At 49.5% G+C, this 81,243-nt stretch carries 75 protein-coding genes, 5 tRNA genes and 1 pseudogene; 17 read left to right on the top strand and 64 right to left on the bottom strand.

Annotation, left to right across the window (positions count from 1 at the left end; all coding sequences use genetic code 11):
• Positions 1–119: 119 nt before the first annotated feature.
• From Q4E64_RS05935 to Q4E64_RS05905, 7 genes are all read right to left on the bottom strand, one after another.
• Positions 120–1,562, bottom strand: coding sequence for a M23 family metallopeptidase (locus tag Q4E64_RS05935; RefSeq protein ID WP_303166829.1), 1,443 nt, complete (start codon positions 1,560–1,562; stop codon positions 120–122).
• A 19-nt stretch (positions 1,563–1,581) separates the two neighbouring features.
• The gene (locus Q4E64_RS05930; RefSeq protein ID WP_303166828.1) at positions 1,582–2,253 is read right to left on the bottom strand and encodes a CsgG/HfaB family protein; all 672 of its coding nucleotides are present in this window, start codon (positions 2,251–2,253) and stop codon (positions 1,582–1,584) included.
• Positions 2,254–2,263: 10 nt separating this feature from the next.
• Entirely contained in the window at positions 2,264–2,998 is a 735-nt protein-coding gene (locus Q4E64_RS05925) for a hypothetical protein (RefSeq protein WP_303166827.1), read from the bottom strand.
• A 111-nt stretch (positions 2,999–3,109) separates the two neighbouring features.
• Entirely contained in the window at positions 3,110–3,907 is a 798-nt protein-coding gene (locus Q4E64_RS05920) for a hypothetical protein (protein WP_303166826.1), read from the bottom strand.
• 15 nt (positions 3,908–3,922) lie between these two features.
• Positions 3,923–4,750 carry a hypothetical protein gene (locus tag Q4E64_RS05915; RefSeq protein WP_303166825.1) on the bottom strand — a complete coding sequence of 276 codons (828 nt, stop codon included), beginning with the start codon at positions 4,748–4,750 and terminating at the stop codon, positions 3,923–3,925.
• 14 nt (positions 4,751–4,764) lie between these two features.
• A complete protein-coding gene (locus Q4E64_RS05910; RefSeq protein ID WP_303166824.1) occupies positions 4,765–6,093 on the bottom strand; it encodes a CsgG/HfaB family protein in 1,329 nt (442 codons plus the stop codon).
• A gap of 20 nt (positions 6,094–6,113) precedes the next feature.
• Positions 6,114–7,208 (bottom strand): hypothetical protein, encoded by a 1,095-nt coding sequence (locus Q4E64_RS05905; protein ID WP_303166823.1) that lies wholly within the window; start codon positions 7,206–7,208, stop codon positions 6,114–6,116.
• A gap of 262 nt (positions 7,209–7,470) precedes the next feature.
• Between Q4E64_RS05905 and Q4E64_RS05900 the strand changes: the two genes are divergently transcribed.
• On the top strand, positions 7,471–7,794 hold the full coding sequence (locus Q4E64_RS05900) for a helix-turn-helix domain-containing protein (RefSeq protein ID WP_303166822.1): 324 nt from the start codon (positions 7,471–7,473) through the stop codon (positions 7,792–7,794).
• A gap of 168 nt (positions 7,795–7,962) precedes the next feature.
• On the opposite strand, the gene Q4E64_RS05895 is transcribed toward Q4E64_RS05900, so the two are convergent.
• The gene (locus Q4E64_RS05895) at positions 7,963–9,291 is read right to left on the bottom strand and encodes an ATP-binding protein (RefSeq protein WP_303166821.1); all 1,329 of its coding nucleotides are present in this window, start codon (positions 9,289–9,291) and stop codon (positions 7,963–7,965) included.
• Between the two features lie 153 nt (positions 9,292–9,444).
• Positions 9,445–9,615, bottom strand: a pseudogene (locus Q4E64_RS05890) (endonuclease IV); the annotation flags it as partial.
• 166 nt (positions 9,616–9,781) lie between these two features.
• Here Q4E64_RS05890 and Q4E64_RS05885 point away from each other — a divergent pair.
• Positions 9,782–10,741, top strand: a complete 960-nt coding sequence (locus tag Q4E64_RS05885; RefSeq protein ID WP_303166819.1) for an L-lactate dehydrogenase — start codon at positions 9,782–9,784, stop codon at positions 10,739–10,741.
• A 104-nt stretch (positions 10,742–10,845) separates the two neighbouring features.
• On the opposite strand, the gene pheT is transcribed toward Q4E64_RS05885, so the two are convergent.
• The 6 genes from pheT to Q4E64_RS05855 all read right to left on the bottom strand — a co-directional run bounded on the left by pheT (position 10,846) and on the right by Q4E64_RS05855 (position 20,211).
• Positions 10,846–13,299, bottom strand: coding sequence for a phenylalanine--tRNA ligase subunit beta (gene pheT, locus Q4E64_RS05880; RefSeq protein ID WP_303166818.1), 2,454 nt, complete (start codon positions 13,297–13,299; stop codon positions 10,846–10,848).
• Positions 13,300–13,310: 11 nt separating this feature from the next.
• Positions 13,311–14,339: a phenylalanine--tRNA ligase subunit alpha gene (pheS, locus tag Q4E64_RS05875; protein ID WP_303166831.1), complete on the bottom strand. Its 1,029-nt coding sequence runs from the start codon at positions 14,337–14,339 to the stop codon at positions 13,311–13,313.
• Between the two features lie 414 nt (positions 14,340–14,753).
• A complete protein-coding gene (locus tag Q4E64_RS05870; protein ID WP_303166817.1) occupies positions 14,754–16,157 on the bottom strand; it encodes a YfcC family protein in 1,404 nt (467 codons plus the stop codon).
• 17 nt (positions 16,158–16,174) lie between these two features.
• Entirely contained in the window at positions 16,175–17,359 is a 1,185-nt protein-coding gene (locus Q4E64_RS05865; protein WP_303166816.1) for a M20 family metallopeptidase, read from the bottom strand.
• 312 nt (positions 17,360–17,671) lie between these two features.
• Positions 17,672–18,934, bottom strand: a complete 1,263-nt coding sequence (locus Q4E64_RS05860; RefSeq protein WP_303166815.1) for an aminotransferase class V-fold PLP-dependent enzyme — start codon at positions 18,932–18,934, stop codon at positions 17,672–17,674.
• A gap of 35 nt (positions 18,935–18,969) precedes the next feature.
• Positions 18,970–20,211, bottom strand: coding sequence for a dicarboxylate/amino acid:cation symporter (locus Q4E64_RS05855; protein WP_303166814.1), 1,242 nt, complete (start codon positions 20,209–20,211; stop codon positions 18,970–18,972).
• A gap of 224 nt (positions 20,212–20,435) precedes the next feature.
• Between Q4E64_RS05855 and Q4E64_RS05850 the strand changes: the two genes are divergently transcribed.
• Positions 20,436–21,281, top strand: coding sequence for a MurR/RpiR family transcriptional regulator (locus Q4E64_RS05850; RefSeq protein ID WP_303166813.1), 846 nt, complete (start codon positions 20,436–20,438; stop codon positions 21,279–21,281).
• Here Q4E64_RS05850 and Q4E64_RS05845 read toward each other — a convergent pair.
• The 19 genes from Q4E64_RS05845 to trpE form a co-directional block, all read right to left on the bottom strand.
• Positions 21,268–21,474: a hypothetical protein gene (locus Q4E64_RS05845; protein ID WP_303166812.1), complete on the bottom strand. Its 207-nt coding sequence runs from the start codon at positions 21,472–21,474 to the stop codon at positions 21,268–21,270. The two genes, Q4E64_RS05850 and Q4E64_RS05845, sit on opposite strands and share 14 nt — an antisense overlap.
• A 255-nt stretch (positions 21,475–21,729) precedes the next feature.
• Positions 21,730–21,818, bottom strand: a tRNA-Leu gene (locus Q4E64_RS05840).
• Between the two features lie 21 nt (positions 21,819–21,839).
• Positions 21,840–21,913 (bottom strand) — tRNA-Cys (locus Q4E64_RS05835).
• A 6-nt stretch (positions 21,914–21,919) separates the two neighbouring features.
• Positions 21,920–21,994, bottom strand: a tRNA-Gly gene (locus Q4E64_RS05830).
• Positions 21,995–21,998: 4 nt separating this feature from the next.
• Positions 21,999–22,074: transfer RNA gene (locus Q4E64_RS05825), tRNA-Phe, on the bottom strand.
• Positions 22,075–22,078: 4 nt separating this feature from the next.
• Positions 22,079–22,155 (bottom strand) — tRNA-Asp (locus Q4E64_RS05820).
• Between the two features lie 49 nt (positions 22,156–22,204).
• Positions 22,205–22,897, bottom strand: coding sequence for a hypothetical protein (locus Q4E64_RS05815; protein WP_303166811.1), 693 nt, complete (start codon positions 22,895–22,897; stop codon positions 22,205–22,207).
• Between the two features lie 14 nt (positions 22,898–22,911).
• Entirely contained in the window at positions 22,912–23,787 is an 876-nt protein-coding gene (locus Q4E64_RS05810; RefSeq protein WP_303166810.1) for an amidohydrolase family protein, read from the bottom strand.
• A 27-nt stretch (positions 23,788–23,814) separates the two neighbouring features.
• A complete protein-coding gene (locus Q4E64_RS05805; RefSeq protein ID WP_303166809.1) occupies positions 23,815–25,137 on the bottom strand; it encodes a uracil-xanthine permease family protein in 1,323 nt (440 codons plus the stop codon).
• Positions 25,137–25,724: a xanthine phosphoribosyltransferase gene (locus Q4E64_RS05800; RefSeq protein ID WP_303166808.1), complete on the bottom strand. Its 588-nt coding sequence runs from the start codon at positions 25,722–25,724 to the stop codon at positions 25,137–25,139. Before Q4E64_RS05800 ends, Q4E64_RS05805 begins: the two co-directional genes overlap by 1 nt.
• A gap of 103 nt (positions 25,725–25,827) precedes the next feature.
• Positions 25,828–28,704: an SMC family ATPase gene (locus Q4E64_RS05795; RefSeq protein ID WP_303166807.1), complete on the bottom strand. Its 2,877-nt coding sequence runs from the start codon at positions 28,702–28,704 to the stop codon at positions 25,828–25,830.
• Entirely contained in the window at positions 28,701–29,861 is a 1,161-nt protein-coding gene (locus Q4E64_RS05790; protein WP_303166806.1) for an exonuclease SbcCD subunit D, read from the bottom strand. Before Q4E64_RS05790 ends, Q4E64_RS05795 begins: the two co-directional genes overlap by 4 nt.
• Before the next feature lie 171 nt (positions 29,862–30,032).
• The gene (gene trpA / locus Q4E64_RS05785; protein WP_303166805.1) at positions 30,033–30,821 is read right to left on the bottom strand and encodes a tryptophan synthase subunit alpha; all 789 of its coding nucleotides are present in this window, start codon (positions 30,819–30,821) and stop codon (positions 30,033–30,035) included.
• Entirely contained in the window at positions 30,814–31,998 is a 1,185-nt protein-coding gene (gene trpB / locus Q4E64_RS05780; RefSeq protein WP_303166804.1) for a tryptophan synthase subunit beta, read from the bottom strand. Before trpB ends, trpA begins: the two co-directional genes overlap by 8 nt.
• Positions 31,995–32,624, bottom strand: coding sequence for a phosphoribosylanthranilate isomerase (locus tag Q4E64_RS05775; RefSeq protein WP_303166803.1), 630 nt, complete (start codon positions 32,622–32,624; stop codon positions 31,995–31,997). Before Q4E64_RS05775 ends, trpB begins: the two co-directional genes overlap by 4 nt.
• Positions 32,617–33,399 (bottom strand): indole-3-glycerol phosphate synthase TrpC, encoded by a 783-nt coding sequence (gene trpC, locus Q4E64_RS05770; RefSeq protein WP_303166802.1) that lies wholly within the window; start codon positions 33,397–33,399, stop codon positions 32,617–32,619. Before trpC ends, Q4E64_RS05775 begins: the two co-directional genes overlap by 8 nt.
• Before the next feature lie 11 nt (positions 33,400–33,410).
• The gene (gene trpD / locus Q4E64_RS05765; protein WP_303166801.1) at positions 33,411–34,427 is read right to left on the bottom strand and encodes an anthranilate phosphoribosyltransferase; all 1,017 of its coding nucleotides are present in this window, start codon (positions 34,425–34,427) and stop codon (positions 33,411–33,413) included.
• Between the two features lie 36 nt (positions 34,428–34,463).
• The gene (locus Q4E64_RS05760) at positions 34,464–35,030 is read right to left on the bottom strand and encodes an aminodeoxychorismate/anthranilate synthase component II (protein ID WP_303166800.1); all 567 of its coding nucleotides are present in this window, start codon (positions 35,028–35,030) and stop codon (positions 34,464–34,466) included.
• Positions 35,031–35,032: 2 nt separating this feature from the next.
• Positions 35,033–36,496 carry an anthranilate synthase component I gene (gene trpE, locus Q4E64_RS05755; RefSeq protein WP_303166799.1) on the bottom strand — a complete coding sequence of 488 codons (1,464 nt, stop codon included), beginning with the start codon at positions 36,494–36,496 and terminating at the stop codon, positions 35,033–35,035.
• 694 nt (positions 36,497–37,190) lie between these two features.
• On the opposite strand from trpE, the gene Q4E64_RS05750 reads away from it, so the two are divergent.
• The 5 genes from Q4E64_RS05750 to Q4E64_RS05730 all read left to right on the top strand — a co-directional run bounded on the left by Q4E64_RS05750 (position 37,191) and on the right by Q4E64_RS05730 (position 43,742).
• On the top strand, positions 37,191–37,499 hold the full coding sequence (locus tag Q4E64_RS05750; protein ID WP_303166798.1) for a type II toxin-antitoxin system Phd/YefM family antitoxin: 309 nt from the start codon (positions 37,191–37,193) through the stop codon (positions 37,497–37,499).
• A complete protein-coding gene (locus Q4E64_RS05745) occupies positions 37,496–37,837 on the top strand; it encodes a type II toxin-antitoxin system RelE/ParE family toxin (RefSeq protein WP_303166797.1) in 342 nt (113 codons plus the stop codon). Before Q4E64_RS05750 ends, Q4E64_RS05745 begins: the two co-directional genes overlap by 4 nt.
• Before the next feature lie 644 nt (positions 37,838–38,481).
• Positions 38,482–39,771, top strand: coding sequence for a DNA methyltransferase (locus Q4E64_RS05740; RefSeq protein ID WP_303166796.1), 1,290 nt, complete (start codon positions 38,482–38,484; stop codon positions 39,769–39,771).
• Between the two features lie 207 nt (positions 39,772–39,978).
• Positions 39,979–40,899, top strand: a complete 921-nt coding sequence (locus Q4E64_RS05735) for a hypothetical protein (RefSeq protein ID WP_303166795.1) — start codon at positions 39,979–39,981, stop codon at positions 40,897–40,899.
• Between the two features lie 2 nt (positions 40,900–40,901).
• Positions 40,902–43,742 carry a DEAD/DEAH box helicase gene (locus Q4E64_RS05730; protein WP_303166794.1) on the top strand — a complete coding sequence of 947 codons (2,841 nt, stop codon included), beginning with the start codon at positions 40,902–40,904 and terminating at the stop codon, positions 43,740–43,742.
• 97 nt (positions 43,743–43,839) lie between these two features.
• On the opposite strand, the gene Q4E64_RS11455 is transcribed toward Q4E64_RS05730, so the two are convergent.
• The 14 genes from Q4E64_RS11455 to Q4E64_RS05665 all read right to left on the bottom strand — a co-directional run bounded on the left by Q4E64_RS11455 (position 43,840) and on the right by Q4E64_RS05665 (position 52,519).
• Positions 43,840–44,022, bottom strand: a complete 183-nt coding sequence (locus Q4E64_RS11455; protein ID WP_368501527.1) for an arginase family protein — start codon at positions 44,020–44,022, stop codon at positions 43,840–43,842.
• 15 nt (positions 44,023–44,037) lie between these two features.
• Positions 44,038–44,445, bottom strand: coding sequence for a PIN domain-containing protein (locus Q4E64_RS05725; RefSeq protein ID WP_303166793.1), 408 nt, complete (start codon positions 44,443–44,445; stop codon positions 44,038–44,040).
• Positions 44,429–44,662: a type II toxin-antitoxin system Phd/YefM family antitoxin gene (locus tag Q4E64_RS05720; protein ID WP_303166792.1), complete on the bottom strand. Its 234-nt coding sequence runs from the start codon at positions 44,660–44,662 to the stop codon at positions 44,429–44,431. Before Q4E64_RS05720 ends, Q4E64_RS05725 begins: the two co-directional genes overlap by 17 nt.
• A 118-nt stretch (positions 44,663–44,780) precedes the next feature.
• Positions 44,781–45,356 (bottom strand): hypothetical protein, encoded by a 576-nt coding sequence (locus Q4E64_RS05715; RefSeq protein ID WP_303166791.1) that lies wholly within the window; start codon positions 45,354–45,356, stop codon positions 44,781–44,783.
• A gap of 26 nt (positions 45,357–45,382) precedes the next feature.
• Positions 45,383–46,177 carry a uridine phosphorylase gene (gene udp, locus Q4E64_RS05710; RefSeq protein ID WP_303166790.1) on the bottom strand — a complete coding sequence of 265 codons (795 nt, stop codon included), beginning with the start codon at positions 46,175–46,177 and terminating at the stop codon, positions 45,383–45,385.
• 12 nt (positions 46,178–46,189) lie between these two features.
• The gene (locus tag Q4E64_RS05705) at positions 46,190–47,416 is read right to left on the bottom strand and encodes a phosphopentomutase (RefSeq protein ID WP_303166789.1); all 1,227 of its coding nucleotides are present in this window, start codon (positions 47,414–47,416) and stop codon (positions 46,190–46,192) included.
• Between the two features lie 48 nt (positions 47,417–47,464).
• Complete coding sequence (locus Q4E64_RS05700) at positions 47,465–48,103, bottom strand: lactate utilization protein (protein WP_303166788.1); 639 nt, start codon at positions 48,101–48,103, stop codon at positions 47,465–47,467.
• Positions 48,104–48,128: 25 nt separating this feature from the next.
• Positions 48,129–48,680, bottom strand: coding sequence for a bifunctional pyr operon transcriptional regulator/uracil phosphoribosyltransferase PyrR (pyrR, locus tag Q4E64_RS05695; protein WP_303166787.1), 552 nt, complete (start codon positions 48,678–48,680; stop codon positions 48,129–48,131).
• A 64-nt stretch (positions 48,681–48,744) separates the two neighbouring features.
• Positions 48,745–49,692 (bottom strand): RluA family pseudouridine synthase, encoded by a 948-nt coding sequence (locus tag Q4E64_RS05690; protein WP_303166786.1) that lies wholly within the window; start codon positions 49,690–49,692, stop codon positions 48,745–48,747.
• Positions 49,647–50,099 (bottom strand): signal peptidase II, encoded by a 453-nt coding sequence (gene lspA / locus Q4E64_RS05685; protein WP_303166785.1) that lies wholly within the window; start codon positions 50,097–50,099, stop codon positions 49,647–49,649. Before lspA ends, Q4E64_RS05690 begins: the two co-directional genes overlap by 46 nt.
• A gap of 10 nt (positions 50,100–50,109) precedes the next feature.
• Complete coding sequence (locus Q4E64_RS05680) at positions 50,110–50,466, bottom strand: DUF86 domain-containing protein (RefSeq protein WP_303166784.1); 357 nt, start codon at positions 50,464–50,466, stop codon at positions 50,110–50,112.
• Complete coding sequence (locus Q4E64_RS05675) at positions 50,456–50,737, bottom strand: nucleotidyltransferase family protein (RefSeq protein WP_303166783.1); 282 nt, start codon at positions 50,735–50,737, stop codon at positions 50,456–50,458. The genes Q4E64_RS05680 and Q4E64_RS05675 overlap by 11 nt, the downstream gene beginning before the upstream one ends.
• Positions 50,738–50,870: 133 nt before the next feature.
• On the bottom strand, positions 50,871–52,010 hold the full coding sequence (locus Q4E64_RS05670) for an acyl-CoA dehydrogenase family protein (protein ID WP_303166830.1): 1,140 nt from the start codon (positions 52,008–52,010) through the stop codon (positions 50,871–50,873).
• 68 nt (positions 52,011–52,078) lie between these two features.
• Positions 52,079–52,519, bottom strand: coding sequence for a PaaI family thioesterase (locus tag Q4E64_RS05665; RefSeq protein ID WP_303166782.1), 441 nt, complete (start codon positions 52,517–52,519; stop codon positions 52,079–52,081).
• A 412-nt stretch (positions 52,520–52,931) separates the two neighbouring features.
• Here Q4E64_RS05665 and Q4E64_RS05660 point away from each other — a divergent pair, with 412 nt between their 5' ends.
• Both Q4E64_RS05660 and Q4E64_RS05655 read left to right on the top strand, forming a co-directional pair.
• The gene (locus tag Q4E64_RS05660) at positions 52,932–54,053 is read left to right on the top strand and encodes an efflux RND transporter periplasmic adaptor subunit (RefSeq protein ID WP_303166781.1); all 1,122 of its coding nucleotides are present in this window, start codon (positions 52,932–52,934) and stop codon (positions 54,051–54,053) included.
• Positions 54,053–57,103 carry an efflux RND transporter permease subunit gene (locus Q4E64_RS05655; protein WP_303166780.1) on the top strand — a complete coding sequence of 1,017 codons (3,051 nt, stop codon included), beginning with the start codon at positions 54,053–54,055 and terminating at the stop codon, positions 57,101–57,103. The genes Q4E64_RS05660 and Q4E64_RS05655 overlap by 1 nt, the downstream gene beginning before the upstream one ends.
• 80 nt (positions 57,104–57,183) lie before the next feature.
• Here Q4E64_RS05655 and Q4E64_RS05650 read toward each other — a convergent pair whose 3' ends face one another.
• The 9 genes from Q4E64_RS05650 to Q4E64_RS05610 all read right to left on the bottom strand — a co-directional run bounded on the left by Q4E64_RS05650 (position 57,184) and on the right by Q4E64_RS05610 (position 66,978).
• Positions 57,184–57,957 carry a hypothetical protein gene (locus Q4E64_RS05650; protein WP_303166779.1) on the bottom strand — a complete coding sequence of 258 codons (774 nt, stop codon included), beginning with the start codon at positions 57,955–57,957 and terminating at the stop codon, positions 57,184–57,186.
• A 72-nt stretch (positions 57,958–58,029) separates the two neighbouring features.
• The gene (locus Q4E64_RS05645) at positions 58,030–61,035 is read right to left on the bottom strand and encodes an ESPR-type extended signal peptide-containing protein (RefSeq protein ID WP_303166778.1); all 3,006 of its coding nucleotides are present in this window, start codon (positions 61,033–61,035) and stop codon (positions 58,030–58,032) included.
• 379 nt (positions 61,036–61,414) lie between these two features.
• Entirely contained in the window at positions 61,415–62,635 is a 1,221-nt protein-coding gene (gene pepT, locus Q4E64_RS05640; RefSeq protein WP_303166777.1) for a peptidase T, read from the bottom strand.
• 35 nt (positions 62,636–62,670) lie between these two features.
• Positions 62,671–63,183: a 2-amino-4-hydroxy-6-hydroxymethyldihydropteridine diphosphokinase gene (gene folK / locus Q4E64_RS05635; RefSeq protein ID WP_303166776.1), complete on the bottom strand. Its 513-nt coding sequence runs from the start codon at positions 63,181–63,183 to the stop codon at positions 62,671–62,673.
• Positions 63,167–64,357, bottom strand: coding sequence for a dihydropteroate synthase (folP, locus tag Q4E64_RS05630; RefSeq protein ID WP_303166775.1), 1,191 nt, complete (start codon positions 64,355–64,357; stop codon positions 63,167–63,169). The genes folK and folP overlap by 17 nt, the downstream gene beginning before the upstream one ends.
• Position 64,358: 1 nt before the next feature.
• Positions 64,359–65,123, bottom strand: a complete 765-nt coding sequence (gene folE2, locus Q4E64_RS05625) for a GTP cyclohydrolase FolE2 (RefSeq protein WP_303166774.1) — start codon at positions 65,121–65,123, stop codon at positions 64,359–64,361.
• Entirely contained in the window at positions 65,120–65,482 is a 363-nt protein-coding gene (queD, locus tag Q4E64_RS05620; RefSeq protein WP_303166773.1) for a 6-carboxytetrahydropterin synthase QueD, read from the bottom strand. Before queD ends, folE2 begins: the two co-directional genes overlap by 4 nt.
• Positions 65,479–65,961: a tRNA (uridine(34)/cytosine(34)/5-carboxymethylaminomethyluridine(34)-2'-O)-methyltransferase TrmL gene (trmL, locus tag Q4E64_RS05615; RefSeq protein ID WP_303166772.1), complete on the bottom strand. Its 483-nt coding sequence runs from the start codon at positions 65,959–65,961 to the stop codon at positions 65,479–65,481. Before trmL ends, queD begins: the two co-directional genes overlap by 4 nt.
• A 33-nt stretch (positions 65,962–65,994) precedes the next feature.
• Positions 65,995–66,978 (bottom strand): glucosaminidase domain-containing protein, encoded by a 984-nt coding sequence (locus Q4E64_RS05610; protein WP_303166771.1) that lies wholly within the window; start codon positions 66,976–66,978, stop codon positions 65,995–65,997.
• 172 nt (positions 66,979–67,150) lie between these two features.
• Here Q4E64_RS05610 and Q4E64_RS05605 point away from each other — a divergent pair, with 172 nt between their 5' ends.
• From Q4E64_RS05605 to Q4E64_RS05585, 5 genes are all read left to right on the top strand, one after another.
• Entirely contained in the window at positions 67,151–67,825 is a 675-nt protein-coding gene (locus Q4E64_RS05605; RefSeq protein WP_303166770.1) for a metal-dependent hydrolase, read from the top strand.
• A gap of 40 nt (positions 67,826–67,865) precedes the next feature.
• Positions 67,866–68,909: a YhcG family protein gene (locus Q4E64_RS05600; RefSeq protein ID WP_303166769.1), complete on the top strand. Its 1,044-nt coding sequence runs from the start codon at positions 67,866–67,868 to the stop codon at positions 68,907–68,909.
• A 192-nt stretch (positions 68,910–69,101) separates the two neighbouring features.
• On the top strand, positions 69,102–69,776 hold the full coding sequence (locus tag Q4E64_RS05595; protein WP_303166768.1) for a metal-dependent hydrolase: 675 nt from the start codon (positions 69,102–69,104) through the stop codon (positions 69,774–69,776).
• Positions 69,777–69,803: 27 nt separating this feature from the next.
• Entirely contained in the window at positions 69,804–70,352 is a 549-nt protein-coding gene (locus Q4E64_RS05590) for a TetR/AcrR family transcriptional regulator (protein ID WP_303166767.1), read from the top strand.
• A gap of 37 nt (positions 70,353–70,389) precedes the next feature.
• Positions 70,390–71,667, top strand: coding sequence for an MFS transporter (locus tag Q4E64_RS05585; RefSeq protein ID WP_303166766.1), 1,278 nt, complete (start codon positions 70,390–70,392; stop codon positions 71,665–71,667).
• Between the two features lie 86 nt (positions 71,668–71,753).
• On the opposite strand, the gene Q4E64_RS05580 is transcribed toward Q4E64_RS05585, so the two are convergent.
• From Q4E64_RS05580 to Q4E64_RS05565, 4 genes are all read right to left on the bottom strand, one after another.
• Entirely contained in the window at positions 71,754–73,004 is a 1,251-nt protein-coding gene (locus tag Q4E64_RS05580) for an ATP-dependent DNA helicase RecQ (protein ID WP_303166765.1), read from the bottom strand.
• A gap of 2 nt (positions 73,005–73,006) precedes the next feature.
• Complete coding sequence (locus Q4E64_RS05575; RefSeq protein WP_303166764.1) at positions 73,007–73,759, bottom strand: hypothetical protein; 753 nt, start codon at positions 73,757–73,759, stop codon at positions 73,007–73,009.
• Between the two features lie 65 nt (positions 73,760–73,824).
• Entirely contained in the window at positions 73,825–74,781 is a 957-nt protein-coding gene (locus tag Q4E64_RS05570; RefSeq protein WP_303166763.1) for a TIM barrel protein, read from the bottom strand.
• A gap of 293 nt (positions 74,782–75,074) precedes the next feature.
• Complete coding sequence (locus Q4E64_RS05565) at positions 75,075–76,223, bottom strand: DUF4143 domain-containing protein (RefSeq protein ID WP_303166762.1); 1,149 nt, start codon at positions 76,221–76,223, stop codon at positions 75,075–75,077.
• A 240-nt stretch (positions 76,224–76,463) separates the two neighbouring features.
• Between Q4E64_RS05565 and Q4E64_RS05560 the strand changes: the two genes are divergently transcribed.
• On the top strand, positions 76,464–77,264 hold the full coding sequence (locus Q4E64_RS05560) for an Rpn family recombination-promoting nuclease/putative transposase (protein WP_303166761.1): 801 nt from the start codon (positions 76,464–76,466) through the stop codon (positions 77,262–77,264).
• 323 nt (positions 77,265–77,587) lie between these two features.
• On the top strand, positions 77,588–78,733 hold the full coding sequence (locus Q4E64_RS05555; RefSeq protein ID WP_303166760.1) for a Fic family protein: 1,146 nt from the start codon (positions 77,588–77,590) through the stop codon (positions 78,731–78,733).
• A gap of 376 nt (positions 78,734–79,109) precedes the next feature.
• Here Q4E64_RS05555 and Q4E64_RS05550 read toward each other — a convergent pair whose 3' ends face one another.
• From Q4E64_RS05550 to Q4E64_RS05540, 3 genes are read right to left on the bottom strand one after another with little or no spacing between them, the layout of a single operon-like run.
• On the bottom strand, positions 79,110–80,048 hold the full coding sequence (locus tag Q4E64_RS05550; protein WP_303166759.1) for a hypothetical protein: 939 nt from the start codon (positions 80,046–80,048) through the stop codon (positions 79,110–79,112).
• Between the two features lie 5 nt (positions 80,049–80,053).
• The gene (locus Q4E64_RS05545; protein WP_303166758.1) at positions 80,054–80,512 is read right to left on the bottom strand and encodes a hypothetical protein; all 459 of its coding nucleotides are present in this window, start codon (positions 80,510–80,512) and stop codon (positions 80,054–80,056) included.
• A 19-nt stretch (positions 80,513–80,531) separates the two neighbouring features.
• Positions 80,532–81,107, bottom strand: a complete 576-nt coding sequence (locus Q4E64_RS05540; protein ID WP_303166757.1) for a hypothetical protein — start codon at positions 81,105–81,107, stop codon at positions 80,532–80,534.
• Positions 81,108–81,243 lie beyond the last annotated feature (136 nt).

Below are 81,243 nucleotides of genomic sequence, written 5' to 3'. Positions count from 1 at the left end.
AAAATCTTTCATCTTTTTACTAATTTTTAGCTTGACATATTACCGCTGGACTACTCATTACCAATAACATAATTATTACAATCATTCATTTTTACTAATCGATATCAGTACAAATCATTTTAATAATAAAAGTAATCATTAGGTTCTAATCTAGTGGCCTTTGTCGTTATTTTAGCATTCTTTTGAGCATTTATAGATAAATTTTTCCATAGTTCAAAATGTAAATGTGCTCCAGACGAATTTCCAATATTTCCTATTTTGCCAATCATTTCTCCAGCAGAAACACGCCTATTGCCTATAGCATAATTTTGTCTGTTTCTACATTTCGTATAAGTAGATCCTTTATTGTTTTCGCTCTTATATTTCATCGAAAAGCCATTGAATTCAGATAAATGAGCATATACAGCACTCATTCCATCATCACCAATCAAATATGCTACATTACCATAACTTACTGTGGTTTGTGTTTTATCATCAAAATCTCCAATAATTTGTACATAATATACTGTGCCACTAGTTATTGCATAGACTGGAACACCTTCTTTGCCATTATCACAACATTTGGTAGTATGGTCATGATTTTTGTTCTTATTACTAGAATCTGCATTAAAAAATTTATGCTTAGAACCCATAGGATAATTGTACCCGGACGAAGCAATATTTGCATTAAGTGAAGCATTGTTATTACTAATAGTATTGCTAGCAGTTTCAGCAAAAGAAGCTCTCGTTATTATATTTTTCCTTACCCATCTATGTTTCGTACCGCCTTTAGAAAGCGGATATTCTACAAAATAAGCGTTGCCTTCCTCGCCGTAAACTGTTACCGCATCGCCTTTGCCTACCCATTCTATTCTTTGTGTGCGCGATAATCCAGAATTTAAATAAGCTGTTGCACGTACAGTTGCAATACCTTTCCAAGACGCATAATTACTATTTTGCGGAGGAGTTACGTTATTATCATTGCTGTTCAAATAATTATTGATAACAGGATTGGAATTTATAGTCGATGACGGAACTACCCTACCGCTAGTATTATTGTTGCTAGACGAAGAATTATTTTGCTTATTGATGCTGCTATCCGGAACCCAACCCATCTTGTATCCTTGTCCATTGCTTAAACGGTAAATAATCTGCGTTCTTCCGTTTGCTTCGCCTACGACTACCACTTTTTCATTATTAAATACTGTGCCAATGGTATTAGATGAATTGGGGTTTCGATATACTGTTTGTCTACCTTTCATGCTAGTCTCATAATTAGCAAAACCAATATTAGGCAGCACGTCGCTCATTCTAAACCAGCGCGTTACCGGTTTGCCTTTACTATTAGGGTATGTGCCATATGCCCAATCCCCCTGATACCGCTGAATCGTAACTAAATCCCTTTCTGCATCAATCCAATAACTATTCGATGTACTGCCAGGGCTATTACCGCAGTATACGCGTTTAGCTACGTATGTTTTTAACGGTAATTTTCCTGTGTCAATCGCCGCTTCCGCTGTAAAACTTGCAGCCAATGCCATTACTAGAGTTAATACGCTAAATAGCGCTTTCCACTTTTTCATTGCTTCACCCTCCATAAATTCATATTTTTATTTTCGGTTCATTAAAAAGCTTCAACATAAGATCGTCCACCGCTGCATAAGCCGCCTTTTGAATAGCGTTATGCACGCTATCCTGAGTCACATTAACTGTCCCTATTTTGATAACATTAACATTCATCAAGGAAGACCCGGCGACTACTTTTACAAAACTGCTTTTAGATTTACCATCCCCCTTCGCTATCATAATAATATTGCCCGTATTCACGTCCATCATCCTAGCCATGATATGCGCCTTAACGGTACAAATATTGACTCCGCCGCCGATATGACCTAATATGCTGGTACCGGTATCGCTAACGCTTACATTAGTAACATTGCCATAAATCAAATATTTGGCGTTAAGTAGTTCTCCTATTCTTTTAGCCGTATCGGGATCTATCAAGCCTACTATATTCAAGCCTTCGTTCTTAGCGCTGTTCAGGGCAAATTCTTTTTCCATAACATTAAAACAATTGCGGTTGACCAATCTGGTAATTATATAATCGCAAGACGTATGTTCCGCATTGTTAATATTGATTTCAGCAGTAGTCGCTCCTGGACGAGTGCCAAAATCCATAACGGCAACAGTTGCGTTTCTGTCTACCGAAGCTGCCGAAGCAACAACATGCACCCCCAACAATAAAGCGCTTAGTATATAAGGAATTATTTTCATATTCTCTTCCTTATTTTAAGAACAGCTTGCCAGCGTCTAAATCGCTAATCAAAGCGTCGGCAATTAGTTGAGAGGTTGCTTCCATAGCTTTATAATACATATCGTTATTTAATTTATCGCTGCCAATTTTAATGAAGCCAACATTAACCTGCTTTTGCGTATCGGAGCCAGTTACGCATTTATGCCATACAACTTCCCCCGTTGCGGCCTTTATAAGCCTTAAATCAGCTTGAACGCCTACGCCGGTCTTTTTTACGGACACATTACTTGCCAGCATCCCCACCGGTCCCAGCAAATTAGCCGCGCCGGAAGCGCCCATTACGGACATAGCGGTATTAGCGCCTTGAGCGATATTAGCAATTTTATTATCCAGCCAGTTCCCCGTTCCTAAATTGATAATTGTTCCCTGAATTAAATAGTCTGCCTTATTAGCCAATCCTATACTGGCAATAATACCAGGCGATACAAATTGTCCTACCGTCGCAGCCGCTATGGTTTGAGCTTTATTCTCGTTAAAGCCAGCTCCTTCAAACAGTACGCTGTAATTGCCATAATTCATAGCCCAACGAGCGTTGGCAAATTCCTGTGCGCGTTCGTCATATAATCTTTTTTCTAAATTTTCATCGATGACCTTAGTTTCTTTAAAATTAAATTTACCGCTCGTCAACAACTTTTCCATAACCAAGTCGGACAACGTACCGGTAGATTCAATTCTGTCGAAACGTGTATCGTCGGTAAATTTCATAAATACGCAAGAAGGAGTATCATTCGCCAACACTGTACTTGCTTGCATACCTCCGCATATCAGCAAAGCAGACAATAGAGCCGTTATCTTGTTCATTTTCATCCCCCGCTTTTATTTTTTCTTAGCTTTAACCTTTACTCCCGCCGGTAATTCTAAATATGCTTTATCAGGAGTCGGCGAAAATTCATTAATCTTAATAATGGTCTTATTGCCTTCCATAACGCCTGCGCTATTTGTCCAATATTGCACCGCCGCTATTTTCACCAAATTATATCCATTAAAATAATATCTTACCGCTTCGAACATATCTTTCTCGTCCGATTTATAGTCTTCATAATTCAAGCCGTTATCCAGCCAGCCTGCACCAATATATCTGAAGCTCGGCATATCGGCACTTTTCCCATCGTCAGGCAATAAAGCGTTTAAATATCTCGACATACGGCTGCTGCCATATGTCGCTCCCTGCATAGCGTTAGCAATATAGTTTCTATCAACAGCTGCGACGCTTCCCTTTTTATTGCCATAAACCTCTTGCTTTTTTCCGTCGTTATATTTTACAAAGAGAAATACGTCCGAGCCTTTTTGTAACCTGCATTGAGTAAATGCGCCAGATGCAATTTCCTCATAGCTGTCAACGCCGTCTGCCACAGCTACGCTTTCGGTTTGCTTATTCGTCAAAAATACCGATTGACTTCTATCCATATCGTTTTTACCATAAAACTGGATTTTATCTTTATTAGTAATTCGCGGCTCCGGCGTAATGTCGACATATTTTATAGTGTATGTTTTTTTCATCAGCAAGTTACGATATGTATCCGAGTTTCTTGCCTCCGCGTTTTCAGCCGCCAGCATAAAGCCAACCCCCATTGCTACGGAGAACAGCAATGTTGAAAATTTATTGAAATTCATATATAATCTCCCCCATCAATATTCTTCCACCAATACCGGTTTATCTAGTAAATCGTTCATATCGCCAATACCAGCGGCATACACTTTACAGCCTTCAGGAATTTTAAGAATATTTTCCGGCAGCTCCTGCGTAATCTTTTTTATCTCTATGCTTTGTACTGCTTGCTCTCCAGCAGTATCGTCGTACATAAAAGTCTTAATATATTTCAGTTCCCCATTGGCATAATAGAAATAATAGTTTTTTCCAAACAGCACCTTACCCGTGCGGCTCGTTACGCTAGAGGAATATTTATCGTATACAAATTCTTTTTTCTCAATAGAAGCGTTGCCGCTTTCCACAAAATGCGGTGCAGCAGAACCCGCAAGACTCTCGCTAAACATATCGTTAGGCGCAAAAATAGCTAATTCTTCTGGCAGCGCTAATTTTTGTTTAACCGTGCCCCAACTTTCCATGGGGTCTAAATTAGGGTCGTTAAGCTGATTCCAGATAGCCATTGTAGCTTTCTTCTTAGTTTCGAACTGATAAAATTTTCCTGCTTCATAATATGCCGTAGGTATTTTATTTTCATTTTTTATAAACAAAGCGCCTAAAGCCAAAAATGGATTTATCATAGCCAAGCCCATACTGGCGAACATATTGCCGTTAGATTTGTAGACCGTATAATCCATTCTTTTATTATCCTGGACAGCTAAAATTTTCTTAGCGTAATCCATTTCATACTCAACATAAAAGGTACCGGACTGCAAAATATTTTTATATTTTTCAGCTTCCGGTTGCTCGGCAAAAGCGTTGGCAGCAATGCTGCTTAACGCCAAAGTCAACGCAATAATTTTATTTTTCACATTAACCCCTCCAATTAAAATCCTGTTTTTATTTTTAATTTTTTACCGCCATTAAGCACTGTCATAATGCCGGTATTGCCATAAATTGCATCTCGAACAGCTTTACTTATAGCGTTCCTTACCTGAATATCAGATACTTCTACCGTACCGATAGTAACCACATAATCCTCAGTTTCGCGTTCATAATAAATGCTTTTATTAGTAGACTGTACGCGGTTTTGATTATTAGCTTGATTTATGGTCTCGTCGATATCCTCCGAGCTATTTCGAGAACTTTCCATAGAATCAACAAATTCACTTTCGTCTACATTATTGACACTCTCGCTAGTTACACTAGAATAATCTTTTGATTTTACATTGGTCGAAGACGTGTTTTTCGAATCGGTTTTAGTAGTTTCATTTACAGAAGTTATGTCGTTCTGCAACGTATCATTTTTACTATTAGAAGACGTATTTTCTTCCGTATACGGTGTCAGCTTTAAATCAGATTGTTCTCCTCCCATATCCATCAATTCGCTGTTGGAAACTTTACCGCTAGTATTTTCAGAAATAACCGTTTGCCCTTTACTCGTCGTAACTTCATCTCTTACCGAAGTGCTGCTGTTCGTTCCATTTTCCTGCGTACTGCTTTCATTTGCGTTTTCAGTTACGCTCGCAGAAGCAGAAACATCTTTCTTAGTATTATATTTTTCGTCGACTTTTCTAGAATCAGAACTGCTATTGCTCGTTTTTCTGTTTTTAGTATATTCGTCAATAACGTCAGTAGTTATCGTGTCTGAAATGTCTTCCGTTTCAATTTTTCTATTACGATATTTTCTAAAGCTTAATTCTGTATGTGTGCTGGTAGAACTGCCTTTTCCTAATCCAGCCGCCACAATGCGCCCTGTTTCAATATCCACAATCCGCACGGCAACATTAGCTGTAACAACATGCTGGGCGTTAGCTAATCCTCCCTTCCCGCCATGCTGATAGCCAAAAACATTCTCTTTCGTAGTTAAACCTGTTACATTGCCAATAACCATAAACTCTGCTCCGGCAAACTTACCCATAGCAACAGCAGTAGCAGGGTCCACTAAACCGGACATATTAACGCTGTGCATTTTAGCAATAGTGCTTAACTGTTCATAATCAACCAAATCAAACCAGCCGCAATTAGACAATTGAAAAATCGCGTACTCTGAAGCGGAGCTAAAATCATGTTCTCGCAAGCCACTGCTAGTAATGGCTTTGTTTCCAAAATTCATTACTGCCACACGAGGATAATCTTTTATATTTGCCGCAATCGATACTTGAGTAAAAAAGCATAATGTCGTAACCATTAAGAATTTGAAAAGCTTATTCATGTCAATTCCTCCCAAAACAATTATGTTATTGATAATTCAACAGTATTAGCAGTAGATTTTTCCATAAAAATATTTAGTTTGCTGTTTTCCTTTAATACTCTGTAAATGTATTGGGGTCTTAAATCGCTATCTATTTCAATGACAGCTTTACCGTCAGTATACCCTTTCAAATTAACAGATTTTACACCCGCTACATTTCTGAGTTCTTTATCAAAGCGTAGAACATCATCATATGTATCTGCTCTAACTATAAATTGCAAAGTTTGGGATATATTAGAAGCTTTTTGTGCAAATATCTTTCTCAAATTTTCAGCGGCCTTAATGCCTACGTCTTTAATCACTTGATTTTCTACGCTGTTCTGAGAGTTTTTTATAGCATCTGCTTCCGCGTGAAATTCGCCTATTACTTCTTGCGTATCTGTTTTTATAACTTTAATATCTATTTCTGCTAAAGAACGTACTAAACCGGTTTCAACACTTCTATCATATTCTCCCTCTTGTGTATAACTACTATAGCTAGGTAAAATAACGTCTTTTGTTTCAATGTCCAACAAGCCTAAAACCATATAGTCTGTAATATTATTTTTGTAATCTATAATACCGTTTTCATTACGCACATTACTGGAATCCAAAACATGATTAAATCCCAAGGAAATAAGCTTACTATTCATAGAAGCTTCGCAGAGCATTGGATATTTTTCTTTTTGGTCGTTATACCCATAATTATTATGATAACCCACAACTACAGCAATTCTCGGATCGTTAAGCAGCATAATCATATTCAATCTATCTAAAAGCTGCGAATCAGGATTCGTATCCACGTCTATCTGCGCAGTTACCCTATAGCCATAGCTATCCTGCGCTTCGCTCAATACCTTGATATTTTTCACAAATCCTTGGGATTTCGCGTAAATTTCATCTAACGCCACTACGGATTTGCTTACCAAAGTGCGCGAATCAAGAAAAGTTCCGACGACATTTTCTACCGCGTTGCGCATAGCGTCGCGCACCGCGCTGTCCTTATCAACGCCTACGCCGTCCACCGTAGTTACTTGTGCCAAGGCAGTATTGCACATTAATAACGCGCCCGCGCACAAACCAACCCATTTTTTCATTTTCCCGCTCCCTCGCCAATCGTATTATTAATCAAATTATTCCATAACAACAAGCGTCTCTTGCGTAAATTATTAAAAGCGTTTTCGTTCGTTCTACGCCTTACAACATTTCAAACATAAGCAGACGCAATTTATGGCACTGTACGTTTTACATTATACAACTTTTAAAAGCGTATATCAACCAACTCTACAACTTTTTATAACTTATTTTTCACAACAAATATCATATAATTAGTATGGAGAGAATATGGAGGAACCCATCATGTATGAAGATTTTGTAGCTAACAGGATCATGCAGCTACGGCAGGAGAAAAAAGTTTCCGCTCGCGAAATGAGCCTGGCGATAGGACAAAACGTCAACTACATCAACCGCATCGAAAACAAACTCAACCTGCCGTCGCTTCAAGGGCTGTTTTACATCTGCGAATACTTCAATATAACTCCTCAGGAATTTTTTGAAGGAACCAACGCTTCGCACCCTTCAGTCCTGTTGCTGCACGAAGCGACACAAGTTCTGTCCATGCTCGACAAAGAACAGTTATCGCTAGTCATTGCAGTAGCCAAAGCTTTACAAAACAAAAAATAACCAACCGACGCTAGTTTAAAACTAAGCATTGGTTGGTTATTTTAATTTGCACACATTTTTCTGAAGTTTTTAGCTGGCTTTTTACAGATTTTTCCGAAGAAAAGGCTACCTGAAAATCACATTTTTCTAATTACAGCCAGTTTGGCAAAATATTATACCGCTTGCCAATCAATATTCATCTAACAAGAAGCACATATAAAATGGCAAAGTCAAAACAGGTGAATTGCCTTCGGCTCTGCCAATATTGTAATCGCCTAATTTGATGGCTCTGTTCACATGATACTTTTCAGGATGATTCAGTATAGTTTTAGTGCTCTTGATATTGCCGCTTGACGCCTTGACTTCAACAAGCACAGCCTCGCCTTGATAACGCACTACAAAATCTATCTCTAGCCCGGAATCTTTGTGGTAATAATACAGCTTGCGCCCCATTTTAGTAAAAATATCGGCAGCAAGATTTTCAAAAATCGCTCCCTTATACCCCCAAAGATTGCCCTGCAAAACATCGAACTGAGTGCCATCCTCCAGCATAGCAATAAAAAGTCCCGTATCCTGCATATACACCTTAAAGACGTCGTCCACTGCATTGCCAGCCAAAGGCAGCTCCGGAAGCGAAAGATTATAGCATCTTTTGATAATGCCGGCGTCCTCTATCCATTGCAGGCAGCCTGCATACCTGGCAGCCGTAGAACCTTTTTTAATCAACGAATATTGAAATTTCTTATTCTCCTTACTAAGCTGCTTCGGTATGGACTGAAAGCATCCTTTAATCAGCGGTTTATCCTTATTCTCGGCGTATTTGACCATATCGTCTTCATAGGACAATAAAATATTTCGCTGAATCTCCAACACTTTATTCATTTGTTTTGTAGCAAGGAAACTATTAACGGCGTCAGGCATACCGCCTACGACCGCATACTGCAAAAACAAATTTCTTAATCTGTTATGTAAAGCATCGGGCACCGGTTCCTTTTTTGCCAAATAGTTTTGCAACAGCCCGATGATTTGAGGAGTAATACCGTTAGCCCACAAAAATTCTTCAAAATCCAAAGGATACATCTCAATAACCGTTTCATACCCAACCGGCACGGACACGGCATTATCCCTATACCCCTTAACGCCCAGAAGCGAACCTGTTCCTATAACGTCGAAACGTCCGTCCAACTTAAAAAACTTTAAAGCAGTTCGCGCATTCGGACAAACCTGAATTTCATCAAGAATAATTATGGTATCTCCGGGAACAAAAATCGCCTTTTCTCCTAAAACGGCAGACATCATCATCACAAGATTATCTACATTTAAAGAACCGTCGAACACAGAAAGATAATCTTGATTCTCAAAAAAGTTCATATATATTACATGACCGTAATTTTTTTTGGCGAAATCCTCTGCAATAAATGTTTTACCGCATTGCCGACAGCCTTTAATAATTAACGGATTATGATTCTCCGTATTTTTCCATTCCAAAAGCTTCTGCTCTATTTTTCGTTTCAGCATAACTTATCACCCCAACGATAAAATATTACAGTTTAATTATAACCTGCCGCGCAACTTTTTCCAACGACTTTTTGAGAAATTATCAACTTTTTAAAGGGACTTTTTTGCAAATTTGCAACTTTTTCCAACGACTTTTCAGTGAAAGCTCAACTTTCACCCCAACTCGTTTTCGTACAGCTCCCGCAAGAGCTTGATTTCCGCCGCGTAGCCCGGCAGCTCGTTCGGCGTTTCCAAATAAAATGGCAGCTTGCGCAGCGCCGGGTGTGTCATCACCGCCGACAGCGCCGCAAGCCCGATCGTTCCCGCTCCGATGCAGGCGTGACGATAATAATACGGCCTGCGTCCCGGCAAATCCTTTTTATTTTACAAATTCCTCACTAAAAAAATTTGTAGCCCGCTGCAGATAATAGTATACTATATTTAAGTGAATTGCGTTTATCTTTTCTCATTTTGCAGCAAAGCTGTGTTTCGCAAATTGGAGGTATGCATCATGTTCAAAAACCGTAAGGTTGTCATCGTAGGCGCTGGCCATGTAGGTTCCCATGTCGCTTTAGCTCTCATTCAGTCCGGCGAAGCCGACGATATTGTGCTCATCGATATTCTGCCGCAAAAGGCCGCGGCCCAGGCGCTGGATTTGGACGACGGCGTGAGCGGTTCCCTGTCCGGACGCGACGTTATTATCCGCGCCGGCGGTTACGAAGAATTAAACGACGCGGACATTCTCGTCATGGCCTTCGGCCGCAGCCGCCGCCCCGGCGAAACGCGCCTGGATATGTTCGACGATTCCATCAAAATGGCGGACGAGGTAGTTTCCCATCTCAAAACCGTAAATTTCCAAGGTATTATGATCAGTATTTCCAATCCCGCCGACATTATCTGCGAATACATTCGCCGTGAAATGCAATGGAAGCCCCGCCGCTGCTTCTGCACCGGCACCAGCCTGGAAAGTTACCGCCTGCTGCGCGTTTTGAGCGCCGCCACCGGCTACAGCCGCCGCTCCATTCAAGCCTTCTGCATGGGCGAGCACGGCAATTCCAGCTTTATCGTCTGGTCCCGCGTGCGCATCGGCACCAAGCCGTTCCTGCAGCTGCGCGCCGAACGCCTGGACATAGCCGCCATAAGCCTGGCAGACCTGCAGGCGCAGGTAAAAAAGGCCGGCGATATTGAAATCGACGGCAAGGGCTGCACCGAATTTGGCATTGCCAACGCCGCCGTGATGATTATCAGCGCCATCTTCCACGACCAAAAACTGATTTGGCCCTGCTCCACCGCGCTCAACGGCCAATACGGCCAGAAGGACGTAGCCGCAGGCGTACCCTGCGTTATCGGCAAAAACGGTATCGAAGAAATTTTAGAGGTAGCGCTGGCAGACGAAGAACAGGAAAAATTCAACGCCTCCTGCGATATCCTGCGCGGCTTTTTGGAAAGAGCGGCTTCGCTGAAAAAATAAATTTTTATTCCCGCACATAAATTAAGGACTGAACTCTGAAAAATTTTTACAGGGTTCAGTCCTTTTTATATTTTGCGGTTGATGGACGCGCCGCGTTTTACAAATTACGCTCTCAGCTTTGCTTTATAAGCCTCGGCCACCTGAGCGATAACCTGCTTCATGCTGGCGTCCACCTCGGCGTCGGTCAAGGTGCGGTCGGCCGCCTGGTAGGTCAGGTTAAAGGCCATGGATTTGCAGCCAGCCGCTACCTGCTTGCCGGTGTAAATATCAAAAACGCGGACTGTGCGCAGCAGTTCGCCGGCATTGGCGCGGATTACGGCTTCAATTTCCTCGTTGCTTACCTCCAGCGGCACAACGACGGCAATGTCGCGGCTCATAGCGGGATATTTAGGCAGGTACTGGTATTTAGGCACGGCGGCGGCGCTGGCTACCAACGGCTCCACAGCCATTTCCAAAACATAAGTCGTTTGGTCCAGCTCAAAATTTTCCTGCGCCGTCGGGTGTACCTCGCCAAAGGAGCCGATAACCTGACCGTTAAGCACGATATCGCAGCTCTTGCCCGGATGCAGATAAGAAGCGGCGGACCGCGCCAGCGTATAGTCCTGCACCTGCAGGGCTGCCAGCAGGCCTTCGACCAAGCCCTTCATATCGTAAAAATCGACGTTTTCTTTAGCGGCGCACCAATTCAGCGGTTCGCGTCTGCCGCTGATAACGGCGGTCAGCATCGGGCGCTCCTCGGCGTCCTCCGTCAGCGGCAAAGCCTTGGGCAGGAAAATGCGGCCAACCTCGAACAAGGCTACGCTGTCGTTATGGTTGCGCAGGTTGAAGGACGCGGTCTGCAAGGCGCTGGGAATCATGGTGGTGCGCATTACGGAAAAAGCGTCTGTGATGGGATTCAAAAGCTCGATGCAGCTGCGGCGGCTGTCGTCGGCGGGCAGCAGCATTTTATCAAAGGCTGTAGCTTTAATGAAGCTGTAAGTCATCATTTCATTGAGACCGGCAGCAGCCATATAATCCTGCACGGCGTCCTTCACGTCGTCCAAAACGGATTGGCTGCCCTGAGTAATTTTTAACTCCGGCTGGTGGCTTTCAATATAATCATAGCCGTGCATACGGGCGACTTCCTCGCTGATGTCGGCGTCGCATTCAATATCGCGGCGCCAGCTGGGAGCGGTAATAACCAGCTCTTCGCCCTGCTCCTCCACGCCGAAGCCCAGCTTTTGCAATATCGCCACGATTTCCTCACGGCTGATAACGCAGCCGATGCAGCCGTTAATTTTTTCCGGCGTCGTCGTAATTACGGCAGGCTTAACGGGCTCGGGATAATCCTCCACAATACCGCGGAAGGTTTCGCAGGCGCCCATTTGCTCCAGCAGATGCGCCGCGCGATTCAACGCGTTGTGGGTCAGCATCGTATCCACGCCGCGCTCAAAGCGGCCGCTGGCTTCGCTGCGCAAGCCCAGTGCGCGGGACGTACGGCGGATGCTGGGGCCGTGGAAGGACGCCGCCTCTAAAATAACATTCTTCGTAGCGCCAGTTACTTCGGTCAGCAGGCCGCCCATAACGCCGCCCAAGCCCGCGGCTTTTTCGGCGTCGCCAATGGTAATCATGGACGAATTCAAAATTCTTTCCTTATCGTCGAGCGTGATAAGCTTTTCGCCCTCCTCGGCGCGGCGCACAATTAAAGTGCGGCCCGCAACCTTATCGGCGTCGTAAGCGTGCATGGGCTGGCCCAATTCCAGCATTACGTAGTTGGTAACGTCAACCACGTTGCTGATGGGACGCACGCCGCAGGCGCGCAGACGGTTCTGCATCCATTCTGGAGAAGGCGCAATTTTAATATCCTTTAAAACGCGGGTCGAAAAACGGCTGCACAGCTCCGGCGCGTCGATTTTGATATGCACGTAATCGGAAGCCTTCCCTCCTGCGGCCTCCGCCACTTCCATCGCAGGCATCTTCAGCGGGCAGCCGGTGATGGCGCTGATTTCGCGCGCCAAGCCCAAAATGCTGAAGCAGTCGGCGCGGTTGCTGGTCAAATCGATATCGATGACCGTATCGTCCAGGCCTAAAACAGTTTTAATATCCACGCCGATGGGCGTATCCGGCGGCAGAATAAAAATGCCGTTGCGCTGCTCCGGCAGCAGCAGCTTGCTGTCGATGCCTAATTCGTCGGCGCTGCACAGCATACCGAAGGAATCCAGCCCGCGCATTTTCGCTTTTTTCAGCTTCATGCCTTCGGGGTTGCTGCCGCTCGGCGGCAGTACGGCTCCCACCGTAGCCACGGGCACGATATCAAACTGGCGCACGTTCTGCGCGCCCGTCAAAATCTGCACCGGGTCGCCGCCCTGGCCGTAATCCATCATGCACACCCACAGGTGGTCGGAATTGGGATGGCGCGAAATTTCCATAACCTTACCGGTAACAACGCCCTCCAGGCCCTTGCCCAGCTGCTCGACAGTATCCACCTCCAGGCCGACGCGCGTGATTTTGTCGCACAGCTCGGCAGTAGAAATATTTATATCAACATATTGTTTTAACCATTCCAAAGACGCTAACATTTTGCTCCTCCTTATTTAAACTGACCGATAAAGCGTTGGTCGTTTTCAAAGAACAAACGCAGGTCGTCGATACCATATTTCAGCATAGCGATGCGTTCTACGCCCAAACCGAAGGCGAAGCCCGTCATCTTGTCCGGGTCGTAGCCGCTCATGCGCAGCACGTTGGGATGCACCACGCCCGCGCCCAAAATTTCCAGCCAGCCGCTGTCCTTGCACACATGGCAGCCGCCGCGTCCCTGGCAAATCGGGCAGGACACGTCCACTTCTACCGAAGGCTCCGTGAACGGGAAATAGGACGGGCGCAGGCGCACCTTAACGTCCGCGCCAAACATCTGCTTGCAGAACAGCTCCAGCGTGCCCTTCAAATCGGCGAGGCTGATATTTTTGTCGACAACCAGACCCTCTACCTGATGGAACATGGGCGAATGCGTAGCGTCGTAATCGCAGCGGTACACAGTGCCGGGGCAAATCATGCGGATGGGCGTGTTAGGTTCCATGCTTTCCAAAGTACGCGCCTGCACGCCGCTCGTCTGCGTGCGCAGCAAATAATTTTCCGTAATGTAAAACGAATCCTGCATATCAAGAGCCGGATGATCGGGCGGCAGGTTGAGCGCCGTAAAATTATGGTACACGTCTTCAATTTCCGGGCCGTCGCACACGTCGAAGCCCATGCGCATGAAAATCTTTTTAATCTCGCGCAGGGTTAAGGTAACCGGATGCAGATGCCCGGCCTTGAGCTGACGTCCGGGCAGCGTAATGTCCACCTTTTCGTTAGCCAGCTTATCGCTTAACGCTTTCTTTTCCAAAACTTTAGTCCTTGCGTTAATTTCATTTTCCAAAACGCTTTTGATTTCGTTGACGATCTGACCGATCTTAGGGCGCTCTTCGGCAGACAGCTTGCCCATGCCGCGCAGGATTTCGGTCATCGGTCCCTTTTTGCCCAAATATTTAACGCGCAGATTTTTCAGAGCCTCTAAAGAATCCACCGCAGCCAGCTCGGCCAGGGCCTGCTCTTTTAATGCTGATAACTGTTCTTTCATCGTAGCTTCCATGTTTGCCTCCTTAATATTGTCAACAGGTAATACTAAAATTGAATAAAAAGACGCCCCTGCAAAAATTCACAGGGGCGAATTAATTCGCGGTACCACCCATATTTATACCTTCATTGCCGGCCTTAACGCAGCTTCTACGTCCGCCCTACCCAGCCTTGCGGCCTTCAGGCGAAGCATTCCCAAGGGAACTTCAAGCCATGCTCCTGTGCGAAGCTTGCAGCCGACGGCTCCGCTCTCTGAAACGCTTGCAGGACTTTACTTGCTTGTTCATCATGCAGTCAGGGGGATATTCAATTTAAAGCTTATTATAGCATATTCAAAGCGTTACCGCAAGATGCGCGGACGAAAACAAAGCAGGACTGCGCCAGGCCAAACGCTCGCGCAATCCTGTTTTCGCAAAAATTATACCGGCCCCAATTTAATCGCCGTGGCGTAAGTCAAAAAGCAAAAGGCCACAACCCACCACATGCCCAGCAGCGGCAGCACAAAGCGCACCCATTTTTTATAAGGCACGTTCGCCATCGCCAGGTACGACATGGTAGTGCCGGACGCGGGCGTAATGCAGTTGGTAAAAGCGTCGCCGAAGGTAAAGGCAAAAACCGCCGTCTGGCGGGTCAGGCCCACAATATCGGCCAGCGGCGCCATAATCGGCATGGAAATAGCCGCTTGACCGGAGCTGGACGGAACCAAAATATTAAAGCAGTCCTGGATGATGAACATACCGAAGGCAATAATAGAGGATGGGAATACATCCAAAATCCCGGCCAGATAATAAATAATCGTATCCATAACTCTGGCGTCGTCCAAGAGAATGGTTGCGGCTTTACACATCGCCACCGCCAGACACGGCAGCATCATACCCTTGCAGCCGTCCAAAAATGCGTCGCAGATATCGTTGGGCTTGAGCTGGCAAATGAAGCCGGATAAAATGCCCATGATGATGAACAGCGCGGAAATTTCATTCATATAAAAATCATATTTCAGCACGCCGAAAATAATGCCGACAAAGTTCAGCCCCAAAAGCGCCAGACTAATGGCCTGACGGGTGCTCAGCTCCGAGGTATCGTCCAGCTTAATGGTATCGGCCTTCGCCCTGTCGATTTCATAAACAGGACTGCTCTGCGGATTTTTCTTTACCTTATAAGCGTGGTACATCACGAAGCTGATATTCAGCGCCAGCAAAACCGCAAAGATGCCTACGCGATACGGCAAGCCGGAAAAAATCGGCACGCCTGCAATACCCTGCGCCACGCCGACGGAAAAGGGCTGGGTGCAGCCCGCGCCGTAGCCTGCCGCCACCGAGCAGAACAAAATGCCCAAGGCCGTCAAGGAATCAAAGCCCAGCGCCAAAGCCACGCTCACCACCAGCGGCGTAAAGGCCAGATATTCCTCGTTACAGCCCGCCAAAGTGGAAAAGGTTGCCAGCGTCGTCATCAGTACGGGAATCAGCAAAATGCTATGATTGCGCATTTTCTTAACCAAACTGCTGAGTCCCGCCACAATAGCGCCCGTGCGGGCCAAAATATTCAAAGAACCGCCGACCATGAACAAAAAGGCGATAATGCTGATGCCGCCCTTGAAGCCCTTATTAACCGCCGTAAAGAAATCCATAAAGCCCGTGGGCTTTTGCGCTACATAATGGAAGGTGGCCGGGTCGACGACCATCTTGCCCGTATGCACATCCTTAACGCGGTCGTACACGCCCGCCGGAATTACATAGCTGGCCAGCGCGCACAAAGTAATAACGCAAACTAAAATAATTATGGGACTGGGAGCCTTAAAGGCTTTAACTTTATCCTTCGCCATCTATCATCTCTCCTAAATCATTCTGCATATTTTTCTGCGTAGGTCTGTATCTCCATAATGCAAGCCGCCGCAATTATCCAACGCCGGAAGAAGCTTTCCACCGAAGCGCATTCCTCCTTGGTATGAGCGCCGCTGCCCTGCCCGCCCATGGAGCAAACCGTAGGCACGCCCACGCCGCTAAAATAAGCCGCGTCTGACATGCCGCCGACATAAACAGGCTCCGAGGCCGGATAGCCGTACTTCACAGCCACGCTGTTAATATAATCCAGCAGCCGGTGATTAGCCGCCGTTTCCTCAAAGGCCGGCATGGGAGCGACAAATTCCACCTCGGTCGACGTGCCCTCGATATAAGTTTCGGCGCACACCTCGCGGATTTTTTGCTGAATATATTCCATGTGCTCCGGCTTTTTATAGCGCACGTCCAGCTCGGCGTAGCAGTAATCGGGAACGGCGTTGGAAACCATGCCGCCCTTAATCACGCCGACGCTGACCGTCAGGCCCTCGTCATAAATAGTTAAATTCTGCAGCAGCGGTAGCTTATGGGACATTTCCACAATAGCGTTGCGGCCCTTTAAATAATCGTTGCCGGCATGAGCGGCCACGCCGCGCACCGTAATGTGGCAGTCCATGCCGCCCTTCCGGCCAACGGTCAGGCAGTTGTCCATGCGCCCGCTTTCCATATTAAAGCAACACAAGCAGCCCTTGGCCTCCTGCATAAGAATTTCATCGGTAATCCCCATCCCATGGCTGATTTCCTCATCGCCTACCAAAATCGCTTTCACGGGACGGTCGCGGAAGCCGAAATGCTTTAAAGCCACCAACAAATAAAAAATCTGCGCCACGCCGTTTTTCATATCCACAACGCCGGGGCCGTAAGCAAAACCATCCTTAATATAGAAGGGGTCTTCGGGATAGCTGCCTGAATGGAAAACCGTATCGCAGTGCCCGGCCAGCAGCAGCGGCTTTTCAGGAACGTCGCTGTTGAGCTCCGCCACCAACGCATAAGGAGCGCCCTTAGTATCGACAAAATGACAATTGATGCCTTCCGCTTCAAAATGCTTTTTCAAAAATTCCATTACGCGGTTTACTCGATCTATTTCCTTCGAGCCAGCCTGCATATTAACCAAATTTTCCCAAAACAGCAGCATTTCATATCTGTTTTGCTCCACAAAAGCGCGCAGTTCGTCAATATCTGCTTTCATAACAGCCTCAGTCCAATCTAAATAATAATCGTTAAAAACACCTTACCAGGGTAATATGTGACAACAATGCGTCTTTTATTGTATAAGACATCTTCCTGATTGTCAACCGAAAGAGTGCAAGCAGACAGCGGTCAGCAATTTTATATTTTTCTTCCCGTAACGAAACGTTACCGGAAATAAAGTTCGCTATTATTGCGCCAGCACTCGGCGCATTATGTATAAAAAGAAAAGGCGCTTATCAGCTTCACCCGCTAAGGTAAATTATAAGCGTCCTTATCTCTATTAAATTACGCCAGCATCACCGCCGCGCTATCAGAGCGCAGCGATTTCCTGCGTAACCCTCAGGTAGGCTTCTACCTCATCCAAATTATGGCAGTGCAGCGGCGATACGCGCACGATGCCTTTTAAGCCGAAGGAATGCAGCATTCTTACAGAATACAGGCTGGTATCCACGCGATCGAATACTACAATGCCGCGTTTTACATATTCTGCCGTTGCCTGCGTCGGCGTCATGTTGTCAAAGCCAATAGCCAGAATCAAATCGCGTCTGCTCAAATCAGGATTATCATTATAAACGGTAACGCCTTTAATATGACGCAGTCCGGGAACCTTATCCGTTCCTTCCAGCATATAATGAAGCAGCGCTCTCTCATGCAGCTCCAATTTAGTCATGCCTTCCACAAATTGTTCTCTGCGGGTTCCTTCCTTATTATCAGCAAAGCTGCATACATAATCAAGAATAGCCGAAACCATAGCGTACTGGGCAGGCGCATCCGAGCCAAGGCCCCAATAATTTTCCGGCTTTTGAGTCAGGCGGGCATGGGGCAGCACCGCAAGACGATCGGACAGCCAGGCGGCGCCAAAGCCGCGAACACCGAAGAATTTATAAGGAGCGAAGTTAATGCCGTCAATATCCAGCTCGGATAAATCCATTACTGCATGAGGCGCATGCTGCACGGCATCGACGGTGATATAAATATCAGGCTTAATGCTTCTGGCTTTTTTGACGATAGCCGGAATATCCATAATCGCGCCGGAAATATTAGACGCATACATAACGTTCAACAGGCAGGTATTTTCATCAATCAAATCACAGATGGCGTCCACCTCACAGCCGCCTGTCAGCATATCCGAAGGAGCGACACGCAGCTCCTTGCCGGTTTTTGCCGCAAAGCTTTCCGAAGAATCGTAGGAAGAAGGATGCTCCAGTACAGTGGTAACGACATTAGTGCCGGGAATATTTTCTACTACAGCTTCTACCATAGCAAACATCAGCTGGGAAGCAGTCAGTCCGGTAGCAATGCTGCCGCCCTTTACGTTAAAAATCACGCGAATATCGTCTTCAGCCTTATGCACAAGATTTTTCAGCTGCACTGCCAGCTCATGCTTTCTACCGTCGCAATCCGGAATCATATCCAGCTGGTGGAAGCAATCCGCAGCAGCCTTCAAGCGCAGAGAGCCGCCGGCATTCTCAAAGAAAATTCTGGGAGTCCCATCAGGATTTTTATCCAAAAGATAGAAGGAGCTTCTTGCTTTCGCCAAATCTTCTGCACTTAATAATTTACCAAATTTCATTGTAAAACCTCCGTTTCAACAAATACATAACTATTTTATTGCTCAGCTAACTCCTGGTCAACCATGGACGCATCCCAAATTTTTTCGTTTTTCGCAACCAGCAAAGTACCTAAAACGTCGCCGGACACATTTACGGTAGTATGGCTCATATCGATAAGTCTGTACATACCGGCAATAGGTCCCATCATATCCATGGGCAAACCCATCAGGTTCAGGAAAATAGCGCCGGTAACGATACCGCCGCCGGGAATACCGGGCGCGGCAATGGACATAATCGTGGAAATAGTAATAATCATAACCGTTTGCGACCAGGTCATGTCCAGGCCATAAATTTCAGCTACAAAAAACGCCAGTATAGTTTTATAAAGCGCTGCGCCAGTAAGATTAATCGTAGCGCCCAGCGGCACCGAGAAGGAGGCGATGGACATGGGAACATTCAGCTTATTAGTTACGCAGTCCAGAGTAATGGGAATAGTGCCGGCGCTGGAATTGGTAGCGATGGTATTGATCCAAATAGGAACCATGGATTTGCACATTTTAATATAATCAACTTTAGTATAAAGCCAGGTAATGCCGCTTAAAAGGCCCCAAATCAGCAAGCAGCCTACATAGTCGGTAACTACAAATTTTGCCAAAGCGCCAAATAATTGCGGGCCGTAAACAGCGGTTGTGTTAGCCATCAGCGCAAAAACGCCGATAGGAGAATACAGCATAACGATATCCAGCATTTTGTAAATAATCTGAGCGCAGCTTTCGCAAATTTCTATAACCTTTTTACCTTTTTCTCCAATATAAACTATGGAAACGGCAAAAAGCACCGTAAAGAAAATCATCTGCAAAATATCCTGCTTAGCCATGGCATTGATAATATTGGTAGGCACCATGTTAAATAAAAAAGCAGAAAAGGAAATCGCGTTTAAATTTTTAGGATCATAGGCCTTCATGCCGCTGGTATCAAAATTCGCGCCAGGATGGAAAATACTTACTACGCCAATACCAATTACGCATGCCACAATAGTCATAATAACATAAACAGCTACTACCTTGCCGCCAATTCTTTTCAGCTTCTGCACATCGCCGATGGCAGCTATGCCGCTGGTCAGACTAAAAAAGATAACCGGCACAATCAGCATCTTGATCAGGTTCATGAACAGCGTTCCCGCAGGCTTAACCCAAATTGAGAATTCCTTGAACATCAACCCGGCCATAATACCCAAAATGAAGCCAATAGCCACACGATAAGGCAAATACTTTTTGGAAAATAATAAATTGGTCATAACAGTCCCTCCCGTTTCCGCAGACGCAAAAATTTCTGCAATTTTTACAACATAACTGCTTATGAATTGTTGTACTAACAACATTATACGTTTCTAATGCCAGGACTGTCAATAAGTATTTGCAACATGCTGTATTCGTATAGTTGTATTTACAACATACTGTTGCAATCGTTACGATTCACGGTATAATATAGTTAGTTATCCATGAGAGGATGTTTGATAATATGGACTTTGCAGAACGAATTAAAGATAAAGTACTAACGAAAACAGAAAAAATTATTGCCGATTACATACTGGACAATATTAATACCATATGCTTCAGCCCTATCAAGGACGTCGCCATGGCCTGCGGCGTCAGCGATACATCAGTAATAAGATTTCTGCGCGAGCTTGGCTACGAAGGCTACACCGATTTCAAAAAATCTCTCAATGAAAAGCTTTTGGAGCATTACAACGCCAATCTTTCGCCCATGCAAAAATTTAACCAAAGTAAAGCGCGCATTGATACGGGAAGCATTGCCAATGAAGTTTTTTATAATTCCATAACAAATCTAAGCACGGCGCTCACTAATCTTGATGAAAAACTATTGCAGGAAATCGCCGACTGTCTGATTAAATCACGCAAAAAATATATCGCCGCCTTTCGCGGCACCTCCTGCTGCGCCGATTATTTTTGGCGAAAAGCTATTTATTTTCTTCCCGGGCTGATTTTATGCGACAAGGCAGAAAGTGAAACTCTGGAAAAGCTTGTAGAAATAGATAAAGACGACTGCCTGATGCTTTTTTCCTTTCCCCGCTACTCTGAAATTTGCAAAATCATTTTAGAGCTGGCGCAAAAGCGCGGAGCCAAAATCATTCTTTTCACCGACAGAATTACTTCCCCCCTGGCTCCCTTTGCGGATTATTTAGTACCAGTTAATGTAACTGGATTCAGCTTCACTAACTCCTACGTCGTTCCTCTTTGCTATGCCGAAGCTTTGGCCGTTATAATCAGTAAAAAGCTGGAAAACTGCACGGAGGAAAGGCTGGACCTGCTGGAAGAATACATTTATAAAGCTAATTTATATTGATTATGCAGCAAAAAGAACCTGACGAGTAATCATCGCGATAGCTCATCAGGTTCTTTTTCTTACGGTTATAAATTTTTGCCGACGCCTTAACTTTCGTCACCGGCTTAACGTCGCCCCAGGTGCGGCGTTTAGCAGCGTTCAGCTGCTTCTGCTTCTTTTTGGACAGCTTTTCGTAAGCTACAAATGCTTGCATAAACGTCAACCTCCGTCAATAACAATATATAAATTTTATGAAAAGCGCTGATTCAGCGGCAGATATTTTTCTATACTTTACCGCTGCGCCTGAAAACCATTTCTGAAATTACAAATAATAATATCAGCCATTGTCTTGCAGACCACTGCGTACAACTATTATACACTAATTTATTGCAGAACGCCAAATAATAAAATAACCGTCCGTGAAAACACGTAACGGTTGAATTTCTGCTGAGCTTTATGTATTCTTAATTGGTGCCGCGGACCGGAATCGAACCGGTACGGGTATCACTACCCGAGGGATTTTAAGTCCCTTGCGTCTGCCAGTTCCGCCACCGCGGCAGACTAAAAAAGAAATAAAAATGGAGGCGACACCCAGAATCGAACTGGGGATAAAGGTTTTGCAGACCTCTGCCTTACCGCTTGGCTATGTCGCCTTAAAATGGAGCGGAAAACGAGATTCGAACTCGCGACCCCCTCCTTGGCAAGGAGGTGCTCTACCACTGAGCTATTTCCGCAAGATGGTGCCTCAGCACAGAATCGAACTGTGGACACAAGGATTTTCAGTCCTTTGCTCTACCAACTGAGCTACCGAGGCAGAATGGCGACCCGGATGGGACTCGAACCCACGACCTCCGCCGTGACAGGGCGGCATTCTAACCAACTGAACCACCGGGCCAATCAACAGTGATATTATAACGCAAAATAACCTGCGTGTCAATCTTTTTTTAAGCTTTTTCCAAGCTCTGCATCACGTCACGCAAATGAGCTTCCATTAACTCGCTGAGTACGCTCAGCTTGCGTTCATCCGGCACGGAAGCCGGCACGTCGAAAAGCTCCGTCGTCAGCGGCAGATTATTCCGCTTCATTTCGGCAAACAATTCGTTACGGAAAACATTATAGGAAAAATAAACCTGATTGCCCCGCGTAAAATCGGTATAGTCCAGAAAAATGAAAGAGCCGTTAATATAATACAGCGGATTATCGGGCCTGATAAACATTTCGTAATTGCCTATTTTTTGCGGCAGTCCACGCCAATAATCCCACTGCTCGAAGCGCAGCCCCTCCGCTTCATATCCCATGCCATGGGTCTCCTGCCGGTCAATGCTGCTGATCAGCATGGGCAAATGCTCCAGCAGCATCCTGGCGAACCTGTCCCGCTCGCGGCAGAAATATCTTTCGTCGCGAAAGCTGTGCAGTCCAACGGTTTTTACCGGAACATAGTCGAAGGTTTCCGAAGTGTAGGTTATATCCAAACGGCAATGAGCCGCTTCGTTGACATAAGCGGCGATATTCAGGATCTGACCCGCAATGCCGGTTCCCGGCGTCAGCTTATAGTTGCCTATAGCCGCAGGCAGCCGCTGCAGCAAATCCCAATCCTGCAAGCCTGCTTCAATTTCTTTAATGCTTGGTTGAGCCATTTTTGCACCTCACACTACAATAAAGCGCCAATCTTATTAAATATGCGCAGCGCGTTACCGTAAAATACAGCCTCGCACTGCTTATCGGGAATAACATAGCTGATCATGCGCAGATACAGCGGAATATTTACCAAAGGCCAGTCGCTGCCGTACATCACCTTACTGTAATCGCCCATGTAGGCCAGCCAGGTATGCAGCTGCCGCCAAAAGCCCGCCTGCTGCTCCAGCACCGGCAGCAGCTTGGGCTTGCCCTCCAAAAGTCCGGACAAATCGATGCAGACATTGGCGTTTTTCGCCGCCACCTCCGCTGCGTCCACCAACCAGGGGCAGCCGCAATGGGCAATCACAAAGGTCACATCGGGAAAATTTACCGCCGCTTCATCCACCGTCAGCGGATGAGAATATTTCAGCAAGCCGTCGGGCCGCGCCGTATCGCCGGTATGGATAACCACCGGCACATGATAGGCCCGCGCCAGCTCGAACAAAGGCCAATGACGCTTATCGTTGACATAAACCGATTCGTAGCCGGGATAAAGCTTAATGCCCAGGCAATGAGGCTGCCCGATATAATGCTCAAATTCCCTTGCCGTAGCTTCGGCGTTGCCTGCGTCAATCAGCTCGCTTTGCACGCCCATGCAGTAGCCCATATTAGCGGGCTGATTATAATTTTCTTCGTCAAAAGGCGCGGCCAAATCTATCAGACGCGGCGGTATGCCGCCGTAACGCGACGAGGTATACGTAGTATTACCCATCGCCACGGCAAAGGCAATATTATTTTCCTCGCAAATCCGCTGCCAGCAGGCCGCCGTATTTTCATAACCGGCGTTAGCCGCTACCTGCACAAAGCCTTCCTTATTATAGTAATGCATATGCGCATCGATAATTTTCATTTTGCAGCGCCTCTTTTATCTTGCAAATTATTTTTTCTCGTTAATATCCGTAGGCAGAATTACATTCAGCGCCATAGCTACGATAAAGACCACGGCCACGCAGTTTTCGGCAAAGACATTCTTCACCAGATCGGGCGCAATTTTAAAAATCGCCGGAGCCTGCGTAAAGCCGATGCCTATGCTCAAAGCCAGGGAAGCGATAGTAATATTGCGGTTGGAATAGCCGCAGCCCGCTATCATCTGCACGCCGCTGACCACAATGGAGCCGAACATCATCAGGGTACAGCCGCCCAAAACCGATTCCGGCAGCGACGCCAGCAGCACGCCCAGCGCCGGGAACAACCCGGCCAAAATCATAATCACCGCGCCCGTCATAATAGCAAAGCGATTAACTACCCCAGTCATGGCAATCAAACCCACATTCTGGCTGAAAGAAGTAATCGGCATACAGCCGAAGACGGACGACAGGCTGCTGATGAAGCCGTCGCAGGTGATGGAGCCGGACACCTCGCGCTCCGTTACGTTGCGGCGCAGGCCGATAGCCGTCATGGCAGAAGTGTCGCCGATGGTTTCCGTAGCCGATACCAAAAAAATCAGGAAGAAGGCAAAGATAGCGTCAGGATGAAATTCCAAGCTAAAAGGCAGCAGCTGCGGCACGGCAATCAGCTGGGCCGAAGCCAGTCCGCTGAGGTCCACCATACCCATGAAGAAAGCCACCACATAGCCCACTATCAGGCCAAACAGAACGGAAAGCTGCTTGTAAAAGGATTTGGCAAAAATATTAAAGCCGATACAGCTGAACAGCGTAATCGTACCGACGATAATATACTTAGCGTCGCCAAAAGCAGGGTTGCCAAAGCCGCCGCCAAAGGAGTTAGCGCCTACGGCCAGCAGGCTGAAGCCAATGGACGTTACGACAGTCGCCGCCACAATAGGAGGAATGAAGCGCCGCCAGTATTTGGCGAACAGTCCTAAAAAGCCTTCCAGAATGCCGCCGACCAGCACTGCGCCCAGTACGCCGCCATAGCCGTACTTGCTGCCGATAACGCAGGCAATGGATACGAAGGTAAAGCTGATACCCATAACGATGGGCAGGCCGCTGCCCACGCGCCACACGGGATACAGCTGGATAAGCGTACCGATACCGGCAATCAGCATGGCAGACTGCACCAGCGCGCCGCTTTGCTCCACCGGCATTTTGATAACGCCGGCAACAATCAGAATGGGCGCGATATTAGCGACGAACATCGCCAAAATATGCTGCAAACCAAAGGGTATCGCCTTGCCTACGGGCACCTTGCCATCCAGTTCATAAATCGGGTCCAACGCCTTATCCTTTTCTTTATCCATTATTCTTGCTCCTGTCTGAAATGAATAACGCCGCTGGCGGCGTCCATCTTATCGATAATAGCCAGAGAATGCAGATTAAAGCCCATTGCGCGCAGCTTGTCGCCGCCTCCCTGAAAGCCCTTTTCAATAGCCACGCCGATGCCCTCCACCGTGCCGCCTGCCTGGCGCACAATATCAATCAGGCCCTCCAGCGCGCAGCCGTTGGCCAAAAAGTCGTCGATAATCAGCACATGGTCGTTCTTATTCAAAAATCTTTTGGAAACCACCACATCGTTGGTTTTGCTGTGGGTATAGGAATAAATCTGCGTAAAATATACGTCCTTATCCATATTGCTGCCCGTAGTTTTTTTAGCGAAGACCACAGGCACGCCGAAGGACATAGCGGCTACGCAGGCAATGCCGATACCGGACGCCTCGATAGTCAAAATCTTATTGATGGGGCAGTCGGCAAACTGGCGCTTAAATTCCTTGCCCAGCTCGGCGATAAAAGGCACGTCGATCTGATGATTCAAAAAGCTGTCCACCTTAAGCACGTTACCGCTTTTGATAACGCCGTCCTTTAAAATTTTTTCTTCCAGTAATTTCATTATAACCCCTCCGCTTATCACGTTGCGCGATGAAATTTATAAAAATAATTCTATCACAAGCTGCCCGCCCGGTAAAGAAAAATTCCTGTTCCTGTTCAATATATTACACTACAATCTGCACCGTGCTGCCCGTTCCCTGAGCGCCGCGGCTTTTAGCGACAATCAGCTTGCGGTCGATCATCTCCTGCAGCTCCTGCACGTGGGAAATGATGCCTACCAGCCGCCGCCCCTCGCTGAGTCCCTGCAACACGCTGATGGCCTGCTGCAAAGCGTCGCCGTCCAGCGAACCGAAGCCTTCGTCCACAAACATTGCGTCCAGCTGAATACTGCCGGCGCTGGACTGCACCTCGTCCGCCAATCCCAAGGCCAACGCTAGGGAAGCCATAAAGGATTCTCCGCCGGACAAAGTTTTTACGCTGCGGGTTTTGCCGCTGTAATGGTCCTGCACGCAAAGCTCCAGGCCCGTCTTGCTGCGTTTGTTGTCGGCGTCGGCCACCGCCTCCCGCGCCAGCTGGTACTGACCCTTAGTCATGCTCAGCAGCCGCAGATTGGCCTTGCGGATAATGCGATCAAAATAGGTCATCTGGATATAAGTTTCCAAATCCACCTTCTGCTTGCCCGTCAAAGTGCCGTTGACCGTAGCAGCCAGATTGCTCAGCCATTGATACTGCCGCTCGCAGCTGCGCAGCTCGCTCCGGTAGCGCTGCGCCTCGTCGGCAATGCCGCGGTTTTTATCCAGCGCGGCGTACAGCTCGTTAAAGCTGTCCTGCAGCGCCGCCTTTTCCTGCTGCAGCTTCTGTTCCTGCTCTGCCAGCAGCCCGTCCTCGGCGGGAGCTGGCAGCGCCGCCAGCTGCTCGGCCAAGGATTGGGCCCGTCCCTGCTGCTCCAAAAGCTGCCGCTCCTTTTCTGCTTGAGCCTGCTGCGCGGCGGCCAAGGCCTCCGTCTGCCTGCTCTTGGCTTGAACCTTTTCGGCGGCTGCTCTCTCGGTCGCTTTGGCCTTTTCTAATTTCTCCAGCAGCAGCCGCTGCACGGCTTCCGCCTGCTCGCTAAGCGGAGCCTGCGTCAAATTTTGCGGCACGCGCTTGCTTATTAAAATTTGCAGCTGCGCACGGCGTTCCGCAATCTGCCCCTGCGCCTTATCCAGCAAGCCTTTGCGTTCCTCGGCCTGCCGCCGCTGGCCTTCCAAATCCTGCTGATTCCGCAGAAGCTCAGCCTTCTGCCTTTCCTGCCGCTGCAAAAGCTGCTGCAAAGTGGCAAGCTTGTCCTGCAAAGTCGCCTGCTGTTGTAAAATTTTCCGCATTTCCGCGTCCGCCTGAACCGCCAGCTGCTCTGGCTCGCGGCAGTTCAAAAGCTCCACGCCCTTGCTTGCTGCGGCCGCTAAAGCCTTCTCGCATAACAAGCTTTGATTTTTCCCTTGGTCGGCAAGGCTGCGCAAAGCAGCGTGGCCCTCGTTGCGCTGCCGCTCGGCCTGCTGCACCTGTTCGTCGGATGGCACCTCCGCCGCCAACTGCGCCGGTCGGGGATGCTCCGTCGCGCCGCACACCGGGCAGGGGCTGCCTGCCGTCAGATTTTTGGCCAGCAAACCGGCCTGCGCTCCCCAAAACAAGCTGTAAAGCTGCGTGTAATTATCGCTCAGCCGCATAGCAGTCTGCTTTTGGGCAACATATTTTTGCCGCAGCTGCGCCAAATTTTTCCGGCTGTCCTCATAATCCTGAAGCAGATTCTGCAAATTGGCAAATTCCTTACGCCTACCGTCCAGCTGCGCACGTTCTGCCTCCAAACGCGCCAGCTGCACCTCCGCCTGCTGAAATTGCTCCGTCTCCTTCTGCTGCTCCTCCAAACGGCGCTGCATTGCTGCCAAACGCACAGCGTCCTTCTGCACGATGGCCTCCAGCTCCGCCGTCTGCCGCAGGCCTGCGTCCAGCTGCCTGCGCCCGTCCAGCACCGCGTCGTATTCCTGCTGTTTATTCTGCCGCAGACCCTTGGCCTGCTCTGCCGCAACCTCGGCGTCCGCTAAAAGCGCCAGCTCCCGCTGCGCCTGCTCAGCCTGCTGCGCCGCTTCCTGCGCCTGCGGTTCCAGCGCAGCCGCCGCCTGCTCCGCTTCGCTGCAAGCCCTTTGCACGGCGGCGTAATGAGCCGCAGCGTCCTGCGCCTGCCGCACCTTTTGCAGCTCTTGCTCCGTTTGCTGCAAGCTGCGCGATACATTCTCCTGCAAGCTCATGTCCTGAGCAATGATTGCTTCCAAAAGCGTCAGCGCCTGGTCCATACAGCCGTTAAAGCCGCTTGCGCGCCACAGCTCCAGCTGCGCCTGCGCCGCCGCGTTTGCCGCGCCGCAGCGGATACCGTTCAGCGCCTGCGCCGCGCTGCGCTGCAGCTCCTTATATTCCTTGCCCTTATCCAGGGCAGCGCGATTGATTTCCTCCTGCACCCGCTTATAAAACAGCGTATGAAAAAGCTGCCGGAAAATTTTGCTGCGCTCGTCCGTCGCCGTTTCCAAAAGCTTGCGGAACTGCCCCTGAGCAATCATGGCAATCTGCACGAACTGCTCGTAGCTCAGTCCCAAAAGCTCCGTCACTGCCGCCGTCACGTCGTTAACCCGCGTCACCGGCCGCCGCCCGTCGGGATAACGCAGCTCTGCGCCCGCTTTTTCCGTCGTCACGCCCCCGCCGCGTTTGGCAGGCCGTTCGTATTCCGGATTGCGCCGCACCACATACAGCTGCCCGTTATAGCTGAAGGTCAGCTCCACAAAAGTTGGCGTGTCCCTGTCCGCATACTGGCTGCGCAGGCTTTTGGCCTCCCGCAGGCCGCCGCTGGCCGCGCCGTAAAGAGCGAAGGTCAACGCGTCAAACAGCATGGTCTTGCCCGCTCCGGTATCGCCGGTAATCAAATACAGGCCCTGCTCCCCCAGCCTGCTGAAATCTATTTCCGTGCGTCCCGCATAGGGGCCAAAGGCGCTGACGACCAATTTCACAGGTTTCATGCTTCTCCCTCCAATCGCTGCAGCAGCTCTGTTACAAACCGGCGCTGCTCCTGCCCCAGCTCCTGATTATTCTGCAAAGCGTAAAATTCTTCGATAAGCTCCAGGCTGCTTTTCTGTTCCGCCGCTGCGTCCGCCTCCACCTCGCCGCTCTGCTGCGTGCGCTTATTATCATAGCCCAGCTGCAAAAGATTTTTATAAACGGAACGCAGCTTCAGCGCCGCGTCCAGCACATCCTCCTCGTCCGTCAGCGTAATATGGTAAAAATCCAGCAAACGCCCGTCGCTGTCCGCAGGAAAATTTTCATAAAAGCTGCGCCGCATAATTTCATCGTAGCTTCCCCTGATTTTCCGCAGCTCGCGCCAGGGCTTTAACGGCAGCTCGCGTATCTGCACGTCGCCCTTCGCCCCCAGTTCAACTATGGTCGCAGACTTTTGCTGCTGCCATTCCGCAAAGGAATATTTCAGCGGCGTACCGCAGTAGCGAATATTTTTTCCGCCCACATTCTGCGCATTATGAATGTGCCCCAAGGCCACGTAATCAAAAACAGCAAAGACCTCCGCTCCCACATTATCCAGGCCGCCTACGCTGACGGATTCGCTGCCCGCAGTCTGCGCTCCCGTAACGAACTGGTGGGCCGCCAGCACATTGCGCTGGGAAGCGTCCACCTGCAAACGCTCTACCGCCGCCTGCACCGCCTCATGGTAGCTGCTAATCTGCTCCGCCTCCTGCTCGTCCAGGCAATGCCTTACGACGGCGGGCTTTAAAAAGGGCAGCAGATAAATATTGACCGTACCGAAAGCGTCCTGCAAGCTCAGCTTCTGCTCCTGCCCCGTATAGCAGGCGGCCACATGCACGCCGCTGCTCTGCATCAGCCGCGCGCCAAAGGCCAGGCGCTCCGCCGAATCGTGATTGCCGCTGATGACGCAAACTGGCATTTCCAAAGCCGCCAGCTCCGTCAAAAAATCGTCGCACAGCTGCACCGCCTCCGCGGGCGGCACGCCCTTATCGTAAATATCCCCGGCCAGCAGCACGGCGTCCGGCCGTTCGGCAGCAACCATAGCCAGCAGCTGCCGTAAAATATACTTTTGATCCTCCAAAAGCGAAAACTCATTAAGCTTCTTCCCTAAATGCAAGTCGGATAAATGCATCAGCTTCATAGCGGCGCACCTCGTTAATTTCGTATATATGTTTATTATTAATTATAACCCACAACCACAGCCGCCGCAAGCAAAACGCCGCAGGGAAAATGCAGCTATTTACGCACAAAAACAAAGCTCCCCCAAGCTCTGCACAGCAGAAGCTTCAGGGAAGCCTGCGTCGATATTTTTTTATTTCTGCGCCGCGCGTTCCACAGCCTCGACCATGGATTTGACGTAATCGTAAACGTAATGCGGCGCGTCCTTGCCGTATTTTTCTACTAATTTAACGATAGCGCTGCCCACGATAGCGCCGTCGCTCACCTTCGCCATAGCGTTGGCCTGCTCCGGCGTCGCGATGCCGAAGCCCACGGCCACGGGAGTGGACGTAGCCTTGCGTACTTCCTCCACGATAGCGCCGATATCCGTGGTAATCTGATTGCGCACGCCGGTAACGCCCAAGGAGGAAACGATATATACATAGCCCTGCGCGATTTTCGCGATTTTTTGAATGCGGTCCTTAGACGTGGGCGCAATCAAAGGCACGAGCGCCACCTGATGCGGTTCGCTGTAGGGGCGCATTTCCTCGCGCTCCTCGTAGGGAATATCGGGAACGATAACGCCGTCCACGCCCGTTTCTTCGCAGCGGGTAAAGAAACGCTCCGCGCCGTAAGCGTAAATCGGATTTGCGTAAGTCAAAAACACCAGCGGCACCTGAGTTTCGCGGCGCAGCTCCGCTACTAAATCGAAAATTTTATCCGTAGTCGTACCCGCAGCCAAGGCCCGCAGGTCGGCGCGCTGAATCACTTCGCCCTCCGCCACGGGGTCGGAAAAGGGAATGCCAAATTCCACGATGCCGACGCCGGCCTTAACCATCGCCAGCACCAGCTCCTTCGTCGTCGCTAAATCGGGATCGCCCGCCGTAATGAAACCGATAAATAATTTTTTCTTTTCCGCAAACGCTTTCGCAATTCTATTCATATAAATCAACCCCCATGTAACGCGCGATAGCGGCAACGTCCTTGTCGCCGCGGCCGGAAATATTGACCACGATAATTTTATCCTTGGGCAGCGTCGGCGCCAGCTTCATAGCGTAAGCCAAAGCGTGCGCGCTTTCGATAGCCGGAATGATGCCTTCCATTTTCGACAGGTAACTGAAAGCGTCCACCGCTTCCCTGTCCGTAGCCGCAACATATTCGGCGCGGCCGATGTCGTGCAGATAAGCGTGCTCCGGCCCGATGCCGGGATAATCCAGGCCTGCGGAAATAGAATAAACCGGCGCAATCTGACCGTATTTATCCTGCAGGAAATAAGATTTCATGCCGTGGAAAATTCCCAGCGTGCCGTTGGCGATAGTCGCGGCGTTCTTCGGGTTATCCACGCCCAGCCCTGCGGCCTCGACGCCGATTAAGCGCACGTTTTCTTTCTTAATAAAGTCGTAGAACATACCGATGGCGTTCGAGCCGCCGCCCACGCAGGCGATTAAAACGTCCGGCAGGCGTCCCTCTTTTTCCAGCATCTGCGCGCGGATTTCCTCGCCGATAATTTTTTGGAAGTCGCGCACGATTTCAGGATACGGATGCGGCCCCATAACGCTGCCCAGCACATAATAGGTATCCTCCACGCGCTCCGTCCATACGCGCAGCGCTTCGTTTACCGCGTCCTTCAGCGTGCCGGTGCCGCTGGCGACGGGCACAACCTTCGCTCCCAAAAGCTCCATGCGGAACACGTTGAGCTTTTGCCGCTCGCAATCCTCCTTGCCCATATAAACGACGCATTCCATGTTCATCAGCGCCGCGGCGGTCGCGGTCGCCACGCCGTGCTGCCCCGCGCCCGTTTCGGCGATGACGCGCTTTTTGCCCATCTTCTGCGCCAGTAAGATCTGCCCCAGTACGTTATTGATTTTATGCGCGCCGGTGTGGTTCAAATCCTCGCGCTTGAGGTAGATTTTAGCGCCGCCCAGATCCTGCGTCATTTTTTCCGCGTAATATAAAAGCGAGGGCCTGTTGGCGTACTCCCGGTACAAACGCGCCAGCTCGGCTTTAAACTCCGGGTCGTTTTTATATTTTTCATACGCGGCTTCGAGTTCCAAAACCGCGTTCATCAAGGTTTCCGGCATGTACTGCCCGCCGTGGATACCGTATCTTCCTTTGGTCATTTGTAATCTCCCCTTATCTTTTCTATAAACGCCGCGATTTTCTGCGGGTCCTTCACGCCGTCCGTTTCCACGCCGCCGCACACGTCGGCGGCGAAAGCGTCGGCCTCGCTTAATATTTCCAAAACATTGTTCGCGTCCAGCCCGCCCGCTACGAAATAGGGCCGGGCGATTTTTTTATTTTTCAGCCGCACCGCCAGACGCCGCCCCGTGCCGCCGTACTGCCCCTGCGCATAAGCGTCGAAGAGAAAATAATCGACGGGATAATTTTCCAAACCGCGCAGTGATTCTTCATCGCGGACGCGCACCGCTTTCAGCAAAGGCAAGCGCGTCCTACTTTTTAGTTTGCGGCAGTAGTCCGCGTCCTCGTCGCCGTGCAGCTGAATCATATTGATAACTCCGGCAGCCGCCAGCGATAAAATAAAATCCATTTCCGCATTGACGAAAACGCCCACGGCTTTAATCTGCGGCGATAAAATTTTTTTCAGCTCCGCCGCCTGCCGCGCCGTTACGTAACGCTTGCTTGGCGGATAAAAGTTGAAGCCGATAAATTCCGGCAGCAGGCTGTTGACGCATTCAATATCTTCCCTGCGGCTCAGGCCGCAAATTTTTATTTTAATTTTACTCACCGCGCAGCTCCTTAATCAGCGCCGCCGGGTCCGCCGCCCGCATCAACGCTTCGCCAACCAACACCGCCTGCGCGCCCGCCGCTTTGAGCGCCGCCGCGTCGCTTGCGCAGGTCACGCCGCTTTCGGCGACAAAAATTTTATCCTGCGGGATTTTATCGCGCAAGCGCAGACTGTTCAACGGGTTCACGCTGAAATCTTTCAAATTGCGGTTGTTGACGCCGATAATTTCCGCGCCCGCCGCCAGCGCCGCGCCGGTCTCTTCCACAGTGTGCGCTTCCACGAGCGCCGCCATTTTAAGTTCTTGCGCCTGGCATAAATATTCCGCCAGCTGGCTTTCGCTTAGCAGCGAACAAATCAAGAGCACCGCGTCCGCGCCGATATTTTTCGCTTCATATATCTGGTATTCGTCCACGGTGAAGTCCTTGCGCAGAATAGGCAAGCTAACTCTTTGCCGCACCTGCGTCAAATATGCGTCGCTGCCCAAGAAATAGCGCGGCTCCGTCAGGCAGGAAATCGCCGCCGCGCCGCCTTCCTCGTAAAGCTGCGCCTGCGCCAGGTAACGGCTCTCAAAGTCCGGGGCGATTAAGCCCTTGGACGGCGACGCTTTTTTCAGCTCGGCGATGACGCTGAGGCCGGGCGCAGCCAGCGCCGCTTTAAAATCCTTGCCCGCCGGTCTGCCTTCGGCTTCGTCGCGCACGGCGTACAAGCTTTTTTGCTCTTTCAAACGCGCTACGCGCACGCGGGCGTATTCTGCAATTTCGTCCAGTATCGTCATATCGTCACCGCTTATTTATTGCTCAATTCGATAATCTTAGCCAGCGCGGCCAGCGCCTTGCCGCTGTCGATAAGCTCCGCCGCCAGCTTGACGCCGTCTTCCAACGTCGCCGCCTTATCGCCGATATACAGAGCCGCGCCCGCGTTCAACAGTACGGCGTTGCGGCGATGTCCGCGTTCGCCGCCCAGCACGTCGCGCGTAATTTTAGCGTTTTCGTCCGGCATACCGCCGCGCAAATCTTCTCTGCGGCAACGCTCGAAGCCGAACTGCTCCGGCGTAATCACATAATTTTTCATCCAGCCGTCTTTAAACTCGCAAACCGTAGTCGGAGCGCTCAAAGAAATTTCGTCCAGCTTATCCTGACCGTAAACCACCATGCCGCGCTTAACTCCCAGGCTGATTAAAACCTGCGCCAACGGCTGCACCAGATATTCGTCGTACACGCCCAACAGCTGGCGTTTGGGACTGCCAGGGTTCGTCAGCGGCCCTAAAATATTAAACACGGTGCGGATGCCCAGCTCCTTGCGGATGGGGCCGACGTATTTCATAGAAGTGTGGTACTTCTGCGCGAAGAAGAAGCACATGCCGACTTCCTTCAATAATTCTATACATTTTTCCGGGCTCTGCTGAATGTTCACGCCCAGCGCCTCCAGGCAGTCCGCCGTGCCGCATTTGGAAGAAGCGGCGCGGTTGCCGTGTTTGGCCACCTTCATGCCGCCCGCCGCGGCTACCAAAGCCGACGTAGTGGAAATATTAAAGCTGTTGGCGTTGTCGCCGCCGGTGCCGACGATTTCAAAAACATCCATATCCGTTTCTACCTTTAACGCATGGTCGCGCATCGCGGCCGCGCAGCCGGCAATTTCGTCGGTGGTTTCCGCCGTCGTGCTCTTGGTCGACAGCGCCGCCAAAAACGCCGCGTTCTGCGTCGCCGTAGTTTCGCCGCTCATAATCTCGTTCATTACGTCGTATGCTTCGCGGTAACTCAAATCCTGTTTGTCGACAATTTTTACAATGGCTTCTTTAATCATGATATATCGCTCCCCACTTTTAATTTTAAGTTTGTATTATAAATTTAAGAAATTCTGTAGAATAACGCGCCCCTGCGGCGTCATGATGGATTCGGGATGGAACTGCACGCCGTACACCGGATATTCCTTATGCTGCAGCGCCATGATTTCGCCTTTTTGCGTTTGCGCCGTAACCTCCAGACAATCCGGCAGGCTTTCGGGCTCCACTATCAGCGAATGGTAGCGCGCCGCCTCGAAGCCGTCGGGCAGGCCCGCCAACAGCGGCGACTCCTTGATGATGAAAATTTTATCGCTCTTGCCGTGGACGATTTCCGGCGCGCGCACCACCTTGCCGCCGAACGCCTCGCCGATGGCCTGATGACCCAGGCACACGCCCAGGATGGGATATTTGCCGCTCAACCGCTTGATGACCTCCAGGCAAATCCCCGCCTGCTGCGGGTTGCCCGGCCCCGGCGAAATAATAATGTGGCTGGGCCGCAGCGCGTCGATTTCTTCCACGCTGATTTTATCATTGCGCACGACCTTGATATCCGGGTTGATTTCGCCGATGAGCTGGTACAGATTATGGGTAAAGCTGTCGTAATTATCGATAATCAAAATCATGCTTACTCCTCCTCTGCCGTCAGGCGCAGCGCCGTCATGCAAGCCCCGGCCTTATTAACCGTTTCCTGAAATTCGTTATCCACCACGCTGTCGAAGACGATGCCGCCGCCAGCCTGAATATATACGCGGTCGTTTTTCTTGACCATGGTGCGAATCGTAATGCAAATATCCATATTGCCGCCAAAATCGAGATAGCCCATGCCGCCGCCGTACACTCCGCGCCGCTCCGGCTCCAGCTCGTCGATAATTTCGCAGGCGCGGATTTTCGGCGCGCCGCTCAAGGTTCCCGCCGGGAAAACCGCCTTCAAAGCGTCCAGCGCGTCCTTGCCCTCGCTCAGCCTGCCCGTCACCTTGCTCGTGATGTGCATCACATGGCTGAAGCGCTTAATCGCTTTGTAATCGCTGACCTTGACCGTGCCGAAGTCGCAAACGCGGCCCACGTCGTTGCGCCCCAGGTCCACCAGCATGTTATGCTCCGCCGTTTCCTTGGCGTCCGCCAAAAGCTCGCGTTCCAGCGCCAAATCTTCCTCTACAGTTTTGCCGCGACGGCGCGTGCCGGCAATCGGCATGCTGATGACCTCTCGCCCTACGACCTTGACCAAGGTTTCCGGCGAGCTGCCGGCGATTTCCACATCGTCGTTGTGCAGGAAAACCATGTACTGCGACGGATTGGTCGTGCGCAGGTAGCGGTAAGCGCTGAACAAGCTCTGGTCGTAGGCGGCGCTGAATTTTTGCGCGTAGACAATCTGGAAAGCGTCGCCCTTTTGAATATATTCTTTGCAAGCCAGTACGTTTTTTTCGTACTGCTCGCGACTCTGGTTGCTGGTAAATGCTCCCAGCTTCGCCCGCGTCGGCTTAAAGGGCTGCACGGGCATCAAGAGCATTTCCTCCATCGCCGCTATCTCGCGCTCGGCTCTGGCGTAATTTACCTCCACGTTATCCGTCTTGACGTTGGCGATTAAAAAAATCTTTTGCTTCAAATGGTCGAAGGCTATCAGCTTATCGAAAAGCATCAAATCCACGTCGGCAAAATCGGCCTTACGCTCTTTGTCCACGCGCATATCCGGCTCGCAGTAGCGCATGAAGTCGAAGCCGAACACGCCCACCAGACCGCCGGTGAAATTGGGCAGGCCGTCGATTTGCGGCGCTTTGTATTCCGCCAGAATATTGCGGATGCAGTTCATCGGGTCCCGCTCCTTGTACTTCACCGCCGCGCCGCTGATGATTTCCGCGTCGCCGTCGGTAATTTTCAAACGCAGCACCGGGTCGTAGCCCACGAAGGAATAGCGCGCCCAATGCTCGCCGCCTTCAATGCTTTCCAGCAAAAAATAATTGCGGCTGCTGCGCCTTACGTTAGCCAAAAACGCCAGCGGCGTCAGCATATCCGCTAGGCATTCCTTCGCCACGGGGACCGCCTTGTATTCCTTGGCGTATGCCTTAACCTGTTCCAAAGTTAAATTCAACATTTTAACACCTCATACCAATAAAAAAGACCCGTCCTCGATTTTACTCAAGGACAGGCCATAATAAACTTATACCTGCGGTACCACCTTGTTTCGCCGCTACGCGGCGCTCTTTCGCAGGATGCCAACACATCCCTCACCCTTAACGCGGATGTTACGTTGCCGAATACTCTCGTCCAATGATTTTACAAATCAATTCGACGATTTGACTGCACCCTCGACGGTCCATTTATCGGCCTGCATCTCTACCCGGCTTTCAGCTCCCCGGACTCTCTGTAAGCGCATCTACCGACTTGATCTCCGTCTCAACGGTTTGTGGTTTTTTGAAGTTGTGCTTATTTTACTACCGTCAACCAACAGCGTCAACTGTTTTTTACAAAAAAAATTTAAATTGCAAAGGCGCAAGGTGTTTTGTAAAGTAATTTACAAGAAGCGCCCCACAGCGGCGCTGAGAAATTAAAAGCGCCGCACAAAAATTGCCATCGCAAGCGGGTTACGCATACGCGAAATGCGCCGCCGCTAAAATTTAAGGCAAATGTCTAGCCGCCATATTAAGACGGCGTTAAGCCGCGCGGCATATTGAGCGTGCGCGCGTCGAAGTATAGATAAAAGTATCTATAAATTTATAGACAAAAAAATTTTGTCATGCTATACTACAATTAAGTTAAAAGATACTTGAAGCAAAGAGGTGAAAAGCATGACCTTTTTAACAGCAGATAAAGTCGTTCCCGTTTCGCGTTTCAACAAAGGCGAAGCGACTAAAATTTTTTCTGAAGTCAAAGAAACCGGAACGAAATACGTTTTTAAAAATAATTTACCAGAATGCGTTTTAATTTCTCCCGAAGCCTATGAACATCTTGTCGATAGTTTAATCGACATGGAATTGTATGTTGAAGCTCTGGAAAGAATTAGCCGCCCTAACCGCAAAATATATTCTTCTCAAGAAGCTATGGCTCTCTTAGATATTGATACGCCAAATCCGAATTGCGAGGTAGAGTTTGAGTGAACGAAGCGGACAAAAAATTTGAAGTGGTTTATTCTGAAGACGCCGTCAACGATATGAAAAAATTAGACCGCTCTGTTCGGCAGCGCGTAGCCGACGGTATAGAAAAAGCTTCGTTTAATCCGTATCCCAAAGACCAGGGAGGCTACGGAAAACGCTTAGGCAATAAAAGAGGCGTAAACCTTGCAGGCTTATTGGAAATCAAATTCCGCGGCATGGGCATAAGAGCAGTTTACGAACTGGTAATTAAAGAAAAAGCTATGGAGATAATAGTAGTTTCTGTACGAGAAGACGAAATCGTTTTCAAAGAAGCGTTTAAAAGAATGCAACGGAAAAAATAAAAATTATAGCGTGCGTAAAAAGGCAGAGCCTGCGGCAGGCTCTGCTAAAAAATCTCTTGCTTATCTAAAAATAAAGTAGTACAATAATAATAGAAAAGGCGCTTGCCGATAGACGGTTGCCCTTCTTCAATGTTATTTACAAAAAATAACCGTCAGATTTCGAGGCTTGGCGGTTATTTTTTTGCATTTCTACCGATGGTATATCCGAGTTTGAAGCAAGCCAAACCGAAGCTTAGCAAAGCTATAACGTCTAACACACTCATGGCATCACCCTCTTTCATGAGCTTTCCGGCAAAACCGGCGAAGCTTTAAATTAAAAGAAGGGCTGCTCACTCTCGCAAGAGAAACCGCCTACCGTTATGGCAAGCGCCGCTTTTATTATAACACAACCAGTTTAAAAAGAAAATGTATTTTCGCAAAAAGGCAGAGCCTGTGACAAGCTCTGCTTAATTTTTCTTATAAAGCCGACTTTATTACTTTTTCCTTACGCCGTCGCCTAGTTCTTTCCCTCAACTATTTTTCATTTTTGCAATTAGTTAGGGGGATTTTGCCCGCCGACGTAGAATTAAATAAAATTAGCTATAATTTTTCCGAATGCAGGATTATGAAAACGCTAGAGGAAATTCATCATAGGAGCGTAACTCATGGCAGCCATAGACGATTTAATCAACAAAATAGCCGACGCGGATTTACGCGCGCGCATCGCCGCCGAAATCAGCAAAATGCAAAAAGGGAAAAAATTCGGCCTTGTATTTGAAAACCATTTACCGGAATGCACTCCCTTATACGACGTCCCCGTAACGGCCGGCAAAACCGTCGCGCTAAAAAATTCTTCCCTAGCCGATGCTTATAAAGTTTTATCAGTAGAAGACGGCGTTGCCCGCTGTCTCAAAAAAGACGCCAGCGAGCCGATAAATTTTGCCGTGCAGGATTTAGTCGTCGTCGCTACCTTCGGCGAACCAATCTACCCTTATTTGCAGCCTATCGACAGTATTTGCAACGCGCCGGGCAGCGATTTGTGGCACGCGCTTATTGAAGCTGATAATTACCACGCGCTGCAACTTTTAGATTATCTTTACCACGGTAAGGTCGACTGCATTTATATCGACCCGCCCTACAACACCGGCGCGAAGGATTGGAAGTACAATAATAATTACGTCGACGGCAGCGACGCTTACCGTCACAGCAAATGGCTGTCGTTTATGGAAAAGCGTTTGGCGTTGGCGAAGAAGCTGCTCAATCCCAAAGATTCCGTGCTGATTGTGACGATTGATGAAAAAGAATATTTGCATTTGGGATGCTTGCTGGAGGAAATGTTTCCGGAAGCTAATATGCAAATGGTAAGCATAACCATCAATCCTTCCGGAGCCAAAAGAGACAACTTATTTTCTCGAGCAGATGAATTTGCCTACGTTGTTCTGTTTGGCAATGCGCACGTTATTCATCCCACAGGAGATGGCACAGAACGTGAAGTAAGATGGTTTTATTTAAGGAGAACAGACTACTCCTCTAGACGGGGTACAACTAAAGGAGGGGTCGCACAATTTTTTCCTATATATGTAAACGATTCCTCTCATAAAATCATAAAAATTGGAAATGCTCTTTCCCCCGAAGAAAGTACAAACAGTATACCATCAATCAAAGATGCAACTCCTGTATTTCCAATACGAGAAGATGGCGTTGAAATGAACTGGGGATTAACTAAAGAGTCACTAAAAACAATGGTTGACCAAGGATTAGTACGAGTCTCTAAAGGCAATGAATTTCAACCATATATTTTCAAATATTTAAGTTCAAACTATACACAAAAAATAAATTCTGGTAGATGGGCTTTTAGAGGATTCAGAGATGATGGCACTAGAATTGTTGTCGAAACTCAAGGAAAAGTAACTCGTGCCACAACTGTATGGAAAAACAAACTTCATGATGCTTGACAATACGGAACTTCTCTAATCAAATCTATAATAGGTGATGGTAAATTTAATTTTCCAAAGTCTCTTTATTCTGTTCATGATACAATAAATTATTTTATAAAAGAAAAAACCGATGCTCTCATCGTGGATTTCTTCGCTGGTAGCGGCACTACGCTACACGCAGTAAATTTACTAAATGCGGAAGACGGTGGCCAGCGCCGTTGCATAATGGTAACGAATAATGAAGTATCAGAAGACGAAGCTAAAACTCTTCGGAATAATGGCTATCAACCAGGTGACACAGAATGGGAAAACTTAGGTGTCGCTCGTTACGTTACTTGGCCGCGCACAAAACTTTCTATTAAAGGCGTAGATATAAACGGCAATTCTCTCAAAGGCGAATATTTTACTACTTTAAAGAAAACAGTAGAAATTACCCGCAACATAAAACAAATTGCTTTGAACGCTAACATTCTAAACAACGAAGCTCGTAAAAGTATTTTAGCTCTTATTGGCAAAGAAAATTTACCTCAAAACCTTTTAAAAGATAACAGCCACTACATTATTTCTGAAAAATATTATACAAGTATTATCTTTGACTTATCTTATATTGACGAGTATTTAGAAGAATTAAATGAAAACAACCATATCACCGATATTTACATAGTTACGGATAACAATAGCGTTTTCAAAAAAGTAAAGCAACAAATAAATGAGCTACTGGGTTTAATAAGTAAAGATGAAATAGTAAAGCGCCCCATGGCCGACGGCTTCGCCGCCAACTGCGCATTCTTTAAGCTGGGCTTTTTGGACAAAACCGCCGTGTCGCTGGGCAGGCAGTTTAAAGAATTGCTGCCGCTCTTGTGGTTAAAAGCAGGAGCCGTCGGCCCCTGCCCCAAATCAGCAAACGACGCAACGCCCGCGATGCTCGTTTTGCCGCAAAATAAATTCGCCGTACTCGTCGACGAAAACTATTTTGTAGATTTTAAAGAGCGCCTTGAAGAACATCCCGAAATAAATTATGTTTATATCGTCACCAATTACGAAGCGGGCTACCGCGCCAAGATAAGCGAACTGAACGTGGAACATACCTTCCAGCTGTACCGCGACTATCTGGATAATTTTAGCATTAACTACAGGAGAAGCTGAACATGAAGTGCCAACTATTTCAATTCCAAAGCGAAGCCGTAAAAGCGTTGCGCGCGCACGCCGCCGAAGCTCTCGGTTCTTTTAAGCGCACGCGCACTCCCCAGGTAGTTTCTTTGCAAGCTCCTACGGGCGCGGGCAAAACGATAATTATGTCCGCCCTTATCGAAGATATTTTTTGCGGCACGGATACTTACGAAGCGCAGCCCGAAGCCATCTTTGTCTGGCTGTCCGACTCGCCCAGTTTGAACGCGCAATCGCAACAAAAAATAGAAGCGAAGGCCGACAAAATCCGTCTGGGCCAGTGTATAGCCATTGAAGATAGTTCTTTCGACCAAGAAGCTTTAAGCGACGGCTGCATTTATTTTCTCAACACGCAAAAGCTTAGCAAAAGCAGCAACCTTGTCAAACATTCCGACAGCAGGCGGTACACCATTTGGGAAACTTTGCAAAACACTTTGGAAACGAAAGCCGACCGCCTGTATTTCATTATCGACGAAGCGCACCGCGGTTCGCTGGGCAACGACGCTGGCAAAGCCACGTCCATTATGCAGCGTTTTTTAAAGGGCAGCCCCAAGCATAATTTAGCGCCCATGCCTTTAGTAATCGGCATGAGCGCCACGGCGCAGCGTTTTAATAAATTGGTTGAAGGCTTGTCCTCCACAATCCATTACAAGCGTATCGCCGCCGAAAGCGTGCGGGAATCAGGGCTTTTGAAAGACCGCATCATTATTATCCATCCGCAGGATATGCAAAAATATAACGACATGGCCGTTTTGGATAAAGCTACGGACGAATGGCTGGAAAAATGCAAGCATTGGCGACAATATTGCACGCAACAACATTATAAACAGGTGGAACCGGCTTTTATTATCCAGGTGCAGGCCGGCAGCGGCAAAGAGATTTCACGCACGAATTTGGCCGACGTAATCGCCCATTTGGAAAAACGCATCGGGCGCAAATTCAACCCCGGCGAAATAGTGCATACCTTCGGTTCTACGGGCGACATAGAGATTGCCGGGCTAAAAATTTTTCACGTCGAGCCGGAAGATATCGCCGACAATAGGAAAATAAAAGTCGTCTTGTTCAAAGAAAATCTTTCGACGGGTTGGGATTGTCCGCGGGCGGAAACGATGATGTCCTTCCGCACCGCCGAAGACACGACTTACATCGCGCAGCTTTTGGGACGCATGGTGCGCACGCCCTTGCAAAATAAAATTTTAGTCGACGATTACTTAAACGACGTGCGTTTGTTCCTGCCGTATTTCAATCAAGATAACGTGGCTAAAGTCGTCGCCGAACTGCAAAGTTCGGAAGTCGACGACATTCCGACGTTCGTCGACGACGAAGATATAGAGAGCCCTACTTACGTTTCCTGGCACGTGCGTCCGCGCATCGCGCCGACCGCGCAGGAAAATCCCACTTTATTCCCTGCGGACGAAAACGAAAACGTCCTGCCGCCCCAGCCAATCGTAACGCCGGTAGGTCGCGACGACGCTGACGCAAAGCCGCAAACGACGCCACCGGACGGGCGCGAAACTTCGCCCGGCGATACGGCTACATCAACTGCAAACGAAAATAACGGCGCGCAAAACGTTTCGCCAACGCCTAACGCCAACGAAAGCGACGCTACGCCAAACGTTCCGCCAATGCCGAACGCAACTGCGCGACAAGCGGAGCAATTGGAAATTTTCCCTACGTTCGACAGGGAAAAAGTTCTCAAGCACATCAACGATTTGGGAATGATTACTTATTCCGTGCAGAACGTGCAAATAAATAATTACCTCAAATCAGTTTTAGCGCTAAGCGACCTGTTGACTTCTTACGACGTATACAGACCGGCAAAAGAAGAAGTTACCAGGGACGCGGTAAATTTAATCCGCGCCTACATCGAACAACTGAAAGCCGCAGGACAGTACGGCGCCGCGAAAAAGCAAGTTCTGCAAATGAAATTATCCATGCACGTCTTCGATATTTTCGGCGCGCAAGTGCAAAATATCCATGAAAAAGATTTGTTTATCGCGTCGGATGAAATTCTCGACCCGCAGTTGGCAATTGCCAACGCCAAGTTGGGCAACTTCGGGTTGCCGCAACACTACGCGCGTTATTATTGGGACGATAGCGAGCCGAACAGCTACAAAATAGATTGCATTCTATTTGCCGCTTCCGAAGAATGTTTGGACGGGCTTAACGGCTATGCGAAAGCAAAATTCCATTCTTTGAACGATATGTATCGCACTTATATCGTCTTCAAAGGTGAAAAATGTTTTAGCCGCTACCGCCAAATCGTAACCGACAGCGACGCGGTGAGCAAGCTCACCTACCGTTTGCCGGAAAGAATCGACGCCAAAATCGACGAAGGCGGAACGGAATATAAAAACCATCTTTATGCGGACGATAGCGGCGTCGCCAAAATTAAATTAAACTCTTGGGAAAAGGACGTTATCGAAGAAGAAAGTAAGCGTCCGGACTTCATCTGCTGGCTGCGCAATCCTGCCAAAAAATCTTGGAGCCTGTGCTTGCCATATGAAATAGAAGGACAAGCTAAAGGTTTTTATCCTGATTTCATCATTGTCCGCAGCGACCCGCAAATCGATTATGTAATTGATATTTTAGAACCGCACAGCGACGATTTTAAAGATAATTTAGCCAAAGCCAAAAGTTTGGCTAAATACGTAGAAGACGAACCGCACGTAAGCAGAGTGCAAATGATACGCAAGGAATATAACAAATACCTGCGCTTAGATTTTTCGCAAAGCCGCGTGCGCGAAAGCGTGCGCCTGGCCACGACGAGCGACGAGTTCGACAAAATCTTTACCCACTACGGCTTTTCCGAAACAAAGTGAGACGCAAAAAAAAAGCAGAGCCTGCGACAAGCTCTGCTTTTTATATTTCCGTATATTTGGCGCGCTAACCGCCATTCAAAAAATGCTCATAGCAAGATCATATCAAAAATAACAAAGTTCTTGCAGGCATACCGTAAAATAATCCGGTCTGCGATTCCTGCGGCGAATTTAAATCGCCGTGCGCGTCCAGCCACAAAACCGTAAGCTTGCCGCCGTACTTTTTATTTAAATACGCAATTACGGGAACATCGGCGTCGCAACCGCCGCCAACGGAAAATATGCCGCTATTACATTTTTAAATGATTTTCAAAAAATCTGTCGGCAGCACGGGCTGAATTTTGCTATTTTGAAAATCCTTTATATTTCTGGTAACAATATAGTCCGCCTTAAGACGCATAGCGCAGACCATCTGCAATGCGTCTTCAAAATCAGGCGTCTGCATTCTTGCCGCTTTAAGTAAATCATCAGCGCGCAAATCCGCCGCTCTAAAAATTAAAAGCAGCTGTTCGATAACCTGCTGCGTTTTTGCAGGCGTAAGCTCTTTGCGCAAAATGTAAACTATATTAGGTATTGAAAGCGCAGAAATATAGCCCTCCACTCTATTTATTTCGCACAGCTTCCAAACCTGCGCCGCCACTTGCCAAAAGTTTACCCGCGCACATAAAACGTCAAGAATAATATTTGTATCAATCAAAACTTTCATGCTCCGCAATCCTTTCAGCGCGTATGGCTTTTTCGTCGTAATCGTCATGCAACACGCCTAACAACGAATCTGTCAAAAAATTTACCGCCCTTTGTTTAGAAATCAATCTAGCGACCTCCACGCCGTTTTTTAAAATGATAATTTCATTGCCGCTTTGCGCCGCCTGTAAAAATTTGCCAAAATTGTTTTGTATCTCCGTAGCAGTTGCCGTAAGCATAGCACACCTCCTTTAGCTAAAATTATTATAGCATTTTTTAGCTAAGAACACAAATTAAACCGTAAAAAAGCAGAGCCTGCTTTCCACAGACTCTGCTTTTTATTCGCAAATTTGAATTTTACGCGCCGATAATCGGCCTGCCCTCCATGGTGTTGACCAGCTTGGAAAGCTCCCACTTAATCGTTTCTTCCGGCTTGTCGTAATTGCCCAGGTCGCGCAGCTGCCGTTCGCGCAGTTTTTTCTTGAGGAATTTAGCGCCGTCCTTTTTATAAACGTACAAATCGGCGTCGGCCACCACCCTGACGTAGGTTTCCTGGTCGCGGAAGAAGCCGCCGGACAGCATCGTTTCGTCCATTTCGTAAACGCGCGCCACTACCAGCACGTCCACCTTGCTTTTTTCCGCCAAGGCCTCCATGCTTGCTTTGTCCAGCCCGGCCCCGCCGCGCAGCGCCTCGCTGACATTTTGCTGCGCCGCTCCGTCGTCCGTAATCCGGTAATACGGAAAATGGTACGCCCATTTCACAACCTGCCGCCAATTTTTATAAACCGCGCCGCTGACGCCGCCGTCATGGTCGATAACCACAAAGCCCACCGGACGCTCCGGAAAATCGGCGCGCGCTGTTTGCGGCAAAGCGGCGGCCGCCAACAAAACGGCGAAGCATAAGCAACTCAATAGCCTGAATATTTTCTGCATAGCTTGCACCTCCTCACGGACGCAAATCAACCGATATGCAGCAAAATTTTTATCGCGCCGCGCACTACCTTGATTTGATAGGCCAGCGCTCTGAGATAAACGTCGTCCGCAGCCACGCTTTCGCTCTGCGTGCGCTTTACTACCACGCCGCAAACCGCGCCCGCTTTCAAGCCCAAGGCCTGACTGACGACAAAAAGCGCGGAGGTTTCCATTTCGTAGTTGAGCGCGCCTAACGCCTGCCATTCGCGCATGCTGCCCTGAAAACGCCGCGGCACGTAGCCGGTAAAGCTATCGTAGCGCTCCTGCCCCGGCCAGAAGGTGTCGCTGGAAACGGAAACGCCCACGTGAAAGGGAGCGCCGCAAGAGCTTGCCGCCTGCGCCAACGCGCCCGTGACGCTGAAGCTGGCTACCGCAGGAAATTCCTGCGGCGCATAATGGCCCGACGTACCGTCGAGCCGCACAGCGGCTTTATTGATAATCACGTCGCCTAAATTTATTTTTTCCTGAATCGTCCCCGTCGTGCCCACGCGAATCACATGCGTAATGCCCAGCCGCGCCAGCTCTTCGAGACAAATGCCGACGGACGGCCCGCCCATGCCCGTCGAACACACCAGAACCGGCGCGCCCTCGACGCGCGTCAGCCAGCTGGTATACTCGCGATGGCTGGCAATAAATTGCGCGCCCTCGCCCAAAGTTTTGGCCAAAGGCTCCACGCGGCCGGGGTCGCCCGGCAGCACGGCCAGCGCAGCGCCCTGCAAAGCTTTTTTAGCGAAGCCCACGTGATACATCGCTTCGTCAAAAGCGGCGTAATTTTTTGCCATAAAACCGCCCCCTTACTTTGCGTAAACCGCAGCCTTCCCCATAAAGGTCGGCTCCAACCCCATATAATCGGCTATCGTTCTGCCGATATCGGCGAAGGTATCCATGGGAACGAGCTGCCCGCAGCGCGTCCCCGCGCCGGAAAACAGCACGGGAATTTTTTCGCGCGTGTGGTCAGTGCCCTGCCAGCTGGGGTCGTTGCCATGATCCGCCGTAATCAGCAGCAAATCGTCGGGCCGCAGCAAACCGGTAATTTCCGGCAGCCGTTTATCAAAATATTCCAAAGCCTCGCCGTAGCCGCGAATGTCGCGGCGATGGCCGTAGCTGGAATCAAAATCCACAAAATTCGTAAAGACGATAGCGTTATCCGGCGCGTCCTGCACAGCCTGCACCGTAGCGTCCACCAATTTTTCTAAACCGCCCGCCGCGTAGTGCTTCGTAATGCCGCGATGAGCGAAAATATCCGCAATCTTGCCCACTGCGTACACGCTGCCCCCCGCCGCCGTCATTTTATCCAGCAGCGTCTGCTGCGGCGCAGGCACTGCGTAATCGTGGCGGTTGGTCGTGCGGACGAAATCTTCCGCGCACGTCCCCACGAAGGGGCGGGCGATAACGCGGGCGATTTTATACGGCTGCACCAACTCAAAGGCCAGCTTGCACAAAGCGTAGAGCCGTTCCAAGCCGAAAGCTTCTTCGTGCGCCGCAATTTGCAAAACGCTGTCCGCCGAGGTATAAACGATGGGCTTACCCGTCCGCAGATGCTCCTCGCCCAGCTCCTTAATAATTTCCGTGCCGGAAGCATGGCTCTCGCCCAAAACGCCGGGCAGATTTCCCTGCGCGACCAGCTTATCAATTAAATCCTGCGGAAAGCACTTGGGTACGTCGGGGAAATAACCCCAATCGAAAGTTACCGGTACGCCCGCAATTTCCCAATGCCCGCTCAAGGTATCCTTGCCGCGGCTCACCTCCTGGGCGTAGGTATACGCGCCCACGCTATGCTCCGCGCCTAACGCAGCTGGCAGCGCCGCGCCCCGGCTCAGCTCCGCCGCCTTTTGCAGGCCGCGGCCCGCCAGATTCGGCAGGTACAAGGGCTGCGCTTTGCCCTGCGCGTCCCTGCGGTTATCGGCAAACCATTGGCAAATATGCCCCAGGGTATCGGCGCCCTCGTCGCCAAAGGCCGCCGCGTCGCGGGCATAGCCGACGCCAAAAGAATCTAAAAGTAAAATTATCGTTCTCGCCATTTTTTTCACCCGCCTTGCACAAGATAAGCTACGAAACGCTTGCCGTAATTAAAAGCCTAGGCTCTCGCCCACCAAAATGACCTTAATGCGCTGCGGTACGCGGCAGGTTCTGGTAATAACCACCTGGGAACAAATGCTCTGCGCCGAAGCGCACTCAGCGCACGCGCCAGTCTTGGCGCAGGGCGTCGGCAGCCCGGCGAAACGGGCGGCGTTAATCGGCGCGGCCACGTTGCGCGCTCTGTCCAGCGCCCCCTCCAGCGTACCGGCCACCTTATTCATGCCGGCGATAACAAGTACTTGCTTCGGCCCGTAAATCAGCGCGGCCACGCGATTGCCGTTGCCGTCAATATTTACCAGCTGTCCGTCCTTGCTGATGGCGTTCGCGCTCATCAAATAAGTATCACACAAAAGCGCACGGCGCATCAGCTCCGTTTTTTCTTCAGCATTAGCCGCCGTATCCCTGTCGATAACGGGATTGCGCCGCTTAACGGCGTCCAGCAGTCCTATTTCCTTAATCGTTACGGAACCGCCCCAGGACACCACATCCTCCGCGGGAATCAGCTCCAGCGCTTTAGCCAGCGCCGCGTTTTTATCAGCGCAGTAATAGGCGCCGAAGCCGCGCTGACTCAATTTTTTCACCAGCGTTTCGCCTAACAATTGATTGCGTAAAATTTCTGCCTGTTCCATAAATCTGCCTCCTGCCCAGCAGCCGTCAGTCCTCCAAATCGCCGATAACTACCTCGTCCTTACCGTCCTGCTCCGCCAAATAAACATTGATGGCTTCCTTATGCGAGGTCGGTACGTTCTTGCCGGCAAAATCGGCGCGAATCGGCAGCTCGCGATGGCCGCGATCGATAAGCACTGCCAGCTGGATAGCCTTAGGACGCCCCATATCGATAATAGCGTCTAAAGCGGCGCGAATCGTGCGCCCGGTGTACAGCACGTCGTCCACAAGAATAACAGTTTTGCCCTGCAAATCGATATTGATTTCCGTGCCGTGTACGATGGGGTTATAGGCCAGTGTGGAAAGGTCGTCGCGGTATAAGGTAATATCCAGCATACCTACGGGCAGCTCCACATTTTCAATGCCCTTAATAGCGGCGGCCAGACGCTCGGCAATGGGCACGCCGCGAGTGCGGATGCCTACCAGCACCACGTTTTCCACGCCCTTATTCCTTTCGATAATTTCATGGGAAATACGCACGATGGCGCGGCGCATAGCGTCGGCGTCCATAATCACATTCTTTTTTACAAAATTGCTCATTTAAGTCACCTCTAAAAAATTTTATCTTTGCCAGCCCTGCTCCCAATGGTCAGAGCAAAATAAACTAATTAAACTGCCCTAAGCGCAGGCGCGTCACAATCTTCTGCAAATCCTCCGGCAAGGGCGCTTCAAAATGCAGCCGCTGGCCGGTGCGCGGATGGTCAAACTCCAAGGTTTGGGAATGCAGCGCCTGCCCGTTAATAGCGAAGGGCGTTTTCATCGGCGAATATTTAGGGTCGCCCACCAGCGGATAGCCTAAATATTCCATATGCACGCGAATCTGATGCGTGCGCCCGGTGCGCAGCCTGCAGCGCACGATAGTGTACTTGCCGAAGCGCTCCAGCACCTGGTATTCCGTAATGGCCTGACGCCCATCCTCTTTAACCACCGCCATTTTTTTGCGGTCGTTTTTATCGCGGGCGATAAGGGTTTCGATAACGCCCTCGTCAGTCTTAATATTGCCGCGCACTACGGCCAGATAAGCGCGCTGTGCCGTTTTATTCTGAATCTGCTGCGACAAGGACAGATGCGCCGCGTCGTTTTTGGCGCAAATCATAATGCCGCTGGTATCCTTATCCAAACGATGGACGATGCCCGGACGAATCACGCCGTTGATGCCCGACAAATTTTTGCAGTGGTACAGCAGCGCGTTGACCAGGGTGCCGCTGTAATTTCCCGCCGCAGGATGCACCACCATGCCGCGCGGCTTGTTGACCACTACTACGTCCTCGTCCTCGTAAATAATATCCAAGGGAATATTTTCCGGCTGCACGTCCAGGGGCTGGGGCGCGGGCAACGTAACTGTAATTTCGTCGCCTGCTTTCAGCTTGTAGTTCGCTTTGATTACCTTAGCTCCCTTCACGGCGCGTCCCTCCTCCAGCAGCTTCTGCATATTGGAACGCGTCAGCTCCAAGAGCGCCGCTAACGCAACGTCGGCGCGTTGGCCGGCCTCCTGCTCCGTAATAATCAGTTTTTCCTGCTCGCCAGCAGCTCCGTTTGCACTATACTCCATATAATACTTCCAACTCCTACGCAAATAGCGATATCCGCCACGTTGAACACGGGCCAGATACGAAAATCAAAAAAGTCGATCACCAATCCCTGACGGGTGCGGTCGATAAGATTGCCGATAGCGCCGCCGACAAACAGCGCCGCGCCGTAACAGGCCCAAGGGCCGTTAGCCGCAATTTCCCGCCGCAGGAACCACACGCAGCCCATCACCGCCAAAGCAATGACCACGAACAGCCAGCGGCTTCCCTCCATAATGCCAAAGGCCGCGCCCGGATTTAAAATATACGTCCAGTGAAAAATATTTTCAATCACCGGCACGCTTTCCCCCACCGCAAAATGCGCCGCCACATAAAGCTTTGTCAGCTGATCCGCAAGCACCACTGCCAAAGCCAGCAAACCATAAAACATATAAGTTCTCCTATTGTTCTGTATTGTTATATAATTTGTCTAATACCTTTTGCAAATCCTGTTTGAGTTTCGGAAAATCTATTTTTGCCGTATTATAGACGTCTTCCATGCGCAGCGTCTGATATTTATGCGCCGTTAAATCGCGCATCCCGGCAATAGCTTTCCAAGGAATCAGAGGATAAATATTTCTGGTTTCATCAGTAATATTCTTTATCAGCTCACCGATGTTGATAACTGTCATGCAAATAGCTCGCTTCAATTTTTCATCAATTAAAAATTGTTCTAAGCCTACTTCCCCCAACATATCAGAGCCAATATCTATTTCTGCTATTACTTTCTGCAAAATAATTTTGTCCCTACGCGACATATAAATCTACCTCATGACTTATTTCCAACAAATCTTCTGAGCGCATAGGCCCATGCACAACATCGACGGGCAGTCCGAACAAATCCTCCAAACGCAGGCGTACCTGCGATAAAGTCAACAAAGATACCGGCTGATAAAATTCAATAATCAAATCCACGTCGCTGTCGCTTCTATTAGTATTATCTGCGCGCGAGCCAAAAAGCGTAATTTTTTTTATAGGAAATTCATGAACCACAGTATGTACAATATTTTTCATTTGCGCAATATCCATAATTCATTCCTCCTTAACACACAACAAACCATTTTGTTTATTATACCACAATCACGGCATGAAAATATAGCCGGCACACAAACTTACAAAAAAATCCCCTGCTTTGTTACAGCAGGGGACATAATCTTTAAGCTTAGTAAAGCAGCTTGTTGGCGATAACCAGGCGTTGGATTTGGTTAGTGCCTTCGTAGATCTGCATAATCTTAGCGTCGCGCATCATCTTCTCTACAGGATATTCCTTGGTGTAGCCGTAGCCGCCCATTACCTGTACGGCGTCGGTAGTAACCTGCATAGCTACGTCGGCAGCATAGCATTTAGCCATAGCGGCTTCTTTGGAAAATTCCATGCCCTGGTCGCGCATCCAGCAGGCCTTCAGCACCAGCAGGCGGGCAGTTTCAACCTTCATGGCCATATCTGCCAGCATAGACTGTACCATTTGGAAGGAAGCGATGGGCTGGCCAAACTGACGGCGCTCCTTAGCGTATTTTACAGCGCAGTCCAAAGCAGCCTGAGCGATACCAACGGAAACAGCGCCAACGAAAGGACGGGCGCTGTCCAGAGTATTCATGGCAATGCGGAAGCCTTCGCCCTCGCGGCCTACGCGATAGGATTCGGGAATAACCACGTCCTGCAGCACCAGCTCGCAGGTATTGGAGGGACGAATGCCCATCTTGTCTTCTTTTTTACCAATGGTAAAGCCCGGAGTACCTTTCGGCACGATGAACGCAGTCAAGCCGCGGATGCCGCCGGTTTTGCGCGTGTTGGCGAATACCAGGAAAATATCGGCCAGGCCGCCGTTGGTAATGAACATTTTCGTGCCGTTCAGAGTATACGTGCCGTCTTCTTTATTTTTTTCCGCACGGGTGGAAACGCCGCCCGCATCGCTGCCTGCGCCGGGTTCAGTCAGTGCGAAAGCGGCCAGGCCGCCGTTATTCAGTACGTCGCAGTACATTTTCTTTTGCTCGTCAGTGCCGGCCAAAAGCACGGGCACAGTTGCCAGGCTGTTGGCGGCCAGACTGGTAGCTACGCCTGCGCAGCCCTTGCCCAACTCTTCATAAATAGTTGCGATAGAAATACTGTCCAGACCGGGGCCGTCCAGCTCTTCAGGAACGATAACATTCAAAAGGCCCATTTCGTCAGCCTTGGCAATCAGGCCGTCGCGCATATGGTTTTCTTTATCCATTTCAGCGGCATAGGGAGCGATTTCCTTTTCAACAAACTCCCTCACCATTTCCTGTAATTCAAGTTGTTCCTCGTTCAGTGCAAAATCCATCATATCCTCCTTAAATATTTTGCGGACAGGCCGCAATCATTCTCCCTTCCAAACTACTGCGGATAGGTTCACCATTTGGCGGGTATTTCTTCAAAACGACCGACAACAAACATCGTTGTCAAAATAGTTGCCATTAAGGTATCATCTGCATCATACATTTCAGCTTCGATTACCATGGTTTTATGCCCATTGTGGCGAATCCTGCTTCTAACATAAACCCGTCCGCCGCTATGCACATTACGGATAAAATTCATACTGAAATTAAGCGTGGCTACCGCTGCGCCTACGCTGGCCCCCGTCACTCCCAGGACAGAATCGGCCAAGGCCGCCAATACGCCTCCGTGACAAATGCCGCGATGATTAAAATGCTTCAACGGATCGATTTCCAGACTAACGACCGCTCCGCCGCAGGTTACTTCATCAATATGAACGCCAAAATTAGTCATAAAGGAATTGTAACCGTACATTTTGCGGATGTAAGCGGGAACATCCTTTACCTGTTCCACCACCGGCCATCGCCATCCTTTCGCCAGATGCAAATACTACTGTCATTATATCTTTGATATTTTATCACAAATTCGCTTTTAACTCAACACCTTAGTGCAAAAAACATTGCAGCAGGGCTAATTTTCTTATCCTATAAAAAGTCCTGCGCTACAAAAATTAAAGCAGACTAAAGTGTACCCCTTGTCAAGGATAAATTAAGAAGGGATTTTTATTTAGCCGCTTCTTATCTTCTGACAATAGCATAGTAACAAATCACAAATATATAAAGAAAAATACACCGACCCGCTCCCTACGACCGGGCTTTTGCTTTACCCCAACGCCCTGATTGTACTTCACACTCTTGTCGCTTGACGCAAGTGCATTAAGAAGCCTATAATTTAATTGAACGATTAAAAATTTTACAGCGTGGTGATTATGATGATGAAGAAAATCCTAAGCAATCCCGCTAACCAAAAGAAAATAGCCGCCGCCCTCGCCGTAATCGTGCTTGCGGGCGGAGGCGCAGTTTTGTACCGCAATATTACTAATACGCCGGAGCAAGCTAAAGTTGTCCCGCTGGTACGCACCTTTACCGCAGGCACTGCGGCAGCCGACGTTGGCAGCGTTTACCCGGGCGAAGTACGCGGCCGTTACGAAAGCCAGCTGGCCTTTCAGGTCGCAGGCAAGATTAACGCCCGTATGGTAAACGTGGGCGACCGCGTCGCCGCAGGGCAAGTGCTGCTGACGCTGGATCCCAAGGACGTTAACCAAAGCGTGGAGGCAGACTCCGCCCAGCTGGCCAGCGCCGCCGCCAACCACAAGCTGGCAGCCGACAACGCCGCCCGCTACAACTCTCTGTACGCTCAGGGAGCCGTCAGCGAAGCCGTGCGCGACCAATATAATACGCAGCTGGAAGCAGCCAGCGCCGCTCTGCGCCAAGCCCGGGCCCAGGCCAATATCAGCAGCCATCAGCTTGGTTATACGCAGCTCGTTAGCGACGCCGACGGCGTAGTGGCCGCCGTTAATGCGGAAATAGGCCAGGTAGTGGCCGCCGGAACGCCCATCGCCACGGTGGTGCGCAGCGGTCAGCGCGAAATACAAATCAACGTACCCGAAGACGCGCGCGTGCAGCTGGGACAGCCTGCGCAAATCAGCTTTTGGGCGCTGCCCAACGTAACCGCCGCAGGCACGGTGCGGGAAATCGCTCCCATGGCCGACCCGGTAGCGCGCACCTATAAGGTCTGCATCGCCGTGCCAGACCTGCCGGAAGCAGCCCGTCTCGGCATGACCGCCAAGGTCACGCTGCTCAGCGACACAGATAGCTCCCAACAGCTGCTTATTCCGGCCACCGCGCTTTATCAGGTGGACGGACAGCCCCAGGTATGGGTAGTACGCGACAAGCACGCCCAGCTGACCGACGTGCGGATAGCCGGGTACGAAGGCAATATGGTGCGCATTGCCGACGGCCTAACCCCCGGCGACGTTATTATTACCGCAGGGCTGAGCAAGCTTACCCCTAATCAGGAGGTTCGCGTGGAGGAAGGCGGTGAGTCCTGATGTCCGCCGATAAGCACAATCGCCAACAAACAAACTGGGCGGCATGGTCCATCGAGCACCGCCAATTAGTATACTTCTTTGCCTTTTTAGTATTGGTCATGGGGCTTTTTGCCTTTAAATCCTTAGGACGCAGCGAGGACCCCAGCTTCGCCGTCAAGCAGATGGTAGTGTCCGCCGCCTGGCCCGGAGCCAGCGCCAAGGATGTGGAAATGCATCTGACCAATACGATTGAAAAAGAAATCCAGAACCTGCCGCAGATAGATAAAATCACCAGCTATTCCCGGCCGGGCAGCTGCGTCATTACCGTCACGCTCAAGGACGAGGTCACGGGCAACATGGTGCGCCAGCGCTGGCTGGAGCTGCGCAATATGGTGGGCGACGCGCAAAGTAAGCTGCCCACGGGCTCTTACGGTCCCTATTATAACGACCGTTTCGACGACGTATACGGCAATATTTACGCGCTCACGGGCGACGGCTATTCCTACGAGGATATGCGCCGTTATGCGGAAAAAATCAAGCTGGACTTTTTCGCCGTTCCCGACGTCAAAAAGGTAGAGCTGGTCGGCGTGCAACCGGAAAAAATCTACGTGCAGATGCAAGCAGATAAGCTGGCGCGGCTGGGGCTGGATTTAGAAACTATCGCCGCCACGGTTAAAGCGCAAACAGCCGTTACTCCCTCCGGCATGGTGGAAACGGACACGGCCAACGCCTACCTGCGCATTAGCGGCAGCCCCAGCAGCGTGGAAAATATTGCGGCCATTCCCATTAACGCCAACGGCAAGGTCTTCCGCCTGGGCGATATTGCGCAAATCAGCCGCGGCTACGCCGACCCGCCCGACCCCTTGATGTATTATAACGGCCAGCCTGCCGTGGGCGTCGCCATCTCCATGGAGGACGGCGGCAACAATATCCGCTTGGGCGAAAACCTGGCTAAAGAAATCGAACGCATCCAACGCGAACTGCCGCTGGGGCTGGAGCTTAACCAGGTAGCAAACCAGCCGGAAGTCGTAAAAGCTTCCATCAGCGAATTCAGCCAAAGCTTATACGAAGCCATCATCATCGTGCTGGCCGTCAGCCTGTTCAGTCTGGGACGGCGGGCTGGCTACGTCATCTCCTGCTGCATCCCTTTGATTCTGCTCGGCTCCTTCGCCGCGATGCTGACGCTGGGCATCGACCTGCACAAGGTTTCCCTGGGTGCGCTGGTCATTTCGCTGGGCATGCTGGTGGACGACGCCATCGTCGTCGTGGAGCTGATGGAGGTCAAAATGTCCGAGGGCATGGAGCGCAAGGAGGCCGCGTCCTACGCCTTCAAGACCTGCGCCTGGCCCCTGTTCACCGGCACGGTCATTACCTGCCTGGGCTTTATGCCCATCGCCTTTTCCCAAGCCTCCGCTTCGGAATTTGCCTACAGCCTTTTTCCCGTCATGAGCGTAACGCTGCTGCTGAGCTGGCTGGTATCGGCCACGCTGGCGCCGGTGCTGGGCTACGAATGGATTCGCCCCAGCGTCATCAAGGCGGACAGCTACGACAGCTTTTTCTACCGCCAGTTCCGCAGCCTGCTGCAATGGTCGCTGAAGCATAAGGCAATTATCGTCGGCGTCACCGCCGCGGTGCTGTGCTTTTCCGTCTATATGCTGCGCTTTGTCAGCCAGGAATTTTTTCCCGCCTCCGTGCGTCCGGAGCTTTTAGTAGAGCTGAACCTGCCCGAAGGCAGCTCCATAAAAAACACCGACGCTGCGGCGCGTAAGCTGACCGAGCTCATCAAGGACGACGAAGACCTTGACCACGTGAGCACCTATATCGGCAAAAGCGCTCCCCGCTTCGTGCTGGTTATCGACCCTGTGCAGCCGCGCGATAATTACGCCCAGCTGGTAGTCGTAGCCAAAAGCGTAGAAGCACGCCAGCGTTTGGATAAGCGCATCAATCAGCTGGCAGCAGAGCAGCTGCCGGAGGCCGTGGTCTACTCCCGCACTATTCCCCTGGGGCCGCCCGCTCCCTATCCCGTAATGCTGCGCGTCAGCGGCAGCGACGATAAGCAGGTTAAAGAATACGCGCAAAAGGTGCGCGAAGTTATGGCGGCGCATCCCTATGTGAATATGACGCGGCTGGACTGGCTGGAGCAAAGCAACGCCGTTAAAATCACCATCGATAACGATAAGCTGCTGCAAATGGGTCTGACGCGACAGGCCGTAGCCACCGCTTTGCAGGCGCAGGTATCCGGCTACACCGCCGCCACCTATCTAGAGGGCGACCAAGAAATCGGCATCGTTTTCCGTCTGGATCCCAAAGAACGCGCCGATATTTCGCAGCTGGAGGCCGTCGCCATCCCCACCGCTAGCGGCGCCGTTACCCTGTCGCAAGTGGCGCGGGTGGAATATACCAGCGAGGATAATATGATCTGGCGGCGCAACCTGCGCCCCACCATCACCGTCAACGGCGGCCTTGTCCCCGGCGTTACGGGCAACGACGTTACCCAGCAAATTTACGACCAGCTGGCAGAGCTGCGTTCCCAGCTTCCAGCAGGCATGAGTATTGAAATCGGCGGCTCGCTGGAGGACAGCAAAAAAACGCTGAATTATCTCTTGCAGCCTGTGCCCCTGATGATCCTGCTGATTATGATTCTCATCATGCTGCAGCTGCAGGATATCCGCAAGCTCGTCGTCATCATGCTGACCGCGCCCATGGGCATTATCGGCGTTATTTTCGGCCTGCTGCTCTTCAACGCTTCGCTGGGCTTTATGGCGGAGCTGGGCATTCTGGCGCTGACGGGTACCATCATCCGCAACAGCATGGTCATTGTCGACCAGATCCAGCAGCATCTGGACGCGGGCATGACGCAATCAGAGGCCATCGTTGAATCGGCCATCGTGCGCTTCCGTCCCATTATGCTGGCCGCTTTCACCACAGTTTTGGGTCTCATCCCCATGTTCGCCAGCCAATTCTGGAACGCTATGGCCGTGGCCATCGCCTGCGGCCTGACCGGCGCGACGCTGCTTACCTTAGTGGTACTTCCCGTACTGTATGCCATTATCTTTAGAGTAAAAGCGTAAAAACAAAATTAAAGCAGCTTGCCAGCCGCGCGTGCCTTTAAAGCACAATGACTGACAAGCTGCTTTTTTATACTTTTAATTTATTCCACGCTGTCCAAACGCTTCAGCGACACCCTGCCGCCTTCCTGCACCGTTCCGTACACCGTGCTGCGCTGCCCCAGGGGCACGTAAGCGTCGTTCATAATTACTTCCACGTGGCCGCCCTTCACCGGCCCGCCCCAGAAGCGGATTACCTTATCCTTTTCCACCGTCCGCACCGCGCTGCCGACGAAAGCGACCTTTGTCCCCGCCTCTTCCTTCGCGATGGCGGCTACGTCTACCTTCTTGTACGACGCCAAATCAGCTTCGCTCAAGTTGGCCATATTGTACTGATAAAAACGCTTTTGATGGCTCTTGCTTAAATCGTGCCCGTAAGCGTGGTCGCGGTAATCATCCGCCTTATGAGTTTCTTCTTTTACCTGCTGCCCTTGCTTTTCCGGCTGCTTTTCAATCAGCGGCGCGGGGTCGACATATTCCACCTTTTTCAGCTTCAATACCTCGCCCTGCTCGTCCTGCGCCACCTCCGCCGTCAGCATAAACGGGTGGCGGTTCAGCATACGCCCGCCGTGCTTGCCCAGGTCCGCGCGCAGCACGTTGCCCTCCTCGTCCGTCACCTTATAGATGCGCCCCGCTTCATGCCCCGTAATCGCCACGCGCAACGTAATTTCCTGCGACTCTTTTTCATTTTGCATTTCTGCCTGCGCCACAGCTTCTTCAGCTGCGGCAGTTTTATTTTCCTCGGCTGCTGCGGCGAAACCGCTGGCGGCAAACGCCAGCAGTCCGCACAACGCGACCGTCATAAATTTTTTCTTCATGCTCTGCTACCTCCATGCATACGACTTGCAACCTGCAATCATAAAACTTAACGCCAAATTCTTACGCCGCCCTTAGCCGCGATCCTTGATTACGCGCACACGCTGGATATGCGGCGTACCGTCGTTGTAATGCGTCAAGGTGTCCACCCTTACGCGGGCCAGCTCCGGCGCAAATTCCTGAATCATGCGGTTGTCCACCTGCACGCCCTTTTGCAACAGGCGGTACACCACCGCCGCCATTTCGTAGCGCGTCATCGGCCTGCTGCCGTCGAACTGACCGTTGGGGTAGCCCTCCAGAATGCCGTTGCCAGCCACTACCGCTACGTAATCGTATGCCCAGTGGTTTTCCGGCGTATCCGGGAAGAGCTTGCTCTTTTCGGGGTCAAGACCTGCTCCCGCCATGCTGTAAATCATCGCCTCCAGCGAAGCCAGGCGCGTGCGCAGCTCAATGATTTCCTTCGCCATCGCCTTCTTGGAGCGCGATTGGTGGCTGCTCTGACCGAAGCGCCAGGTAACGCCCGCGTTAATCATATCGTCGTCGTTACCCACGGTGCTGGACACGCTGAACAGCGTATCGTCGTTGGGCTGGTAGAACGCGCCCACGGCCACAGCGTTTTCGCCGCGATAATTGCCGTAACCGGCGCTCAGGTAAAATTTGTCGTCCGGGTCGAAATCCAGCGGGTGCAGCGCGGCCAACGCGGCGGCGCCTGCGCCTACCTTATCGATGCGCCCTTTGAGCTTGTTAATTTGTACGGAGTTGTTTTCGATATTTTGGTTCAGTTCTTTCAACTGGCTGTAATTTACAGCGTCAGTATCTTCTGTACCGGGAGCAACGTTAATTATCTTATTGCCGCCCATGTCGATATTATTTTCATTAACAGTAATATCGCCAACCTTAACGCTGTTGTCGTTGATTACGGTGTTACCCATCATGATTTCATTCTTAGTAACATAATGATTTTCGTCAAACTTCACGCCGTCTTCATTCACAACAGTTTTATTAAAAGTCACGCTGTTCAAATCAAGGTCGGGATTCAGACTGATATCGTAAGAAGTATTACCGTTGGTATCCTCGTCCCCTCTAATCAGCAAATTGCCGTCAGTAGTCCAAGCGCCGCTATTTATACTAGGCTTATCGCCATAATTCGTAGTATCATTCGGCTTTTTATTATCATTGCCGTTTACGGTGTGGTCTTGATTTGTTCCGCCGCCCGTACTGCCGTCAATTTTCGTATTGATCGTATTTATCTGATCCTGCAAACCTTGGTACGCATAATATAACTGACTGCCGTTAATAGCGTCCGTGCTGGTTGAAGAAATCAAGCCTGCGGCTACGTTAGTCAAAGTACGCTTGCTATCGCCATAGCCAACGCTTACAGTGCCTATAACATTAGTACCAGTTCCGGCAAACTTACTAATTTCTACATAATTATTTCCGTTGGAATCACTAAATGCCAACCCAGTAGTATTTTGTTTATAGCCTAGCGTACCAGCTGAATCGTTCGACAAAGCGCCCAAGGCGACGTTGCTGGCAGTGGAAGCGGTTGCATAACTGCCGATAGCTACGCTACTTTCTGCATACGCATGAGCTTCATAGCCTGCCGCTAAAGCATAATTCTTGTCTGCGATAGATTTATAACCGAACGCCGCGCTGGCAACTCCGTTTGCGTGAGAGTTAGCGCCGGTCGCGGTGCTTGCTCTTTCCGTTGCTTGCGCGGAAGCGCCTAACGCCGTACTTCTTTCGCCGGACGCTTTAGTAAAAAAATCCTTTTCATCTATAGCCGTACCCACTGCAGTACTGGCGTACCCAGTCGCTTGGGAATAGTAACCCAGCGCTGTGCTATTAGCCTTAGAAGCTGTGGATTTATAGCCCACTGTCGTACTTCTAATACCAGTAGCTTTGCTTTCCACGCCTAACGCAGTACTGTTTGTACCCTGCGCTGCTGACGATGCGCCCAAAGACGTACTGCCTTCTGCCGACGCAGTAGACCTAGCGCCCAGCGCCGTAGCTGCTCTGCCGCTCGCTTCGGCGTCAGTGCCGACAGCCGTTCCTCCCTCTTGCGGTTCTAAAGTCTTAAGCTCTTCGTCCGTATATGCCTCTCGGTCTACCTTTTTCGTTAATCCTGTTTGCGCGCCATTACCTATAGCTACACCGTTTTCCCCGTAAGCCTTGCTTTCAGCGCCATACGCCGCACTGAACCTGCCCTGCGCAATGGACGAAGCGCCCGTAGCAGTACCGGCTTCCCCGGACGCGTCGGACCTAGCGCCCAGCGCCGTCGCAGCCCTACCGCTCGAAACGGTATCAGTGCCAATTGCTATGCCATCCACATTAGCCGCTTGAAGTTCCTCGTTCTTATAACCCGAACCGTCTGCTTTTATAGGCAAACCCGTCTGCGCATGCGAACCCATAGCGATGCTTCTGGCGCCATAAGCCGTGCCCTCATCGCCGATGGCTATGCTCGCATACATTCTCGCCACAGAACCGTGTCCTATCGCCGTACTTACGCCCTTATAAACATAAGTTTTTTTATCCGCACCTTCGCCAACAGTGACAGTCCACGCTTCGCCTAAAGCTTGCACGCCGCTACCCAACGCCGTGCTGCCGTGATTCGTAGCCTTAGCGTTGCTGCCCACAGCTGTACTTGCTCCGTAAAAAATTTTATCTCCACTTTCAGTATGATTTGTATAAAGCGCTCCTGATGCGTAAGCTCCTGAACCTATCGCCGTACTGCGATAATCTTCCGCTACAGCCCCATCGCCTACCGCCGTACTTTTGCCAACATCAGGACAATCTTTTCCATTTTCATATTGATATATTTTTTCTCCAGCCTTAGCGTCATTACCAACAGCTATATCAGTTTTATGCGTTGCAGTAGCAGAATAATCTTCACTATATTCAGTGCCAGCACCATTAGCCGCCAGCGCCAGCCCGTTCATCCCCAACGTCAATGCCGCCGCTACCGCCACGGCTGCGGCCTTCGCCGCCCTGCCGCTTTTTGTGCGGCTCTTGGCAAATTCGGACGCCACCACGTAGCAGCCCCGCGCCTTGTTCCACACCACTTTGAATATCTTGTTCATAACACGCCCTCCAATCTAAAATATCGGCTACAGCCTTTATGTAAATAAATCAAATGGGTAATTAAAGATTTACTACAGCATGCTACCGTAGAATAACGTCCACTCGCCAGTCACCTACGGTGACAACAAAAACAGTTCTCAAAACATACCTTGTTTCCCTTTTATTATACACGCTTGTCCCCCCCGGTCAACCAAAAGTGCATCGAGCACTTTTGTATTGTCGCGCTAACGCGCGAGCTGCTTCAATTTTTTCGTTTTTGTAAGCGTTTAGTAAATAAAAAAATAACGCCGGAGCTTCAGTCATAAAACCAAAGCTCCAGCATCATCACTTAAAAGATTAGCGCCAAGCCACCCTAAATTTACTTTTCGTTTCCGCCCCTCACGCCATCGTCAGATTTACCAAAACCTCCACCAGCTTTTGCAACGATTGCAAAGGCAAATATTCAAAGCGCCCGTGGAAATTATGTCCGCCGGTAAAAATATTGGGGCAGGGCAGCCCCATTGCCGACAGCAGCGAACCGTCCGTACCGCCGCGTACCGGCGTCAGCGCCGGTTCCACGCCAGCAGTGCGCATGGCGGCCTCGGCGCGCTCCACAATTTCAAATACGGGCATAATGTATTCCTTCATATTGCAGTAGCAATCCTTCAGCTCGCATTCCACCGTGCCTGCGCCGTACTTTTGCTGCATAAAGCGAGCCAAGCCCAGCAAATATTCCTTGCGCTGCTCTAAAATCTGCTTATCGTGGTCGCGCAGAATCATGTCTATTTCTACTTTATCCGTACCGCCAGCAATGCGCAGCGTATGATAAAAGCCCTCATAGCCCTCTGTGTATTCCGGACGCTCGCCCATGGGCAGCGCCAGCTGCCATTCGGCGGCCATGGTCACGGCGTTGCGCATTTTATTTTTCGCGCTGCCCGGATGGACGGAGACGCCATGAAAAACAATATGCGCGTTGCAGGCGTTAAAGGTTTCGTAATTCAGCTCGCCCACTGCGCCGCCGTCGACGGTGTAGGCAAAATCCGCGCCAAATTTTGCCAGCGGAAAATGCTCCGTGCCGCGCCCCACCTCTTCGTCCGGCGTAAAGGCCAGACGCAGCTTGCCGTGTGTAATTTCGGGATGCGCCAGCAGATATTCGCAGGCCGTAACGATAGCGCAGATGCCTGCCTTATCGTCCGCGCCCAGCAGCGTCGTGCCGTCGGAGGTAATGATATCCTGCCCCACGTAATGCAGCAGCTCCGGGAAATCCTCCGGGCGCAGCTCGTCCCGCGCGTTCAGCTTAATACTGCCGCCGTCGTAATTTTTATGCAGCTTTACCTGCACGTTAGCGCCGCTGGCTTCGCAGCTGGTATCCATATGGGCGATAAGCCCTATGACAGGCGCGTCGTCCGCGCCGTTGGCAGGCAGCGTCGCCAGCACGTAGCCATATTGCGTCATTTCTACCTCGCTCAAGCCAACGCGCCGCAGCTCGTCCGCCAAATAGCGCGCTAAATCCAGCTCGCGCTCCGCACTGGGAAAGGACGCGGATTTATCGTCCGAGGTAGTGTCGATTTGCGCGTAAGCGGTAAACCGCTTTAATAAAACGTCTAATGAAATATCCATAGTCTTGCTTCTTTCGTTTTCTCTAAATTTAGCCGTCACGCCCGCCCGGCAAACGCTTTAGCTAAAAGCTCTTCCTGGAGCTGCGCCATGCTTTTATGCAGCGTAGGATGCTGCAAAGTGGGGGCGATTTCCGCCAGGGGCAGCAAAACAAAATCCCTGTTCTGCATATCGGGGTGGGGCAAGCGCAACTCCGGCGTGTCCAGCAGCACATCTTCGTAAAGCAACAAATCCAAATCGATATTGCGCTCGCCCCAACGGCGCAAACGCACGCGCCCCATCTGCCGTTCTACCGCCAAAAGCGTACGCAAAAGCGCCAACGGCGGCAACACAGTGCGCACGCGGCACACGCCGTTTAAAAACTGCGGCTGGTCCGTCACGCCGTAAGGCTCCGTAATAATAAAAGAAGAAACGCGTTCTACTTCTACGCCCTGCTGCAGCAAAAGCAACAGCGCCCGGCGCAGATGCGCTTCTTTATCGCCCAAATTGCTGCCCAGCGCCACATAGGCCGTATGCCGCTTATTCTTTGCAGGCTCATTGCTGCCGCACATTTTTAATTGCCTCCAGCATTCTGATCGCCCGCACGTTTTCCCGGACGTCGTGGACGCGCACCAGCTGCGCCCCCGCGTACACTGCCTGCAGGCTGGTCGCAATCGTCCCCTCTAATCGTTCCTCCGCCGGCACGCCGCCCAGCACCGCGCCTATGGTACTCTTGCGCGACGCCGCCAGCAGCACAGGGTAGCCAAAGCTGGTCAGCGCTTGCAAATCGCGCATCAAAAGCAGGTTTTGCTCCACGGTTTTGGCAAAGCCGATACCGGGGTCAAGAATGATTTTATCCGCGCCCACGCCGCGCTCGCGCAAAAGCTGCGCCCGCCGCGCCAAATACACGGCTACCTCCTGCACCACGTCGGCGTATTCGCAGCTCTGCTGCATATTTTTCGGCGTGCCGCGCATGTGCATCAAAATGATGGGCGCCTTATTGCGCACCGCCACCTCCAGCATCTGCGGGTCGGCCTCCATAGCGCTGATATCGTTGATAATGTCCGCGCCCGCCGCCAGCGCCAGCGCCGCCGTAGCCGCATGGTAGGTATCTATGGACAGCACCGCCTGGGGATAGACCCGGCGCAGCTCGGTAATTACCGGCATCACGCGGCGGCGTTCCTCCTCCACATCCACGCTGTCGCTGCCCGGACGAGTGGACTCGCCGCCGATATCCAGAATGCCAGCGCCCTCGTTCAGCATCCGGCCTGCGCGCTCCACTACCTCCTGCAGGGACACGCGGCTGCCTGCGTAAAAGGAATCGGGCGTAATATTTAAAATGCCCATGACGCACAGCTGCTCGTAGGTCAGTCTTCTGCCGTCAGCCAGCGTTGTATAAAGCGGCGCAGGCTGCAAAACGGCCTGCAATTCCTCCGCTATCTGCTGCAGGCCAAAGTACGGCATCAGCGCCAGCTTGCGCAGTAGCAAATTATAATGCTTGCGCGTACCCAAAAGCACGACGTCGACGTATTTAGCGGCGTTAATTATGCAGCCCGCAGGCACCACGGCGTCGCCGCCGGCAGCCAGCATTTCCTGCTTTAAAATATTCGCGGCCGGAGTACGCACCTGCACCAGCTTATAGGGCAGTATCTCGGACTTATTGGCAAAAATCGGCAGGCTGGCCGCGTTCGCGCCCACGCTGCCTATGGCTTCGGGCAAAAGCTCTCTGTTAATCTTCAGCAGCATTTCACTCACCCTTTTCTACAACGGCGAAAGCGTTATGGTTGTGAATGCTTTCCACGCTTTCCACCTCGGCGCGGTACCAGGTAATGCGCTTGTCGGCCTCCAGGCGCAAGGCAATCTCGCGCACGGCGTCCTCCACAAAGCGGGGGTTATCGTAGGCGCGTTCGGTGACGAACTTTTCATCGGGACGCTTCAACAAGCCGTACACGGGCGCGCTCGCGGCGGCGTCAGCTAAAGCGGCTAATTCCTCCAGCCACACCAATTCGCTTGCTTCGATTTCCATTTTCGCCCACGCCCTTTGGTTATGCGCGCCGTAATCGCTGATTTCCTTCGAGCAGGGGCACAACGTCTGCACCGGCACCACGGCCGTAATACGCAGCTTAAAGCGCTCGCCCTTTTCCGCCTTATACACGCAGTCCATATCCATGGGCGCGGTCATGCCGCTGACCGGCGCGGCCTTCGTAATAAAGTACGGGAACTCCAGCTGCATGAACGCCTTTTCCGCCTGCAAATGCTCCTTGAGTTTATCCAAAATATTTTCAATCTCGTTTAAGCCCACCGGCCCCAGGGTACGCAGGCACTCCACAAAACGGCTCATGTGCGTGCCGCGCAAATCGTGAGGCAAATCCACGGCCAGCGTCACGTTCGCCACGCTGTGCTGCGTACCGCGCTCCTTGTCCATCAGCTCGATGGGCCAGCGCAGGTTCTTAATGCCCACATGCTTCAAGGGGATGTGGCGCAGATCCTTTTCGCTTTGTACGTCCTTCACAGCGCTTCACCTCTGTACACGCAACCGCTGGTGCGCGTTTCCCACACTTCTACTTCATATAAATGGTAACGCTCGCTTTGCAGCAGCGGCTCCAGCCTGCGCCAAATCCACACGCAAATGTTTTCCGCCGACGGCACGGGGATAATATCGTTGATGCAGGCGTGGTCCAACTGCGCCAGCACCTCCTGCTTCACCAAATTTTTTAATTTGATAAAATCGATAACCATACCCTCGTAGTCGGGCGTGCCTTCCACCTTCACCACCAGCTTATAGGTGTGCCCGTGCAGATGCTCGCACTTGCCGTTATAAGCCGGCAGGTAATGCGCCGCGTCAAAATCAAATTCTTTAATGATAATCACTTATATTCGCCTCCATAAAGAGTCAGCCCGGCAAAATTATCCACCTGACGCAGCGCTTCATAAGCCACGATAGCCACGGAATTGGATAAATTCAGCGAACGCGCCTCCTCGATCATGGGAATGCGCACGCAGCTGTCCGCATATTCCTGCCGCAGCTTTTCCGGAAGCCCGGCTGTTTCCTTGCCGAAAATCAGCAGGCTGTCCGCGTCGTAGCGCACATCGGCGTAGGATTTGTGCGCCTTGGTCGTCAGCAAAAATTTGGAATTGCTCCTGTACTTTTCCAACACCTCGTATACGCTGTCATAATAATGGATATCCACCAAATGCCAGTAGTCCAGCCCGGCGCGCTTTAAATATTTATCGTCCACCGAAAAGCCCAGCGGCCGCACTAAATGCAGATGGCAGCCCGTAGCGGCGCACAGCCGCGCGATATTGCCAGTATTGCCGGGAATTTCCGGTTCCACCAAAACTATATGCATACTTACATCCCCCGCTTTAATTTATCCTGCCGATTATTTTTTATCCTTTAAAATCTTGTCGATGCGCTCGCGCACACTGCCGCGCTTTTGCGCGCTCTTATCCTTTTTCTTTTTCTCTTTCTTATCTTCACGTTTAGCCGCGTCCTTCGGCTCCTCTGCCTGCATAGCCAGCATCTTTTGGTAAGCGGCCATGATTTTTTCGCAGTACAGACTGCCCATGGCCCACGTGCCGTTCAGCCCGTACCAGGTGTCCACCACGCCGCGCTCCAGGCGGATATTATGCGCCAGCTCGTAGCGCGGATCGACGATGGCCGTCTTAGGCCGCCGCTTTTGCGTGTAAGCCAGCAAATGTTGGATATGCGCCCGCACGCCGATTTCCGGCGTTTTAAAGGACGCGCCGCTCACGCCGCCGCCCGTAGTCCCTAGGCCGCAAAAATTATTCTGGTGATGCTGCACGTCGCCGCCGTAACGGTAGAAGCCCGTTTCTACAACGGACTGGGCCAGAGCCAGGTCGGGACGGATGCTTTCGCGCTCCGCCTCCTGCCAGTATAAATCTACCAGCTCCTCCACGCTGCAGGACAGACGTACCTGCGGATTGTTGGCTTTAATCAGCGCCACAGCCTGCGCCTTAGTCGCTTCCGCTTCGCCGAAGATGCTGATGCTCTGATAATTTTCCGGCAGCTCCGTACCGGAAAAATAAACCTTGCCGTCCTTCTTCACCAGACCGCTTTGCGCAGAAGCGGACGCGGCGCTCGTCTTTTTATTGGCGTCAGCGTTTTCGGCTTGCTTATCCGCTTGCGTTTTTTTGCCGTCGGTAACGATGTTGATCCCGCCCAACGGGCCGCTCTTGAGCGTCACCTGATTTTTATTTTTGTTCTTGCTTTGCTTTTTCAGCAGCTTCGCCGCCACCTTTTGGGCGGCCTGCGCCGTTTTGCTTTTCGCCTCGGCTCCGCTCATGCCCACGGCGGTCAAAAAGCTCAAGCCTACGCAAACGGCTACGATTTTTTTATAATCCATCTATTACTTCTCCTAAAGTTTAATATCTAACATTGTACCCCATAACGCAAGCCGCTGTAAAGGTTTTCAAAAGCTTATCGCATTTAATTCACAAAGTCCTATTTTTTTAGTATAATATAATTATAGAAGGCGGCGCGCCCGCGCGCGTCCCACGCAAAGGAGGAACATCATCATGACCGCTGCAAAATTTCATTATATCAATCACGCTTGCTTCGCCATTGCGAAAAATAATTCCGCGATTATTTTCGATCCCTATCTGGAGGGCAACCCGCAGGACTTAACGGCGAAAGATATCAAAGTCGATTACATTTTTATCAGCCACGGTCACTTCGACCATCTCGGCAGCGCCTTTGAAATCGCCAAGAACTGCGGCGCTACGATTATTTCTACTGCGGAAATCGCCGGTATGGCGACGGAAGCAGGCTGCCAGGCGCACGGCATGCATTTGGGCGGCACATATACCTTCCCCTTCGGCAAAGTACGCGTAACGCTCGCCTTCCACGGCGCGGGCGTCCCCGGCGGCCACGCCTGCGGCTTTGTAGTCGATTTTTACGGCACCAAACTTTATTTCGCCGGCGATACTGCGCTCTTTAGCGATATGCAGCTTCTGCCCAAGCTCGATCCCTTCGATTACGCAGTGTTGCCCATCGGCGGCAACTTTACCATGGACCCGCACGACGCCGCCCTTGCCTGCGAATTTTTAAAGGCCAAATACGTTATTCCCATCCACTACAACACCTGGCCGCCCATCGCTCAGGATGTCGACGCCTTCAAAGCCGACGTCGAAAGCAAAACCGCCAGCAAAGTGCTCGTAGTTAAACCGGGCGAGGTCATTGAGTTATTGTAAAAACGAATATGACGAAAATTATCACACGCGAGGCTCCAATATGGTAAGTACCAATTTAACGAACAATTCAACACTCGTACCTGTCGTTAATGAAATCAGGTTGATTTTGGATACGGCCCGCAGCAATGTAGCCAGACAAGTAAACAACGAGCTGTTGAAAACATACTGGAATATTGGCCGCATTATCTGTGAATATGAGCAGTCCAACCCTGAGCGTGCTGATTACGGCAAACAGACATTGAAAATTCTTTCCACAGAACTGACCAAAGAGTTTGGAAAAGGCTTCTCGCGTTCAAATCTGCAAAATATGCGGCAATTTTATTTATCCTATGAAAAATGCCAGACGCTGTCTAGCAAATTGAGTTGGTCACATTATTGTGAGCTGCTATCAATCTCCGATGCCAGCAAACGCAGCTTCTACGAAAAAGAAGCGATCAATGCAAATTGGTCAGTCCGGGAACTCAAGCGGCAGATTGATAGCTCTTTGTTTGAACGACTGCTGCTATCCCGCGGCGATACGAATAAGGAAGAGGTATTGGAGCTCGCACTCAAAGGTAATGAAATCACCCAGCCCGCAGATATTATTCGGGATCCTTATGTTTTTGAATTTCTCGGTCTGCCAGAAAATAAGCCTGTGATGGAAAGTGATGTGGAACGCGCGTTGTTGCAGCAGATTGAAAAATTTTTGCTGGAATTAGGCCGTGGATTTATGTTTGTCGGCACACAGCAGCGTATAACCATCAACAATACTCACTACTACGCAGACATGGTTTTCTACAACAAAATACTTCGCGCCTATATTCTAGTTGAACTCAAAACCACCAAGCTAACTCCGGAAGCAGCCGGGCAGATCAACATGTATCTAAATTATTATGCCGCTGAAGTTAACGACACGGACGATAATCCTCCCATTGGCATTATACTCTGTACTGATAAAGACAGCGTAACAGCGGAATATGCCCTAGGCGGCCTGTCTAACAACATTTTTGCATCTCGTTATGTGTTGTATATGCCGAACAAGGAGGATTTAATCCGCCAGGTTGAAGCTGTTTTGGAAAAATGGCATAAGAAAGATAACGATTAACCTGCCAGGATCAGCAATTGCTACATTGAAATTTTAATAGTTGATAATCACAAAAAATTTAGGACTTAGCTCATCGCGGCTAAGTCCTTTTTCTACACCCAATTATGCTTATATTCCTCTTGACTATTTTTGACTGCGGCATTAAAATAAACTTATTTATTAATAAACTAGTTTATTGAAAGGAGTCTACTCATGTCAACGGCAAAATTTCATTATATCAACCACGCCTGCTGCGTTGTCGCCAAAAATAATGCGGCCATCGTCTTCGACCCTTATTTAGATGGCAACCCCCAAGGCTTGACCGCTAAAGATATCAAAGCGGATTATATTTTCATCAGCCACGGTCATTTCGATCATCTCGGAAGCGCCTTTGAAATCGCAAAACATTGCGGCGCTACGATTATCTCCACCGCCGAAATAGCCGCCCTGGCTACGGAAGCGGGCTGTCAAGCGCACGCTATGCATATCGGCGGCACGTATAAATTTCCCTTCGGCAAGGTACGCGTAACGCCCGCCTTCCACGGCGCAGGCGTTCCCGGCGGCCATGCCTGCGGCTTTGTAGTTGATTTTTACGGCACGAAGCTTTATTTTGCGGGCGACACAGCGCTCTTTGGCGATATGCGATTGCTGCCCAGGCTCGACCCCTTCGATTACGCCGTGCTGCCCATCGGCGGCAATTCTACGATGGGGCCGCAGGACGCTATCATAGCCTGCGAATTTCTACAAGCCAAATACGTCATTCCCATCCACTACAACACCTGGCCAATGCTGGCGCAAGACGTTTATGCATTTAAAGCAGAAGTAGAAAGTAAGACGAACTGCAAAGCGCTCGTCGTCAAACAAGGTGAAACAATCGACATCGAATAAGCGACAAAATTTTAAGGAGGACGCGTCATGCCGGCAAAAAAACAAATTACTAAGCAAATGATTCTCGAAGCTGCCTTCTCCATGCTCAAAAGCGGCGGGATAAACGCGGTCAACGTAAAAGCGCTGGCCAAGGAGTTAAATTGTTCCACGCAACCTATCTATCTTTCTTTCGCCAGCATGGACGCTTTACGCGACAAATTGTCGTCGCTGGCCGTCGGCGAATTTTTACAAGCAATCGCCGATAAGAACGGCGAAATCAATTTATACGGAATAAAGTATGTAGAGTTTGCCAAAAAAGAAAAAAATTTATTCCGCTTCTTGTTCATGCGCCCTAACGCTTTCAGCGAACTGCAAGACGCGCTTGCGCCGATTATGCGCGACGCTATCGCAAAGCTAAAAGGAAAATATAAAATCGACGCCGAAGAAGCGCACCGTTTGCACGACCAGCTTTGGATGCACGCGCACGGCGTCGCTTCGATGGTAGCGACGGACTTTTGCGTCTGGGATTTAGACAAAGCCGCTGACATGCTTGCGGAATGCCACGCGCTTTTAGTGAAAAAATACGAGGCGCTTTAACATGACCACGCAAAAGAAGTTAGTTCTTTTTATCGTTATGCTCAGTTATTTTGTAACCGCCATCGACTGCTCCATAATTTTTACCGGCGAAGTAAAGATTGCGGCGGATTTAGCGCTCGACCAAACGTCGCTATCGTGGGTGCAAAATATTTATGTGCTGGCCTACGGCGGACTCATGCTGTTCAGCGGCCGCTTAGGCGACGCTTACGGCAGGAAAAGCGTGCTCAACGCCGCGCTCGTCCTCTTCTGCATAGGTTCGCTCCTGGCCGGCGCCGCTTGGTCCGTTCCCCTGATGATTGGCGCCCGCTTTTTGCAAGGCGTGGGCGCCGCGTTGCTGGCTCCCACCGCGCTGGCGCTGCTCATGGATTACTTTGACGGACAGGAGCGCGTTACGGCCATCGCCTGGTACAGCTCCGTATCTGGTCTGGGTATGTGCGTCGGGCTGGTGCTGGGCGGCGCTTTCGCCGATTTTCTTTCATGGCGTTACGGTTTTTTTATCAATGTGCCGTTGACGCTGCTAATGCTGTTCATCTCCTGCCGAACATTAAGAAAAGGCAACTGCGCCCAAGCCCGTTTTGATATTGCCGGAACAATTTATTCCATAGTAGCCGTTTTCAGCTTAGTTTATGCTATCAACGGTGCGCAAGAACCTCTCTTGTGGTTGGCTGTCGCGGCAGGCGGACTTGCGGCGTTCGTCCGCACGGAAAAACGCGCTCCCTTCCCCATGCTGCCCTTGCGTTTATTTACCGCAGGCTTTCGCAGCCGAGCCTACATAGCCCGCCTGTTATTTGCCGGGTCCATGATGGGCTATTATTTTTTCGTTTCGCAATATATGCAGGAAATTTTTCGTTTCACGCCCTTACAAGTAGGCTTCGCCTTCTTCCCCTTAACGCTCTTTACCTTTGCCGGAGCCATGCTGGTTCCCCGCCTGACGCTCGCCTGGGGCGACGGCAAAACGCTTTTCGCAGGCTTTTCCTTATTGTCGCTGGGCTTCGCTATCGCTGCGTTTTGGCACGCCAGCCCTTCGTATTGGTCAGCCGTAGCCGTCCCCATGGCTTTGCTGGGCTTGGGGCAAGGTCTGGCCACGAGCCCGATGACCAACCTAGGTATCAAAAACGTAATGTTAGAAGACGCGGGAGCCGCTTCGGGTATGGTCAACGTAGCGCATCAAATAGGCTGTTCCATAGGCTTATCCGTTATGGTTGCTTACAACGCTAACGTCGCGGATATTGCGCTTATCTACCGCAACTCCATGCTTATCGCTTTGCTGCTAATTGCAGCCGCGTTTACGGTAACATTATTTAAACGAAGCTAGAGTAGCGCTGCGCTCGTCAAAACAAAAAGCGAAATGCCGCCAAGGAAATTTCCCCTAACGGTATTTCGCTTTTTATGTCTGTATTTTTATATATGGAGAAACCTGCGCCAGCTGGCGTTTTTATTAACGTCGCAGTTGCCGCAGTTATCGCAGCGCAGCGGCGCCTGCTCCCCAAAGTATTCCAATAAAACCTTACGCAGACAGCCGGAGGTATTGCAGTAAAAAATCATTTTCTCCAACAGCTGCAGCTCGTGCTCCTTCCACGCCAGATCCGGCTGCTCGTGGCCGATAAGGTAGGTGTTGACCGCAATATCAGCCCTGTCGTACAGCAGCAGACATTCCGACGGCAGCCCGTCGCGCCCTGCACGGCCCGCCTCCTGATAGTAGCTTTCAATATCCTTGGGCATATTATAATGCACCACAAAGCGCACGTCCGCCTTATCGATGCCCATGCCGAAGGCGTTGGTCGCTACAATCAGCGGCGCCTGCCCGCTGACGAACAAATTTTGATTTTCCCGCCGTTCGCCGGGAGTCAGCCCCGCATGATAGCGCAGCGCCAAATGCCCCTGCCGCAGCAGCAGCTTAGTAACCAGCTCCACCTTTTGCCGGGTAGCGCAGTAAATAATACCGCACTGCCCCTCATGCTTATTTAAAAAATTCAGCAGCGACCTGTCCTTATCCTGCGCGCGCTCCACCGCAAAATGCAGATTGGGGCGGTCAAAGCCCGTCACCACCACCTCGGTGCCAAGCATTTCCAAACGGCTGCAAATATCGCGGCGCACCAAGGGCGTCGCCGTAGCCGTAAAAGCCGCCAGCAGCGGGCGCACAGGCAGGCACTGCAAAAACTGCGGAATATTGTAATAATCCTTGCGGAAGCTGTGCCCCCACTGGGATACGCAGTGAGCCTCGTCCACCGCCACCATGGTAATATAAGCGCGCTGAGCAAAGGCCACGAACTGCGGATTAGCCAGCCGCTCCGGCGCTACATACAAAAATTTGCACTGCTTGTTCAAGGCCGCATGCAGCACCTTGCCGTACTCGTTGCCCGTCATGCTGCTGTCTAAATAAGCCGCCGGAATGCCACGCGCCGTCAAAGCCTCAGCCTGATCCTTCATTAAGGATATCAGCGGTGAAATCACCAGCGTCACGCCCTTCAGCAGCAGCGACGGCAGCTGAAAGCAGACGCTTTTGCCTGCTCCCGTCGGCAGCACGGCCAGCACGGGCCGCCCCTGCAAAATTTCCTGAATAATTTTCTCCTGCCCCGGCCGAAAGCTGTCGTAGCCGTAATAATGCCGCAAAGCCCGGTGCAGAAAAGCGCTGTCGATTTGTCTTGCCATATTTATCCCTGCGCCAGCTTTTTCCAGGCTTTTTTATCCAGCCGTTCCAGCAAAATGCCCGTTACGCTGCTGTCCTGATTAACATAAAGCGCGAAGCGCAACGGCTGCTGCTGCTCGTCCTGCCAAAAATATTCGTAGCACACGCCGCCGACGCCGTAGGTCACGGCGTCAGGCTCGCCGTACTGCCCTACCGCCCGGCCTGCGTTATCGCCGACGCTGACGCCGCGCATAGTAATATAATTCTTATCCAATATTTTGATTGCCTCCAGCGTCTGCTTCCGCTTGTCCACCACAAGCTCCGCCTTATCGTACCGGTACAGCCAGCGCTTCTTTCCTTCCAGCAGTCTTTTATCCAGCAGCTTGCCTAAGCTTTCCTCCGCCTTGTCCGCGTCAAAGCGCTCCCCCAAAGCGGCGTAAACCGTCAAATCAAAATCCTCGGCCGTCAACTCGTCCCGCAGTCCCTCGCCCGTAAAGGAAGCGTACACATAGCCCCGCACGCCGTCGGCGTCAGTTTCCAACCAGTCGCCCTTATGGTCCAGCACCCGCAGCAGCGCGTGGTGCTGCAAAACCTTCAGCACCTTGCCGTTTTCCGGTGCGCTGCGAAAGTTCACGTCGTCGTCCTTCAATACGACGAACTCGCCCTTGCTGTAGCCCTTCAGTTTATCCGTGAGATAATAGCTCGCAGTCTCCTTAGCCGCAGCGCCGTTAGCCAAAGCCAGCAAAGAAGCAATTATCGCTATACTCCTTTTTAGCATTTCATACTCCTTAATCCTAAAAACAGCAGCAGCCAAGAGTCTTGGCTCCTGGCTGCTATTTTTACTTACCGGCAGGCCTGCACTTGTATTGGCAGCTGCTCGCGCAAATCCTGCATACTGTCGTAGCCCACCTCGTGTACCACATACTCCGGTTGAATGGTATCCAAAATTTTCTTCGCCGCCTCCGTATGGAATGGCTGGTGCTGGTCGATGGAAGTAACGTGCTTCCATATCCGCTCCATGCTCAAATCCTCCGGCACCTGATGGCTCAGACTCCGCTGATAAGCGCCGGACAAGGAACAGCTCAAATGCACGCCCTTAACCAGCTGCCTGTAATCCCCCAGCTTCTCATAAACGCGGCACACATAATCCGCGCCTTCGGCTTCGCTTTTCAAACGCAGATTAGTATTCATCAAATGGCCCGTATCCAGCATAATACCCACGTTATCACGGTGCAGATGCTCGAAAAAATATTTGACATTGCGCACGTCGGTCAGGCGCAGGCCGGGCCACCACAAATTTTCAAAATACACGGCCACGTTAGCGGGGATCTCGTCGCACACCGCGTTAAAGACCTCGGCGGCGGCAGTCAGCACCTCTCGGTCGCTGTAATTAAATTGGTAGGTAAAAATTTCCTCGTTGTTGGCCTCGGCCACATGCCACACCAGATATTCCGGGTTCTGCGCCACAGCCGCGCCGATATTGCGGCGAATAACCGACAGCCATTCGTCGCAGCTCATAGCGTCCTTAAAATATTTATTGCGTTCGCGGATATTGCGGAACTGCTGCTTCAAGCGCTTGGCCTTTTTCAGCCAGAAATCCATCCAATAGGGCCAATAATTCAAATGCACGCCTACGGTTAAATCCTTATACTGACCAGGAACAGGCTCCAAGGAATAAACAAACTGCTCGATGCCGTCCACACCCAAAGAGGCGACTAGTTCCTCCAGTTTCCAGCCCTTTTCCCGCAGCTCTTTTTCGTACCATTCAATAGCGCAATAATTAAATAAATGCCTAGTCATTCTGTATCCTGCCCTTCCTGCCGCCGCAGCGCTGTTCTACCGCGGCGATAAATCTACTAAAAAGGACTGCAACCATGCAGCAGTCCACAATATACAAGCATTTTTCACATCGCTCAAAAATGATAGCAAATGCAAACAAATCTCTAAAGCGAAATTAAGAATAAGTTTTAATATCGCTGTATTTCATTATATCATCATCAGCTTTTTTTGGCAACAGCCTTTTCTTTTGACAGGATAAACGCCGCTTGTAAAACAAACGCAGGCGTGCATATACAAGGCAATATCCTACCTTATTATATGCAGCCTGCGTCCATCTGCCAAACGCCTGGCGCCACTGGCCCGCTTGACCCGCTCAAAGTCAGCAGCACAGCGTTTCCTAAAGTAATACTATTATTTTCAATATACGGCTGCAGCAAACTCAGTAGCCTTTGCAGTTTCGCCGCCTTGATCTCCGTACTGCTGATAATCACAGGATACATTGTAAAAGCGTCGCGCAGCAGCAGCGTAATTTCCTTATTATTGGAATCGCGATAAAATTCAGCCTGAAAAGGCAAACCCTGCTGCAAAAAACCTTCCCGCAGCCTGCTTACCAGATAATTTTCATACAAGCTTTTAAAATAAACTCCGGGCAGCAAAGCCGCAGCATCCGCAATTTGCAGCAGATAGGCAGCCACGCCCGTATCGCGGAAGTAAAGCTTCGGCGCCTTCACCAAACGACGGCCTGCTATAACAGTATTAAGCGGCTGTACAAAATAAACCGCTCCCGCGCCCTCCAGAAATTGCAGCCACTGCTTCGCCGTCGGCGCGCTGATGCCCACATTATTTGCCAAAACGGCATAATTAACCACACCCCCGGCCATACTGGCTGCAGCGCACAAGAAGCGGAAGAATTTAATATCGTCCTTCACCGTAGTATGCTCCATAATGTCATGCTGTAGCAGGCTGTTAACATAAGCCGCAGTTTGCTGCCCCCAGCTTCCGTCAACTATCAGCGGTAGAATATCTTTGCTCTGTCTTTTACTTACGCCAGCAGCTAAATACGCAGCCGTTGGAATAAATGGCTCCCGTGCCTGAGCCGTCAGCGGCAAATCAAGAAAAACGGCTGTACCGGCGAAACTCTCGGCTTTTTCCTGCAGATAGCAGCTCTGCCTGCAGCAGGCAATTATCTTGTTCCAAGGCAGTTCGCTTTGCAGCAGGCAGCTCAGCAAGGACGGCGCGCAGTGCAAATTTTGCAAAAACACCGGCAACGGCAAGCTGCGCACAAAAGCCGCGGGATTCTGCTCCACCTGCATACGCATATTGGGTAACGCCAAATCAAGCGCATTATACCCGTCAGTCAACGCCGCCAGCAGCTCATTTTGGTACTCGCTGCCGCAGGTACGCAGAACGACCAGCTTATTATTCATTTGTAGATTGCGAATAATTCTTTGTAAATTGGACATAATTGCCTTTCCGGAAACATATTTATCTGAATTTTCTATACTACTATTACTTGCCTTAGCATTCAATCGCATGATATAATTTATACGAAAATTACATAAGTAGGGCGCTACCTCATGGTATCTATTTTAGCAGTATCTTGCGCTTCGTTTTTGCGAAGCGCCGGTACTGCTTTTTATTTTGCGCCGCATTCTACCTATGAGTTTTCACCCCCAACATATTAAATCAAAGGAGATGAAACTATGCCCAACGAATTTGTCAAACCCGAATACCTGGAAAAACTCGCCAGGCTGCGTCTTATTGACGACACCTTCATGCGCAAAGTCTTTGAAAACAACACCCCCGCCACGGAGCTGCTCTTGCGTATCATTCTTCAGGATGATAAAATTAAGATAGTCAAATACCTGAGCCAATATACGCTTACCAACCTGTCCGGACATTCCGTACAATTGGACGTACTAGCCCAAGACGCTTGTGGTCGTTACCTAAACGTAGAAGTACAAAGCAAACCGGATGGCGCCTCGCCGCAGCGCGCCCGCTATTACGTAGGCGCAATCGATACGGCGCACTTTCCTAAAAGCGTCGACTACCGCACGCTCTTTGACACTTACGTCATCTTCATCACGGAAACCGACGTACTTGGCAAGGACAAGCCCATCTACCATATCGAGCGTAAAATTGACGAAAGTGGCGAACCCTTTAACGATGGCTCCCACATTATCTATGTCAACGGCAATTGCCGTTATGAGCAAACTGCATTAAGCAGGCTGATGCACGATTTTTTCTGCACCAATGCCAGCGATATGCATTATCATGAATTAAAACAACGTGTAAAATATTTTAAGGAAACTGAGGAAGGAGTGCAGACTATGTGTAAGATTATGGAAGAACTTAAACAGGAAGGTTTTGCCCAAGGCGAAGCTAAAGCTACATTATCGTCAATCAAAAGCCTGAAAATTTCCCAAAACTGGACTACTGAGCAAGCATTAATCGCTCTCAACATCGATAAAAAGGACTGGGCAACATATATTGCATTGCTATAAATTATAATTGCGACTAATTTGCCGCTAGAGCAAGTTCAAGCAATCCGCGTATAGCCCACGCCACAACTGCATATTGCAAACCAGAGGACGGCGCAGGCCGTCCTATTTTACTTGCGATTTTTATAAAACTAGCTAAAAATAAACTGTGATTTCTTAAACTTGAAATTCCTACAGACTTTTCCCTCAAGAAATTTCAGCAAAATTATTTTTTCGAAATTTCTTCTATAAGAATAATCTTTTAAATGTTGATTTGCTGAAATTTCTATGGTAAAATTACCTCAGAAATTTCATTTTCCGATTACTTCGGAGGAAAGGATACGACAATGGCAAATCGCGCTGGAAATCTTGTAAGCAATCTGTCAGGCGAAATGGCATATAAATCATTTCGTCCGACTCCTCTCCCACCAAACCCTCCTATTGATGTGTCAGGCGAGTTACTCACAAAACTAATTGATGCAAACAAAAAAATTGCCACACTCGAAAGTTTATCTTTCCGCATACCAAGCATGAACCTTTTTGTATCCATGTATGTGCGAAAAGAAGCCTTGCTCTCTTCACAGATTGAGGGGACACAGTGTACCCTTGAGGATATTCTGAATCCTTATATAGAAGATAACACAAATAGGGATATTTCCGATGTCGTTAATTATATCCGTGCGACAGAATTTGCACTGAAGCGCTTAAAAACTCTCCCCTTGTGTAACCGTCTGATTAAGGAAACCCATGCAGTTCTTTTGGAAAGTGTGAGAGGTCAGGAAAAAAATCCCGGAGAATTCCGCTACTCTCAGAATTGGATTGGCGGTCAGGGAAGTACCATCAAAAACGCCCGATACATTCCGCCTAATCCAGACGACATGTTAAACTCCATGTCTGACCTTGAGAAGTATATCAACAGCAACGATACTCTCGACTCATTGATTCAGGCAGCTTTAATTCATTACCAATTCGAAACCATTCATCCTTTCCTTGATGGTAATGGACGTGTTGGCAGGCTGCTTATCACCCTCTTCCTAATGGAAAAGGGTATCTTGTCAACGCCAGCACTTTATATATCTTATTATCTTAAAATGAATCGTATCGAGTATTATGATCGCATGACTCAGGTACGTCGTACCGGTAATTACGAACAATGGGTAACCTTTTTCCTTCAGGCTTTTGCAGATTCTGCCGAAGATGCCATTCACACCATTGACCAACTTACTGCTCTGCATAATAAAAGTACCGCAATGTTTGACGCTCTCACTAAAAGACAGCGCATAAGCGTTCTTAAAGTGTTCGCTTATCTGGAGTCCAACCCTATTATTGACATTCAAAAAACAGCAACCAATCTCGGAATATCCTATAATACGGTAGCAAAAGCAGTTTCAATTCTTGTTAATGACGGCATTTTAGAACAGACTGCCAAATTCGGAAAGGCCAAAATTTATTCTTATACCGAATACTTAAACATTCTTCGGAAAAACACCTAATCTAGACATTAATCCCCTAAGAGATATGCTTTGAAGTGCTATAATAAAGTTGTAACAGCAGTGACGCTCTAATGCGAAAGCGTGTAGCTAAAATCGCGTGCAAGTATCGCTCGCGGAAAAAATCTGCATGTGGCCGACTCCGTGAAAGTGTAGCAGTTTGCCCGTAAAGGTGTGACAATTTCACCGTGATAGTGTGGCAAATCTTCTTAAATATACAACTCTGAATTATAATTGCGACCAACTTGCCGCTAGAACAAGTTCAAGCTATCCGCGTATAGCCCTCGACACAACTTCATATTGCTCGCTAGAGGACGGCGCAGGCCGTCCTTTTTTACTTACGATTTTTATAAAATACAGTATAACCGACTAGCCATTATCACTTCTTAGTATTTCTATATTCATTAATTTCTGTACTAAATCTTTGAAAGTCTTCACTGGAAATTCTACATCTAGGTTCTTCTGCATATTGAGAAAGCATTATTATCTCTGGAACTTTATATACTCCTTCTTCCTTTAAACACTGATATTCACGATTACACCAAGACAAAATATATTTTATATCTTCCAAATCCTTCGTTGAAAATTTTGGAGAATAACTTATTAAAAGAGGACACCTTGGAAATCCCTCTGAAAGATCATATATGTAAACTTGTTGCATTATATTTGCCCAGCTATATAACGGACTTTCTATAGATAATCTATATAGTGCTCTAAATAATTCTGACTCCATGAACGGTCCATATACATTTAATATTCTATCGATATCATTACGAAATTGAATAGCACTATTTATAATATAATATCTCCAGCATTGTCTTGGACAAACATTGGCTTCCGTTTCTAGATTCAATAAAGCGTATATTTCTGTCATAACCTCAACTGAAAAAAATTTGTCGCTAGAAATATCTTCTTTTTTGCCGACAGATAATCCATACATCTCTTCAAATAGATGCAAAAATCTCGTGGCAAAAATCTGTACTTCTCTGTACAAGCATATTCTTTTGGGTTTTAATTCGGCAGTTGCTTTTTGTTTTACAATTCTATCCGCGATCAAGATAGAGTAACACGCCATAATAAAACTAGCCAAAATATTGATTGCCAAGGATTGTATATCAAAATTCGGGAATACTAATGAACAAATCACTAGCATGACAAGCGCTATTGTTAAAGTTATTATCAGCAGTTTATTACAAGTAAAAAATTCTGCTATCTTTATAAGAAACTGTCGCAACCTCGTTTTACACTTTATCTTTTGTTTCTTTATTAATTCTAATATTTTGTTTTTATATCTCAAAACAGTTAAATTTTTATTCATAATTATTATATACTAGTCACTTCTATAGGAACGCTTTTAAGTGAGAAAAAGTTATCTCCATCATCAATTCCTACCGATAGATAGTACACACCACTACCATCCAACGGTACATTATTAAAATTATATCTAATCGTTTTAGTGTGCTCATATGGTTTTACATCTATGAGCTTAGCATTATTACTTGTATCAGATTTTAGCACTTCATCATCGCTTATTAGTTGATTCTGATCGTTAAATCTAATTTTACCCAATTTGAAAGCTTTAACTTGACTCTCTGTATTCGAAACTAATTTTAGTAAATTTAATGTTAATTCATAAGTTAGTTCTTTCTTATATTCTATAGTTATTAAAGCAGAAAAATTTATTTTTCCTTCCATAGTAGTAATCTTACGCAGAGGTTCAAAGGCTACCACGCCATTACTTTCTTTCGGAAAAGCTACTACAGATATATCTATTTCATTCATAAACTCCAAAACTTCTTCCCTATTCATCTTTTTCACCATCCATATTGATATTCATCCAGCCATCACTTATATTTTGATAATCTCTTCTAGCAATTCTCTCTTCTATATTTCTAGTATGCTCTTCTACCCTATTAAGTATTTGGCTTTGATTATTGAGAAGATTTTCATAATCAGAAAATCTTTGTCCCATCTCTGAATAAATTCTAGATGTGCTAGTGACTTGTTGACTAATGTTACTAGAAGCATTTTCAATAATAGTAGTTAAATTCTCCAATCTTGTTTTTACAGCATCATTCTTTGATTCTGCTAATATCGTCATAATGATAGCTAAAACAGAAAGTATTATTGATGATAGCGTACTGCCAAAAGATATATAGTTAAGTAATTGAGCACTATCTCCACACTTACTAGTAACCAATACAATAATTATGCCTAACATTATAAACATAGAATATTTAAAATCTCTTTTAGTTAATCTGATGCATTCCTTTTGGGCACATTTTCCTTGAGCATCACTATTTGAACAATAATTAAATGCCAGTCCTATAAGAAATAATAATATTACTGTAATCCAAAAACAACTTATTTCCATCATAGCACCTCTATCCTACTATAATAATGCACTTAAATTACTTTAATCACATCTTGCTCTTTTCCCAATTCCATGCATCTCTGCACATAGCAGCCAAATCTCTTCTTGCCTGCCAACCTAATACCCTAGCCGCTTTGTC

The sequence above is a fragment of the Phascolarctobacterium sp. genome (genome assembly GCF_030531065.1).
GTDB lineage: Bacteria > Bacillota > Negativicutes > Acidaminococcales > Acidaminococcaceae > Phascolarctobacterium_A.
This window is presented reverse-complemented; position numbering and strand designations above follow the sequence as displayed.

Excerpts from the sequence above, each read along its gene's own strand:
- Q4E64_RS05935 (WP_303166829.1), bottom strand. The coding sequence starts at position 1,562 with ATGAAAAAGTGGAAAGCGCTATTTAGCGTATTAACTCTAGTAATGGCA.
- Q4E64_RS05930 (WP_303166828.1), bottom strand. The coding sequence starts at position 2,253 with ATGAAAATAATTCCTTATATACTAAGCGCTTTATTGTTGGGGGTGCAT.
- Q4E64_RS05925 (WP_303166827.1), bottom strand. The coding sequence starts at position 2,998 with ATGAAATTTACCGACGATACACGTTTCGACAGAATTGAATCTACCGGT.
- Q4E64_RS05920 (WP_303166826.1), bottom strand. The coding sequence starts at position 3,907 with ATGAATTTCAATAAATTTTCAACATTGCTGTTCTCCGTAGCAATGGGG.
- Q4E64_RS05910 (WP_303166824.1), bottom strand. The coding sequence starts at position 6,093 with ATGAATAAGCTTTTCAAATTCTTAATGGTTACGACATTATGCTTTTTT.
- Q4E64_RS05905 (WP_303166823.1), bottom strand. The coding sequence starts at position 7,208 with ATGAAAAAATGGGTTGGTTTGTGCGCGGGCGCGTTATTAATGTGCAAT.
- Q4E64_RS05900 (WP_303166822.1), top strand. The coding sequence starts at position 7,471 with ATGTATGAAGATTTTGTAGCTAACAGGATCATGCAGCTACGGCAGGAG.
- Q4E64_RS05895 (WP_303166821.1), bottom strand. The coding sequence starts at position 9,291 with ATGCTGAAACGAAAAATAGAGCAGAAGCTTTTGGAATGGAAAAATACG.
- Q4E64_RS05885 (WP_303166819.1), top strand. The coding sequence starts at position 9,782 with ATGTTCAAAAACCGTAAGGTTGTCATCGTAGGCGCTGGCCATGTAGGT.
- pheT (WP_303166818.1), bottom strand. The coding sequence starts at position 13,299 with ATGTTAGCGTCTTTGGAATGGTTAAAACAATATGTTGATATAAATATT.
- pheS (WP_303166831.1), bottom strand. The coding sequence starts at position 14,339 with ATGAAAGAACAGTTATCAGCATTAAAAGAGCAGGCCCTGGCCGAGCTG.
- Q4E64_RS05870 (WP_303166817.1), bottom strand. The coding sequence starts at position 16,157 with ATGGCGAAGGATAAAGTTAAAGCCTTTAAGGCTCCCAGTCCCATAATT.
- Q4E64_RS05865 (WP_303166816.1), bottom strand. The coding sequence starts at position 17,359 with ATGAAAGCAGATATTGACGAACTGCGCGCTTTTGTGGAGCAAAACAGA.
- Q4E64_RS05860 (WP_303166815.1), bottom strand. The coding sequence starts at position 18,934 with ATGAAATTTGGTAAATTATTAAGTGCAGAAGATTTGGCGAAAGCAAGA.
- Q4E64_RS05855 (WP_303166814.1), bottom strand. The coding sequence starts at position 20,211 with ATGACCAATTTATTATTTTCCAAAAAGTATTTGCCTTATCGTGTGGCT.
- Q4E64_RS05850 (WP_303166813.1), top strand. The coding sequence starts at position 20,436 with ATGGACTTTGCAGAACGAATTAAAGATAAAGTACTAACGAAAACAGAA.
- Q4E64_RS05845 (WP_303166812.1), bottom strand. The coding sequence starts at position 21,474 with ATGCAAGCATTTGTAGCTTACGAAAAGCTGTCCAAAAAGAAGCAGAAG.
- Q4E64_RS05815 (WP_303166811.1), bottom strand. The coding sequence starts at position 22,897 with ATGGCTCAACCAAGCATTAAAGAAATTGAAGCAGGCTTGCAGGATTGG.
- Q4E64_RS05810 (WP_303166810.1), bottom strand. The coding sequence starts at position 23,787 with ATGAAAATTATCGATGCGCATATGCATTACTATAATAAGGAAGGCTTT.
- Q4E64_RS05805 (WP_303166809.1), bottom strand. The coding sequence starts at position 25,137 with ATGGATAAAGAAAAGGATAAGGCGTTGGACCCGATTTATGAACTGGAT.
- Q4E64_RS05800 (WP_303166808.1), bottom strand. The coding sequence starts at position 25,724 with ATGAAATTACTGGAAGAAAAAATTTTAAAGGACGGCGTTATCAAAAGC.
- Q4E64_RS05795 (WP_303166807.1), bottom strand. The coding sequence starts at position 28,704 with ATGAAACCTGTGAAATTGGTCGTCAGCGCCTTTGGCCCCTATGCGGGA.
- Q4E64_RS05790 (WP_303166806.1), bottom strand. The coding sequence starts at position 29,861 with ATGAAGCTGATGCATTTATCCGACTTGCATTTAGGGAAGAAGCTTAAT.
- trpA (WP_303166805.1), bottom strand. The coding sequence starts at position 30,821 with ATGAATAGAATTGCGAAAGCGTTTGCGGAAAAGAAAAAATTATTTATC.
- trpB (WP_303166804.1), bottom strand. The coding sequence starts at position 31,998 with ATGACCAAAGGAAGATACGGTATCCACGGCGGGCAGTACATGCCGGAA.
- trpC (WP_303166802.1), bottom strand. The coding sequence starts at position 33,399 with ATGACGATACTGGACGAAATTGCAGAATACGCCCGCGTGCGCGTAGCG.
- trpD (WP_303166801.1), bottom strand. The coding sequence starts at position 34,427 with ATGATTAAAGAAGCCATTGTAAAAATTGTCGACAAACAGGATTTGAGT.
- Q4E64_RS05760 (WP_303166800.1), bottom strand. The coding sequence starts at position 35,030 with ATGATTTTGATTATCGATAATTACGACAGCTTTACCCATAATCTGTAC.
- trpE (WP_303166799.1), bottom strand. The coding sequence starts at position 36,496 with ATGTTGAATTTAACTTTGGAACAGGTTAAGGCATACGCCAAGGAATAC.
- Q4E64_RS05750 (WP_303166798.1), top strand. The coding sequence starts at position 37,191 with ATGACCTTTTTAACAGCAGATAAAGTCGTTCCCGTTTCGCGTTTCAAC.
- Q4E64_RS05740 (WP_303166796.1), top strand. The coding sequence starts at position 38,482 with ATGGCAGCCATAGACGATTTAATCAACAAAATAGCCGACGCGGATTTA.
- Q4E64_RS05735 (WP_303166795.1), top strand. The coding sequence starts at position 39,979 with ATGGTAACGAATAATGAAGTATCAGAAGACGAAGCTAAAACTCTTCGG.
- Q4E64_RS05730 (WP_303166794.1), top strand. The coding sequence starts at position 40,902 with ATGAAGTGCCAACTATTTCAATTCCAAAGCGAAGCCGTAAAAGCGTTG.
- Q4E64_RS05725 (WP_303166793.1), bottom strand. The coding sequence starts at position 44,445 with ATGAAAGTTTTGATTGATACAAATATTATTCTTGACGTTTTATGTGCG.
- Q4E64_RS05720 (WP_303166792.1), bottom strand. The coding sequence starts at position 44,662 with ATGCTTACGGCAACTGCTACGGAGATACAAAACAATTTTGGCAAATTT.
- Q4E64_RS05715 (WP_303166791.1), bottom strand. The coding sequence starts at position 45,356 with ATGCAGAAAATATTCAGGCTATTGAGTTGCTTATGCTTCGCCGTTTTG.
- udp (WP_303166790.1), bottom strand. The coding sequence starts at position 46,177 with ATGGCAAAAAATTACGCCGCTTTTGACGAAGCGATGTATCACGTGGGC.
- Q4E64_RS05705 (WP_303166789.1), bottom strand. The coding sequence starts at position 47,416 with ATGGCGAGAACGATAATTTTACTTTTAGATTCTTTTGGCGTCGGCTAT.
- Q4E64_RS05700 (WP_303166788.1), bottom strand. The coding sequence starts at position 48,103 with ATGGAACAGGCAGAAATTTTACGCAATCAATTGTTAGGCGAAACGCTG.
- pyrR (WP_303166787.1), bottom strand. The coding sequence starts at position 48,680 with ATGAGCAATTTTGTAAAAAAGAATGTGATTATGGACGCCGACGCTATG.
- Q4E64_RS05690 (WP_303166786.1), bottom strand. The coding sequence starts at position 49,692 with ATGGAGTATAGTGCAAACGGAGCTGCTGGCGAGCAGGAAAAACTGATT.
- lspA (WP_303166785.1), bottom strand. The coding sequence starts at position 50,099 with ATGTTTTATGGTTTGCTGGCTTTGGCAGTGGTGCTTGCGGATCAGCTG.
- Q4E64_RS05680 (WP_303166784.1), bottom strand. The coding sequence starts at position 50,466 with ATGTCGCGTAGGGACAAAATTATTTTGCAGAAAGTAATAGCAGAAATA.
- Q4E64_RS05675 (WP_303166783.1), bottom strand. The coding sequence starts at position 50,737 with ATGGATATTGCGCAAATGAAAAATATTGTACATACTGTGGTTCATGAA.
- Q4E64_RS05670 (WP_303166830.1), bottom strand. The coding sequence starts at position 52,010 with ATGGATTTTGCACTGAACGAGGAACAACTTGAATTACAGGAAATGGTG.
- Q4E64_RS05660 (WP_303166781.1), top strand. The coding sequence starts at position 52,932 with ATGATGATGAAGAAAATCCTAAGCAATCCCGCTAACCAAAAGAAAATA.
- Q4E64_RS05655 (WP_303166780.1), top strand. The coding sequence starts at position 54,053 with ATGTCCGCCGATAAGCACAATCGCCAACAAACAAACTGGGCGGCATGG.
- Q4E64_RS05650 (WP_303166779.1), bottom strand. The coding sequence starts at position 57,957 with ATGAAGAAAAAATTTATGACGGTCGCGTTGTGCGGACTGCTGGCGTTT.
- Q4E64_RS05645 (WP_303166778.1), bottom strand. The coding sequence starts at position 61,035 with ATGAACAAGATATTCAAAGTGGTGTGGAACAAGGCGCGGGGCTGCTAC.
- pepT (WP_303166777.1), bottom strand. The coding sequence starts at position 62,635 with ATGGATATTTCATTAGACGTTTTATTAAAGCGGTTTACCGCTTACGCG.
- folK (WP_303166776.1), bottom strand. The coding sequence starts at position 63,183 with ATGTGCGGCAGCAATGAGCCTGCAAAGAATAAGCGGCATACGGCCTAT.
- folP (WP_303166775.1), bottom strand. The coding sequence starts at position 64,357 with ATGCTGCTGAAGATTAACAGAGAGCTTTTGCCCGAAGCCATAGGCAGC.
- trmL (WP_303166772.1), bottom strand. The coding sequence starts at position 65,961 with ATGCATATAGTTTTGGTGGAACCGGAAATTCCCGGCAATACTGGCAAT.
- Q4E64_RS05610 (WP_303166771.1), bottom strand. The coding sequence starts at position 66,978 with ATGGATTATAAAAAAATCGTAGCCGTTTGCGTAGGCTTGAGCTTTTTG.
- Q4E64_RS05605 (WP_303166770.1), top strand. The coding sequence starts at position 67,151 with ATGACCGCTGCAAAATTTCATTATATCAATCACGCTTGCTTCGCCATT.
- Q4E64_RS05600 (WP_303166769.1), top strand. The coding sequence starts at position 67,866 with ATGGTAAGTACCAATTTAACGAACAATTCAACACTCGTACCTGTCGTT.
- Q4E64_RS05595 (WP_303166768.1), top strand. The coding sequence starts at position 69,102 with ATGTCAACGGCAAAATTTCATTATATCAACCACGCCTGCTGCGTTGTC.
- Q4E64_RS05590 (WP_303166767.1), top strand. The coding sequence starts at position 69,804 with ATGCCGGCAAAAAAACAAATTACTAAGCAAATGATTCTCGAAGCTGCC.
- Q4E64_RS05585 (WP_303166766.1), top strand. The coding sequence starts at position 70,390 with ATGCTCAGTTATTTTGTAACCGCCATCGACTGCTCCATAATTTTTACC.
- Q4E64_RS05580 (WP_303166765.1), bottom strand. The coding sequence starts at position 73,004 with ATGGCAAGACAAATCGACAGCGCTTTTCTGCACCGGGCTTTGCGGCAT.
- Q4E64_RS05575 (WP_303166764.1), bottom strand. The coding sequence starts at position 73,759 with ATGCTAAAAAGGAGTATAGCGATAATTGCTTCTTTGCTGGCTTTGGCT.
- Q4E64_RS05570 (WP_303166763.1), bottom strand. The coding sequence starts at position 74,781 with ATGACTAGGCATTTATTTAATTATTGCGCTATTGAATGGTACGAAAAA.
- Q4E64_RS05565 (WP_303166762.1), bottom strand. The coding sequence starts at position 76,223 with ATGTCCAATTTACAAAGAATTATTCGCAATCTACAAATGAATAATAAG.
- Q4E64_RS05560 (WP_303166761.1), top strand. The coding sequence starts at position 76,464 with ATGCCCAACGAATTTGTCAAACCCGAATACCTGGAAAAACTCGCCAGG.
- Q4E64_RS05555 (WP_303166760.1), top strand. The coding sequence starts at position 77,588 with ATGGCAAATCGCGCTGGAAATCTTGTAAGCAATCTGTCAGGCGAAATG.
- Q4E64_RS05550 (WP_303166759.1), bottom strand. The coding sequence starts at position 80,048 with ATGAATAAAAATTTAACTGTTTTGAGATATAAAAACAAAATATTAGAA.
- Q4E64_RS05545 (WP_303166758.1), bottom strand. The coding sequence starts at position 80,512 with ATGAATGAAATAGATATATCTGTAGTAGCTTTTCCGAAAGAAAGTAAT.
- Q4E64_RS05540 (WP_303166757.1), bottom strand. The coding sequence starts at position 81,107 with ATGATGGAAATAAGTTGTTTTTGGATTACAGTAATATTATTATTTCTT.